The following is a 115,343-nucleotide window of genomic DNA, read 5'->3' as shown; positions in this document are numbered from 1 at the left end:
TCATAGAGAGCAGCATCCAGCCGCAGACGCGTGATGCAGATCACGCCGCGGCGGGACAAAGCGGCTAACAGCTCCAGGGCGGCAAAGCCCATGTCAGCCACCAGGATCAGCTCGCGCTCGGGCAGCCAACGGCGAGCCTGCAGCATCATCTGACGGGCCCAGTCGGTCAGCTTCTTGTGCCGTTTTCCATGCTCATGGCAGTACCGTTCAGAGGGCGCCAGGGCGGTGAGGAACGGCAGAGCCCAGGTCCGGGCCGCCCACGGGATCGGAGCCAGGAGCATGAGGCTGATCCAGCGCAGGCCTGACGCTTTGACGAAGTGAGCATCGGACGAGCGCACCGGATCGCGGTAGATGCCTTTGGCTTTGATGCGCCGGCCGCGGCGGCGCTCAATGGTGTCGTCGAGACCGAGGATCACCGGACCAGCTGGGACGAAGGTGTTGATCAGTAGGTCCAGCAACAACCGGGCCGCCTCGCGTGCGCTCCAGCGAGCGCGGCTCAGCACGCGATGATAGTTGACGAAGTGCCGCTCGCAACTGAGGCCGGTGCGATGATGACGTTGCAAATGTTGGTTTGAATGCTCCCCAGGTCTGCGCAGTTGCGCCGGTTGGGGGCTCATGCATCGCAAGAAGACCAGGCTCCTGAAACAATGTGTCGATGGGCGCCTGCCATCAGACGATGTCCGCATCCACGACCGAGCCAGCTTCGATAAAAGCCAGATTGGTGACGCTGGAGAACACGCTCAACGCATAGTGGAACGCGTCCTTTTCGGCAGTGCTCCAACCATCAAGTGATGCCTCTCCCAGCCTCGCTTCCAGCTCGACTGCATCGTCTTCATGGACAGCACTTGCCGCAGCCCAATCCGCCGCCTCTCCGAAATAGAACTTGATTGGACCGCTCGCCGGATCCCATGCTGCTCCGCCCCAGATAAGGGCATCGACATAGATGCTGCCGTAGCCTGATCCAGTCACCCCTGTACGAATGCTTGCCATACCGTGTCCCCCGACCGACGATATATCCGATTATTTTCATAACAGATCGTAAAGCCGTGACCTTGAAGACCGTAAGCAACTGTACTGTTTAAGTTTAGGGCTGAGCCGCCATAAGGCCATCGTAATCCAGGGGGATGGACAGCACCCGGCGCACTGGATGTAGATCAAGGGATCGTCGATCCCGTCAGGCTGATGCAGGCGCATAACATTGGTAAATTTGGGATAGGCGGATCGCTCTGGTTCAAGAGGCTCTGGCAGGCTCATCCTCCTCGATATCCGGTCCCTGTGACATCGTCATCATATTTCGCTATCTGCCGGGTGGAGTCGCCTTGATTGAGCAAGGCAGGATCAGACGATAGGCCATTCAGAGCCGTCGCTTGCAACATTGGCTGCAAGTCACATATGTTCCAGCCCGAACCGGTCAGGGCCTTCTTGGGAATAGTCCAGCTTCGATCCCGAAATCGTCGATTGCGGACAATTGTTACGAGCAAGGCCGACCGCCTATCCAGCCAGTCCGGAGCGAACCGCCCCATGAGCAATTCGTCCTGTCAGCCGCCTATCACGGTCTTACTCGTGGATGATGAGGTGATTGTCCGGGTCCCGACCGCTCAGCTTTTAGAGCACAAAGGTGGCCTTCAAGTAATTGAAGCGTCACGGGCAGATGAGGCGCTCATGTGTCTCAACAAGAGACCAGAAATTCAAGGTCTGATTACGGAAGTTCGAATTCCAGGAGCGCTGAACGGTTTTGCTCTGGCACGAGTCGTGAGTGAGCGTTGGCCGCACATCGCTGTAGTAATAACATCACACCAACAAGAGCCCGAATCAGGAGAGATTCCGGACGGGTCAGTTTACCTGCAGAAGCCCTACCGCTCTGAAAGGCTCATCAATACGATCAAGCCTTTGATTTCCAGATCAAAGGCCTCTTCAATCTGAAGATGTAAGACTCGTTTGTTTGATGCGGGAATGATCGTCCGTTCGTCCGAACCGGGCTGCTGGGCTTGGAGACATGGGGTTGCGCATCAATGGTCTGCCTCCTGAAAAATGATCCTCCCTGAAGTATTGCTTTTGAGCCGAAGGAGGACTGAAGATGGGCAAGAAGAGGCACACAGCGGGAGAGATTGTTTCCAAGCTGTTGGGGTAGACGGCCCCCTTACGGCATCGCTGTGCCAGAATGAGGTCGCTGCTGATCTCAAATATAGGAGACCGTCCGCGGACCAGATTATTCGCATCGGGATAGACACGTCAAAGCACGTCTTCCAGCTGCACGGCGTGAACGCTGCTGAAAAGCCGATCCTGCGCAGGAAGGGCGCCATCAAAGCCCATGCCGAGAGCTGCGGGATCACTCCGGGATAGTTCGCGGTAGCCCGGGTGTTGAACAGTCGGCTCGTCACAGGCGTGATCAGCGGTCCGCGGACCGAGGAGCAGTGGGACGACTACGTGAAAGCACTCGACTATCGCCTCCCCGCCGAGGATGAAGCCCTCGTCGACAGCCTCGTGGCCACGGGCCATCTTTCGACTCCCGGATACAACGATCCAGCCTATTCCATCGAAGGGCGAGTGCCTCGGACGGCAAGCTTGGACTAGCAGTTGCAGCGCAGGGGCGGATAAACGAGGATGGGTGGTGTGGGCAGTCGGGCACGAACCGGTCTCCCCTGCCCTTTCACTGATCTGTATCAGCAGGCTCCGGTGCCGCCCGAGGTCAACATCATCAAGCTCGCTGGCGGTTCTTCCGTGCCGGCAATCCAGAACAGAGCGGCTCAAACTGTCAAGGGATTGTCCCTTTCGATCAAGCACGTTCGCCCGCCCCTCCTACGATGATGCCCGAAGGACGAAGGAATCCTTCGATCAATAATAAGGGCGGAGACGCCCCCCTGGTTCTTTCGTGTCTCCGTACCTCGAACAGGAGGACGCGCTCATGACTCGCTCCAGCCAGGATGACGAACCGCTTCCGCTCATGCCTGAACCGTCCAGCCTGCCAGAGGGGATTGACCGTCGAGCGTTCCTCATGCGCAATGCCGCCATTGGGGCCGCGGCCGTGATGACCGGCACGACCTGGGCTCCCGAGGCCCGCGCGCAGCAGGCCGCTACGGAAGCTGCCGCACAGCGATCTGCGAAGGCGGCCGCAGGAGGCGATGCCGGTCTCAAGATGAGCTCCGCTCTTTCCCCCGATCTTGAAGTCGTCAAGACATCGAAAGGCCCGGTCATGACCGTGGCAGACGAGTTCTACAAGGTCGGCCCCGGCCCTTCGAGTTCGCACACGATTGGGCCGATGCGCATCACCTACGACTTCTACCAGCGTTGCGCGAAGCTGCCAGCCGACCAGCTGGCGCAGGCCACCAGTCTCAAAGTGAATTTGTTCGGCAGCCTGAGCGCCACCGGCAAGGGCCATGGCACCGAGCGTGCATCGCTGGCTGGTTTGGTGGGCAAGGAACCGGCTACCGTCGACCCGCGCTTCCTGGACGAAATGATCGCAAAGCCGCAACAAACCTATCCCGTTCAGCTTGGCGGCAAGACGCTCAATCTCTCGTTGGCCGACATCATCTATGATGCGCCGAAAGGCGATTTCCCGCACCCGAACACCATGACCTGCAGGCTCATGGCGGGCGATAAGGTGCTCCTTGAACAGGAGTACTATTCGGTCGGCGGCGGCTTTATTGAATGGAAGGGCTACGAACCGCCCAAGAAGGGGCAGCCGAAATATCCCTACGCGACAATGAAGGAGCTGCGCCAGCACGCCGAGAAGAACAACCTCTCGGTTGCCCAGGTCGTGATGGCGAACGAGATGGCCGTGTCCGGAAAGAGCGAGGAGCAGATCAACGCCTTCCTGGACAAGATCGCCAACGCGATGATCGCCACCGTGAAGACCGGCCTGTCCTACAAGGATGATGTTCTGCCTGGGCCGATCAAGCTCCACTCAAAGGCGGCGACGGTCTGGGAGCGGGCGATGAACGACACCTATTTAAGCGACCGCGCGATCGGCTTGGTTTCGGCCTGCGCGCTGGCTGCCTCAGAGGAGAATGCCCGCGGTCATCTGGTCATCACCGCACCGACCGGTGGCTCCGCAGGCGTGATGCCGGCCATCGTGTATGCCCTCACCCAGAGCGATCGATCCGTTCCCATGGACAAGATCCGGGAGGGGCTTCTGGCCGGCGCTGCCGTCGGCTACCTGTGCAAGCACAACGCGACGCTGGCCGCGGCGGAAGGTGGGTGCCAAGCAGAAATCGGTGTCGCATCGGCCATGGCCGCAGCCCTGATCACACAGGTCATGAACAGCCCGCCGAATGTGATCGAGAACGCAGCCGAGTCGGCTCTCGAACATCACTTGGGAATGACCTGCGATCCAGTCGCTGGATACGTGCAGGTCCCCTGCATCGAGCGCTGCGCCTTCGGTGCCGTAAAGGCCTGGGCAGCTGCCATGATCGCGACCAACGAAATCGCAAGCAGACATCGGGTTGATCTCGATACAACGATCAAGACACTCGCCGACACCGCCCGGGACATGAACCCTAAATACAAGGAAACGAGCGAGGCCGGGCTGGCGCAAAATCTGACTCTCTGCTGAGCCGCTCTGCCATCGCTCCAGCGGTGCGCGATCAAGGATGCGTTGAACCAACATCCCATGACTATCATGGGAGGAGGCCGCCATGCCCGATGAAGCTATTGCTGCTCAGACGTCCACGGATTCTCCGAAGCAAGATTCAAAGCCTCGTCGGGCAGGCGCCTCTCCACCATCCGATCAGATCGATGGATCGGATACGGGAGGGTTCATGAGAGAGTGGATAGGCTTCGCGCCCGGACGGTGGCAACAAACCATCGACGTCCGCGATTTCATTCAGCGGAACGTCACACCCTATGACGGGGACGAAGGCTTCCTCGTGGAACCCAGCGAGCGGACAAAGGCGGTCTGGGATAAGCTGCAGCCCTACTTCAAAGAAGAGATCCGGAAGGGTGTTCTGGATGTCGACGCCAAAACCCCATCCTCGCTCACCGCACATGGCCCCGGCTATATCGACCGCGACAACGAGCTGATTGTCGGGCTGCAGACCGATGCGCCGTTCCGTCGAGCCATCATGCCATATGGCGGTTTGCGCATGGTCGAGGCCGGTTTGAAAGCGGCCGGAATCGAACCGGATCCCATCGTACATGATGTCTTTACAAAGTATCGCAAGACTCACAACGAGGGTGTCTTCGACGCCTATACCCCGGAGATCATGGCCTGTCGGCGCAGCCACATCATTACGGGCCTGCCAGATGCCTATGGCCGCGGACGGATCATCGGCGACTATCGCCGCGTGGCGTTGTACGGAACCGACAGGTTGCTGGCCGCCAAGAGGGCCGAGCGAGCCCTGCTCGACGCCAAGTGGCCGACGGACGACGTCATTCGGGAGCGGGAGGAGTTGGCCGAGCAGATGCGGGCTCTCACCGATCTGGCGACTATGGCTCAAAGCTATGGCTGCGACATCACGAAACCAGCGTCGAATGCGCGTGAAGCGGTGCAATGGACCTATTTCGGCTATCTCGGAGCCATCAAGGAAGCGAATGGCGCGGCCATGTCCATCGGCCGTGTTTCCTCCTTCCTCGACATCTATATCGAGCGCGACCTGAAGAGCGGCGCTCTTGATGAGGCCGGTGCGCAAGAGCTCATCGATCAATTTGTCCAAAAGCTCCGTATCGTGCGCTTCCTGCGCACGCCCGACTACGATGCGCTGTTCTCGGGGGATCCCTATTGGGCGACCGAGTGCGTCGGCGGCATGGATCTCAACGGGCGGCCTCTCGTCACTCGGACGAGTTTCCGCATGTTGCATACGCTGACGAATCTAGGCCCGGCCCCGGAGCCCAACATGACGGTGCTCTGGTCGAAGCAGCTCCCTGACGGCTTCAAGCGCTACTGCATCAAGCTCTCGGCAGAAACATCATCCATTCAGTACGAGAACGATGACCTCATGCGCCCGTACTGGGGTGACGATTACGGCATCGCATGCTGTGTGTCGGCTATGCGCATCGGCAATCAGATGCAGTTCTTCGGCGCGCGCGTCAATCTCGCAAAGTGCCTGCTCTATGCCATCAACGGCGGGAGGGACGAGGTCAGCGGCGACCAAGTAGGTCCTGCGGCAGCGCCAGTGACCGGCGATGTCCTCGACTATGATGATGTGGTGGCGAAGTTCGACACTATGATGGAGTGGCTGGCGCGGACCTATGTCCATGCCATGAACTGCATCCACTACATGCATGACAAGTACTACTACGAGCGCCTGGAAATGGCGCTGCATGACCAGCAGATCCTGCGTACGATGGCGTTCGGCATCGCCGGCCTGTCGGTGGTGGCCGACAGCCTTTCCGCGATCAAGCATGCGAAGGTCAAACCGATCCGCCGTGACGACGGGCTGGTCGTCAGTTACGAGATCACGGGCGATTACCCGCAATACGGCAACAATGACGATCGCGTCGACAGCATTGCAGCTGACCTCGTCTCCACCTTCATGAAAAAGATCCGCAAGCACCCTACTTATCGTAACGCGGTCCATACGCAGTCGGTGCTCACCATCACGAGCAATGTCGTCTATGGCAGGAACACGGGCGACACGCCCGATGGACGCAAGGCCGGCGAGCCTTTTGCCCCGGGCGCCAACCCGATGCATGGCCGTGACAGCCATGGATGGCTCGCTTCGTGCCTGTCGGTCGCCAAGCTTCCGTACGCGGATGCGCAGGACGGCATCAGCTACACGGTGTCGGTCACGCCGAGCTTCAATCGGCATGATCAGGGCGAGAAAATCTCGCAGGCTGTGAAGGTGCTCGACACCTATTGCGGCCAGGGCGGGTTCCACATGAACCTCAACGTTCTCAACCGCGATACGCTGATCGATGCAATGGAGCATCCGGACAAGTACCCGCAGCTGACGATCCGGGTCTCGGGCTATGCGGTCAACTTCGTGCGTCTCACCCGGGAGCAGCAGATGGACGTCATCGGCCGGACTTTTCATGGTGAGTGAGGCTTGACAACATGACGGACGAGCCCTGGGCCCACAGCCGGTACGCCCTGCAACAGGCGCGATCCCCGGACGCTCCGGAGACCGACACCTTCAACGATCCCCGAGGCGACTTCGGATGGATCCACTCCTACGAGACCGGGTCTACCGTGGACGGACCGGGCATCCGCGTGACGGTCTTCATGAGCGGCTGCCTGCTGCGATGCCTCTATTGCCATAATCCCGACACTTGGCACCTCAAGGACGGCACCCGTGTCTCGTTCGAGCGCGCGAGAACCGCGCTTCAGGCTTATGCCGCACCGCTACGGGCCATGGATGGCGGCCTGACGATATCGGGAGGAGAGCCGCTGGTCCAACTACACTTCACCAAGAGGCTCTTCGCAGCGGCCAAGGGCATGGAGTTGCACACAGCGCTGGACACCTCGGGCTTTCTCGGTGCCCGCGCTGACGACGAGTATCTGCGTTATGTCGATCTCGTGCTGCTCGACATCAAATCCTGGGACCCTGAAACCTATCGTCGCACCACGGGTCAGGACATACGTCCGACCATTCAATTCGCGGAGCGCTTGGCTGCTCTCGGTAAACCGGTCTGGGCGCGGTTTGTGTTGGTCCCAGGCCTGACTGACGATCCCGCCAATGTCGAGGGCATCGCCCGCTTCGTCGCACCGATGCGCAACGTGGAGTGGGTCGAGGTTCTCCCATTTCATCAGATGGGTACCTTCAAATGGAAGGCGATGGGTCTGAATTACGAGCTTTCCGATACTCCATCTCCCTCCCCTGATCTGGTGGCGCGGGTACTCGGTCAATTTCGGGATGCCGGCTGTCGTGCGAGGTGAAGGCTTCGATGCTCGATATTGTTCGTACATTGCTTGAAACATCGCCCTTGCTGGCACTGTTTCTCGCCATCGCCACCGGTTATGCGATCGGGCAGATCTCGATTGCCGGAGTCTCCTTCGGTGCGGGCGCCGTTCTGTTCACCGGCCTCATCATCGGCGCCATTGCCCCAAAGGCGACGCCTCCCGGGCTGGTCGGCACGCTTGGCCTCGTGATGTTCGTGTACGGTGTCGGCATTCAATACGGACCGCAGTTCTTTGCCAGCCTGCGCGGCCCCGGTATCAAGTACATCGCCCTCGCAGCCGGAGCCGTGATCGCTTCGCTCCTCGTCGCGATGTCGCTTGCTGCGCCCCTCGGGATCTCAGTCGCGACAGCCGCCGGGTTGTTTGCCGGCTCCGGGACGAGCACCCCGACTCTACAGGCAGCTCTGGCAGCGGCGGGCAACCAGGACCCCGCGATCGGCTATTCTGTATCCTATCCATTCGGCGTCGTCGGACCCATCGTCCTTATGACCATCATGACTGCTTTGGTGAAACCAACATTCAAGGCGCCGTCGCAAAACGTACGAGTCGCGGAGCTGACGCTCGAGTCGAATTACGAGGATCAGACAGTTGAAGATATTTCCGCGACTTTGCCGTCCGACATCAAGATCATCGCGGTGCGCCAGCATCATGTGAATGCACCGCCTGTCGCCGGGACGAGACTCCATGAAGGCGATGGATTGCTGCTGGTCGGAAGCCCAACGAGTATCGAGCAGGCAAAGGCAGCCATGGGACGAGAGGACCCGGGGCGCATAAGCCGTGATCGCGCCAATTACGATGTCGTTCGTGTCTATGTTTCAAAGGCTGCCTTCGTCGGCAAGAACGTGCGGGAGATCCCGCTTCCCGACTTTCCCGTCATCATCTCGCATATCCGCCGCGGTGACGCCGACATTATCGCGTCCTCCGACATGACGCTCGAGTTCGGTGATCTGCTCGTGGCTGCGGTACCCTCGGACCGGAAGGCCGAAGTGCAGCGCCATTTCGGCGACAGCATCAAGGGCAATGCGGAGTTGTCCTTCGTTTCGATCGGCGTCGGGATCGCCCTTGGCCTTCTCCTCGGCATGATTCCTGTGCCTCTGCCGGGAGGCGGCACCTTCAGCCTGGGCGTCGCCGGCGGACCGCTCGTCATGGCGCTCGTCCTCGGCTGGCTCGGTCGGACCGGCCCCTTGGGCTGGAGAATTCCGATGGTCGCCAACCTGGTCCTCCGAAATCTTGGCCTATCGGTGTTCATCGGCGCGGTCGCCATCGGCGCGGGAGGTCCCTTCGTCCAGACCGTCGCCACCAATGGGATTCAGATCCTCCTTGGCGGTGCCGCCGTCCTACTCACCCTGGTGCTGATCGTGCTGGTGGTCGGATATCTCCTGCGTATTCCCTTCGACGATCTGCTCGGCGTTTGTGCCGGCTCGACCGGCAATCCCGCCATCGTCGTCGCGGCTGGACGCTTGGCCCCTACCGAGAGGACGGACATTGGTTACGCAATTTGTTTCCCGAGCATGACCATCGTCAAGATCATTGCCGTTCAGGTCCTCCTAAGTTGAATGAAGAACCATCGCCTCATGACTTGATGCTGTTTGGCAACATCGAACGACTTTGCGTAATGGCAGGCGCTCGTCTCTCAAACTTTGCTTGACGATTATTCACCTTTCTGCTCAATTTTTCATCGAAACGACTGAGCCTTGTCTTGGAGCTTGTATCATGGCGTCCATTCGAACTGTGCTGCTTGGATCTGTGGCGATCATGACCGGCGGAGCACAGGCCGCCGACCTGCCCGCCAAGTCCGCAACGCCGGTCGAATACGTTCGCGTCTGCTCTACCTACGGAGCCGGCTTCTTCTACATTCCCGGCACGGAAACCTGCCTGCGCGTCGGCGGCCGCGTGCGTGCCGAGTATCTGTACGTCGAGCCGACGGACCGCTCCCAGGACGCCATCGGCTTCCGCGCCCGGGGACGCCTGAACCTCGACGCCCGCACTGCAACGGCTTACGGCTTGCTGCGCACCTACATCCGCATGGAAATCACCCGCAGCAGCGGTGCGTACACGGGCGGCGGCATCTCCACAAACCCCAACATCGCCCAGGCCTTCGTTCAGTTCGGCGGGCTGACGGCCGGACGCGCCGTTTCTTTCTTCACCGATCCGAACTTGCCGGCCCCGAACTTCGGCGACCTGCGGTTCGACGATCCGGCCAATGCGGAAGTGGACCTGCTGGCCTACACCTTCTCGTTCGGCAACGGCTTCTCCGCCACCTTGTCGCTGGAGGACGGGCTTGAGCGCCGGGTCAACAACGAGCTCGACTTCCCTCTGTTTGGCGTGGCCAGTCCGGCCCCGGTCTTTGCCCCAATCCCGTTCACCTATGCCGGCGAGCGCTTTCCCGATGTCGTCGCCAACATCCGCTACACGGGGAGCTGGGGCGGAGCACAGCTCTCGGGCGCTCTGCATCAGATCCGCGACGTGGCCGCTGGCCTCACCACAGACGGCGGTGTCGTGACTCCCGTCATCAATCCCATCACCGGCCTGCCGAACCCGACCTATGCCGACACGGATTATGGCTTCGCTCTCGCCGCACATGCCTATGTCAATCTGCCGTTCCTCGGCGACGGCGATACAGGCTGGATCTCTACCACTTACACGGATGGAGCCGTCGGTTACATCAATGCCGGCCAAGCGAGCCCCATCAGCAATGCCTTCATCAGCGCCGGTCCGCTTGGACTGCCCTTTGCCGATGCCTTCGTCAATCCGTTCACGGGTGAGTTCGACACCAATAAGGCTTATGGCGTTGCCGGCGGCATCAATCACAATTGGACGCCCTCGATCCAGACGAATGTTTTCGGCTCCTGGATGCACTTCGATGCTCCAGGGATCGCGCAATACCTGGTACCCACGACCGCAGCGACGATTGCTGCGGGATCGGCCGGGACGACCACCGGCCTGGTTGACTTCAACGAGTACCGCTTGGGCGCCAATGTGATCTGGGCGCCGGTGAAGGATTTCCTCATTGGCATCGAGGCGCTTTACATCAGGGTCGATGCCAGCGACCGGGTTGCCGTGCCGCTTACGACGGCGGCCGGCGATGCGACTGGCACCTTCAGGTCGACAAGCTTACAGGATGCGTGGGAAGGCCGTCTGCGCGTCCAGCGCGACTTCTGAGGCGTGGCGTTTTCTCACTGATGCACAGTGTACATTGCGGTCATCGCAACGAGCTTTGCTCAGTGTTTCTCAGCTCTTCCCTGTCGTCCAGAATTCATCCTCCCTGACAAACTGCCCCTTACACTGACCCCAGTCATTTTGCGGGCTACGCATCCTTGAACGCGTCCCCTTGGGTTAGGCGCGATACCTGAAAACAAAGAAATGCCCCGCTCGATCTGAACAAGCGAGCGGGGCGTCTTCATTCAGCGAATGTGACCTCAGTATGTACCGAACTTGAAGTTCAGCTTGGCGCGCGCGACGAAGAACTCGTTGTCGTCATCCCGCCCGATCGGCGCGACCACCGGAACGGCAGCCCCTCCCCCATCAGGCGTGAAGGTGCCGACAACCCCATCGAAGTCATCGTCATCATTATCGAAGCTGAGCCACAATCCTTCGAGGCCGAAGGTGACGGCCGAGGAGCCGAACCAGTTCACTGGCAGCGCCCATTCGACGCCACCACCCGCCACCCAGCCGGTGCTGTTGTCCGAGTAGGCCAGACCGCCTGTGGCGTAGATCAGGACGCGGTCGAAGGCCACGCCGGCGCGGGCACGAACGGTGCCGAACCAATCCGACAGGTTGTTGTCGAACGTGCCGGGCACGAAAAGGCCGCCGCCGCCGGCCGGAACGAACCTGACGGCCTCGCCCTCGTCGGTGTCCGCCCACTGGATGTCGGTCTCAAGACCGATCACGAAGGAGCCGATCTGGTAGTTGTAGCCGATCTGGGCGCCGCCGGTGAACCCGCCGTCGCCGCTGTCCGGGAAGATCAGCGTGCCAGGAACCACGCCAGGAGCGGGCGCCAGGACGACCGACTCTTCATCATCGCTGCGCCAGCCCCAGCCGGCATTCACACCGGCATAGAAGCCGGTCCAGGTGAAGATCGGAGCAGCCGCGATGATCGGTGCCGGAGGTGCTGCGCGAACCGGAAGGTCCGCCGCGGAAGCAGCGGAGACAGTTGCCGTAGAGAGAGCAGTTGCAGCCACCAAGCCAAGAAGACGATATTTCATGGGCAATCCCCTTTTGTGTAAAGATACACAAGGAAAGAGTATGAACCCATTGCTAGGAAGAGCTATAGCAAAGGTGCAACACCGAATGATTTTGCTATCCAATGTCAGTCTTGCTGACGTGAATACATGCCTATCAATTTGCAGATAGCTTTACAAATTTGACAGAGAGAGCGTGGCATGGCGTACTGTTGTGACTTCGGAGCAACTCCCGAAGGCGAGGAGATCACTCAACCCTGCCCTGCAAAGGGCAGGGCTTCTTGTTGCATCGGCTAGGGAGTGATCCCTGACGTCAGGCAATCTTCGATGAGACCATCTCATCGCGGGCCCCCTGTTCGAGGGTTTCCGTCAGTATCTCGTCCCGGGATCTAAACCGAGGGATTGTGGCCAGGATCCGGTCACGGAGCATTGTATCAGCAGTGTCATCAACAATATTGTTACCGCCATAACCTGAGCCCTCTTCAGCCATCCGAAGACCCGCTTCCGTATGTCTAGATCCATATAAATGGTTTGCCAGTCATCTGATCTGCATACAAAGATTCATGTGGGCTCGGCATAGGGACCAGGTGTGCTCCAAGGCGATCCTGCAGACATCATTATTCTCCGACATATGGTCGGCTCTCTCCCTCTCGACGCGAACTTGCCTGCCCGGCACGGGGCTGACGAGCGAGACCATCACGACGAAGCTCTCTTTCAGTCTTAAAGCGGTTTGCAAGCATTAGTCTCGAAAGGGCAAGCCGCTGTCTTGACCGGTCAAGCAACTCTGATCAGGAGGTCTATGATGAGATGTCGTGCCAGTCGATCAACACCAGCAGATGGGGGACGCACGATGCGAATTCTACCTGCAATATTGGCAGTGCCTGGTGGCCTTCCAGTGCTTCTCGTCGCCCTTCTGGTGCTGATCGACGTGAGCCGGACGAATGTCGGCTTCCGGTCACGCCAGCGCATTGGCCATACTGATATAACTTAGGAATGGAGGCGACCATGGCTCGCTTCACAGTGAAGATCATCGGATTATCCGGATATCTACTGGCTTTCCTTTGCATAGCCCCGGCTCAGGCAGCTCCTTTCTTCGTCACGATCTATGGCCGGACTTACAAGGTGGATCCGCGAGTTCCGGCCAAGGAGCCGAAGGCCCCGAAGCCGCAAGAGCTCCTACAGGCTCTGCCCGCTGATATCGCCAGAGGTCCCGGCTTCAAGCCATCGCACGATCAAGTCCTGGCCGAAGTAGAGGAACGGACGTGGATTGTCAGCAACGAGCTTACTGACGAACTGGCAGCGAGCTCGTTCTCCCGCAAGGGGCAATATGCCGGAGCTGACGGGACCGCAGTCGAGCCGGAGATCACAGGATCCCTTGCAAGCGGAGCGGCACAGGCCCGTGAGCCCAGGTTGCAGACGCTCTATGATCGGCACAGGGCCTTGAGCCTCCTCGGGCGGGAACTGCGGCGCTCGATGGACCTGCCGGAAAAGACCCCGGACGCAGGGTTTTCCCAGCCCAAGCTTTCGCCCGAGGTCGAGGCGAGCTACAGGAAGCTGAACTTTGATCCCGTGGCCGCCTATTACAGCTTCCGGCGCGTCAAGGCGGCGTTCCGGTCCGGCGACGTCCAACTCCTCGCCCGGGTCACCCAGTACCCTCTATCGGTGACGCGCAAGGCCAAGCGGATGATCCGCGACCGCGACCAGCTTGTCGCAGCCAAGGATACGCTGATGAGCCCGCGTCTTCGGGAGGTGGCTGCAGAATCCACCTTTGAGGCGGTGTTCGTCCGGGACAAGGGGATGATGCTAGGGGAGGGAGAGATATGGATCACCCCCGGCAAGACGGGCTTCGGCTTAGGCGCCATCACCGTCGATTGAAGCCTGATGCACCCTCATATTGGCTTGGTGAGATATCCCACCATTTCCTGCCTTGAAGGTCGCGGCTGATGCAGGAAGCGCCAGCTCGCAGCCTTGCCTCATCATGGTCGAGATGATGCCTTAGCTTATCAATTGGTGCAATGGACGGGAAAGGGCTTACCTATGCTCACGAGGAGATTCGGAATCGCCGCTGTCGTTGGATTGTTGTCGCTTGCGGGGATAGCCAACACAGCACATGCAGCGCAATGCGGCAGCACGGCAGCTGGCTTCGACGCCTGGAAGGAGCAATTCGCTGTTGAAGCCAGAGCACGGGGTGTAAGCGCAGAGGCAGTTACGGCTCTCCTGGATACGACCTATGCGTCAGCAACTATTGCGGCCGATCGCGGCCAGCGCAGCTTCCGTTTATCGCTGGATCAGTTCCTCGCCAAACGGGGCGCTTCGACCATCGTAGCGCGGGGGCGTGCCCTCAAGCAGTCCGAGGCGGCGCTCTTCTCATCTCTCGAGCAACGCTTCGGCGTTCCGCCAGGACCGCTCATCGCGATCTGGGGCATGGAGACGGCCTTCGGGCGCCAACGCGGGAACCAGAACACGCTGTCGGCTGTGGCAACGCTCGCCTACGACTGCCGCCGTTCGGCTTTCTTCACCGATCAACTCTACGCCACCCTGACCCTGATCGACCGTGGCATGCTCTCGGCAGGCACGCGCGGCTCCATGCACGGCGAGATCGGCCAGACGCAGTTCCTGCCCAAGAGCATCCTGAACTACGGCAACGGCGGAGATCTCAACAACGCATCCGACGCACTCGCCGCCACGGCCAATTTCCTCAAGGCCCATGGCTGGCGCGCGGGCGCAGGCTATCAGCCCGGTGAAGCCAATTTCAGCGTGATCCAGGCTTGGAACTCCGCTTCGGTCTACCAGCGCGCCATCGCTCTGATCGGCCAACAGATCGATGGAGGAGTGAGCACATCAGCGAGGCGCTAACGATACACCCGTATATCGCCGCTCAGTGGGCGGTGCATCTGACTACCCGGGGATGGTCGAGAAACGACGGCCGTCATAGGCTGCCGTCTATGCCCCCTGGAGGTGTTCGAACGTCTTCTGGACGCCCCATGCCGGGAGCATATCCTTCTATTTCCGGAAGTTCGGGGCAGGTCCTGCTCCGAACCTGTCGTTACCTCAGCGCAGACCAAAGGGCTGAGCGATGGGCACGGCGGGCTGACGAGCGTGGAGTGGTTGGATCGGAAGCCGCAATTACGACGCTGGCTCGTCATTGGGGTTCTCATCGGGATTCCGGCCATCGGCCGGGCGTTGCCGCAACCATTCCAGCAGCAGCACGTAACTGACAGCCAGGAGTACGGGTCCGACAAACAGGCCGACAAGTCCGTCGACAATCATGCCGCCGATGACACCCATCAGGATGACCGGCATGGGTACTTCCACACCACGGCCGAGCATCAGGGGCCGAAGGATGTTGTCGCTGAGGCCGACGATCACATTCCAGACCAGGAAGATGAGCGCCGGCTGGGTTGCTTCGGTCGCAAAGACATAGCCGACAACCGGCAGCGTCAGCAAGATCAGCGGCACCTGCATGATCCCGAGCAAGAGCGCAATAAGCGTCAGAGGGCCGGCCGCCTGAAGTCCGATGGCAAAGAAGCCAATGCCTAAGAGCACCGACTGGATCAGCGCAACGCCAATCACACCAAGCGCCACGCCGCGGATCGTGGCTGCCGTCAGCGCGACCAACTGTACCGCACGCTCCCTGCTGCCGGTGACCCGCTCCAAGAAGCGACGGGCAAATTCGATGGCGCCCTTACCATAAATGACCAGTACGGCAGCGATCGCAAATGACAGAACGAGTGAGAGTTCGGCGATCGCCAAGCCGCCAGCGAATGACGCTAGCCATGCCAGTGGCTTGCTCATCAAGTGGCCGTATTGTGTCAGTGCAGCCGGAAGGTTGGTGGCGACGAGCGTCCAGATCTCCGTCAGTTTCCGGCCAACCAGAGGGGTCCCATCGAGCCATAGTGGCGGTGGCGGCAATCCCACGTTCTGGCTCTCCACGTTCGAGATCAGCGAATAAATTGAAGTCGCAAGCGACGTTATCGTGATAACCAACGGCCCCAATATCACAGCAACGCCAATCAGCCCGATCAGCAATGCTGATCCACGATCCCCGAGCCGTGTGGCCAAGCGGAGATGCAGCGGATACAGCATCACCGCGAGAATCGCGGACCACATCAGAATGAAAGCGAAGGGCAGTACGATCCGAGCGCAGGCATAGACCAGCACACCCACAAGCCCAATGCGAAGAACGTTGTCGATCATGGGAGAAGGCACAGGCGCCGTATCAAGGGAACGCGCGTTCAGGTCCAATGATTTATCCCCTTGCGCCACTCCATGGAACCTCGGGGATCTTGCGCCCGAAATGCGCATAGCGAGTCCAATCCGTCTGGGACGATTTCATGGAGGAGGACAAAGGCTCACCTCCCCGGAACAAATCACAACAAGATATCTCACCGCCTGCCCACGCGGTTGACGGGGCCGCCACGGTTCATGGGCGTTCCAGGCCGCACTCCGACGCCTGGTGCACCGACGCCGGGGGTTGCTACGGCACGCGCGACAGGGCGCGGCCGCAGCACGACGCCAGGTCTGACGACACAACCCACAGGGTAATTGACGTACTGGCAGTAAACCACGGCACGGGCTTCTTCAGTGCCTGCAGCAAGGAACCCGGACACCAGTGCCGAAAATGCGAGCAGGACCTTCATGTCCGCCTCCATCAGCTGTTCTTCTGTTCAAGGGCGATAGACCGCGCAGGTCGCCGTGTGGCTGCTCCAGGCTGAGGCCTGTCCGGGGCTTTTCACTGCAGGACGTAAGTGCTTTCGGTCTGTATATTCCTCGGATGCAAAGTCATCGCAATCGCAGGCAGCCTGACTCAGGCCAAAACGCCGTATCAAGCCTTAGCCACTGTAGTCCGGCACAACTCTCGTGCTTGACCAAAGGAGACAAAGTGGTGACACTTTGGGCCAGCCCGCGCTGATGGTTAGATTCATCGGAATTCAAGGAAGGCTTATCTCCACGCCACTCACGTTAGCGTTCAGCTCCAGTCCGATGGTGCGGCCACGGAGGTCGAGCACAACGCCCTTGTTGTTTTGTAGCCGTATGGTCGATGCGCCGCCGCCGGCAGCGGCTCCCACTCCAACAGCCGTATAGGTGCCCGCGATATCGGAGGCCTGGCGCAGATTGTAGGCGCGCCCCATCAGGTCGGCCTTCGAGGCTCCGATTGTTGCGCCAAAGCTCAGGCCACCGACACGCAGCGGATAACGCCGCCCCTGAAACACGAGCGTCCCCCTGCCGCCGCCCACGCCGACAATGAACCCTGCCTTGGCGATCTCGACATGGACCGTACCAGTTGCGGCCCAACTCGGCGCCGTCAGAACCGGAGCGAGCGTCGCCGCGAGGGCAAGGAGACTACAACGCAGAGCATGTCGGATCTTGAGCATGGATCGCTCCTTCGTCAGAAATGAATGCAGGATCCATCATGCTCCTGATCGGAAGCAATTACCATCCGCCGACAGCACAGGTTACACCTAGTATCTGACGGCCAGCACCCTTTCGCAGGCCCTGGGCGCCGAAAGTCGGTCGATTTCACGATCCATCGGGTCAATCTCTCCATCAGCTATGGAATAGATGGACGAGAAATCATTGCGTGGATCGGCAAAGACCTCTCGTTTGCGTTCGCGCGAGGTTGGGATCTGGATTTCTCCGGACTAGCTCAAAATTGTCAAAGGCTTGTCTTGTGCGGTCAAGCCTGAGCCGAAGTCCGAATGATACGCAAGCCCACGGCTGATCCTATGACTGATGGAGACCAGGATGCTCTCGTAGAACTGCTGAGCGACATTGGAGGCGATCGAGGTGGAAGCCGTCTGCGCCGTGGTGCCGGGTTCCTGCTGCGCAGCGGCGATGCAACAGGGTCCCTGCGAGACCGATCTTCTCGGAATCAACCTGTTCTGTCATTGTTGCGTCCCACTAAGGCAATACTTCTGGGGCGCAGCAGCGTGTCTTGCCATTCGAGCGCCGTCGCCCCTGGTGCTGAGCGCCTGCTTCGGCTTTGGCGGCCCAACACCTAGGAGGAAGCAACAATGAGTTTCTCTTGGCCCCGGTTGTCCTGCAGGCTCCTGATCCCGCTCGGCATGATCGGAGGTGTGGAAGCCGGAACTGACGCTCTTGACCGATATCTCGGCTTCTTCGCAGCATCCGGAACAATTTTGGAGGGACCCAACGCCAATTCTCATCACGTCCAATGCCGGTTCACGTCGTCACGGCAAGGCGCTACGAGCCTATCGTTCCGCGGCACGTGCCGCGCCCTTCTGATCATAACGCGATCCATCAGCGTCGATCTTGCCTGGGATCCACAATCCGGCCGGGTCACAGGCACTTACACGGGATCGCGCGTGGGTACGGCGCAGCTATCGGGCAGGCAGACGGGAGCCGACCTTGATCTGACGATTACGTGGCCGAAACCCCTCTACGGCGATACGACTGCTAATCTGAGGGTCGCGAGTATCGATGCGGATCGGCTCCGGATCATCGTCATGGATCGCATTGGAGTGGATGGCCCTGTTCGCGCCACGACTGATCTGGCCCTGATACGAAACTGAAAACTTCCGATGTATCCATGCGCCCTGCAACCTCGACGCTGATAGCTACCTCCGCTCACGACGCATGTCTGATCCGCTCCCAGATCCAGAGCACGACGAGGACCAGAAGCGATCCGACACAAGCGGCAATGATATCGCGGAGTGAGATCGCAATTTCATCGAGTTTGGGGAAGAAGTCGAACAGCCGGAAAAGCAATCCGCCAATCAAGGCACCGATCAAGCCCATGCCGAGGTTCTGAAAGAAACCGAACCCCTTGCGCCTCCACGTGATGAGAAGACCCACGAGGCTGCCGCCGATAAGCCCAACGATGACCCACACGATAACCTGAGCGACGGTTGGCATGGCAGGCTCCCAACTGTGTTGCCATAGGCGTTCACAATCCCTGGTCCCAACCAGCTAACCATCGCGGCCGTCTTTACCGGCCTAATGGGAACATTGACTTCCTCCTCACATGGTCACTCGGCTGGCGCAGCGGGAGCGATGCCGGTGACTTGAGCCGAGGGCTCCTCGCTGAGCCAGCGGTAGAGGATGCCGCCCAAGGCGCCGCCGATCAGCGGCGCGACCCAGAACATCCAGAGTTGCGCCAATGCCCAGCCGCCGGCAAACAGCGCCGGACCCGTGCTGCGCGCGGGATTCACGGAGGTGTTGGTGATCGGGATCCCGACGAGGTGGATCAGCGTCAGACCGAGGCCGATGGCGATGGGGGCGAATCCTACTGGCGCCTTGCCATGGGTCGCTCCCATGATGATGAACAGGAACATCATCGTCAGCACCACCTCGGCGATGAATCCGGAAATCATGCTGTACTGACCCGGCGAGTGCGCGCCGTAGCCGTTGGCGGCGAAGCCCTTGGCAAGGTCGAAGCCAGGCGCTCCGATCGCGATGGCGTACAGCGCTGCCGCACCGATCACCGCGCCTACCACCTGCGACACCACGTAGGGCAGGATATCCTGCTTCGGAAAGCGCCCCCCTGCCGCGAGACCGACGGTGACCGCCGGGTTGAGGTGGCAGCCCGAGATGTGGCCTATGGCATAGGCCATGGTCACGACGCTCAGGCCGAAGGCGAGCGACACGCCGAGCAGGCCGATACCCACATCCGGGAAACCGGCAGCAATGACGGCGCTGCCGCAGCCGGCGAAGGTCAGCCAGAAAGTGCCGATGCCCTCGGCAACGCACCGATGGATGTTATGGCTGTCGTGGAGATCCATGGGTTAGCTCCTTAGGACCGCTTGAGACGACCAGTCAGTCAGGAGCGACGTCGGCACAGAGCCAATCATGGCAGCCTCATTGAACCGTGTTCGCTCCGCAGACTTGGGACAGTCTCCCATGCGAACGGCCGAACGGCTTGACGGAATGAGACACGGAATTGCCCGAATGGGACATGGTGCTGGAATTTCTGGTTCTCCTCACACCGCCGCCAGACATCGCGAGCGGCGTTGCTGCACTAAGCTTCATTTCGCTCGCGGAGTCTGCTAGTCTATAGGCAACAATTTGGCAGTCCCGGCTTAGGCCATGATTCCCCTGCCAAAAGAAACCAAGCTTGACTGCTTGCGTTATCGAATTAGGTCCGCGCGTCTTGGCTTGTCAGCGCATCAATGGCCCTTGCATTGACGCTCAGGTCACGATGGACGGCCGTCAGCTCGGGGGATCACATGGCGCTCGCTCCGCATCCGAACTATTCTGCACAGGTTCCACCCAGGGTCGATGATGCCGTCGACGATGTTGCCCTGGAGCGCGTTATGCGAGAAGTTCCGAGCGGAGCCTTGGCCCTCTCGCTGCTGACGGTCGGACTGCTGCTTCTAGCCTGGTTCCTGATGTATGCCTTCGTGTTCCTGCCTCGCGGCATGGTGGGCTGAGCCATGCGCGCCGACACGGAGCAGGACATCCTCAAGACGGAATTGTGGTGGACGGCCCTCGTCACTGCCGTCGTCACGGCAATCATGCTGGCCATCATCTATGCGGGACTCGTCCACCACATCAACCCGCCGAGCAATATCGAGACGGTCGATCCGAAGACCCTTCACCTCACAGGCGAGTTCACGGAAGGCAACCTCGGTACGCGAGTGGATGGCAGCCAAATCACAAGCCGCATCGTGGCAACGCAATTCGCCTTTCAGCCGCAATGTATCGTCATGCCCGCGAACCGAACCGTTACCCTGCGCTTTGCTACGCCGGACGTGATCCACGGCATTCTTGTCACAGGCACCAACGTCAACACTATGATCATCCCGGGCTACGTCAGCCAGGTGCATACGGTCTTTACGAAAACCGGCGACCTGCTGATGCCCTGTCATGAGTTCTGCGGCCTCGGGCACAGCCAGATGTGGGCAACCGTCAGGGTCGTACCGGAAGATGAGTTCAAGCCCGGCCCCGATGGGAGGGTAACCTGTGACGCACGCTAGACGCCTGACACTCGCCCACCTGTGGGTGGCCTTTGCGGCTTTCGCGATCGCCGCGGTGCTCGGCGTCTGGCAGATGTGGGCGAGAAGTCCCCTTCCTGCTCCCTACCTTACGGCTCAGGCCTACTTCACCTCCGTCACCGCGCACGGCGTATCCATGGCCTATGTGCTCACGACGTTCATGGTCATGGGCTTCGGGTATTATGTGGCTGAAACGACCCTGGGCCGTCCTCTGCCTTACCCGCGCCTTGCCTGGCTCGGCTTCGCGCTCGGGATCCTCGGCACCCTGATGGCTGCGGCCACGATCTTCGCAGGGAACGCCACGGTCCTCTTCACTTTCTACCCGCCTCTGACAGCCAGCCCATTCTTCTACATCGGCCTCGTCCTTGTCGTGGTCGGCTCCTGGATTTGGTGCGGGCTGATGATAGTGGCCATGCTTGATTTCAAGCGCGTCAATCCGGGGACGCCAGTGCCGCTGGCTATGTTCGCCACCGTCGCGAATGCAGTGATGTGGCTTTGGACGACAGTCGGCGTCGCTGCGGAACTGCTGTTCCAGGTGATCCCGGCTGCCTTCGGCTGGAACGAGGCCATCGATGTCGGGCTCTCACGGACTCTGTTTTCCTGGACGCTGCACGCCATCGTCTACTTCTGGCTCATCCCGGCTTACATCGCCTTCTATACCATGGCCCCTCAGGCAGCAGGTGGACGTCTCTACAGCGACACGATGGGTCGCCTCACGTTCATCCTGTTCCTGATCTACAGCCTGCCCGTCGGCATGCATCACCTGTTCATGGATCCCCAGCAGAGCTCGGCGTTCAAGTTTCTACAAATGAGCTTCACGGCGCTGGTCGCGGCCCCAACCCTGCTCACGGTCTTCACCATCTCGGCCTCGATGGAGATTGCAGGGCGCCTGCGGGGCGGCAAGGGCTATTTCGGATGGATTGCTGCCCTGCCCTGGGATCGCCCTATGGTGCTGGCCACGGGCATGGCCTTCTTCATGCTGTGGTTCGGCGGCGGCGGCGGACTGATCAATATGTCCTTTGGCATGAACGCCATGGTCCATAACACATCATGGGTGACGGCGCATTTCCACCTGATCTTCGGCGGCACGGTCGTGATCATGTATTTCGCCATCGCCTATGCGATCTGGCCGACGCTGACCGGTCGTCAGCCGGCGTCGCTTCGCCATCAGCGCCTTCAGCTCTGGCTCTGGTTCATCGGCATGATGGTGATGACCCTGCCGTGGCACTACCTCGGCCTGCAGGGGCAGTGGCGGCGCGTGGCGACGTTCAATTATGCCGACCCGGTCATCGCCGGCTGGGGACCCTGGGTGATCGTGTCGTTCGCCGGCGGCATCATCCTCTTGGCAAGCGCGCTCCTGTTCGTCTGGAACCTGCTCGAGTTCCATCGTGACCGCGCCGTTGTGGCGCCGGAACATCCGCCGATCTACGCGCTGGCCGTCCATCCTCCCAACCGGGTGCCGGCCGCCCTCAACGGCTTCGCCCTGTGGAACGTGCTGGTGCTCGTGCTGATGATCGCAGCCTATGGCTACCCGATCGCCCAGTTCTTCATCATCGACGCACCCGAGGCTATTGTGCACCGGGTAACCGGAGGAGGCTGACCATGAAGCCTGCCGAACTGCGCGAGATCGATAGGCCCTGGCGGATCTGGGCCAGCATCATCATCGTGTCGATTCTGGCCTTCTCGGTGGTGTTCGGCTTCCTGATCCTGCCGATCGTTCAGGGACGGGCCGCGGGTCTGGACGCCTTTACCGCCATTTGTCGGGCAGTCGGCATCCTGCCGGGGTCTCCCGCTGTGAGGCAGCCGACGAGCGAGGCCAAGGCGCAACCGACGACTCAGGTAGCCTGGAGCACCGATCTCATCCGCAGCCTCGGGCAATCGACGCCGGCAGGCGCCGAGGTCGCCCAGGCGTGCGTGGCCTGCCACGGCGAGCGTGGGATTGCGGCCGACCCCCAGAACCCCAATCTCGCCGGGCAATCGGGCGTCGCGATCTACAAGCAACTGCATGACTATAAGAGCGGCAGCCGCGTGCACGAAGTCATGAACGGCATCGCCCAAGGCCTCGATGGCCGGCAGATCATCGATGTTGCCGCGCATTTCGCCGCAAGCCCGAGGCGCGATCTCGACCCGACGACGGCCGAGGTCGTTGACGAGGACATCGTCCGTCTCGTCGAGCGCGGTGATCCGGCCCGCGGACTTCCAGCCTGCAACTCCTGTCATGGCTTCAACGCAGGCGGCCCGATGGAAACTCCAACCCTCTCGCACCAGAACCGCGAGTACCTGGCCCGGCAACTTCATGCCTTCCGGAGCGATGGACGTCGAAACGACATTTACACCCGCATGCGCAGCGTGGCCGCAAAACTGACTGACCGCGAAATCGACAAGCTCGCGAACTTTTACGCGACGACGCTCAGCTATTAGGGTCGCCACTTCGCCTTTCGGGGCGTCCTAGGACATTCAGCTCTTTCAGGATTCATAACATCTAAGCCGATCATGAAACGGAAGAGATCGTTACAATGGCCCGTAGGAAATCTGCATCCTTCCGGGGCGCTCCGGATCTTCGAGGAATCGGGGGCTGGGAACTACACATCCTGCGAGGGAGATTCGCATGATCCGCTTTGGGTTCGCTGTAGTGCTGTTTACGTGCAGTGCGGCGTTCATTGGCTCTGCGCGGGCGCAGACTGTTGCTTCTCTCGGTGGTGAGACGGCCAACTTCTTCGAGCGCCTGTTTGGTGGGCCGACCTCTCCGACCGCCAAGCGGCTTGTCTCCTGGCCCGGCACCCATCGGCCGGGCACGATCATCATCTCGACCAGTCAGCGCCGGCTCTATTTCATACTCGGCAACGGACAGGCCATCCAGTATGGCATCGGTGTCGGGCGCCCGGGCTTCACCTGGACGGGGACCAAGACAGTCAGCATGAAACGAGAATGGCCATCCTGGAGCCCTCCGGCCGCCATGCGGCGGCGGCGCCCTGACCTTCCGCGCCACATGGAAGGCGGACTGGGCAATCCACTGGGTGCCCGGGCACTTTACCTTGGCTCCTCGATGTACCGGATTCACGGCTCCAATGAGCCGCAGACCATCGGTTATGCTGTCTCATCCGGGTGTATTCGGATGACCAATGCCGACGTCGTCGACCTCTACAACCGAACTCGGATCGGCACCAAGGTCGTAGTGTTGCACTGACGTGCGCCAGGAATTTCTGAATTGATGGATGGATCCTCGCAGAAGGCCTCTATGGAATGGGCACTGGCGAAGTGAGTCTGGCCCGATCAGACAAGCTATTGGCCCATTACAGCAAGGCGGGTGAATGCTTTTTCCGCTAAAACCCGTCCGGTCGGTCCGTAGGGGCAACACTCGTGCCGAACCTCGCTTACCTGCAAGGCGCCCCCATCAAGAGCGCCAGCGGGTGGGCAGGATGCCGTTTCTATTACCAGTTTATTATCTCTTGCCGGGCCATATCGCCGATGCCGCGCTTCTATTTCGATCTTGTCCTGGGTTCTTTTACCAACCACGATGAAGTTGGTTCAGAGATCGACAGCCTGCGCGCGGTCGAGATCCAAGCCAGACGCAGCGCGGGTGAACTGACGCGGGATCGGTTGTTCCAGCTACAGGGTACAACCTCTGAGGACATTCGGGTTGAGGTGAAAGATGAGCAGCGACAGCCTGTCCTCACCGTGACTGTATCAATCCACATTGATCATGCAGGGCTGAGGCCACCGCGCAGCATGTAAAGTCCGTCCGACAGGCGTGGCATCATCAAAGAGTGAGCTGGCGCACGACGACAAAATGTTTCACTGCCTCCACCATTAACACGCTCTCAAAATTGACTAGAGCCAAAAGACGCTGCGTAGGTCCATGAAAACAGCCGCAGAGTATCGCCAACATGCCGAGGAATGTCGGACGCTTGCCCGACACTTGCCCGAAGGGGAACAGCGCAATCAGCTCTTGGAAATGGCCAAGACCTGGGACAGCCTCGCCGAGACCCGAAAGGCTTTGATCCGTAATCAATCCGAACGCGACACGGAGAAGGCCTCTATCGAGGCGTCGTCTCTACAGGATTAGCAAGCCCATATGAAAATGAAGGATCTGCAAACAGGCGGATGCGGCCGGAACCAGGATTAACTGGACATCGGATTCCGGTCGCGCTCCCGGATCACGCGGCACAGTACGCGCGACAAGTCCTCGGCAGCATACGGCTTGTGCAGGAGTTCGAAGCCGTGGCGGCCTTCCTCGGCCAGCACGTGGCTGTATCCGGAGGTGAGGACGACCGGCAGCCCAGGATAGAGGCGCCGGATCTCCTGCCCGAGTTCGACCCCACTCATACCCGGCATGACAACGTCGGAGAACACCGCGTCGAAGCCATTCGCTCCGGAGAGGAGCCCAAGTGCTTCCGCGGCGTTGGTCGCCAGATGGTCTCGTAGCCGAGATCTTGGAGGAGCTGGGTCGAGAAGGCCCCCACCTCCATGTTGTCCTCGACAACGAGCACGCGCCGGCCCCGGCCGTCCACGATGTCCGGACTGCCTTTTGCGTCCGGCGACGCATCAACCGTCATCTCCTCGTCGATGCGTGGCAGATAAAGGGTGAAAGTGGTGCCCTGCCCAACCTCACTCTCGACTGCCACGTCGCCGCCGGACTGCTTGGCAAAGCCGTAGACCTGCGAGAGGCCCAGGCCCGTGCCCCTGCCCACCTCCTTCGTCGTGTAGAACGGTTCGAAGATGTGCGGCAGCCTCTCCGGCGGGATGCCTGAGCCCGTATCGGAGATCGACACGGCGACGCAAGGGCCTGAACTTGCGGCATGCCCACGGGTCGCAGGCATCGCTTTCCCGGACATGACCCGGATTGTAAGCCGACCCTCACCGTTCATAGCGTCGCGCGCGTTAACCACCATGTTGACGAGTGCCGTCTCGAACTGGCTCATGTCCGCCTCGACGACGCAGCGCTCTCGGCCAGCCTCGGTGACGATCTTTACGCGCGAGCCTACGACCGTTCGAAGCATGTCGGCGATGGATTCAACGCGCACGCTCGCGTCGAACACCTCCGGCTTGAGCGCCTGGCGGCGCGCGAACGCGAGCAACTGGCCAGTGAGCTTAGAGGCACGGTCGACCGTCTCTGAGATCGCGTCCATATAGCGGCGGCGGCGATCCTCGGCGAGATGAGGTCGCCTCAGGAGATCCGTGGAGGATCTGATGATGGTGAGCAGGTTGTTGAAGTCGTGCGCGACCCCGCCCGTGAGCTGCCCCACCGCCTCCATCTTCTGCGCCTGGCGGAGCGCTTCCTCGGCCTGCGAGAGTCGTTCCTGTGCGGCGATCCGCTCGGTCACATCGTACACGAACTGATAGGCGCCAATGTGCCGCCCGGCCTTGTCGCGCAGGGTGTTGTACTTCATCTCATAGAAGCGGCGATCGCGTCCGGGATCCCCGAAAGCCGCTACTCCAGTGAACTCTTCGCCCGAAAGCGCCCGTTTCCAGACTGCCCGAACATCGCGCTGATGCTCGGGTTGGTCGGCAAGCAGGTCGAGCATGGATTGCCCTATTCTAGGGCGAACACCGAAGATGCGCTCGAACTCGCTCGCAGCCGCTTGGTTGATGGCAAGCCAGCGGAAATTGTGATCGACCACCTGCACGAAGGCGTCGGTGCCCTCCACGATGTCGGCGAAATGCTTCTGCTCGGCCAGCGCCTCGGCCACGCGACGCTCCAGAGTCTCATTGAGTTCGCGCAGGGCCTGTTCGGCATGTTTCCGCTCTGTGATGTCTCGGAAAAACACAGCAACCTGACGACGGCTCGCGGGATCGACCCTGAACGCAGCCAATTCAAGATAGCGCTGGGTGGCGGCGAGCTCCCGCTCGAAGCGAACTGCCTCGCCCGTCTTCAGGACGCTCCGGAAGGATTCAATCCAGCCATCCGCCTCGTCAGGCACCATCTCGCGTACCTTCCTTCCGATGACGTTCGGAATGCCGGTATGAGTGGCGCAGGCGGGGTTCGCTTCGACGCGAACGTAGTCACTTAACGGGCCATGAGGTCCATCGAGGAACTCGATGATACAAAAACCTTCGTCGACATTGTCGAACAGGGTGTGATAGCGCGCCTCGCTCTCTCGTAGTGCTTCGAGTCTGGCCCGCGCCTCGTATTGCCGGCGCCGTGCACGCAGCGCAGAGCGGGCAAGGCTGACAAGGGTCGTCGGGTGGAACGGCCGCTCTAGGAACGTGACGTCGCCGAGCGCCTCAAGATAGCGCGCGGCAGCGGGGTTGCGTTCCAGCCCGCCACCCCTGAAGGTCAGCAGCACAAAGGGCAGGTCGGACCACTCCTCCTGACCATCGAGCCAAATGGCCAGCGCACTCAGGTCCGCCGTGGCGAGCGCTTCCTCTGTGACGACGACAAAGGCGGCCCCGGCATCGAGCTGGGCGATGAGATCCAAAAGCGACGGGCAGGGCTCCGCGGCAAAGCCGGCTTCGCGCAGGATCCCCGCAGCGATCAGGGCATCCCGGTCCTGCGGCGCGAGAATGAGCGCCCGCTCGGGTGCACGATCCTTCAGCGTGACCATTCGAATCTCTGCTGGTCCTGCGGAGCCGCTCCGTGCAAGGTCCGATCTCGGATCCCGGCGAACGGCAGACCGCCGACGAAGCCGCAACTCATCATGGTCAACTCGTCAGTGAAGGGTTTGCACGCGTTGCGCAGCCTCAATGACGAACGCGACGGCGGCTGCCAGTTCGTCCTCGTCGAAGTCATGACAGCCGAGGCTGTCAACGATGGCACCGTTTAATGGTGAGCGAAGCTCCAACCAGACCGGCGGCAGGCCCTCGAGCAAATTCTGTGCTGTTTCTGTCAGACGAACCTCTAGGCTGCCGAGCCGGAAGAGCGTGACAGCTCTCGCACCTTCCGCATCATCCGGTGCCACCGCGAGCTGCACATAGGCACGCATGATCCTCTGCTCGACTCTGTCAGGGCACAATTCAGGACATGCGGCGCTGGCCGCGGGCATTGCATGCTGCTGAGCCATCCCATTCTCCACTGCTTTCTAGGTACCCGACGGTTCAGGCAGCCCGGGACCATTGCAACCGGAAGGCCTGACGACTCGTCAGCAGTCAGGGGTAATAGCAGCGACGCGCCGCGCTCGTCCTGCTATTGTGGGACAGAGGCTTACTCGATTGGGCCGGCAACAACCTTCAGGAGGAGGAGCATGCGGTCATTGGGAAGGACAGGCCGCGCCAAGACGCCGATCGCCGGCGGGGTTATGGCTCGGCTCGCTGTAGCCCGCCTCGTCGCAGCTGGCATTGATCCCGCCCCCCTCCTGCACCGGGCCGGGATCGCCGTCAACCAGATCGAGGACACCGACGCCCACATGGCTGCCAATTCCCAAGTCTTCTTCCTGAACTTGGTAGCCGACGCCCTTCACGACGACCTGCTCGGATTTCATCTCGCCGAAGAGTTTGAACTCCGACTGGTCGATCTGCTCTATTTCGTGCTCGCCTCATCCGCCACGCTTGGCGAGGCCCTGGCCCAGATGGAGCGATACAACTCCATCGCCAACGAGAGCTTGGTCCTGAGTTGGGAACGCGAGAAGGAATTGAAGGTCGGCTTCAGCTATGCGGGCATCGCGCGCCATACTGATCGGCATCAGATGGAATTCTGGATGACAACGCTCATTCGAATCTGCCGTCACCTGACCGGCAGCAACCTCAGACCAATCCGGATCTGCTTCGCCCATCCGAGATGCGCCGCTTCCGAACAGCTCGAGAAGTATCTCGGCTGTGCAATCGTCTTTGCAGCCGGGACAGACGAGATCGCATTTGCGCGTGGAGCCGCCCAACGCCGGCTGAGGGATGCAGAGCCCTACCTGAACAAAGTTCTTGTCCGCCAATGCGAGGACATTCTCTCCCAACGGGGCACGCCCACAAGCCCGCTCCAAGCCAATGTGGAGAATGCGATCATCCCGCTCCTGCCACAGGGAAAAGTGCGGGTAAACGGCGTCGCACAGGCCCTCGGCATGAGCCGGCGAACCCTGGCGCGGCGACTGGCAGAAGAGAACTTGACCTTCAGCGAGATCCTTGACCGGATGCGAACGGATCTGGCACGGCACTATCTCAAGGATCCGAGCTTCTCGATCTCGCAGATCGCCTGGCGTCTAGGCTTTCAGGAAGTGCCTGCGTTCACAACGGCCTTCAAACGGTGGACCGGGTTCACGCCAACCCAGATGCGCACCCAACGAGCTTATGATTGAGCTTCTTCGTCGCGACTGCGTATAGCCTGCCTCAACACCTCGAAGATGACGGCTGTCGACCAGCCGAACAGTAGCACGCCGTTCATGGCTGTCATCGGACCGAGCAGCCGCCACTGAACAACGGGCACGACATCGCCGTAGCCGAGTGTCGTGTAGTTGACAAAGGCGAAGTACAGCACATCAGAGCCGGGAGGAACAACATCGAGGATTGCATAGGCGAGCGCCCATGTAATCACCTCGGCGACATGCGCAATCAGCAGGATTCCTACAGTTGCGACCATGGCGGCTGCAAGCCAAGCCTGGGGCCGCCGGTGTTTCCATTTCAGAGCTCGCCGTGCGGTGCCCACCACCGTCGCCATCACGACTGCATGGATGGCAATGTTACCCAGGCTGAACGCGCCGCCAAGGAGAAGCTGTCGAAGCATGGTCCTCTCGCTAAGGAGCGGTAACGGGGATCAGGTAAAGTATGGCCGCAATGATAAGGTAGAGCGCCAGCAGTTGAGCACCCTTGAACCAGTTGGACTGTCCCGTCGTGGTAACAGTCGCGCCGAGGAGAATCGCCCCGAACAGCATCCACATCTCCGCCTGGGAGAAGACTAGTTGGAACTGCGGCTGACCCATAGCCGGAGCAACCAATACGAGCACTGGGGCAACGAAGAGCGCAATCTGCACGCAGCTTCCCAACGCGATGCCGATGCTGAGATCGACCCGATTCGCTCGGCCCATGGCAATGGCCGAACCTGATTCGGCCGCACCGCCTACGAGTGCAAGCACAATCACCCCCATGAACATCTGCGACATGCCCAACGAATGTCCGGCCTGTTCGGCAGCGCCGACGAGGATCTCACTCATCCATGCCGCGCCTATCGACGCAATGAGCAGCGTCGCAACGCCGCGCGCGACACTGGGATGCTCACCGACTTCCTCATCCAGCACAGGAGTATTGAGTTCAGCGAACATTTCCGGATGAGTTTTCAAAGAATGGAGCAGGAACAATCCGTAAAGAACCAGCAGGACGACAGCCACGACAAGGTCCAGGGTGACGTGCACGCCGAGATGGGGTTCCGATTCCAGGGCGCGGTGGAATGCGCTCGGGAGCGCCAAGCTGATCCAGGCCAGCACCATGGTCGACGAATAAGCTCTGACCGCTTGTGGGTTGTAGGCCTGGGTGTGATGCCGAAGGCCGCCGAGAAGAAATGAGAATCCGAGAGCCATCAGAAGATTGGCGAGCAGCGCGCCAACAATCGAGGCGCGCACCATCTCCAGCAGGCCTGCTCGTAGGGCTGCCATCGTAATGATCAATTCCGGGAGATTACCGAAGGTGGCGTTGAGAAGGCCTCCGATCGTGGAACCGGTGTGCACGGCGACCTGCTCCGTTCCCTGCACGATAAGCTTCGCGAATGGCACGATCGCCAGAGCAGCACAGAAGAAGATCACTCCGGCCGGAAGAGTGCCTGCTTGATCGAGAACGGCGGCTATGGGCGCGAGGATCAGGAGCCACAGGAGGGACGGCCTGAACAGGGATGCCTCGACCACTGGGTGTGCTTCCGCATAGGGCTTGTCCGTCATGGCTTTGTCCCCTTGCCTTTCTCCCATGTGGATCTGGCCTTTTCCCTTCATCGCTCGCTGTAGATCTCGATGGAGCGGCAGAGCCCACCGACCATGTATTGCGCGAGACAGCCGTCCTCACCCTGGTGGGAGGGGCGGTTCCCTGGAGCGCGCAGAAGGTCCCAACCCGCGCATAGCGGTCGTAAGTCCGGTGCGCAGCACGGCCGCATCCCGCGAAGTCACAATCCCCTAGCCTGGGCATAGGTCATGACAAAGGTCGTCGGGCCTGACCGCACATCGGGACCTGGGGCGAGGCATGCAATAGAACAGATACAAAGAGGGGTCTCATGGCTTCTCTGCTTTTCCGCAGCACCATAGCCCACCCGGAACACCGTGCTTGATCGGAGAGGACAATTGCTTGACAGTTTGAGCCGTCGGCGAGTCCCCCATGATGGCCTTCGATCCCCTGATGCGGCCCGATGGACGGCGCAGTGCCAAGGAACAGACCTGGTTATCAGGAAACCGATGCAGCTCAAGGAATGGACCCCTGAATGGACCCGCCGGGATTTCCGTGGCGCTGTTCGCCGACCTACCATTCAGGAAATGTGATTTGCGGAGCTATCGGCGCAACCGACGCGCCCTGTCTTTCAGCCGACAGGGTTATTTCAACCGGGCGAAACTGAAGCGAAAAAGGACATGCCCGCGTTCTGCCGCCGGTGCGGGAGCGCGTGGCCCGCTTCCCCATCCTGATCCGCCAGAGGTGGCTCAGCTACTTCACCCCGTCACCTAGGCAAATGGCAATGGCCAAAACTGCTAATGGATTGTCTCATTCTGTCAAGCATGCTGACTTGGTCCACCTAAAGTGATCCTGTGGCAGGCGACACGGACCGAACTCCAACCGCCGGACTGGTTATGTCTGAGGCTTCAGCGCGATACCGGCGCCGGATGCACAGACCGACAACGAACATTCAGGACGTCACCCGCTGAAGGTTTGAGGATGGAAGGAACTGACGGCGTACGCCAGGCGGGTCGACCGAGAGGACCGACAAACCTTGTCCAGCATGACGAACGAGCTTCTTGCTTTTCAGAATTCCCTCTTCCTCTACGATCCGAAGCAGAACATCGAAAGCTGCACAAGGATCCAGCCATTGTGGGTTCCTGGCCTCGGGCCAAGACCATGCCCGGTTGCTCCGCGCAGAGCGGCCACAGGATGATTGCCGTGAAGGAGGAGTTACGATGAGATTTGCTGGCATTCTAGCTGCCGCCGGGCTTGGTCTGAGCTTTGCGACGCTGGTGGGGGTATCAGGAGCAATGGCGCAGGAAGGCCTTTCCGGTGTCCAGGGGACCTGGCTATCTGGAGTGTCCGAATGCGCGGAGATCTACGGATCTGCAGGGAAAGGAACCACGTTCAAGAAACCGGTCGACATCTTCGCACCCGCCTTCATCATCTCCGGCAACCGCCTGAAAACGCCCCAAGCATCGTGCCGGATCAAATCGGCCAAGCGAGCCGGAGACCGTGAGCTTCTCCTCCTCGACTGCACCAACGCAGTGGCCGGCAACGAGATCAGGGTTCTCATGGCACGTCAGCCGGATGGTTCGCTCAAGCGATATTTCAACGATCAGGACGTGACCGGGACCTCGTACAAGCGATGCTCACCGTAAGGACAACGGAAATGGCATTCTTCGGGGTCGTCGCTGGATGCCGGAAGCGCGTCCTAAATTGTCAAGACCATGTCCCAATCAATCAAGCATGATCGCTAGGCTGATGTAGTTTGACCTGAGATGGACGGCCGAGATCAGCATGGCAGCGAGGCATCTTCGTGATCAGGCTGTGGAGCTTCCAGGTTCATGCAGGTCCAGGATTCCAAAACCCAGACCGCCATCGGCGCAATTGTTGGGTGAGCCATGGTAACTGATTCAAGGGTGCTGTGGAAAGGGCCGGTCATCTCCATGCTGGCGATGAACTTGTTCTCGACTCTCCTTTCGGCCCAAGCGGCCGTGGCGGACGACCTCACGCCCGGGCATACGCAGGAGATTGCCTCAAGGGTTGCCGGGACCTCGTCCGAACGATTCGGACCCGCCAGCACGCCGGCGCGGAAGCCGACAAGGAGGCCAGACGGAGCCGGCAACTTCGTTTACGAAATCATCAACCAGATCCAAGTTCAGAGCAAGGAGCTGTGCGCCCGCTACGGCAATCCAGCCGATTGTCTGGAGGAGGCCGAGGTCTGCCTGACCATGCGCGATAACGGAGACAATCAGATCAGGCTGTGCCTCAACACCGTTTCGGGGGGAAGCGGAGGCACCGAAAGTTCGGCGCAAAAGTTGCGGGTGAGGCGGTAGCCTTGATGGTCATGATGCACGATGCATATCTTCAGGGACATGGACGAGACCGAAGCTCGTTGCCGTGTATTACCAATGAACGAAGGGGCACAGACCCGGAGAGGCGCCGACGAAACACCGGGGGTGAATGCTAAGCCTGAGGAGGCTGCCATGAAGAAGCTTGTAACCGTCGCAGCGGCCGTTTTGATCCTGACCGGCACCGCTGGAACCGCGGACGCTCAGTACTGGCGTGGATATCGTGGCTATTACTATCGCGGTGGGGGCGGCGCTGTCGCGGCAGGATTGATAGGAGGAGCAATCCTCGGCGGCCTGATCACCGCAGCCGCCACTGCTCCTGCCTATGGGTATGGATACGGATATCCAGCCTATGGGTATCCGGCCTACGGATACCCAGCCTACGGATATCCAGCCTACGGCTATGGGTACTCTGGCCCGTGGCCAGGCTACTACGCTCCCCGCTACTACTACCCGCGCGCGGCGTATTACGGCCCAGGCTTCTATCCGCGTCGCGCCTATTACGGGCCGCGCTATTATGGCGGGTACCGAGGCTATTACGGTCGACGCTACCTCGGACCCCGCGTGGCCTACCGCCGATTCTACTGAGCCCTTCGTGCGGGAGCGGTCAGGACGTCTGCGGGACGGCGCACAATGCCTTGTTGCCTGAGCTGCGAGAACCGACGTGATGGTACAGGTGAGAGACCACTCGGCATCTGAGAAACTGCGTGACGGACGCCACATCTTGATCCGCTCCGTTAGACCTGAGGATCGGACCAGCCTGCTTGCCGCTGTCGGCCGGACAAGCGATCAATCCCTTTACCGACGATTCTTCGGATTCAAGCGCGATTTCACGGATCGGGAAGTCGATTTCTACGTCAATGTCGACTTCGTGGACCATGTCGCCCTGGTTGCCGAGCTGGAAGAGGATGGGCGGCATGTGATCGTCGGCGGGGGGCGCTATATCGTGGTGCGGCCTGGCGAAGCCGAGGTGGCCTTTGCCATCGACGATGACCACCAGGGGCAAGGCATCGGTACGGCCCTGATGCATCATCTCGTGGACATGGCCCGTCATGCAGGGCTCAAGCAGTTGATTGCCGATGTTCTGCCAGAGAACACCGCGATGCTGAAGGTGTTCGCGGGGAGCGGGTTGAAAACTTTGACTCGGCGAGAGCCGGGCGCGACCCACATCGTGCTTCAGCTCCAATGAGCCTGAACTGACCAGTCGGGCGGCCACATGCCGGGATTGTGAGCGCGGGTACGGAATGTTTCATCCAGGCAGCTTCGCGGATGGGGAGGCAGATCATGCCAAGACCCAAAATGCCAGAGTTCAATCGGCCGATGCAGTGTTACGCCAACGATAGTCGGCCAAGCCCGCCTGTGGAGGCTGTCCATGGACAACAAAGGCGTGCAACCCGGCTGGCGCTTCTCGTCTTTAGCTTGTTGAGCCTGACCATCGGGTCCTGCCTGCTGGGCATCAGCGCCGTCGAGGTCCTGCTGCGTTGGACCTGACTAGGCCCTCCTGTGGCTCCATCCATCGGATCACGAACACATGAGCGGCGACCGGGTCCGAACAGAGCATCGGCTCTGCCATTCACCCGGCTGCCGACATGGGGCCGCGCCTCCGGGCATTGGCCACGATCAAGGCCAAGTCACACGGCCCCATGAGCTTTGATCTCGCATGGCAGGGCCTGCGGGGCCTGAATGCAAAGGGCGCCGGAAGGTTGTCGCACCGGATAGTTGCGTTGCTGTGGCGTCGGTTCTAGCCTCCTGAAAGGAAGGGGCATGGGATCTTGGCGGAGGCGCGCCCACAGGCCGTGTTCACGGTTGGAACAGCAAACCCAATCCATGCATGGATAGTGGTGGGCCTGCTGTTTCTGTTCATGCTCATCAACTTTGCTGACCGAGCCGTGTTCGGCCTCGCTGCGATCCCGATCATGCAGGAGATGGGTCTGAGTCACGCCCAGTTCGGCCTGATCGGGGCAAGCTTCTTCATCTTCTTCTCGCTGAGCGCTGTCCTCGTCGGGTTCCTGGTGAACCATGTCGCTGCCCGGTGGGTGCTTGCGGCCCTGGCGGTAATCTGGTCGTTGTGCCAGCTGCCGATGCTGCTGCCAGTCTCCGCTGCCGCTTTGATCGCCAACAGGGTCGCGCTCGGCTTCAGCGAGGGGCCAGCCTACCCGGTTGCGCTGCACGCCGTGTACAAGTGGTTCCCGCACGAGCACAGGGCCATGCCGACCAGCCTCATCGCCATCGGCTCCCTAGCTGGCAATGGGATCGTCGCCCCGTTGATCGTTGCCGTCATTGCCACTTGGTCCTGGCATCTAGCCTTCGGACTTCTCGGTGCGGCTGGCCTCATCTGGTGCACCATCTGGTTGGCGCTCGCGCGCGAGGAGCCCCTCACCCCTCGTGACATGATCCCGCACCAACCCGAGATGCATCTGCCATACCGTCAGCTGCTCAGTCGTCGAACTGTCATCGGGGTTGTGATTGTCAGCTTCTCCGCTTACTGGCTGCTGACCATCGCCGTCGTTTGGCTGCCGGCGATCCTAAACCAAACCTTCGGCTATACGCCGGCCCAGGCGGGTTGGATCATCATGCTGGTGGCGCTTTGCCAGATCATGATCCTGCCCGCCATCAGCGCCTTCTCGGACGGCCTGCAGCGGCGCGGTGTTTCAAGCCGGCTCGCCTGCGGCGGCGTTGCCTCCGGGTGCGCCCTTGCCGCGGGCCTGCTGGCGATCCTGCTGTCGCAATCCGGGGGATCGACTGCGTCCATCCTGTGCACGGCGGGCGCGTTTTCCCTCGGCACTGTCATCTTTGTGCTTGGTCCGTGCTTGGTCGCCGAGGTCACTCCGGACGGACAGCGTGGCGCGGCGCTCGGAATCACCAATGCCGTCGCGACGCTCGCCGGGCCTCTCGCGCCTGCGATCATGGGATTCATCGTTGATATTGGAGCCGATCCAGCAGGCGGTTTCCGCACAGCTCTTCTGGTTGCAGGATCCCTCGTCATCCTGGGAACGCTTGTGGGATTTTTCCTGATCGACCCGGCGTCCGACAGGCTGTCGGAACCTGAGGAATCAGCGGGCTGATGACAGCCTCATTTCGCCACCTGAAGTCAATGTTTATGCCTATTTCGCCTGAGTGCGCGGTACATTCGCGGATCCGCTGATGCCGCCACAGGTGAGCCGACAGGTTACGAAGGCATCTGGAGAAGCGTCTGCGCATACAGTGCAATGTTGACCCCTGCTCCACCGGAGTTGCGGACGGCCCCATTCTCAATCAGCACGCTGTAGCGATGGGCGCTGTTGCGGGCGCCCTTCTCGGCAATGGCCTCAGCATTCCAGCAATCGCCGCCCAGTTTATGCATCGAACATCTCGGAGAATGGCAGGCGAAAAACCAGCTCGCCCGAGGCATTCTCGACCTCAATGGCATAGTCCTGCAGATCTCGCCCCTGAGCCGCGAACCCATCTCTGAGATCCTTGGCGGCGCGGACTGCCTCAGCGCGGGCGGTCTCTACGTCCGGGAAGTCGAGACCAAGCTCGTCGCGGCTTTGCGTGTGGTGGTCGAACCGGATGTGAAAGAAGAAACGAGGCATGGCCGCACTTCCTCATGATAGGCTGGCGGTCATAGAAGCGTCAGGACAACGCTGCTCGCCTGTTTGACCCCTGATCGCTCATCGACGGCCGCCGCCACGGCCTCCACCCCGGAAGCCACCGCCGCCAAACCCGCCCCGTGGTGCAAAGCTGCGTTGTGGGGAGAAGGACGCCGGTGAACGGGAGAACTGCGCCGACGGTGGCCGGTAGGCCTGGCGGCTGGCAATCTGGCGCTGGTTTCCAAGATTCCGCGCCTGGACGTCCCGCATCAGGTTCGATGGCAGCTGTTCGCGGACCGCTGGGCGCTGCGTGGCGGGACGGGGCTTCGTCGCGGGGCGCTGCTGAGAGGCCGGACGTTGCTGCGCCACTTGGCGGTCCTGTGCCGCCTGTCGTTGCTGGGAGGGGCGCTGCTGCGCTGCCGGGCGCTGTTGGGGTCGCGCCTGCTCCTGCCGTGGCGAGCGGGATGCTGTCGTCGGGCGCTGTTGGGCAGTTGGGCGCTGCTGCACCTGCCGCTCTCCCGACGGGCGTTGCTCCGCCCGGCCCTGCGCCCGTTCGCGACCAGCGGTGTTTCCTATGCGGTCTCGGCCGCTCTGTTCGCCACCAGAGCCCAAGCGCTGGCCCAAGGCGGCACCTGCCGCTCCCGCCGCGCCTGCTCCTGCGAGTTCTCTCAGACCTGCCCCTTCGCCACGCTCCTGCAGCCGCTCACGCCCTTCCGGCGACAGACCCTCGCGTCCTTCGCCGCGCCCGAGAAGCTCCCCTCCCTTGGGCTGGGCGACGTCCTGCCAGCCTCCGTCGAAGCGCTGCCATCCGTCGCCCGTGTTGCGATAGACGTTACCATCCCGGCCCGCGTAGATGTCGCCGCGACGGCCCTCGCGGATGAAGCCCTGCCCGTTCGACGTGTTCCAGCGCAGCGCCGAGCCGCCGGCCGCGGTGTCCCGTGCCGTCACCCGCGCCCACTCGGACCCGCGCCGAACCCCGGCGGACTTCCATGCGCCATACACATTGCGGCCGCCGGCAACATATCCAGCCCCGTCCGTGCGCGGGTTGTAGGCTCCGACGAAACCGGCCGATCCGCGCGGGCCCCAGGCAGCGCCAGCGCGGCCGTAGGTGCCTGTTGCCGGATTCCAGGACCGTGCTCCCGCAATCCCTCGGTAGGGCCCGTAGGTATAGCCATAGCGGCCGTACATGCCCCGGATCGGATTGTAATAGGCTCCGATCCCCCAAGTGACCGGCCGGGGGTAGTAGATCGGATAAGCGTATCCCGGCCAGCTGTACCAGTACGGCGGATAGGCCCAGCCGGTGCCGTACACATAGGTACCCCAGGCCAGATAGCCGGACAGGTAGCCCATGGTGTAGCCGTACCAAACCGCATCTGGCTCGGTATCATACACACGGACATAGGTGGCATTGTAGACTGGCGAAGACGGCGGGATCGCGTAGATGGAGTCGGGCACCTCACGTGCCAGCTGCCACGGACCATTCGGGCTGCCGGACACGAACCAGACGCCGTCCTGGAGCAGGAAATACTGCTCACCGACCTTGATCACTGTGTCAGTTGTATTGGTTGCGTAGGAGAGGTCAGTTGTCTCGATAGGTGCGAATTGTGCATCGCCCGCATAGGCAATTGTCGGCGTGATCGAGCCCGTCTCGACCCGCGCCGTGGTGGGAATGCTGGCCTTGAGCCGCGCCTCAGCGGCCTCCGACGTCCCGGGCACGGCTGCGCGCACGGCAAAATACGGCGCGTCCTCGGGAATGTTCTGGAAGTCAGCCGGCAGATCGGGCGTGGCGAACGCCCATGGCCCCTCGAGCGCGGCTGCGCGGAACCAGCGGCCAGACAGGAGCACGTACCATTGCTTCCCGGTCTTGTCGTAAAAGACATCAGCCTCGGTGTTCGAGGCCCACTGCAGCGATGTCTTGGGAACATCTTGAAGGGAAGGCTCACCTTCGAACAGGATCAACTCTGCGGGGGTGTCCGTGACGATGATTTTTGGAGCTTTACCGGCTTGATACGCTTCTGGCGGGACAGCTCCGCTGGCATCGGCCCAGTTGCCGTCGTCGGGCAGACTCGTTAGCAGCGGGGGAAGCTCGGTCACCACCGTCCACGGTCCGCTGATCGTACCGGCGGTCAACCAGTGGGTATCGTCACGCAGGTAGAGGGTGCCGCCCTCCTCGATTCTGAACAGATCCCAGTTGCTGTTGACGACGAACGACAGGCCGGTCTTGCCCTTGACGGGCGCATAGGCAGCTTCCCCGTCGGTCTGAAGCAGAATAGCCGGCGTGGTCGAGACGAGGATCCGCGGTGGATCCGCCTTGAGCCCGGTCACGTCGATCATGCGCTTCTGCTCGGCAAGGCTTGCCGTCACGCGTGCCTCGGCCACCGTGATCGGGCCGGCCGGCAGGAGCTTGCCGGTCTCCACCGCAAGCGCCTTCAGGTCGTCGCGGCTCAGCCCTGAGAAGTTGAGCTGGGTGACCGAGATGTCGCTGATGACGATCTCGCCGGCATCGTCATCGTAGGAGGTTGCGCCCTTGAGCCCGATCACGCCAAAGACCGGATTGGCGTCAGGCGCCTTCAGGTATTGAGCCGCCACTAAGGCCTCAATCATCTTGAAATCGGTCCACTCGGTGAACTGTGGCTGAAACAGCACCATGCGGCCTTTGCCGACCTCATAGGCGCGAGGCCAGCCTTCGGGGCCCTGCTTCTCCTCCAGGTAGCGTCCGCTGACAAAACCGCTTCGCCCTTCGACCGTGACAGCGCACCAATTGCCGGATTCCTCACAGTCACCGATTTCAACGGCGGTGCCGGTCGGCAGGGTCCGGATGGACGAGAAGTTCGCTCCGGGTCCCGAGCGGAAGTTGACGCTGGCAGTGATCACTCCGGGAGCAGCGAGCGTCGGTGTTGTGGCGATGATCGGAACGAGCGCGAGCACAATGACCTGGCGCATCCGAGGTTCCCTCCTGCAACGCCCGGCATCGGAAAGTTCCCAACACCGAGAGTCACTCTGGTCCAAGGTGTCCGCCGCCTCGGATAGATCGCTCCATTCCGGTCCGTCGGACACCCCTAGTTGTGTTGAGGTCAGTAGCCTGCCACGACCGAGCCGCGGGCTCTGCCTCCTGAGGTGCGGCAGGAGCACCCGGTCCCGACCGGAGCCGCGCTGGTCAAGGCGCAGGTGCGGACCGAGGTCGCACAATAGCCGCCGTCCGCCGACGCGACCGGGGTCTGGTACGTGGAGTAGGGATACGTGGAGTACGGATAGTTGTAGTACGGATACGTGGCCGCCGCCCCGATGACCGCTCCGGTGGCCAGCCCGGCGGCTCCCCAGCCCCAGCCGCCATAGTAGGGATAGCGCCCGCCATAATAGGGATAGCGTCCACCGTAATAGGGGTAGCGCCCGCCCCGCACGCCATAGCGCCAGTCGCCTCGATTGCCGTAGCGGCCAGGGTTGTTAATCGCCGCCTGACGGAAGCCCCCGGCTCCCGGGCCGATGCCGGCCATGCGGCCTGGCACGCCGGGTCGAGCGGCAATCGCCCCGCTACGGATGCTGCCGACGCTGGTGACCCCGCCGCGCGGGACATACATCCGAGAGCCGCCGAAGCCGCCACCCCTGAACCCACCCATGCGGGCGCCGCCACCGCCGAAGCCGCCTCCGCCCATGCGGGCGCCGCCGCCGAAGCCACCCCCGCCGCGACCACCGCGCTGGGCGTCAGCGACATCTGGGATCAGAAGAGCGCCTGCCAAAAGGGCGCCGAAAGCCAATAGAAGCTTGTTCATCGCCATCCTCCATTTCGCCGCCAGGTGCACGGCACGAGGCAGGCCGTCATGATGAGGATCATTGTGATCCCGTCGGGAGAGCCTGCTTGATCATCCGGGACAAGCGCTTGGCATTTTGTGACGCAGGGGTCGCGGGATCCCGCACCTCTGCAAGTGTTTCTCGCTCTTGGCGGCCCGCGCCCGGCTAGCTCGGCCGTTTGGGAGGCAGGTTGCCTCGTAAGCCTTTTGAACCTTTGACCGTAAGTGCTCTTGAACGCAGATTGCTCACTCTCGAACGAGGTGCGACGATGCCCGTAAATCGTGCGATTCTGAAACAAGCTCTCAGCGAGCTCGCGAGGCTCAAAGGGGGCGCGGAGAACCCGACGCGCTTCCTCGCTCAGCTATACAGTTCGGCCCTGAGCGAATGGGCGGGAGAACTGGGCGTGGATCAGCACAAGCTCAACCGGCTGGTGCACATCCGAGACGTGGAGTCAGCGCGGCGGTTTCACTAGCGCATCGTGCGGACGCAGGCTCCAATGCATGGCAGATTGCGCCTGACGCGAACACGTCCGGCAGACGGGTGAGCGACGATTGAAGGCCATCATTCCTTGGAGCGGGCTCCGCCGTTGACAGATTTTGTGCAGATGGCCATCAGTTTGGTCGTCTCGGCGTTGTAATCGCGCAAGGTCTCTTCCACCCAGCGGGATTGGATGGCCGCCACGTCCGCAAGGTTCTTGCAGCCCATCATTTCGCGGGTGGCATCGCCGTCCTTCTCAAGCCGCATGGACACGAAGCCGATCATCTCGCGCTGGCATTCGGCAGTCGCGCCGAACCAGGCTTCTGCAGCCTTTGCCAGCGCCTGATTGGTTCCGCTCGACAGGGCGAATTCCTGTGCGCTGCGCATCGTGTCAGACAGCGTGGATCTCGTTGATACGATGGTCATGGGTCATCCTCCTTGCGGTTGGCGCTCGACAGAGTGAATGGGTTGCTTTCACCTGTTCCAGGCGGCTGAAGCCGAGATTCGCTCGAACAGGATCGTCGCCACAGCACTTCTTCCAAGTTGCTCTCAATGTCCGCCGAGCACGAGGGTCTGGATCGGGAACACCAGCGCCTGAATCCTCAGGATCATGGCATGCACGAGCCCGACCGCATCCACCGCGTGAAGAATGAAGCCTCTCGTGGTGCTGACGTTGCCTGACTCGATCAGGTCGTGATTGCTGGTATAGGCATTGGCGATGCAAGAGCTGCCGGGTGAGACACCATCAAACCCACCCTCGTAGAGAGGCTCAAGATAGACCAGGATCGTGCCGGGCCGCACGACCTGCTGTGCGTCCAGCAGCTGCTCACCGCTGCGGATCTGGCCGGCAGCGATGAAGTCCTGCACCTGCGTCACCACCATCGGGATCACCGTCCAGGGCTTCGAGGCACAGGTGGCTTCGGCCACCATGCCGACCTTCATCACCTGGGCCTCGATCTGTCCGAAGCCGGCCTGCAGGCGTCCCCGCCCGGCGCCCTCCGGGATCAGGATCCCGGCCGGACGCATGAACGGGTTGACGATGTCGCCCACCCGCAGGGTGAACTGCTCCACCCGCCCGCTCACACCGGCGCGAACGACTGTCTTCGCCAGATCCACTTCGGCCTGAGCCAAAGCAGCCTGGGCGCTCGCCTTCTGGGCCGGCAGGAGAGTCGAGATCTGCGCCTCGACCGTTTGCTTGGCGGCCATGGCGCCATCGATTGTGCTCTGGCGCCCTTGCACGACAACTTCGAGTTTTTCGATATCCCTGACGGCGACGGCGCCCGGGTTGCGACGGTAGATCTCCTGCTTGGTTGCCAGTTCGTCCACGGCCTGCTGATAGGAACTCTTGGCCTCCTGGATCTTGGCCTCGGCGGCAAGGACATCGGTGCGCGCGACGACCAGCGCCGCATCGGTCTCGGCTATCTTGCGCCTGGCAGATTCAACCGCCGCCTCTTGGGCCGAGCTGTCGAGCCTGAAGATCGGCGCGCCCTGTTGGACCTCGCCGCTGAAGCTGACATACACCTCGGCGACCCGCCCGTTGGTTTCGGGTAGGACTGGGATGGTGCGGAAGAATGCCGTGGCATTCGTGGTCGAAGGGTGATTGTAGAAGATCACCGTGATCAGCCCGATCGTGAGCATCAGGCACGCAATGATGCCCCATCTCAGCTCGAACCAGACCGAGAAGAGCGTGATTTCCTTGCCGATGCGCTTGCCCTGGGCAAAGCGGCGATAGAGATAATCCGGAAAGATCGTCAGCAGGGAGCAGAAAATAAGCTCAAGCATGGGTCCGCTCCTTCGGCATCCGAGGCAACGGGATCGTCTTCGGCACTTCAGCCTCACGCTCGCCCGGAGCTTCGGTTGGCTCCGTGTCGACACCAATCTCGTCAGGCGCCTCGTAGGCACCCTCACCCGGCCTCATGCCGGCGATCTTCTCGAGCGATCCGGCCATCCTGCGAAGAGGATTTCCGAAGTCAGGAATATCGATTAGCGCCAGTAGCAGACCGGCCACCCAGAAGATGTGCATGTGTGTGAACAGGGCAAGCAGGCCCAACACGGCGACGATCTCGAATTGCAGTTTGTGAGACTTGTGCGCCATGCGCTCCGGCAAGGTATGCAAGCGCAGGAACAGCAGTCCTACAGCCAGAACGGTGATGACCAGGAACACGGCCACGACCACCATCAGGACATCCGTCTCGCCGGGAGCGGTGATGAAAGACGGTAGATGGTGGGGAGCGGCAGGATTAAGCGATGAGGCCATAGCGACACTCCCAGGAACGCTTAGGCACCGGTTCGAACGTGACGATGCCTTCGAATTGCTTCAGGGGCCAGAGACTTGAAGTCATCAGCACCTCCTGTTGTTGTTCTTCTCTCATCAAAACGAACCCATCAGGCCATGATGCTGAGCCCGCCGTCGACATAGGTAGTCGTTCCGGTGAGGCGCCGGGCGAACGGCGTGGTCAGGTACGCGGCCGTCAGTCCCACGTCATCGATATCGACGAGTTCGCCGATGGGCGCCCGCTCGATGGCTTCGGTGAGAAGAACGTCAAAGTCCTTCAGGCCGGAGGCCGCCCTGGTCTTGAGAGGGCCAGGCGAGACGGCGTGCACCCGGATGTGTTTGTCCCCCAATTCATATGCGAGGTAGCGGACTGCGCTCTCCAAGGCTGCCTTCACCGGGCCCATGAGGTTGTAATTCGGAACGACTTTGTTGGCGCCGTGATAGCTCATCGCCAGAAGCGTCCCGCCGTCGGGCATCAGCGGTTCGGCGAGCCGCGCCATGCGCACGAAGGAATGGCAGGAGATGTCCATCGCCACCTTGAATCCCTCGTCGGAACTGTCGACGAGCCGCCCCTGAAGATCCTCCTTCGGTGCGAAGGCAATGGAATGGAGCGCAATGTCGAGGCTGCCCCAGGTCTCGCGGATCTGCCTGAACACGGCCTCGAGCTGGCCGCTCTGAGCCACGTCGCAAGGTGCAAAGATCGAAGCCCCGAGTTCCTTGGCAAGCGGCTCGACATGCGGCCGGGCCTTTTCGTTGAGGTAGGTCACCGCGAGATCGGCCCCGAGCTGGCGGAAGACCCGCGCGCAGCCGAAGGCGATCGAATTTCCGTTCGCGATGCCCATGACGAGGGCGCGCTTGCCGTGGAGGATCTTCGATTGAATGGCAGCTTTGGTCAGTTCATTCGGTTGATCGTTCATGACCTTGCTCTCGTGCGTCGTTTGTCACCGGTGTGACGAGCGGATCCTCGCCTCGCCGCCACCTCGGGGCGGTCTTCAGCCCCTCTTTCCGCCGGCGCCACGGTAATGAGCTCGACTTTCGTCTTGTCGTCTGTGTTGTCTTCGGCGAGGAGGCGCCGGATCTCGCCGAGCAGGATGAGCTGCTTCTCGTTGGCCTCGATCTGGCCCTCCAAGCGGTCAAGGAGATCGAGCAGCTTGCGCCGGTCTGCGGAGGTCCGCAGGAGCTTCGGAAGTGCCGTGAGCGCCTTCACCGGTTCGAAGTCGACGATGTAGGATTGCGAGCGGATGATCTCCTGGGCAGCGTCCGCCGGCATGTCGAGAAGACCAATCTCCCGTCCGACGAGTTCGCGCGCCCGTTTCATGGTCGAAAGCCTGCGTCGACCGGTGCCGGCCTTCATCAGCAGGAGCGCCGTCCGGACCATCGCCTTCGTCCGGTCGCCCTCCTCGATATGCGCCAGCGCCTCCTTGACCATGGGAGCATTCCGCGCGTCGACGGGCTCCTCGACAGTCTCTTCCTTGTCCGCTGCGGCGAGGCCGATGCTGACTGGGCCATAAGTGCGAAAGAAGGTGTTTTCGACAGATGCATCGCGCAGGTCGCGATAGAGATCCCACGAAGCGGAGGTGGCAGCGGCCGTCAAGCGCTCCATTCGGACCATCGGGCCATCGTTGTCGCGCGGTGACCGGTTCGCGCGGGCCATGTCGGCCATGCCTCTGAGCGGCCATAGGAAGGGATTGAGATCCGAGACCGCCCAGCGCTGCGCCCGTTGGGGATGCGTGGCCCGCCTCATGGCAGCACCCGTAGGTGTCACCATCGCTGAAACGAGAGGGTGCACGAAGGTTTCATAGGTGGAGGCGAGCGCCTCAGAGGTTGCCTCCACCGTTTTGAACGGCATCTCGTCCTTGCGGCCGTACTTCTGCAGGATCTGAAGATCCTCCACCCGCCGCTCGGTCAGCAGCACGTCGTAGCGCACGCTCCCGTTCGTCTTCTGCTCCTCGACCTGCATGCCGTAGAGTCCCGGCGGAAGATGTTCGATGTACTCGATGAGGTCGACGATCTGCGTGTGCTCGCGCTTGGCAACCGCACCGGACACGAAGATGCCGAGATGGCCGACGCTCTCGTGCATCAGGCCGACGATCACCTGACCGTTCGCCTTGAGGGCTTCCGTGGTCGGGTAGATGTCCGCGACCCAATTGAATGCCTGTTGCGGCGGCGTGATGTTGTCGCCGAGCGAGGCGAACACGATGATGGGTGTTTGAATCGCCCGCAAGTCGAAAGCACGCCCCTCGGACCATTCCGCCTCGCCGTCCGCGAGATTGTTCCCCACGAACAGGTTCTCGACGATCCACCTGATCTCCTGCCGGTCCATCAGGAAGAAGCCGCCCCACCAGCGCTCAAAGTCGAGGAAGCGCTCCGGCTCGGTATCGATTTTGGAGAAGAGGGTGTAATATTTGTCGAAGTACGTGTTGGCGGGGTTGAGGTACTCGAAGTTCTCGACGAGGTGGGCGCCGTCGAACTGGCCAGCGCCAAGATCACTTGCGAAGAGCGCCGGCCACGTGCCGCCGAGAATGCCGCCGGCATAGCGCATCGGGTTCTCGCCATCATTGCCAGCCCAGTACGACATCGGGGCCCCGTTGATGACGATGGGGCCGACGAGGTCCGGCTCCATGGCGCCAACCAGCATGGAGGCCCAGCCGCCCTGGCAGTTGCCGACCACGACCGGCTTGCGGGTCTTCGGATGACGCTCCCCGACCACGCGAAGGAACTCGGCCTCGGCGCGCGAGACATCCGCCAGGGTCTGTCCGGGAACCGGTTCGGGAAAGAAGATCACGCAGTACACCGGGTGCCCCGCCTTGAGCGCCACCCCGACCTGCGAATCCTGCTTGAACCCGCCGATACCCGGCCCGTGACCGGCACGCGGATCGATGATGACGAAGGGCCGGCGCTCCGGATCGGTCCTGGTGCCGTCTGGCGGGATGATGCGCACGAGGGCGTAGTTGGCAGGACGTTTGAAGGTGCGGGCGTCGGCGATGGTCTCCCACTCGAAATCCAGCAGCGGCGGCTTGCCGGCCTTCTCATGGTCGATCCAATTGTTGCCGCGCTGGCGCAACGTGTCCCAGAACAGGATGGAGCGTTGCGTGAAATCGACCCAATACGAACCGGCGTCGCGCCAGAGATCCAGCGGCGTCATCGAACGCATGGACGCATCCGTCCATGGCTCGCTCGCGGCCTTCATCGCGTCGAGATAATGCTGCACGGCGTTTGTGCACCGCTCCTGATAGACTTGAGCGACCTTCGCCTGTGCACGGGCGAGCTCCTCCAGCCATGTCTCTGCTGGACTGTCGTTGCGCCTGGTCTTCTGTTTGACCTGCTGCGTTCCCGTTTGCATTGCTGTCATCCGCATAAGAGGGGCTTCAGAATGAGGTCATCGCTTGCTGTCACCCCATTTGAGGAAGAAACCGATGTCGCCAGGCAGACCGCCCGGCCACTCGATGATCTGCGCCGACAGGCGGAAACCGGCCTCCCTGAGCTGGTCTCGCCAGAGCTCGTAAGCCTGACGCGGCCGCCCGGTCAGGGATTCGGGCCATTCAGGATCCCCGTTGTTGATCGCGCGGCCATGGTCGGTGCATAGCGCGTTGGGGAATCGCATCACCATCAGCTCGGTTTCACCCCGCTCCGCCGCCAGCCGCAATTTTGCCCGCAGGGGCTGCAGAATCTCCTTCAAGCGATCAGGGGTGAGATCGAGCGGCTCCGCCAGCCGCTTGATCAGTTCCTCGCGCGCCTTGCCGGCCTTATCCATTCCGTCGACCGACTTCATGGCTTTCGCCATTTGCATCTCGGTCATGTAGTTGCGCAAGTCGGCCGCTGACATGAACGTCTCGTCACCGAGCACTTGCTGCGCCTTGGATTCGTCTGGCTTGGTCTTCAACGTCACCATAACGTCAGTCTCCCTTTTCAGGATGCGAGCCGGGCCTGCGCAGCGCCGAGCACGCTCCGCGTCTGCCGTGCGATCACCAGTTCCTCGTTGGTGGGGATGACCCAGGCCGTTGGGCCGGAGCCGGTGGAAATCCGTGGTCCTCCGGCGCTGTTGGCGGCCGCGTCGAGGGTGAGACCGGCCCATGCGAGTCCGGCGATCACCTCAGCGCGAGTGGCCACGTCGTTCTCGCCGATTCCGGCCGTGAAGACGAGCCCATCAAGGCCACCGAGTGCCGCGACCAGCGATCCGATTTCACGCGTGATGCGGTAGACAAAGAGGTCGATGGCGCGCTTGGCATCCGCATTGGTTCCGGCATTCGTCCGCAGCACGCGCATGTCATTCGATAGACCCGAAACGCCGAGAAGTCCGGACTTGGTGTAGAGCATGCGCTCGGCGGCTTCCGGGCTGAGCTTCATCTCCCGCAACATGAAGAAGACGACACCGGCATCGATGGCACCGCAGCGCGTTCCCATCGGGAGGCCGTCGAGGGCGGAGAAGCCCATCGTCGTCGCAATGCTGACGCCATCCTTGAAGGCGCAGAGACTCGCACCGTTGCCGAGATGCGCCACGATCACCCTGCCCTCTTTCAGGCGTGGATCGTAATCCTTCAGGACGGACGCGATGTAGTCGTAGGACAATCCATGGAAACCGTAGCGCCGCACGCCGCTCTCGCGCATCTCGCGCGGCAATGCGAACAGGCTCGCGATATCAGACTGCGTCTGGTGGAAGGCCGTGTCGAAGCAGGCAACCTGCGGCATCCCCGGAAGGCGCCGCCGAACGATCCTAATCGGCTCCAGGTTGTGGGGTTGGTGCAGAGGTGCGAGCGGCACCAACGTTTCAAGCTTCTTGATAATGGCTTCGTCGACCAGAACCGGGCTGGAGAAAGCCTCGCCGCCATGGACGACACGATGCCCGATGGCCACGGGCTTGCGGTCGTCCTTAAACTGGCTCAACCACGAGACGAGGTGAATCAAAGCTTCCTCGTGCCCGAACCGATCCCCGGAACCCCACGTCATCTCGTCGAGGAGTGCGCTGTTCGTGTCCTTGACCAGGAAATGCGCCGATCCCCCAAGCCCTTCATAGAGGCCCTTCCAGACGAGCCGCGGCTCCTCGCCGTCCTGCAGGTCAAAGACCTGGAACTTGAGGCTCGACGACCCTGCGTTGAGAACGATGAGGACGGGGATCATAGCTCAAACCTCCGGGATGGCGAGCCGGGTGCGCTGCGCGTCAGCCACAAGCGAGGCGATGGCGCAGGAGGCGAGCCGGGTGATGTTTGAGTCGGCCCGGCTCGTGAGGATAATCGGAACGCGGGCTCCCAGCACGATGCCGGCGGCATCCGCGTCGGCCAGAAAGGTCAGGCTCTTGGCGAGCATATTGCCGGCTTCGAGATCCGGAACCACGAGCACGTTTGCCTGCCCGGCCACCGGCGACTGGATCTTCTTGATAGTCGCAGCACCGAGATCGATGGCATTGTCGAGCGCGAGAGGACCGTCGAGGATCCCACCTGTGATCTGGCCACGGTCGGCCATCTTGCAAAGCGCTGCGGCCTCAATGGTCGAGGGCACCTTCGGGTTGACCGTCTCCATGGCCGACAGAATCGCCACTCGCACCTGGTCGACCCGCAACGCCCGGGCCAGGTCGATGGCGTTCTGGACGATGTGGACCTTGTCCTCCAGTGTCGGCGCGATGTTGACGGCAGCATCGGTGATGATGAGCGCGGTGTCGTGCCCGGGCACGTCCATGACGAAGCAATGGCTGATCCGACGCGCAGTCCGCAATCCGCCCTCGCGGCGGACCACGGCGCCCATGAGTTCGTCCGTGTGCAGGCTGCCCTTCATTAGCGCCTCGGCTTGGCCGGATCGCACGAGGTCGACAGCAGCCTCCGCCGCCGCATGGCTGTGTGGGGCTTCGACGATGCGCATCATGGAGATGTCTTTGCCGAGCGCCTCCGCCGCGGCCATGATCTTGGGCCGCGGCCCGACGAGGATCGGCTCGATAAGGCCGAGCCCGTCCGCCTCAAGCACCGCACTCAGGGAGGCCTGATCGCAGGGGTGCACCACCGCAACCTTCAGTCTCGAGACGGATTGCGCGGCCGCTACCAGCCGATCATACTTGTCATGTTGCCGCTGGCCGTGCTGAGACCCGTCGTGGACTGTAACTGCAACCGTCATGATTGCCTCCCCATTATGCACGCGATGGGCTGTCGCCATTGGTGGCCGAGTGTGCGAAGAGACCTGCAGGAGCGGGACTTAATCCCATGTCCGTGAAAGCTCGGCTTGTCTTGCAGGCCGAGTATGGTCGCTTCCAACGCTGCTGCTTGACCCGTTGGGCCACCGGATTGACAGTTTTGGACTGCCATGTGGGAAATGAGCGGGAGCAGCCTCCGGCCGCTCTTGGAGGAGTCGCATGGCTCGATTCCTGCTGCCCGCGGGAAGACTTGATCACGGATATTTGTTCGACTGGGCTGAGCGTTCAGCGAGGTACAGACTGAGACGGCGCCTTTTCCGGAGCCGTCGCGGTTTCTGAATTCGTGGATGGGCGCTACGCCACGCTGAAGGGGTTTGTCCTGACCATCGCCTGAAGGCCCGCGTGAAGGCGCTTAGCTCGGAGTATCGCAGGACCGCCGCGATCTGACTCAGCGCCATGTCCGTATTCTCCAGCAGCTCGCACGCAATCTCGAATCGAACCTCATTGGCGACCTGCCGGAACGCGAGGCCCTCAATGCGCAGGTGACGGTTCAAGGTGCGCCGATGCATCGAGAAGAGACGGGCGACCGTGACGGCGGAGCAGGTGTCCCTGAGCAGTTCAATCCGGAGCACGCGACGCAGATCCTGGATGAAGGGGCCCGTGTTGTGGGATGAGTACGGTCCGTCTACCCTGCTGGTGGGTGGCATCTCCATGGCTCCTTCCCCCTCCTGCCAGCCTTGGTGCTGTCCGATCGGCCACATTCTAGCCTCCTCCATCCGCCTGCTTGATCGCTTGAGACTTCCTCTTGACAATTGGTGATCGAGGATGGGCTTTGAGCCCATCCGGACTATTCCGGTGGCGCGGTTTTGATGAGCTTGAGCGCCTGATGCGCAGCGGCCGGCTCGGCGTCGTCGCGTCCTGACACCTGCACCGTCGGGAAAGCGAACTTGATCCCATTTTCCTCGAAGACCTTCTTGAGCATCCCGTAGGCCTTGCGCCGGATCACAAATTGCTCGCCCGGACGTGTCATCATCTTCATGCGCAACTGGATGGCGAACTCGCCGAACTGCTCCACGCCCTGCATCTTGAGCGGCTCGATGATATTGGGCGCACATTCCGGATCTGCCGCGAGGTCTTTACCCACCTGCTTGATGACCTTCTTAGCCTTTTCGAGATCGGTATCGTAGGTGACATTGATGGTCATCTTATCGATAACCCAGTCGCGGCTCATGTTCTCGACCGCCCCGAGTTGTCCGTACGGGACCGTGAAGACAGGGCCGCGATGGTGCCGCAGTTTCACTGAACGGAAGCCGAGCTTCTCCACAGTGCCTTTATAGCTGCCGCTCTGGATGTACTCGCCGACCCGGAAGGCATCGTCGAGCAGATAAAAGATGCCGCTGATGACGTCCTTGACCAAAGTCTGCGATCCAAATCCGATCGCAACGCCGAAAATCCCCGCGCCTGCGATCAGCGGGCCGATCTCCACCCCCAGTGACGAGAGAGCCATCAGCACGGCCACTGTGGCCAGGGCGATGAACGCAGCCATCCGGAACATCGGCAGCAAGGTCCGAATCCGCGCCTGACGCAAGGCAGCCTCGCTGCCCGGCGGGGCCGCAGCCTGCAAGGTCAACAGACGCTGGTCGATCTGTGTCCTCAATACCTGCCAGAGGAGGTCGGCCACCAGCAGGATCACAATGCTGCTCAAGGCGCCCCGCACCAGCCGAGTCACAGCCGTGTCGCGGCTGGTCATCTCGCCCAGGTCGATCCCCCAGACCCAGCCGAGAAACAGGGCAGCCCCGACGATCAGAAGAGCCCGGATACCCCGATCCAGATAAACAGCCCCGAGTTCGTGATGATTGGCGGCCTCCGCACCCTCAGGCGGCCGCAGCAGGTGGCGGGCGGAACGTTTGGTGATCCTCACCGCTTGCGGCAGCACGATAGCCACGACCAGCAGCCAGAACACGCGCATCAGGCCCGCGACCCACAATCCCCACAGAACGACGAGGTAGAGCGACAGCATCCACGTTCCGAGAGCATGGTGACGCCGAGATCGTTCCGATGCCTCTGAGGTAATCGCGGGAGGAGATGGCTGTCGCCAGACGGCCACGACCGCAATGGCCAGGAGACCAATCCCCAGGACGTACGCCACCAGCTGGCGCCCTTCGGGCGAGAATCCAAGGGTGCTCACAAGCTCTATCGTCGCCCATCCGAACGCGAACCAGCCAACGAACAGCACGATGTAGCGGTACCAGAACCGTGCCGATCCGTCGGTCATGGGAATGGCTCGAATAACGTCAGGATCGTGGTGGCCGACCACCCGGGGGGAGAGCAGGACCCGGCCAATCAGGAGGGCAAACCGCAACAGAAACGCCGCAAACAGATAGGCGAGCACGATCCGCCTCAGCAGCGGCGGCCAGTCGAAGACGAGGAAGGCACCGATGCTTCCCAACGCGAAAAGTGCGACATAGGCTAGGCCGAACACCAGATGCATGGCGATCATTCGCACGCGCTCATTCGCTGTTTCGACCGGACGGGACAGGGACCGCTGGCGCGCGGACGCCGTCACTCTCCTGAGGATCCATTCGGCTCCGGCGCCGAGGCCGAGGAAGCCGAGCACGAGGAGAGCAACATCGAAGATGGATCGGCTTTGAAGCTCCTGCGACAGCAGACCGGCGGCCCGCTTGACCTCTTGGGGCAAGCGAGGCACCGCGGCTGCGAGAGCAGCCAGATGCGCGCGCATCGCCTCGACGCGCGTCGCCAGCAATTCGGAGTTCATAGCCTGCGGTTGCGGTGAGGTCGTATCGCTTGGGATTGCCGGCGGTTTCTGCTGGTCGATCCACGCACGAGTGGCCGGATCATCCATCAGCCGGAGAAGCTCCTGAACCTGCGGCGGAGGATTTGCCGGAGCAGCTTGGGCGCGGGCCGGACCTGCACCGGCCTGAACAATGATCAGGAACATCAGTCCCCATAAAGTGCCGGCCAAAATCCGCGTTTGGATTGAACCCACAATGCGCTCCTATCCATCAGGTTCAGCTACGGGCAGCGGTAGACGATCTGGCCGTAGGAGTTCACAACCTGCTGGCAACCTGGGGCGGCGTAGTAGTACGCTCCGGCCGCAGCGGCGCCAGCAGCCGCCCCATAGGCGACACTCCTGCGGGTGGTCCGCCTGGCCACTCCAGCATAGCTCATGGGCGTCGCGGGACGGCCAACCCTTGCCTCCGCCTGGCTGATGAACGAGCCAGGCGAAACGGGTCTGTCGCCGGCCCATAGGAGAGCCGCGCCGGCGGCCAGCAACGCGACCCCCGCAAGACGTATCGGCTTGAGGTTAGTCATTTGGCACCTCCGGGAATCACGCCTGCTGGAATGTCATCGATGTCGTTGAGGAGAGTGATCGCGACGCCGCTGGAGCCTTGCGGTGGCTTGAACGCGAACGCATCCGGTGCCGGGCTGACGCCAATCTTCCAATCCCGCAGCCGCAATGTGTATTGGGGCGCTGAGCCGACCGCCTTGCTCGTAATGACATATTTGCGCGGCACCGGCCGGTCGCCGACCTCTACCCAGATCTGCCAGTCGGTGTCGAGGTTGCGAAAGGCGAGATGCTCGCACTCAACGCCCTCGACGACCCCGCGTCCGACATGCTTTGCCTCCAGCACGCCAGCCATCAACTCCTCGTAGGGCTTCGCCAGCAGGAGATCAGCCCCTGGAAGTTCGAGCGGAGCCTCGGTTCGAAGCCTGTCGACAACCTCATCGAACGTCCCCGCTGCAGGAACCTGGGCGAACCTGTTGCCGCCACGGTCATAGACCGTCACATTCGACCCATCTGAGATCAATTCGACATCGGCGTAGCCGCCGATGCGGCTGACGCGGAACTTGTTCGGACGGTTCAGGGTGATGTCGCCCGAGGCGCTGAACTGGATCTTCTCAACGGCCGGGGTCACGACTTCGACATCGGCATCGTACTTCAGCGATAGGTTCTCCTGACGGCTGACGTAATCGGCCATGGCTTTCAGAATGGTCTCGGCCTGTCCCTCCGCCGCCCATACGGCGGGCGCAGGAGCACCCGTGATGGCCATGGCGGCGAGCAGCGCTAACGCGGACTTTGTGGGCACAGCGCTCGAATGCGAAGAGATCCGTCGGTTCATCGTGTGATCCTCCCTGGAGTTCTTCTGGGAGCGAAACGGTGGGAACACCCGTGCGCCCCGCCGGATCAACAGCCCGCAGGATCACTTTAGGTCCGCCAGAGCCCATTGCTTGACTGGCCGGGACAATCGCTTGACAGTTTTGGCCGCCTGCGCGTCAGTTCGAGTGGCCGTCACCTCGCCAAGCCTTAGGCGTCCGACCCGACCAGCGTCGGAACGCTCGCGTAAAGGCGCTGGCCTCCGAATAGCCGAGCGCAGCCGCGATCTGCCCGAGTGGCACCTGAGTGTCCTGCAGCAATTGACGCGCAATCTCGAACCGGACCTCATTGGCAATCGCCCGGTAGCCCATGCCGCCGTCCTTGAGGCGCCGGCTCAGGGTGCGGCGGTGCATCGCCAGCAGGTCGGCGATGTCGTCAGCCGAGCAGTGATGGCTGGTCAGACGCGTGCGCAGCAACCGCCGAATGTCGTCCGAGAACTCGGATCCTGGATCGCCCTTCATTTGCTCGAGCCGCTCCTCCAGCAGGGCGCGCACCACGGAGTCGGCCCCGGCGATCCGAAGGTTCAGGTCGCAGGCTGGAAAAACAATTGCTGCAATCTCCTGGTTGAACCTGACGGGAGCCCGATAATGGCGCCGGTACGGCTCCAGATCCGTCGGGGTGGCCCGGGGCAGCAGCACCTCGGCCGGTTTCCAGTCAGATCCGCATAGGGCGCGCATAGCGTTGACGGTGACCGCAATGGCTCCGTCCGAGATCTGGTCAGCACTCTCAGCATCGGACTGATAAACCAAATAGGTGAAAAGGGCCATGCCCTGGCTGATGTTGAGCGACGGCACGGCGCCCCGGTTCTGGATGCTGAGGTTTGACACGAGCGCACGCAAGGCGTCGCCTACCGTCTCAGAATGCTGCATCAGGCGCCCGACCATGCCGAGGGAGAGGATCGTGGCGCGCCGACCGACCAGCAGCCCGAAATGAGGACATTTGGTGCGGGCTACGCTCAGGGTGAGCAGTCGGCCCAAGGCTGCATGGGGGATCACATTCGCGCCATCGTCGAACAGGAGCGGATTGAGCCCGGCCTCTCGGATGATCGGATCGGGATCGAGGCCGAAGTCCCGGAGGGTCGGGACGATCTCCTTGGCAACCCCTAGGTGGATGTAGCCGGGGGGGAGCGTCCGCCTGGGTTCCGCCGGAATGTCCGGTGAGACTGATTCAATCTTCTCTCGGCCGGTACTCGTGAACGGAGTCACGATGCTTTTGGTCATCGTCATGGCCGCCTCGCCAAATTCTCAGAGGTCAACTTCTAACGGTTACCGCGGAACTGCACGGCAGGCATGATCGAACGCGTCAGCGAGAAACAAGGCTCAGAGCAGCATCGAGCAATTCGGCCTCTGATAAGTGTTATATTGGTTAACCTCCAATTGAGGCGATTTGGTGAAGCTTGCTTGGCTTCATGTCCGATCTGGTCAAGGACTTGTCTCAAAGCGTCAAGCCCTTCGGATCAATCCGCGCAATGATGATAGGCCCGTGCAGGCCGGCATGGAGATCCGGACCCGAGCGGACCATGGAGGACTGCGGATGGGCCTAAACCAGCTGATCAGCGTTCTCGTCGCCATCACGCTGATCGAGATGATGTTTGCAACGGGCCTTAGCGTCGGTTTCAGGGACGTCATCCGTGCGGCGCGCGCGCGGCGGATGCTTCTTGGCGCTGGCCTGGCGAACTACATGGTCGTCCCCTGTGCCGCCGTTCTTCTCATCGTCCTCGTGGATGCCGATCCCATGGCTGCCGCCGGCATCCTGATCCTCGCCGTATGCCCGGGCGCGCCCTATGGCCCACCCCTGACAGCCCTCGCCCGAGGAGAGACCGCAACCTCCGTAGGATTGATGGTGATCCTGGCGGGGTCGTCGATGCTCATGGCTCCCCTTCTTTTGTCCCTTCTTCTGCCCCTCACCACGCAGGGAGCGGACCTGCATGTGGATCCCTCCGGAATGCTCGGAGCCATTCTGTTGAGCCAGTTCCTCCCCCTGTGCGCGGGGCTCGCTGTCAACCATTGGCGGCCGGATTGGGCCGCGAGCCTGCTCGCCCCGGCAGTTGCCGTCGGCAAGGTTCTCAATGCGGCAACCCTGGCTGCGATCCTCACCGCGTATCTTCCGCAACTGCTGGACATCCGGCTTGGCGGGATTCTCGCCATGCTGATGCTGCTGGGCGTCAGCCTTGGGGCTGGTTGGTGTGCGGGCGGGCGCCGAGACGAGGCCCGCAGGGCAGTGGCGCTCACAACCTCAATCCGCAACGTCGGCCTTGGCTTGGTCATCACAGCCGGCGGTTTTGCCGGTCCATCCGCCGTTACGGCGGTGCTGGCTTATGGGCTCGTGCAACTGCTCGGATCATTCCTGTTGGCCTTGTGGTGGCGGCAAAGCCCATTGCTAGTGGAGATGCGGCCGAATGGTCAGGCAAAGACGCAATGAGGCGTTCTTGATCCAGTCATGCAAAGCAATGACGGAAGGAGTCTGCGATGAACCAACGAGACGCCTTGAAGCAGAAGCAAACCGCTGCCGAAGAGACGAATGATCCGGCTCCAGCCATGAAGCGAAAGGAATTCGAGAGCGAGCTGAGACGGCTCCAGGTGGAGCTCGTGCGCCTGCAAACCTGGGTCAAGGCGACAGGCGCCAGGATCATCGTGATCTTCGAAGGCCGGGACACGGCCGGAAAAGGCGGGGTGATCAGTCGGATCACCCAGCGGGTCAGCCCCCGGGTTTTCCGGCATGTTGCCCTGCCGGCGCCGACCGAGCGCGAAAAGAGCCAGCTCTACATTCAGCGCTACATTGCCCACTTCCCGGCAGCCGGCGAGATCGTCCTGTTCGACCGGTCCTGGTACAACCGTGCTGGGGTCGAGCGCGTGATGGGCTTCTGCGGTGACGACGAATACGAGCGTTTCATGCGCCTCGTGCCGTCCTTCGAGCAGGAGATCGTCGACAATGGCATCATCCTGCTCAAATACTTTCTCGATGTCAGCCAGGATGAGCAGCGCCGGCGGTTCGCCGACCGCATCGACGACCCCGTGAAGCATTGGAAGCTCAGCCCGATGGATACCGAGTCGGTGCGCCGCTGGTGGGACTACACCCTCGCCTATCAGAGCATGCTGCGTGGAACCGACACGTCGAGCTGCCCCTGGTACATCGTGCCCTCGGACGACAAGCGTCGGGCCAGACTGAATCTGATCGCGCACATGCTCGGCCAGATCCCTTACAAGAAGGTCAAAGTCGAGCTGCCAAAGGTGCCGAAGGCCGAGCCGCGGCCGAAGGGAGCCGAAGACGGGCTGCCCGCAACGCACATCGTGCCGTCACGGTATTGAAGACTGCGCGGCCGGAGACACAGGAGGGCGGAACAGGATGGCCGCTCGTGATCGCAAAGGGGCCTTGCCAGGATGGAGGGAGGCAGCCTCGACCGCGCGCGCGAGCGAAGGCACGACTGGTGATGTCGATGGATGGCTGCGCTGGATGCCGGGATTGCAAACCCTGCTCCGGTACGAGGCGGGATGGTTGGGCCACGATCTCGTGGCCGGACTGGTGCTGGCGACAATGCTGGTTCCGGTCGGAATCGCCTACGCCGTGGCGTCCGGCCTGCCGGGGATCTGCGGCCTTTATGCCACGATCGTCCCGTTGCTTGTTTATGCCGTGTTTGGCCCGAGCCGCATCCTTGTTCTCGGCCCGGACTCGGCCCTTGCCGCCGTCATCCTCGGCGTCGTGCTTCCGCTGTCCGGCGGGGATCCGCAGCGTGCCGTCGCCCTGGGCGGCATGATGGCTCTCGTATCGGGAACGGTGTGCATCCTAGCTGGAATGGCACGTCTGGGCTTCGTAACCGAACTCCTGTCAAAGCCGATCCGCTACGGCTACATGAACGGCATCGCCCTGACTGTGATGATCAGCCAGCTGCCCAAGCTTTTCGGCTTCTCGGTCGAAACTACGGGACCGCTGCGGGATCTGTGGGCCACTGGCGAAGCGATCCTGGAAGGCAGGACGAACTGGGCGGCTTTCGCAATTGGGAACGCGACGCTGGTGGTGATCCTGCTGCTGCGGGGCAGCAAGCGGGTGCCCGGCCTCCTGGTTGCTGTGGTCGGTGCAGCCATCCTCGTTGGCACGCTCGATCTTGCGGAACGCCATGGCGTGGCGATCTTGGGATCGCTTCCGCAAGGTCTTCCCGGCTTCGCAATCCCCTGGATCGGGGTCAACGACATCGTTCCCGTGCTGATCGGGGGCTGCGCCGTTGCCCTGGTGTCGTTCGCCGACACCAGCGTGCTCTCCCGCGCCTATGCCGCACGGCTCGGCACGAAAGTCGATCCCAACCAGGAGATGGTGGGACTTGGTGCCGCCAACCTGGCGACCGGCTTCTTCCAGGGATTTCCCATCAGCAGCAGCAGCTCGCGTACGCCTGTCGCCGAGGCTGCCGGAGCCCGCACGCAACTGACAAGCGTTGCGGGTGCGCTTACCATTGCCCTGCTGCTGCTCGTGGCTCCCAACCTCCTGCGCAACCTTCCTACGGCGGCCTTGGCCGCCGTCGTCATCGCTTCCGCCATCGGATTGTTCGAGGTGACGGATCTCAGGCGGATCTATCGCATCCAACGCTGGGAATTCTGGCTGTCGATCACCTGCTTCGTCGGCGTGGCCGTGTTCGGTGCCATTCCTGGGATCGGCTTAGCAATCGTGATCGCGGCCATCGAGTTCTTGTGGGACGGCTGGCGTCCCTACTCTGCGATCCTGGGCCGCCCTGCCGGCGTCGAGGGCTATCATGACGTCACACGCTACCCCGAGGCTCGTCGTATTCCTGGCCTCGTCCTGTTCCGCTGGGACGCTCCTCTGTTCTTCGCCAACGCGGAACTGTTCCGCGAACGCGTTCTCGCCGCAGTGGCGGAATCGCCAACTCCTGTTCGAAGCGTCGTGGTCGCGGCGGCGCCCGTCACCAGCATCGATGTAACCGCCGCCGATGCTTTAACCGAGCTCGATCAGGCCTTGCAGGCGAAGGGTATCGAGTTTTGCTTCGCCGAACTGAAGGACCCGGTCAAGGATAAGCTGAAGAGGTTCGGCCTGCAGGCATGGTTCGACGAAACGCGGTTCTTCCCGACGATCGGAGCGGCCGTGTCTCGCTATCTTGAGGCCCGGGATGTGAACCGCAAGGCCGAGGGTTGACACCATGCCTGTCGAGATCGAGCGCAAGTTCCTGGTAACGCACGATGGATGGCGCAATCAGGCACCCGGCCAACGATACTTCCAGGGCTATCTCTCCAGGGGCGAGGTCACAGTCCGGGTCCGCAGTGCCGGTTCACGCGCCTTTCTGACCATCAAGGGAGTTGGCAACGGCCTCGTCCGACCCGAGTTCGAATACGAAATTCCCGTGAATGAGGCGGAAGAGTTGCTCCAGCTCTGCCATCGTCCCCTGATCGAGAAGGTGCGCCACCAGATCCCATATGCCGGCATCGTATGGCATGTGGATGAGTTCGCCGGAGAGAATGCGGGATTGGTCTTGGCGGAAGTCGAACTCTGCGATGCCGAGCAGCTGGTGTCATTGCCCGACTGGATCGGCGAGGAAGTGACCTCGGACCAGCGCTACCGCAACTCGCGCCTTATGGATGAGCCGCAGGGGGATCGCCAGGACAGGCAGCCCACCGGCGCGCCGCCTTCCCCCAGATGACCAGATGCTCAGGGTGGCCTTCGGTCAGGTCGCCCGACATTCCGGCCGGCCGCTTGCGACCCCGCGAGGGTTCGAGGTGGGCACCGGCAGTCCCGCGAAAAGCTCATCTGGGATACCGGGGCCGGAGGGTCTTGCGAGCGAAGGCTTGCGCACAGCTGCGCTTCGGTCAATGATCGGCGCATGAAGCTGCCCTCGCTCCTGCTGGCCGCCGGCCTAGCCTTGATGTCCGCGCCAGCCGGCGCGTCTCCCATGCTGCTGGTGGACGCGTCCTCCGGCGACATCCTCGCCGCTCAGGAGGCAACCCGCTCCTGGCATCCGGCCTCGCTCACCAAGCTGATGACGGCGCATCTGGCCCTCACGGCGGTTCAATCGGGCCGGCTCACGATGGACAGCTCCATCGTCCTGAGCGCCAAGGCCGCGGCTCAGAAGCCGTCCAAGCTGGGCGTTCCGCCAGGCACCTCGCTCCGGCTGGAAGATGCGCTCCTCGTCATGATGGTCAAAAGCGCCAACGACGTTGCGGTCGCTATCGCGGAAGCCGTCGGCGGAAGCGAGCCATCGTTCGTCAATGCGATGAACATGGAGGCGAGACGCCTCGGGATGAGCGGGACGCGCTTCGTTAATGCCAATGGCCTGCACGACGATCGCCAAGTGACCAATGCGAGAGATATGGCCGTGCTGATGCTGGCAATCCTGAGCTATCATGGAGACCATGCCGACCTTTTCCGGACGTCTGCTGTCACGGTCAACGGCCGCATGCTCAAGAACACCAACAAGCTGGTCGAGGACTACGCCGGTCTCGAGGCGACGAAGACCGGCTATGTGTGCGCCTCCGGTTTCAACGTGGCCATCTCGGCCGTCCGCGGGGGCAGGCGAGTTGTCGGCGTGGTCCTCGGCTCCCCCAGTGCGGCAGCACGGACCCGGATCATGCGGGATCTCCTCGACAGCGGCTTCGCGGGAGAGACGGGGTCCCTTGGCAACTTGCGCACGGTGAAGGCCGATGCGCCGGCGTCGGGCATGGACCTACGTCATCGCAAGTGCGGCCGACAGGAACCTGGGATTGGGACCACAGCCGCCATCGGTGGAGATGTGAAGTCTGCAGGAGCCTCGCAGCTTCGCCGCTGACGAGCCTACCGACGCATCAACCAAGAGAGCCGGTGCGACTAAAAGAATCGATCAGCATCCAGACCTCGAGCATGAGGGCCGAGGCGATGAGGAATCTCTAGTTTTCGCCTAACGCCCCATGTCTGGTGATGGTAGGAAGATCGTCGCACAGGCCTGCACCACCCGGCGGTCCGGCTGGGGTTCAGTGAGAGCTGGGCCGAGCCTGGTCATTCGAAACAGCCTCTGATCTGCTCCTGCAGTTCCTCAAGCGCTGCAACGTACGGCGCACGGCGTTCCTGATGGTCGCGCCAAAGCTCGGCGATCTTCCTGCGCTTGAGGCTCTCGTCGCCGAAGCTGCGTTCGATGGCTTCGAGCCTCCGCTCACAGGCACAGTCGATGTCGGCCAAGTCGGCCAATAGCGACTGAAGCCGGGGCAGAATATCGGGCGAATACACTCGATCCACGCGCGATGATTCCTGGGATTGCAGGTGCTGCACATCTGTTGGCATGGCTTCCTCCGCTGTTGTTCTGTTTCTTACAGCGTCCGCCGCAACGACTAACCTAAGTTAAGCAGAAGAATCAGGTTAACCTGAGGCAGCTTGGCGGCAACTGTTCCCCGCACTGCTCACTGCCCTCTGTGCTGCTCACGGAAGGCACACCCGGAACATGAGAGTGAAACTACGCGAAGGCAGATGGATAACTGGACAGACGGCTTCAGGCGACATGGTCCCAAATATCGTCCTGCGGTTCGTAGCCGATGAGCCGGCATGTGCTCTCGATGTCCCATGGCATAGTTCGATTGGCAGACATGCCATTGACGATAATGCCGAGTTGCGGCCAAGGCGCTGCATCAGCGAGGAGCGCCCGCTCGATGACGGCGGTGAAATCCCGGTTCGAGAGCCACATGTTCCGGAACCACCGCAGATCTCGTTCGGTATCCGGGCCGGCATTCATGTCCTCGCCCGGCAAGCCGGACGTGTTGATCGTCTCCGGCCTGTTCTCCCCCGGCTGACACCAGCCGATCCGAACGCAGACGCTGGTGAGCGCCCCGTTGGACCGGTGCGCCTCGGCAAGACAGGCGCGCTCGCCCATGAGCTTGGACGCCGCGTAGGCAAAGCCCTGGAGCATCTCCCGGCCGTTGAACCAGCGCGTTCCCGGTCCCGGCGGGAGAGACGTCGTCAAGGCGCCGGGAGCCAGGGTATCGGCCAGAGGTGCGTCCTTGTATTGCCCCATCACATGGTTCGAGGACGCGAACACGATCCGTTGCAATCCGGCCCGACTGACCGCAGCCAGCAGGGCTAGGGTCATGTCGAATGAGGCGCAGGCATCGCTCCAAGGAGCGTCGGGATACGGGTTCTGGGCTGCGAAATGCACCGCGGCATCGACCCCGGCCAAAGCCTCGTGCCACTGCACGTCGGATGGGTCCGCAAGATTGGCCTCAACCCATTGCACGCGCGCCATGGGTATGGCGAATTGCGGTGCCGTACGGTCGAGCGCAACGATCCGCTCGCACCAGTCGTGAGACAGGAGATGGGCGATCAGCTTCTGACCGAGATTGCCTCCCGCGCCTGTAATGAGGACGGAACGAACCGGTTTTCGGGAAATCATGCTCGAACTGGCACTCCGTGATGATATTCGATGGGCCGGATCGCGCTGCCGGAGCCGGCCGTCACCAGTTGGTCACCGAGCCGTCCCGCCTCCTCAGATGCGGCGCTTCCCAGAACTCGAAGCTCTGCCTCGCAATCAGCTCCTCGTTCACCTCGATCCCGAGACCGGGCGCGTCCGGAACGGGATAATGCGCCCCTTCCAGCCGCGGCTGAACCGGAAAGAAATCGGAGTTGTCAAATCCGAGATGCGTCTCCGCGGGGCTCGCGCGGGTTTCGAGCCAGGAAAAGTTCGGCACGGCTGCCGAGAAGTGGATGGTTGCGGCCGTGCAGATGGGCCCGAGCGGGTTATGCGGCATCATGTCGACGTAATGGGTTTCGCTCCAGGCCGCGACCTTCATCGATTCCGTCAGTCCGCCGACATTGCAGACGTCGAGGCGATTGAATTGGTGGATGTCGCGCTCGATATAGGGCTGGAACTGCCATTTCGAAGCGAACTCCTCGCCGATGGCGAAGGGAATATCGGTCAGGCGGCGCAGGGCCTCATAGGAACCCGGGGACTCGTCGCGGATCGGTTCCTCAAGGAAGTCGAGGGTGCCGGATGGCATCTTTTGGCAGAAGCTCGCAGCCTCAGCGACGCTGAGGCGATGATGATAGTCGATGCCGAGAACGATGTCCTCGCCTAGCGCCTCGCGGGCCTTCACGCACCATTTCGCGGTTGTCGCGATATGCTCGCGCGGTTCGTAGATGTCTTTGTTCTCGTGGCCGGAGGGTGAGAGGCGCATGGCGATCCAACCGTGCTCGACCAGCATCTGGGCCTGTTCGATCATTGCCGGACCGGGCTCCGCGAAGGTGGTGGCGAAGGTTGGAATACGGTCGCGCTGCTTGCCCCCGAGCAGTTCATAGACAGGCACGCCGAGTGCCTTGCCCTTGATGTCGTGGAGCGCGATGTCGATTGCCGAGATTGCCGCCTGCAGCACGCGACCGCCCTCAAAGTACTGGCTGCGGTACATTTCCTGCCACAGGGCACCAATCTTGAATGGGTCGCGCCCACGCAGGAATTCGGCATAATGCTCGAGTGCGCCGACAACGGCCCTTTCACGGCCGGACAGGCCGCTCTCGCCCCAGCCAAAGATGCCCTCGTCCGTCTCGACCTTCACGAGAAGCTGATTCCGGATGCCAACCTTGACAGCATAGCTCTTGATAGCTGTGATCTTCATTGTGTCCTCGGATTACCAATGCCACAGGGTACCGTCTTCAAGACGGTTCACGGGCAGATACGCGCGTTGGTAGGGGTATTTTTCTGCAAGCTTCTCGTCGATATCGACACCGTGTCCGATGGCTTCGCCCGGATGCAGATAGCCGTCGGACAGGCTCCAGGCGCTCGGGAAGACTTCAAGGATCTCTGGCAGATAGCCAGAATATTCCTGGATGCCAAAATTGGGCACCCACAGGTCGAGGTGGAGGTTGGCCCCAAGGCAGATCGGGGACATGTCCATCGCCCCGTGGCAGGCGGTGCGAACATTGTAGACGCTCGCGAAATCCATGATGCGGCGCAGCGCCGTCACACCACCCGCGTGCACGGTTGTCATGCGGATGTAATCGATGAGCTGCTCTTCCATGAGAAGCCGAGCATCCCAGATGGTGTTGAACACCTCGCCCACGGCGAGCGGGGTCGTGGTGTGCTTGCGGATCAGCCTGAAGCCTTCCTGGTGCTCAGCGGCCACCGCATCCTCGAGCCAGAAGAGGCGTGCGAACTCAAGATCATTGCCGAGCCGAGCCGCCTCGATGGGCGTGAGGCGATGATGGGTGTCGTGCAAAAGTTCGATGTCCCAGCCATGCGCCTCGCGCACCGCCTTGAAGAGCTCGGGGACATAGCGCAGGTATCTGGATGTCGACCAGGTTTCCTCGTGTGGGACCGCATCGTCGAGAGCATTGTTCGTCACCGACTTCGCGCCCGTGCCATAGACGTCCGGAAGTCCGGGAATGCCGACCTGGACGCGGATGGCTTTGTAGCCCTGCTCCTTGCGGATGCCGACAGCCTCCACCGCCTCGGCGATGTCGCGGCCCTGAGCATGCGTGTAGCACAGCACCTTCTCGCGGCTCGCACCGCCGAGAAGCTGATAGAGGGGCATGTTGGCGGCCTTCGCCTTGATGTCCCAGAGCGCGGTATCGATGCCGGCAATCGCCGCCATGGTCACGGGACCGCGCCGCCAGTAGGCGCCTCTGTAGAAGTACTGCCAGATGTCCTCAATCCGACTTGGATCGCGGCCGATCAAGAGCGGTGCCAGATGGTCCTGCAGATAGGCGACGACAGCCAGTTCCCGGCCGTTCAGCGTCGCATCGCCGACGCCGGTCAGCCCCTCATCGGTAAAGATCTTGACCGTAACGAAATTGCGGCGCGGCGAGCAGACGATAATTTTGACGTCGGTAATTTTCATCGATTTATCCGTTGGCTTAAACCGTGCGGACGGAATCGTACCGGAACCGGTTGTGAATGCGCCGATTGCGTGGATCGGGATGGGGAATGGCGGAGAGGAGCGCTCGGGTATAGCCATGCACGGGGTTGTTGACGACCTGATCGGTCTCGCCCACCTCGACGATCTTGCCGCGGTACATGACCGCGACACGGTCGCACATGTAGCGGATCACCGACATGTCATGGGAGATGAACACGTAGGAGAGCCCAAGCTCATCCTGCAGCTTCATCATAAGGTCGAGCATCTGCGAACGCAGTGAAACGTCAAGGGCGGAAGTTGCCTCGTCGGCAATGATGAGGCGCGGTTTCAACGCGATCGCCCGGGCAATGCCGATGCGCTGTCTCTGCCCGCCGGAGAAGGCATGCGGGTAACGCTCGCGCCAGGCCGGCTCCAATCCGACCTGCTGCATCAAATCGGCGACCCGGTCGTTGAGCTCCCTGCCCTTCATGCCGGCGATTTTCAGCGGCTCGGCGATAATATCGCCGACGGTCTTACGAGGACTGAGCGAGCCCACCGGGTCCTGAAAGATCATCCTGACTTCACGGCGGACTTTCTCCAAAGTGGCTTTGTTGGCGGTACGGATATCGACTGTGTCTCCATCCGGGCGGCGATAATCGATGGCGCCGGTCTGCGCGTCGTAGATGCGCAGCAGGCAGCGGCCCATCGTGGTCTTGCCGGAGCCGGACTCGCCGACGATGCCGAGGGCCTCGCCCGGGCGCACGGTCAATGAGACGTCATCGACCGCCTTTAGGCCGGAGGGGAAGGTGAGAGAGAGGTTTCGCACGTCGAGAAGCGGCAGGGTCCCGGCGGGAGCCGGCTTTCGCGCCAGCCGTACCTCTGCCTTCTTCTCCAGTTTGACAACGGAGCCGATCAGCCTGCGCGTATAGGCGTCCTGCGGCGCGTGGAAAATCCTCTCGACTGGCCCCCGCTCCATTACCTTGCCGCGATACATCACGAGAACCTCGTCGGCGATCTCGGCCACGACGCCCATGTCATGGGTGATGAAGAGCACCGCCATGCCATGGCTCTGCTGCAGCTTCTTGATAAGATCGAGGATCTCGGCCTGAGTCGTGACGTCGAGCGCCGTCGTCGGCTCGTCGGCGATCAGCACCGAAGGATTGCAGGCAAGCGCCATTGCGATCATCACGCGCTGGCGCATGCCGCCCGAGAACTCGAAGGTATAGCGGTCGATGGCCGATTCAGGGCGCGGAATTTCCACCTGCCGCAGGAGTTCAAGAACCCGCTCGCGCTGTTCTTGCTTCGCAGTGCCGAAGTGGATGCGCAGCGCCTCGCCGATCTGCGTTCCGATACGGTGAACCGGTGAGAGCGAGCTCATCGGCTCCTGAAAGATCATGGCGATCTCCTTGCCGCGCACATCGCGGATCTCCCTACCCCGCGGGTCGAGCTTGGCGAGGTCGGTCGTGGAGCCGTCGGCACGCGTCAGCAGAACCGAGCCGCCTTCGATGCGGCCGGGCTTGTCGACGATCTGCAGGATCGAGCGAGCAGTCACCGACTTGCCGGAACCAGATTCTCCCACGACGCAGAGAGTCTCGCCGCGATTCAGCGCGAACGAGACGCCATCGACTGCCTTGAAGACGCCGGTACGGGTCGGGAACACCGTCTGAAGGTCCTGGACTTCGAGGATCGTGCTTTTCATGATGCTCATGATACCGACTCGTAGGGATCTGCGGCATCGCGGAGGCCATCACCGAGGAAATTGAGGGCGAGGACCGAGATGACGATGGCAGCAGCCGGAGTGAACAGCAGCCAAGGTGCCTGGGCGACCGCGCGGATGTTCTGCGCCTCCTGCAGGAGCACGCCCCAGGAGACGATCGGCGGCTGCAGGCCGATGCCGAGGAAGGAGAGCGCCGTCTCGGCCAGGATCATCGACGGAATCGCGAGCGTCAGGGTCGCGATGATGTGGCTGATGAAAGACGGCACCAGATGGTGGAAGATGATGCCGACCTCACTCATGCCGTCGAGACGAGCGGCGGTGACGAAGTCCTCATTCCGCAAGGACAGAAACTTGCCACGCACCTCGCGCGCCAAGCTTGTCCAGCCAATCAGCGAAACGATCAGCGTGATGACGAAGTAGGTTCGAAGCGGCGGCCAGCTGGTGGGGATCGCAGCCGCAAAGCCCATCCAGAGAGGAATGGTCGGGATCGAGCGCAGAAGCTCGATGAAGCGCTGTATCACAATATCGATCCAGCCGCCAAAGAAGCCGGAAATGCCGCCGATCGTCACTCCGAGGATCAGGCTAACGAAGACGCCCACCAGACCGATAGAGAGCGAGATCTTCGCCCCATGGACGACACGCGAGAAGATGTCGCGACCGAGACGATCGGCGCCGAAGATGTACAGGCTGTCGCCCGGCTTCGGGTTCGTGAGGCCGAAGAGCTTGGTCTGCATCGGAATGAAGCCGAGCACGTAGTACGGCTGCTGCGCCGGCACGAAGAAGGACACTGAAACGGACTTAGTCGGGTCGGAAGTGAACTCCCGGCGCATCGACTCGGTGTTCAGGGTCATCTTAAGTTGGTTTACATGCGGCTGGAATGAGCCATTCAACATCAGCGACAGGCCCTGGGGCGGCGCATAGGTGAAGCGCGAGTTCGCGGCGTTAGGATCGAAGGGAGCGATGAAATCCGCGAACGCCGCCACGAGATACATGAATACGATGACGACGAGACTCACGAGCGCGATCTTGTGTTTTTTGAACTTGAGCCAGAACAGGCGCCACTGGCCGGCGACGGCCATGTCCTTGCGGTGCAGATCGAGCGATACCGTTGTTTCGGGCGGAAGGCTGGTGATGTCGGTCATTGGAGCCGGATCCGCGGGTCGGTGATGGCGAGCAGGATGTCCGAGATCAGTGTGCCGATGATGGTAAGCACCGAGATCAGCAGGATGAGCGAGCCGGCGAGATACATGTCCTGGGCGAGCAGCGATCGGAGCAGCAGGGGCCCCGTGGTCGGCAGGCTCATGACCACAGACACGATAATCTCGCCCGAAATAACTGCCGGCAGGATCCAGCCGAGGGTCGAGATCAGCGGGTTGAGCGCAAGGCGCACCGGGTACCGCAGTAGAAGCTCCAGTTCGGACATGCCCTTCGCACGGGCAGTGGTGACATAGGGCTTCGAGAGCTCGTCGAGCAGATTGGCACGCATGATGCGAACAAGGGCCGCGAGTGATCCGAGGCCAATCACGACGACCGGCAGCCAAACGTGCTGAGCGAAGTCGAAAAGCTTGCCGAAACCCCACGGCGCATCGACATAATCAGGGGAAAAAAGCCCGCCAACACTCTGACCGAACCAGGCAGACATGATGTACATGGCCGAGAGCGCCATCAGAAAGTCCGGCACGGCCAGGAAGAAAAAGGCCAGGAACGTCGCCGTGTAATCGGAGATCGAATATTGGCGAACCGCGGATAGGATCCCGATCGGGATGGCGATCGCCCAGACGAAGCAGAGCGTGAGCACTGAGAGCAGCAGCGAAAAGCCGAGACGGTTCCAGATGAGCTCCGTGACGGGCTTGCCGAAATCAAAGGAAATGCCGAAATCGCCACGCATCAGAATGCCGGTGATCCACTTGAAGTACTGGACATAGATCGGCTGATCGAGGCCGTAGCGGTCGCGCATGGCGGCGACCGTGCCCGCTTCCACCGCACCACCCTGGCTCGCCCAGTCCGCCATTAGGGTTGTGAGATAATCGCCAGGCGGCAGCTGTATAATGATAAAGGCAATGATAGAGACGGCAAACAGTGTTGGGATCGCGAATACTAGCCTCTTGGCGATAAATCGGATCATGAGCCTGACTGTTCGATGAAGTCGAAGGGGGAGCCGGCAGCAGCACAGATGCCACCGCCGGCGCCGGGATGAGGCTTATTTAACTGGCTTGTCGAAGTACCACTGGGTCAGCGTCGGGGCCGGGTGCCAGAGATTGCCCGCGATTGGGAGCCCGTTGACAACGTTCTTCAGGTTCTTCGACACCATCATGTATTTCGGCATAGGACGCGAGATACCGATGTTGAGGAAATTGTCAGCGGAAAGATTGAGGAACTCCTTCGTCCGCTCACGGCGCTCGTCGTCTGTTACGGCAGCATTGACCTTGTCGTAGGCAGCCATCAATTCTTTGATGTTCGCCGGCGGCTCCTCGCCTGAGTTGTGATTGGCATACCATTCGGCCCATCGGACGGCGAAGAAGATGTCGGCCTTTTGGAAGGGCATGTAGCAGCGGACATCCGTATAGGCATCTGACAGTCCACCGACGCAGTTCCAGATATAGGCATCCTGCTCGTTCGCCGCCCACATGGTGTTAAGACGGGCGCGGTCCGTAGTACGGATCTGGATATCGATGCCGACGTCCTTGGCATATTGCTGCACCATCTGCATGATATCGGGATAAGACAGACCGAAGACGTCGGCGACCATGAAGTTGATGGTGAAGCGCTTGCCGGTTTCATCGAGACGGAAGCCCTCGGCATCCTTCTTTGGCATGATCTTGTCGAGGATCTCGGCCGAGCGCTTGGGATCAAACTCGGTGTATTGCTTCGCCTGGCGCTCGTTGAAGAGCTCGTGCTCAGGCTGAGCGGCCACCTGTGCCGGAGCGCCCTGTCCCACATAGACGAGATCGATGATTTCCTGCCGGTTGATCGCGTGGCTCAGCCCGATCCGGAAATCCTTGTTCTGGAAGATCTTGCGCTTCACCGGATCGGTCGAATTCAGGTTTAGCAGGATAGTGGCATCACTCGCCGGCAGGTCCTTGACGTCGACTATACGATAATTGCCGGTTTTCTGCCCGTCGAAGAGCACCGACTTGAAGGTCGAATTGTTGATATGGCGGAACGCAAAATCGAACTCGCCCGAGGTCATCTTGAGAGCCATTACCTGCGGATCGTCGAGCTTGGCCCAAGTAACATTGTCAATATAGGGAAGCTGGTTTCCGGCTGTATCGACCTTCCAGTAATAGGGATTGCGTGTTGCCGCAACGCGCTCGCTGTCGGCATAGGGGACGGTCAGGACCCAAGGGTTCAGGGTTGGCAGCTCGAGGTTCTGCCAGAAGGGCGGCTGGAAGGACAGTGAGATCTTGGAATTAAACAGCGCCACCCAGTCACCGGCGGCGGGATTGGCCTTCAGGAGCGCCGGAATACCGTCCTTGTTGTACTTTTCATGGAACTGCTTGAGATAATGTTTGGGATAGATAACCGGTAGGTGTCCTTGGCCGTAGGCGAGCTGTTGCAGAAACAGGCCGTAGGGCGAGTCGAACTTGAACTCCACCGTCTGGTCGTCGATTTTGGTCAACTTCACCGGCTTGCCGGCCACCGTGAAGGTCGGGTTCTTGGCGGGCGACAGAGCGTTGTTCATGAACACGTCTTCGTACCAGAACATGATATCGTCGACCGTGAACGGCTGGCCATCGCTCCACTTCAGGCCCTTACGGAGCCTGAAGGTGTAAGTGGTCGCATCGTCCGAAGCCTTGAACTCCTCAGCGAGCGACGGCATCACCTTCTTCCATTGCGGATCCCAGCGCACGAGCAGCTCGTTGGCGATGGTGCGGGTCAGATTGTACTGGTCGCCATTGGCAAGGATCGTCGTGCGCAGCGTGCCGCCATACTTGCCGACGCCGTCGACCATGGTTTCGACATAGGGCTTTTCCGGAAGGCGGTTGGCAACGGCGGGTAGCTTGCCTGCCTTCACCTGCTCGTCGAGCATTGGCGCCTGCTTGTAATCGGCCGCCCAGGCAGAGGCGAATGAGCCTATGAGCATGAGACTTAAGAGCCCCGTCGATGCCACGACGCCAGACAGCTTCTGCTGGTAACCCATTTTGCTTCCTCCTCTTGTCCAGCTTTGTTCGCCGATTTCGTTCGAACGAGCTCATTGCGGCTCTAGTACTAAAAAGCTCTCAGATTACACATTATCTGTCAATTCGAATGTGCGAAACAAGATGTATTACTCTCGGTTAGGTGTATGAGACTACATTGAGATTACGCCTATTTAGGCATCGAGCGTTACGTAAAAGGTCGCTCTCTACTAGGGAACTTGATAAGGGACGGCGCGCCCCTCCATCGAGACGAGTTGCGAGACAATGTCTCTCAGGAGAGACAGAAACAATGAGCTACTTTAAAGCCTAGCCGTCGGACTTGCGGCATCGCACCGTCTGACGAGTCATACTGATGATGCTCGCTGACTCGCCAGGTTACGCTTAGTTGATGGCCCGCTGGGTGTCGGCCTCGGAGCCGTGTCTTCATCTATGATGACGCGAACAGCTAGTCCGAGGCCAGTTCAGCTTAGCGGAAGGGATGGTTGGTCCAGGCTGCCTCACCAGTTCAGGACCGCGCCATCCACCGAAAGAGCCTCTCGCGCGGGGATGACCTCTGGCTCGAACGGGTGCTTAGCCGCGGCAACTTCGTCGAGTTCAACTCCCAGTCCGGGAGCGGTCGGCACCATCCAGCGGCCATTGTCGAGCACGATCGGATGTTGCACGACCTCGTCGTACCAATCGACGAGCCCGCGTGCCTCCTCTTGTATGACGAAGTTCGGAGTGGCCACGGCAAAATGCAATGCGGCAGCTCCACTGATCGGTCCCAACGGATTGTGGGGCGCAACGCCCATGTGGCCGACCTCCGCGATGGCAGCGATTTTCTTTCCCATCGTGAAACCGCCGACATGGCAGAGATCCGGCTGCACGATGCTGACCGCTTTGTGCACAGCAAGATCGAAGAATTCTCTCGGCGTGAACAGGCGCTCACCCGTTGCCAGTGGGGCTTGGACTTTCGAGCCAATCAACGCCATGGCTTCGTTATCGCCGGGCTGGATCGGCTCCTCCACGAAGAGAGGCCTCATCGGTGATATTGCATCAATGTAGGCTACGGCCGCGCTGATAGAGCCACACCGTCCATGAAAGTCGAACATGATGTCAATTTCATCACCAACAGCGAGGCGAATCCGCTCCACTAACTTGGCGACATGTTTTACCTCAGGGATCGGCGCATCGTAATGAGTGTACGGAACAACGCCAAGCTTCACCGCTTTGTAACCCATGGCGACTGTTGCCTCAACGCCGGCCACATAGCTCTCGATGTCCTTCGGGTTGACTTGTGCTTTGATGTTGCCACGCTGAAAATGCGTGTAGACGCGGACCCAGTCGCGGCTCTGACCACCAAGAAGACGCCAGACGGGCACGCCTAAATCCTTACCCGTGATGTCATGGAGTGCCATCTCGATCCCACTGATAGCCGATAGGCCGATAACGCCTAAGGGCCAGAAGCTATGCATCTGCATCTTGCGTACCAGATGCTCAATACGGCGCGGATCCTCCCCGATCACGAAGGTCGCGAGATCCTCGATGGCGCCCACCACTGCGCGGGTCTTCCACTCGAGAGTGGCTTCGCCCCAGCCATAGAGACCCGGCTGGTCAGTCAGTACTTTCACGAAGATCCAGTTGCGATGAATTGCATGGACGATCTTTGTTTCGATGCCTGTAATTCTCATCAGGGTATCCTTTTCGGGCTGGAAATCAGAGATAGCCGGGGCCACTTGGCAGCCATGCAGCCGGCGCTGGAAAGCGATACCGCATCACTGCTGGAAATTCTGTCATTAGAAAGGGGTCCCAGCCTTCAGCAGTGGCATTGCCAAGACGCATTACAACAATGGGCTCTCCCTTGAGGGTAGCGTGATGGAAGTGATTGAAAGATCCGGTGTGGACGACATAGCTGCTCGAACCGGATTACTGTCGAGCTGCGTACCCGGCAGCCTCTACATCGATAGGAAGTCGGCGATCGTGGCGCTGGTGTCGGGAAAGATAGCAGGGATCAGCATCCACGCTGTGAGGTACAGGTGGGACTCGAATTTTTACGCATGGGCGGCAATCTTGCTGGAGATACCGAACAGACCACGTGCTTCGTCGCAAATAGAATTGGCCATCATCGAAAGATTGATATTCGTAGAGGCCCTCGTTCCGGCGGTTAACGCTCTCCGCAATAAACGCATGGCGACAGTGCAGAAGATGAGAAAACGGAGGGTGACCTCGGGAGCGGGAAACGCCATGCCACCCCTGATGGCGCAGGGCATGGAGCCCATGATCAGGGCCTAGAGCAACATACAAAGGCCTCCTAGCTGTTTGTCGAATGAGGCTTGGGAAAGCCTTTGGGAATTGCCGGCACACACTGTTTCCTCAACCAAATTTAAAAGTTTATTTGGATTTAACACTCTAAATTAATCAGATTGTACACAAGATGTCAATCCTATTGTGCTAACTTGCACGAGTGCCGGTCTTCGTGACATGATTGAGCTTGACGTCGGGCCAAATGGGCTGGCAGGTCCGGCAATTCAGAGAAACGCAAGAGTTCGGGCATGGGCGGGAGAGCAGTGCGAATCGTCAACCCAATTCAGGATGGAGAGGCGAATGATCGAGTTCGAGGTCAGAGCCTTCATGACTTGATTCGGGAGGATATCGTTGAAGGACGTCTTGAACCGGGGGCTCGCCTCAAAACGGCGGAGCTGGCAAAGCGATACGGTACGAGCACAAACCCAGTCCGCGAGGCCCTTCACCACCTACAAGGCGAAGGAATTGTGATCATCTCGCCGAATAGGGGTGCACGTGTACGCCCTATCAGCGAAGATTTTGTACGCAACATTTACGAGATCAGGGCGTTGATCGAGCCATATCTCGTCCGATGGTTCGTCAATTATGCGACCGATCGCGAGATCGAAGCCCTCGAGACACTCCAACGGGACATAGACGAGAGCCGCAGCGACTATCAGTGGTATTGGCAAGCCAACGAGCAGTTCCACAACATCATCTACGGGCGGCATTATAATCAAGAGGCTGTCGAGCTGGAGTTCCGGCAACGTAAGGTGCTGCACATCCTCACCCGCCGATTTGCGATCAGCCGAGCACGTTGGCAGGCAATTACTCAAGAGCACTGGGATATCGTTGAAGCGATAAAGCGCCATGACGCTGACGAAGCGGCACGCATCATGGAACAGCATGTCCGAGGAGCCTGTCAGCACCTGATTGAACAAATGCGGACCACACCCGTCAATAAAGCTCTTCGTCGTTTGTGAGGTAGTGACGATACTCTTTCTTCTCGGCGATCATACGATGCTTGAACATCATTCTTGTGCCTATGCACACAAGGGTTGCGAGCGGTAAGACTATTCCGATTCTTCAGCAGCGGCTGGAGAGGCCCTTCGTTCTAATCGACCTTGGTCTTTCCGTTGTGCTTCATAGCGCGAGACCAAGCATCTTCAACATCGACGAACTGGCTTGCAGCAAACCTGCAAGCCAGTTCCATCCCTCGCGCTTCTGTAGAGGCCGCTAGAACATGAAGATAACCGCCATTCAATCATACCCTATCTGGGTCGGTGACCGAAACCAGCTCATCGTGAAGGTCGAAACCGACAAGGGAATCTATGGCTGGGGCGAATCCGGCCTGTCGAGCCGCGAGTTGGCTGTCATAGGCGCGATCGATCATTACCGGCAGTTTTTAATCGGAAGGGATCCCATGCTGGTGGGAGCCCTCTGGCAGGAGATGTATCGCAGTCAGTATTTCGAAGGAGGACGCGTCCTTACCGCAGCGATGTCCGCGATCGATATTGCCCTTCACGATATCAAAGGCAAAAGCTTGGGAGTACCAGTGCATCAGCTACTGGGCGGCAAGCAAAGAACCAGCATCCCGACCTTCGGATGTGTTCGGGCAGACGATCCGGACACTCTGATTGCCTCTGCCCGCAAAGCCATGAAGGCCGGCTGGAACTGCCTGCGCCTCGGATGGAAATCCGACGATGTCTCGCCTTATGAACCGCGCGCGCACATTGCTGAGATCGCGCACTGGATGATCCAGGCCAGGGATGCGCTTGGATCAGCTGTTATGCTGGGCGTCGACTATCATCATCGCCTCAGCGTCGCCGAGGCTGCCTCGTTCTGTCAGAAGATGCCGAGAGGCACGCTGGACTTCCTGGAGGAGCCGATCCGCGATGAATCGCCGGAAGCGTACGAAGCCTTGCGGAGAATGACGGAGATCCCCTTTGCCATCGGCGAGGAGTTCTCCTCCAAGTGGCAGTTCCTTCCCTATATCGAGGGCGGACATACTCAGTTTGCGCGCCTCGACATTTGTAATGTGGGCGGTTTCACAGAGGCCATGAAGGTCGCCGGGTGGTGCGAGGCACATTACATCGACATGATGCCACACAACCCTTTGGGTCCTATATGTACAGCTGCGACCGTACATTTCTCGGCAGCTGTCGCCAATCTGTCGCATGTGGAGTGCTGGGAGACACCCGACGAGGATATGACACGACAGGAATCCCCAATTTTTACAAAGCGGATGAGACTTGTGGGTTCAACATACCTCGTGCCTGACGAGCCCGGACTTGGTGTTGAAATCGATGAGACGGCCCTAAAGGCGGCCGAGCCGTTTCGGTTTTCAGAAATGCCGCATCTTCGGAGAAAAGACGGCTCGCATACCAATTGGTGATGAGCTCGCTGCTCGGACAGAACCTTCAAGGAACTCATCGAAACCCGAGCTGTGCATGGGATTCAGCCATGGCTTTTTGTTCAGCAAATCCGATCCCGCAGTTTCGCTGAACTAAGCATTCAGATGAAGGAAAAGAGACTAGACCAGTCACGCTGGAGACAACTGCAGTCAAATCACGAGAGACATCAGCTTTGCGGTCTTCCGAAGATCCCACTCAGGCAAATCCGGCCACAGCGTGCGGCACATACGGCTCTTCCAGATCCGCAACCTCCTCAGGCGTCAGCTTGAGGGATAGGGCGGCCACTGCATCCTCCAGGTGCTGCGGCTTTGAGGCACCGACGATGGGCGCCGTCACCACCGGCTTGTGCAGCAGCCAGGCCAGTGCAACCTGCGCCCGCGGAACTCCGCGCCGACCTGCAATCTCGGCCACCCGCTCCACGACCTTGCGATCGGTCTCGGCTGTTTTGGCATACAGCGACTTGCCGAACTCGTCCGTCTCTGAGCGGGCGCTGCTCTCATCCCAATCGCGGGTGAGACGGCCGCGTGCGAGTGGGCTCCACGGAATGACGCCAATCCTTTCCGCTTGGCACAGACGCAGCATCTCCCGCTCTTCCTCACGATAAAGAAGGTTGTAGTAGTTCTGCATTGACACAAATCGTGTCCAGCCATTCAGATCAGCGGTGTAGAGCGCCTTGGCGAATTGCCAGGCATACATCGAGGAGGCTCCGATGTACCGGGCCTTGCCGGCCTTGACGACATCGTGCAGGGCTTCAAGCGTTTCCTCAATCGGGGTCGAGTAGTCCCAGCGGTGGATCTGGTAGAGATCGACATAGTCGGTGCCGAGCCGGCGCAGGCTGTTGTCGATCTCGGTCATGATTGCCAGGCGTGACAGGCCCGCGCCATTGGGCCCCGGGCGCATGCGCCCATGCACCTTTGTAGCGATCACGACGTCCTCGCGTCTGGCGAAGTCTTTCAGCGCTCGACCGACAATCTCTTCGCTCGTGCCGTCAGAATAGACATTGGCGGTATCAAAGAACGTGATCCCGAGCTCTAGCGCTCGTTTGATGAAAGGGCGGCTCTGCTCCTCGTCGAGCGTCCAGGGATGGTTGCCACGATCGGGAGTTCCGTACGTCATACAGCCGAGACACAGGCGAGAAACCTCAAGGCCTGAGCGGCCAAGCTTCACATATTCCATAGCCCTGTTCTCCTAGCATCCGTTTCGCCTTCGCCAGCCCCGCGCTTGAACAGATCGAACCCGAAGTTCGGTGGGGCTGTGCGTCAAACTCGAACTGATGGAAGGGTTATATAGCTCATTCTCTGATCGCCCAGGGGCGGTCAGTTTTCAGCGGGCACACTAAAACAAATGCGGAGCCGACGGGGCTGGGAGCGCAAGTATTGGACTGGTGCTTTGGATGCCGCGAGGCGGCGTGAAGAGTGCCGCGTGGATCATGAATGGCTCTATAAGGTATCAGGAGGCTTAAGCCTTGCGGTCGTCCTCCACCAGAACGCGAGGCTGGCCACAAAGGACTTACCGTATGTCCGTCAGTTATGGAACGCCCAACCTTTAAACTGGCGGACAGGCTCCCCAGCCGCAGCACTGTCCGGGTGCGGGACATACCCACTGATAAGGAGCTCCGCCTCTTGTAGACGCACCTCAAGCAAGTTCGCCCAAAAGCCGTAGCTTCTGTTGCGACGGGGAAGAGCTTTCTGCTGTTCAAGCTTAGCTGATTTGCGTTGGAGATTGGCCAGAGAATGGCCAAGGAGGGCAATGATCGTCAAGGAACGGACTCCTTCGTGGAATTCTGAAGATCCTTGAGCGTTTCCTTCGTGTGATATGGCGATTTGCCCTGTGTTCTGAAACAGTGAAGGCTGCATGTTTGTCATGCGGTCAGCACATAGACACATAAACTTCAATGTGAGGTGCTGGCTTTATCTCTCCTTGGCACATCTACGGCGGTAGGACTTTGCAGAGGTGCCTAGAACAGCAAGGGGATCGCAAGCCTTGGGTTGCGATCCCCTTCAAGCTTTCGATTTCTTTCATAGCGCTAACGACAAGGCGCTACGAGGCACGTGCTGATGCCGTATAGAGATCAGAGAACCGCTCGCGCAACACGTTCTTCTGCACCTTGCCCATGGTGTTTCGCGGCAAATCGTCGACAAAGACGACACGTTTCGGCAGCTTGAACTTCGCTAGGCGGCCGTCGAGCGCCGCCAGGATCGCAGTCTCGTCGACCTCTGCCTCCTTTGAGCGGACCACGACCGCGGTCACCCCTTCGCCGAAGTCCTTGTGCGGGACACCAATGACAGCGCTCTCGAACACGCCTGTGATGGCATCGATCTCGTCCTCAATTTCCTTCGGATAGACGTTGAAGCCCCCCGTGATCACCAGATCTTTGCCGCGCCCGAGGATGTGCACGTAGCCGCGCTCGTCGATCTTGCCGAGATCGCCAGTGATGAAGAAGCCGTCCGAGCGGAACTCGGCAGCCGTCTTCTCCGGCATGCGCCAGTAGCCTTTGAACACGTTCGGCCCCTTCACCTCGATCATTCCGATCTCGCCGATGGGCAGCTCCTGTCCATTATCCGGATTGGTGATGCGTGCCGACACGCCGGGCAGCGGCAGGCCGACGGCACCCGGCACCCGGTCGCCATCATAGGGGTTCGAAGTGTTCATGTTCGTCTCGGTCATGCCATAGCGCTCCAGGATGGCATGACCTGTGCGGGCGCTCCACTCGCGGTGGGTCTCGGCCAGCAAGGGCGCAGAGCCAGACACGAACAGGCGCATCCCGGACGTCGCCTCCTTGGTGAGAGCGGGATGCTGCAACAGGCGGACGTAGAAGGTTGGCACCCCCATCAGGGCCGTGGCACGGGACATCAGCCCGAGGATCTCGTCCGCATCGAACTTCGCGAGGAAGATCATGGATGCGCCGGAGAACAGGGTGACGTTGCTCGCCACGAACAGCCCATGGGTGTGGTAGATCGGCAGGGCATGGATCAGCACGTCGTCCGCCGTGAAGCGCCAGACCTCCTTCAGGGTCAGGGCATTGGAGACGAGATTGTCATGCGTCAGCATGGCGCCCTTGGAGCGGCCGGTCGTGCCAGATGTGTAGAGGATCGCCGCCAGATCGTCCCCGGCCCGCGGTACGGTCTCGAATGCATCAGGAGCATCGGCTGCGGCATCCATCAGCGTGCCCTGCCCTTTGGCGTCGAGCGCTTCGACTGCGGCTCCCACCTTTGCGGCCAGCTTCTCGATCCCCTCGCGCTTGGCCGGATCGCAGACGACAAGCGAGGGCTCGGCATCGCTGATGAAGTACTCCAGCTCGGCCAGGGTGTAGGCCGTGTTGAGCGGAAGGTAGACAGCGCCGGCCCGAACAGTGGCCAGATAGAGGACCAATGCCGGAACCGATTTCTCGACCTGGACGGCGACGCGGTCACCGGGCTGGACACCGCGGGCGGTCAACACGTTGGCCAATCGGCCGGACAGGGCGATCAGGTCGGCATAGCTGACCGTCTGACCGTCGGGTGTCGTGATGGCTGTCTTGGTGAGCTCGGCGATTGAGAGCTCGAGCCGATCAAATAGGTTCGCGTTCATGGCATGGGCTCCGAAGCGAGGGTCGATGACGGACCCGGTCAAAGTAGTATGGACTTTAGCGGTCATGGGCTGGAAACCAGATCGGGGGAAGGCAGATCGGCACGCAAGGCTTTGCGGACCGCAGGCGACGCGGCGACGACACCCTTCTCGGCGAAGGCCTCGTGGTTCTTCTCGATCTCGTCGAGAGCGTAGAGGTAGTTCACCATCAGGCCCTGGGACTGCTTCAGCCCCTTCGAGGATACGTCGCCGAGGAAGTTCAAACGCTCGAGCCGTGCTCCGTTGCCGAGGTGGAACCGTGCCACCGGATCGACCGGTCGGCCCTTTGGATCCTTGGCCTTCAGGAAGTAGCAGGCCGCAGCTGAGAGAAGAACATCGCGAAGCTTCTCCACCCTTTCCGGGTCGTTGCTCCAGGCTGGTTCATCGAGGATCCCAAGAATCTCCTTAGATGTGGCATCGAGACAGGTCGACTCCTCCGTCTTGCGCTCACGCTCCAGCCAGCGTGCGAAACCGGGAACAGGCGAGAGCGTCACGAAGGTCTTCAGGTTCGGCAGTTCGCGCTTGAGGTTCTCCACCACCTGCTTGATCAGGAAGTTGCCAAAGGACACGCCGCCGAGACCCTTCTGCGTGTTCGAGATCGAGTAGAATACGGCGGTCGTTGCATCGGTCGCAGCAATTGGGGTGCGAGTTAAGTCAAGCAGCGGACCGATCGCACCGGGAATCTCCTTGGTCAGGGCTACCTCGACGAAGATAAGAGGCTCGTCGACGAGCTGCGGGTGGAAGAAGCCGTAACAGCGCCGATCCTCCGGCTGAAGACGGTTACGGAGGTCATCCCAATTCTGGATCGCATGCACCGCCTCATAGCGGATGATTTTTTCCAGAATGTTGGCGGGCGTGGTCCAGTCGATCGGCCGCAGCACCAGAAACCCTCGGTTAAACCAGGACGAGAAGAGATGGGTGAAGTCCGCGTCGACCGGCTTCAGCTCCGGGTGCTTGGGCAGATACTCAAGGAGCTCCTCACGCATCCGCACCAAGGTGGAGGTGCCGCCAGGTGCAAGGTTCAGGCGTCGGATCAGCTCCTGCCGCCGGGGCTCGGCCGCCGCATGCAAGCCTTCAAGAGCATCGGTTCCCTGATCTTGGTGGACGGCTTCGATCGCAAGCTCAATGCGCTTCCGGTCAGGTCCGAAGCGATCTGCCAGCGCTTGGAGGAAAGCGAGACGTTCGGCCGGCTCGGCTGCTGCGTAGCTGGCGAACAGGGTTTGCGCGAGTGCCACTCCCGAGGCCTCGCCCCTCCGCGAGAGCAACAGCTCGCTCAAGGTTGGAAGAGCATCCTTGGCGACGATCTCCCGCCCCACCTTCTGCCCAAGCAGGGATCGTCCCCGCTCGGTGAGTGTGTCAATCAGGTCGCTGAGGAAGGCGGGCGCTGCCTCCAGCCCAGACATCGATCGGGTAAGCTTCACGTTCCTCTCCTTCATCCACAAGACGACGAGCTTCAAAGCATGACGAACAAAGCCCAGACGACGACCGGCGCGATGACCGTGACAATGGCGCCGTAGGCCATGAGTTTGCGGAAGAACGACTCACGGTCGACGCCTTGGGCGTTCGCCAGGACCAACGCACCGTTAGTGGAGAAGGGGCTCACATCAACGATGGTCGAGGAGACAGCCATCGCAGCAATGAAGCCGATCGGGCTGACGCCGGTTCCCGATTGCAGGAACGGAACGGCGAGCGGAATGAGAGATCCAAGGACTGCCGTCGAGGAGGCAAAGGCCGAGACGACCGCGCCTATGAAGCACAGTAGCAGAGCGGCCAGCATCGGAGACGCCATGCCCGCGACGCTGTCACCGACGAAGGAGATGGTCCCCATTTTCTCCAGCACGACCACATAGGTGCTCACACCCGTAATCAACATGATCTCGGGCCATGCAACCTGGCCCATGGCACGTTTCTGCAGCGTCGGTGCGATCATAGACAGACCCAAGCCAATGGTGATCGCCACAAATCCGATATCGAGATTGAAGGCGAGAACAAGAACCGCAAGCAGGATGAGGCCAAGCAGTGTGACGACCTGGTACAGACTACCCTCGGGCGTTGCCGGTTCGTCGACCGCGCTCTCCATGTTCGAGCGGTTCGGCTTTTGCCCGGTCTCAAGCCCGATCTCCTCGCTGAGCGCCTCGGCTTCGGAATCACCAAAGATCTGCGGGCCGGATTGCGGCATCGCGATCTGAACGGGGGGGACAGTGACGGCAGTGGTCACATCGGCCCTCGCCTGCAGGAGCTTGCGGCCACCGAGCGCCAAGAAAAGGAGGACGGCAACGGCGAGGTTGACGCCGAAGCTCGCCAGGAAAGTAGTGACCTCGCTCAGCGGAAGTCCAGCCTTCGCGACAATCCGGTTGGTGATGCCGCCATAGATGCTGATCGGCGAGAAGCCGCCAGCCTGAGCGCCATGAATGACCATCAGGCCCATGAGCAGCGGACTGATGCTATACTTGATCGCAAATCCAAGCGCGATTGGGGCGATGATTGCAACCGCGCCCGGGCTAACAGCGCCAACGGAGGTCAGGACAGCGGAGATCCCGAACATGATCCACGGGATCGCGACAATCCGGCCCCTGACGGCGCGGACTGCCAGACGGACGAGCCAGTCGATGGTGCCGTTGTTCTGGGCGATGGCGAAGAGAAAGGTAATCCCGACCAAGGTCAGAAACAGGCCGCCAGGAAATCCGGCAATGATGGCGCTGGTGGTCTGGCCGGCCACCAAGGTCCCAATCAGGAATGCGCCAACGAACGCCAGTACGCCCATATTGATCGGCAGAATCGTAGCAACCACGAACATGGCAACGAGAGCGTAGATCGAGATCAGCTGTGGTGTCATGGCACCCGCTCCTCTGTTTCCTCCTCTGCGTCGGGTGGACGAGCCGTGTTCGACCAGCTCGCGGGGACTGCGCAGGCGGATCCCTCATTGCCCTTCCGGGAGAGACTGCGCGCGTTTGCATTATGTGTCAACGCTCTTGTATACAAGAATTGGCTTGTAAGATTATATGCGTCTGTTTTAGGATGCCTGGGAGCAGGATATGCGAGATGAGACGCGCTCAAGCCCTCAGGGACGCCCTCGAGCAGGACATTGTTACCGGCAAGCTCCGACCCGGCGATCGATTGGATGAGCAGAGCTTGGCAGCTCGTTTCGAGGTTTCGCGGACCCCGATCAGAGAGGCCTTGATGCAGCTGGCCTCTACCGGATTGGTGGAATTGCAGGCGCGGCGGGGTGCGTTCGTAGCCTCTTTGAGCTTCAGGGATGTCGTCGAGCGGTTCGAAGTGATGGCTGCGCTCGAGGGCATGTGTGGAGCTCTGGCGGCACGCCGGATCACCGAGCCCATGCAGAACGAGCTCGAGAAAGCGCACGAGGCTTGTGTTCGCGAGGCATCGCAGGAGAACGCAGATGCTTATTACTATGCAAACGAGCGCTTTCACCACATCATCTACGAGGCCTGCCAGAACGCGTTTCTCGCGGAGCAGGCGCAACAGCTCCATGCCCGCCTCAAGCCCTATCGGCGTCTCCAGCTGCGGGCCCGTAGCCGAGTGGCGAATTCACTGGCGGAGCACCAAGGCATCGTTGATGCGATCCGTGCCGGTGACAGCGATCGGGCGGAGCGTCTCCTCCGGGAGCACATCCTGATCCAGGGCGAGCGCTTGGCCGACTTCATTGCGAGCTTTGATCGCGCGGCCTAGACGTCGGACAGCCTGTGGCAAATTCTGGCAGTGTCGGGCCAGCACGGAGTATCGCACACGAACCTGACGAGGATGCGAAGAATGTCTCCTGACCTGCTCTCCCGCCGCACCATTGCTTTCGTCAACGTCGCGCACGCACTCGATCATTTTGTCCTTCTGATCTACCCGACGGCCGTGATCGCCATCGCAGCGGAGCGGCAACTGACCTATGCCAGCCTCATCAGCCTCTCGACGGGCGCCTTCATGGCGTTTGGCGTGTTTTCACTCCCGATGGGTTGGCTTGCGGACCGGATAGGACGTCGGAACTTGCTGGCGATCTTCTTTGGCGGCTGCGGGATTGCATGTTTAGGGCTGTCGACCGCGAACACGCCGATCATGTTCGGCATCTGGCTCTTTGTGCTCGGAGTGTTCTCCGCGATCTATCATCCGATCGGCTCGACGATGCTGGTGGGCCACACAAGTCATCTCGGACGGGATCTCGGGATCAACGGGGTTTGGGGCAATCTCGGGGCAGCCCTCGCCTCAGGAGTGACAGCCGTTCTTGCCGCAAGCCTTGGTTGGCGCGCTGCCTTTATTCTTCCCGGACTTGTTTGCCTTCTTGCCGGTATCGCCTTTATCAGGCTTGTGCCCGGTGACGGAAAAAGTCATGGCCAGCCCGGCAACACTCACACCGTGATACCCGTTATACGCCCGATGACGCTCTTCCTGTTGTTTGCGGCAGCGATCGTGGCGGGTGGCATGACCTTCAACATCACGACAATCGCACTCCCTAAGATTATCGACGAGCGTGCCGGTGCCTCCCTGCCGCTTGTCCTGATCGGATCCCTGGCTACGCTCGTGTTTGTCTTCGGGGCGCTGACGCAACTCCTGATGGGACGCCTCGTGGACCGGTATACGCTGCCAAGGATCTTCGTCGGGCTGTCGATCCTGCAACCGCTCGGGCTTGGACTCGCAGCTCTGACAAGCGGGATTCCCATGCTTGGCGGCTTGGCACTGGCCATGGCGGCGATTTACGGGCAGGTTGTCGCCAACGATGCAATGGTCGCCCGTTACGTCCCAGCACAATATAGAGCCAGAGCATTCAGTGTTCGCTACTTCCTCGGGTTCACAACGAGCGGCTTGGCCGTTCCACTCATTGCCCTCCTTCACGGGATGAGCGGGTTTACCCTAGTTCTTGGCGCGGCAGCCACATTTGGCACGGTCATTTTCCTCTGCTCTCTCGGATTCCTCCTCGCGGCGCAGCCGCCCTCAAAGACGGCCAGCCTGCCAGTTGGCTGACACTACGTGATGACCTTTGATGATGAACCAAGATCCTGGGCCACGGGCCGACTTCCGGATCACCGAGGCTCTTTTGCCCCCATCAACCCTTGTGCATTCCACGATAGAGCGCCGGCGCCGCTGCAAGGAGGAAGATGGACCGGAATGGGCTTGTTCGTCTCCGGTTTCGAGCCGAAGATGCCCAACGCGATGGAACGGCAAGGTTCGTAAGTTATGGATGGCTCTGAAAATCGTTTGACCTCGATCAGTGATGCCGCGGAGGCAAGCCAGACCCTGGCCGAGATCATGATAAGGCGGCACATTCGAAGTGCAGAGGAACGCCGGGCGGAGGCAATGGCTTCCGGCACATCCGATCATCAGCAACCTCGCGCCGGCGCGCGACGCAGATCGACAAGGGCCTAAATTTAGAGGTACGTCGGTACTCAAGGGACCCCGATGGAAGAGAACGGCACGAACAAAGAGCCTGTCATTCGGACGATTGCAATGCCCTCGGATACCAATCCTGCTGGCGACATCTTCGGCGGCTGGCTGATGGCACAGATGGACTTGACCGCCGGCAACGCGGCCGCGCGGCGGGCCCGGGGGCGCTGCGTGACCGTCGCAGTCGATGGCATGGTCTTTCACACCCCAGTTCATGTGGGTGATGAGGTTTCCGTCTACGCCGATCTGATTTCCACAGGGCGCACATCCATGAAGTTTCAGGTCGAGGCCTGGCGCCGCTCCCGCGATGGCGATGAGCAGATCAAGGTGACTGAAGCGGTCTTCACGTTTGTCGCCATCGACAGCGGCTCCCGTCCCCGTCCTTTGCCGCCAGGTTGAGACTCACCGACATGCTGGCCGCTGAAGGTCTGTTGAGGGTGGCGCAAGGTTCCTATTGGCCCATCCTGACCACCTTACTCCTCCTGCGCTTCGTCGGCTGAGACCTTCATGTGCCGTGAAACGACGGCCTCCTCGCCAAGGAGGCCGCGCGGTCGTACCAAGAGAATGAGCATCAGAAGCAGCCCGATGAGAACGACTTGCAGGGTCGCTGCTCTGGCCTGATGCTCGGCCGGGACGAGTTCACGAAGCACATTCCCGGAGAGGGTCCACAAGGCCCACACCACGAAGGCCCCAAGGATGGCTCCGCGATTGTTGCCTGAGCCGCCCACGATCAGCATCGTCCAAAGCTGGAACGTGAGGATCGGCAGAAAATCCTCCGGAGCGATGTAGCCGACAAAGTGCGCGTAGAGCGCTCCGCCAAGCCCCATGAGCATGCAACCGATCACAAAGGCCTGGAGGCGAAACCGGAAGGCCCGCTTCCCTAGGGATTCGGCCGCCGTCTCGTCCTCGCGGATCGCCCGCAGGACGCGCCCCCAGGGGCTGCGCACGAGACGCTCCAGGGCAACATAGCTGAGACCAAGCAGCGTTCCGGCCATCGCCAGGTAGGCCAGATTCCAGGCGAGGTTATTCGCGATGACATCAGCGAAGGGCTTTGGGATGAACTGCAGCCCGAACGGACCGCCCGTTAAGCCCTGAGCATTCAACGCGACCAGCTGAAGGGTCACGGCGATCCCGAATGTGGTGATGGCCAAATAGTCGTGCCGCAGCCGCAGTGCCGCGACCCCAACGATAAAGGCTGCAAAGCCCGACGCCGCCATCGCTCCGAGCCAGCCGAGGGGGATGGGCAGACCCAAGCCGCCGATCTGATCCGGGTAGTCCGGCGCTGTGAGGAGAGCCGACGTGTAGGCCCCGATCGCAACGAATCCCGCAACGCCTACGTTGAACAGGCCTGTAAAGCCCCACTGCAGATTAAGGCCGAGCGCCACCAGGCCATAAATCGTGACAAAGACGAGAAAGAAGGTGCCGTACGAGAGAAGACCGAGCAGATCGGGCATCACGGCCTCTCGCCAAAGAGGCCGGTGGGGCGGATGAGCAGAATGGCGATGAGGACGATGAAGGCGGTTGCCGCCCGGTATTCAGCCCCCACGATAGGCACCGACAGGCTTTCCGCAAGTCCGACGATGAGGCCGCCCGCGACCGCCCCGTAGACGCTGCCAATTCCTCCAAGGATTGCCGCCGCGAAGAGCGGAAGCAGAAGGTCGAGACCGAGTTGCGGCCGCAGTTGAACGGTCAGCCCTGAAAACACCCCCGCCACAGCTGCAAGAACGGCTCCGATGATCCAGGTGGCGCGGATCACCCGATCGACGTCGATGCCCGTCACCCGAGCGAGTTGCGGGTTGATGGAGGTTGCCCGCATCGCCTTGCCGAGAGTTGTGCGCGTGAGGAAGAGATGGAGCCCGACGACCGAAACGGCCGTCAGACCAAGGACGAAAAGCTGATCCGGGGTGATCCGCAACCCACCCAGCACGTCGCGAGGGACGAGCCGGATGGCGACTTGTATCTCACGGCTGTAGTACTCTGGGACCGCCCCAAAGATGAACTGAAGCAGGTTTCGCAGCACAAGGGCGGCACCAAAGCTCGCCATGATCAGCGTGATCGCGCTCCCGTGTCGCCGCAGCTGACGAAACAGGAGCAGATCGACCAAAAGCGCCAGCGCCGCAGTGGCGATCGCTGAAACGCCAAGCGATGCTAGTAGCATCCAGCCGAACGAGAACGGGCCGAGGGGTTCCATAGGTCCCCAAACAGCAGCAAAGCCGAGGAGCGCCGTCCATGCGAGATAAGCACCCCAGGTGAGGAGCTCGCCATGCGCGAAGTTCGCAAAGCGCAGGATCGAATAGACCAGCGTCACGCCGATCGCTCCAAGCGCAATGACCGAGCCGATGACGAAGCCGTCGGCGATGAGCTGCAACACTAGGTGACTCCTCGATGGTGTCCGAGATAAAGCGCAGCGACCTGCGGATCGTTCGCGAGTTCGCGCGCAGTGCCAACGACCCGGGTGCTTCCTTCGACCAACACTGCGGCACGGTCGGCAATGGCAAGGGCCGCCTTGACGTTCTGCTCGACCAGCACAATTGTGACACCGGTAGCGCGAACCTCGACGAGCTTCTCGAAGACGATGCCGACAAGCTTCGGCGAAAGGCCCGCCGAAGGCTCATCCAGCATCAGGACCTTCGGCTCTCCGACCAGCGCCCGAGCAACTGCGAGCATCTGGCGCTGGCCGCCCGAGAGACGACCCGCCAGGAGACGTCGCTGACGCGCAAGGTCCGGAAACAGGGCATAGAGATCGCCGAGCCGCCGCTTTTTCGGAACCTTCAGGATCGAGGCTGCGAGATCGAGATTGTCGTCGATCGAGAGGTTCACGAACACGTTCTCGGTCTGCGGCACGAATCCAAGACCCTCATGCGGCAGTCGATGAGCCGCGCGTCCGGTGATCTCGCGATCGTGCAGGAGAACCCTTCCTGCGGAGATCGGTACGAGCCCGGCAATCGCCTTGATCAGCGTCGACTTTCCGGCTCCATTCGGTCCAAGGACGGCAACGATCTCGTTGGGCTCGACCGACAGTGACGCGCCCCGCACGATCGGGAGCCCCGGCTCGTAGCCGGCCTCAAGCGCCTCGACCCGGAGAGCCGTCACGCCAGGGCTCCGCCGAGATAGGCCTCGACCACCCTCGGATCGTCACGGACCTCCTGCGCCGTTCCGGCCATCAGAAGGCGCCCCTGCGCCATGACCATGATGGGACTGCACAGGTTCATCACCAGATCCATGTTGTGCTCGATGACCAAGAACGTGACGCCCTGTCGGTTGAGATTCACGATCCGGTCGACAATCGCGTCCAACAGCACAGGATTGACTCCAGCTCCCGGTTCGTCGAGCAGGATCAAGCGCGGCTTGGCCACGAGAACCCGAGCGAGCTCCAGGAGTTTGCGCTGCCCACCGGACAGGACGCGGGCCGGCTGATCGGCGAGATGGGACAGGCCCACAAAGTCGATCCAGTGCCGGGCTGCAGCCGCCAGTGTCCGTTCCTCGGCGGCCACACGGCCCGGCGTGAGCCAATTGGTCCAGAACCGCTCGCCCCGCTGGTGCAATGGTGCCACCATAACGTTCTCCAGAACCGTCATCTCGGGGAATGGCCTGGGGATCTGAAACGTTCGGGCGAGTCCCTTAGCGAAGATCCGGTCCGGCGAGAGTCCGTCGATCCGCTCCCCCTCGAGAGTGAGAGATCCGGACGTCGGCGGGAACAGGCCCGCCAAGCAGTTGAAGAGGGTTGTCTTGCCTGCCCCATTCGGCCCGATGAGGCCCGTGATCGTACCCTTCTTGATCGTGAACGACACCTCATCGACGGCGCGGTTGCCGCCGAAGGTCTTGGTAATCGACTGGGCTGTCAGCATGAGCGGAACCAAGTCCCCGACTGGGCCATGTTGCGAGGGCGGCGATTTTGCGTCATGACAATGCACACGTGCAACAGGCAATGGACGTTGTCCCGTGTCGGATGATTCCTTCGAGCTCTACGACCTGAGGGTGGAGGTCGTCGCCCCGGAAGGCGCCACGCTGTATTGTGGGGCCAAGCCCGGCGACTTCTTTGAGCTTAAGGGCGAGATGCTTCATCTCCCCCCGGGCCAAGGTTTCTCTATCTATTCGCTTGCAGCACTCCTGCCGCTCCTCCCCGCGAAGCAGCGCGCCACTCATCCGAACGACTGGATGTCCACGGATGCCGAGGTCGCCTGCCCAGACCCCAACTGTCCGAGCCGGTTCCGGATCAGCCGGATGGCGAAGCGCGTGTTCCGCCACTCGGAGGTCACGGCCCTACCCTTGCCCAATGAAGGCCAGACATGACCGTCGAAACCATTGAGCTCGCCCCGGGCTACCGGATCTCCCGCATGCTGCGCGGGGGCTGGCAGCTCGCCGGCGGGCATGGCGCCATCGAGGCCGAGCGGGCGATCGCCGATATGGCTGCCTTCGTGGATGCGGGGGTCACGACCTTCGACTGTGCCGACATCTACACCGGCGTCGAAGAGATGATCGGGCGCTTCCGCGAGCGGATGCTTGCAGAGCGCGGCTCCGAAGCGCTGAAGAACTTCAAGGTGCACACGAAGTTCGTACCGGACTGGGATGCCCTCTCCCGTGTCGACCGTGCCTATGTGCGCGAGATCATCGACCGCTCGCTCCAGCGGCTCAGGATAGAGCGTCTCGATCTGGTGCAGTTCCACTGGTGGAACTACGCCGTTCCAGGCGCCGTCGAGACTGCACTCATCCTCAAGGAACTCCAGGACGAGGGGAAGATCCACCAGATCGGCGGCACCAACTTCGACACACCTCATACGCGAGCCCTGCTCGACGCGGGGGTGCCGCTCGTGTCGATGCAGGTCCAGTATTCGCTTCTCGACCAGAGGCCCGAAAACGGCCTTGCTGCGCTGTGCCAGGAGCGCGACATGAAGCTCCTGTGCTACGGGACGGTGGCGGGCGGCTTTCTTTCGGAGCGGTGGCTCGGCATCCCGGAGCCGCAGGAACCCTTCTCCAACCGTTCGCTGGTCAAGTACAAGCTCATCATCGACGATTTTGGCGGCTGGTCCCTGTTCCAGAACCTGCTCGGCACCTTGCGGGAGATCGGCCGCAAGCACGGGGTCAGCCTAACGGCGGTGGCCACCCGATGGGTCTTGGACCAGCCCGCAGTGGCAGGCGCCATCATCGGCGCCCGCTATGCCGAGCACCTGCCCGACAATCTCGATGTGTTCCGGCTCGCCCTCGATGAGGAGGATCGGGCCGCCATCGACAGGATCCTCGTAAAAAAGTCCGGCCCCCAGGGGGACACCTATACGCTCGAGCGCGACCGGGAGGGACGGCACGGTCGCATCATGCATTACAACCTCAACGAAGCGTGACCCTCGTGGAACTCGACCACCCCCTCGCCCAGGCCGCACTGAGAGAGATCGCCGACCTGCATGCCTTCTTCGAGGCATGGCTCAGCGGAACGGCCGAGAACACGGGCACCGTATTTTCCCGCGTGGAGAGCAGTCTGGGCGAGGAGTTCACCATCGTGTCTCCCAGTGGCCGGAGGCTTCAGCGATCGGATGTGATCGGGTGGCTATGGGAAACTCACGGGACCAGGGCAAACCAGGGCCCGTTCCACATTGCCATTGCCGAGCCAGAACTCCTGCTCCTGCGACCACCGCTCGTCCTTCTCGGCTATGTCGAGGAGCAAACGGTGGGCGACGTCGTCACCCGCCGCCAATCGACTGCCCTGTTTGACGTCTCGATTGAGAGCGGGCAGCGTGTGCGATGGCTTGCCCTGCACGAGACTTGGATCAGTCCGAGCTCTTGAGGACCGTTCCAGCTCGCCACACTTGCCAAACGGCCGCCGAGACGAAACACTGTCTGTTGGCCAGGAGGGGCAAGTGACGTCAGAACCCGCTCCGGCGGATCAGACCAAGGGAGAGTGTTCACCGTGCGCTTTACATCCATTGTTTCAGCCGCCAGCCTCGCGATCGCTCTCGCGCCGCTGCCAGCATTGGCACAGCAGCCTTGTACGCACACGGTCGGCGTTGTCGTGGAGCTGACCGGTCCGGCCGGGCGCTTCGGCCAGGCTGCAGCCAAATCCATCGAGCTTGCCTTTAAGGAGATCAACGAGGCCGGCGGCGCCGCTGGGTGCCAGCTCGCCACAGACCTTCGGGATTCGCAGAGCCAAGGTTCGGTTGCGGTCGACCAAGCCCGGCAACTCGTTGACCTCAAGCGCGTGCCGGCGATCATCGGCGGCATCATATCCTCGGTGTCGTTGCCCATTCTGACCTCGGTGACGGCGCCGGCGAACGTCGTTCAAATCTCGCCCGCCTCCTCGTCGCCGACGCTCACGCGGACTGCGCAAGAGGGGAAGACCAACGGCGTTTTCTTCCGCACCATCACATCGGATGCGCTCCAAGGCACAGCGGCCGCGAAGTACGCGATCGATCAAGGCCTGAAGAAGATTGCGGTCATTCACGTCAATAACGACTTCGGCGTGAACATGGTGGCGGAGTTCAAGCGTGCCTATGAGGCGCTTGGGGGCCAGATCACATCCATAACGCCCTACAACCAGGGCCAGGCCTCCTATGCGCCGGAGGTCACTCGCGGTATCGAGGGAGATCCACCTGCCCTTTACCTCGTCTCCTATCCCGGCGACGGCACGGCAATCGCACGCACCTGGATCTCGCAGGGCGGCGCCGCGAAGTTTCTCCTGAACGATGGCATGAACAGCGCGGACTTCATCCGCGACGTCGGGCCGCGCTATCTGAACGATGCCTTTGGGACCTCGTCGGGCACCACCACGACACCCTCGACCGAGCACTTTGCAAAGGCCTATCCGGCAATGTCCGGCGGCTTTGACGCCAATGCCCCCGCCGCCGACAGAGCTTATGATGCGGCGGCAATTCTCGGTCTTGCGGTCGCTCAGGCCGGCAAGTTTGAAGCGGCGGCCATCCGCGACGCCATTCGCAAGGTCACCGGGAGCAATGGCGAAGTGATCCATGCCGGCCCAGAGGGCTTCAAGAAGGCGCTCCAGCTCATCAAGGAGGGCAAGCCGGTGCACTACGAGGGCGTCATCGGACCTGTGAGCTTCGACCAGTATGGCGATATCACCGGCCCCTTCCGTCTGTGGCGGATTCAGAACGGTGAGATCACGACCGTAGGCCAGATGGGAGTCGATGAGGTCAATGCCATAAAGGCCAAGATCCCGTCGCGCTAAAACCTGTTTCGTCGTTGACACAGGCTCCGCGCCCGGCGCGGAGCCTTCGCCTTTTTGACGGAGATGACCATGCCCCTTCGCCCCGATCGGACACTGCTCGCACCCGGGCTCGAGATCAGCCGAGTGGTCACAGGCCTCTGGCAAGTGGCCGATATGGAACGGAACGGCCGCCTTTTGGACCGCGACGCTGCAGCATCCGCCATGGCTGACTACGCCCGCGACGGCTTTGACAGCTTCGATATGGCTGACCACTACGGAAGTGCGGAGCTGATCACCGGCCGATTTTTGAGCATGCAGGTTGGGTCTGAGCAGCGGCGCCCGGCGGCCTTCACCAAATGGTGTCCCACGCCCGGGCCGATGACCGCGGACGTCGTGCGGGCTGGCATTGCCGAGCGCTTGGAGCGCCTTGGCGTCGAAACCATTGACCTTCTGCAGTTCCATTGGTGGATGTTCGAACACCCCGGCTATATCGATGCCATGAAGGAGCTTGTCGCGCTGCAGCGTGAAGGGCGCATTCTCCATCTCGGCGTGACGAACTTCGATACCGACCACCTGCGTCTGCTGGTGAAGCACGGCGTCCCGATCGTGTCGAACCAGGTCTCCTTCTCCCTTCTCGACCGCCGCGCCGCGGAGAGCATGAGCGCTTTCTGTCTCGCTACCGGCGTGCGTCTGCTGGCCTACGGTACGCTCGGAGGCGGCTTCTTGACGGACCGCTGGGTGGGTGCGCCGGAGCCGACGTCCGTTGAGGATTGGAGCAAGTCGAAGTACAAGCGCTTCATCGACACCATCGGAGGGTGGTCGTCTCTCCAGACGATCCTGGCGGCCTTGCAGGAGATTGCTCGCAAGCACGGCGTGTCCGTTGCCAATGTGGCCACGCGCTGGGTGCTCGAACAGCCGGCCGTTGCGGCTGTCATCGTTGGGGCTCGGCTGGGAGAGCGCGAGCACCGGGCCGACAATGCAGCCCTGTTTTCGTTCTCATTGGGCGAAGATGACAAACAGCGGATCGACGAGGCTTTGGTGTCCACTCGGCGTATCCCAGGGGATTGCGGTGACGAGTACCGTCGCCCGCCTTTCCTTACCGCGTCCGGCGATCTCAGCGATCACCTCGAGAGCTTTCCGCCGGTGTTCGCGGCAGTCCCAATCGACGGGCGTCCCGACCGCCTGCGTATTGATTCCGGCAGCGTCTGGGAGCCCATCTGTGGCTACAGCCGTGCAGTGCGGATCGGCAATCGCATTCTTGTCAGCGGAACCACGGCCACCCACGGCACAGGTGAAATCATCTGTCCTGGCGATGCCGAAGGACAGGCGGTCTACATCCTGGATAAGATCGCAGCGAGCATCGCCTCTCTGGGCGGAACGCTCGCGGACACAATCCGAACGCGTGTCTATCTCAGCAATGCAGATGACTGGGAGCCCGTTTCCCGGGTGCATGGTCGGTACTTCGGAGCCGTGAGACCTGCAAATACATTGCTTGAGATCTCGCGCTTGGTTGGGGAGTACGCGGTTGAGATCGAGGCTGAAGCTGTCATCGGTTAGACACTTCGACTGAAGCGGGCTGCAATCGCAGATTTGTGCATACAGCTATAGCCAGTCGTATGCACCAAAACGCCTGATGGCCGCTCGACGCCACTCAATGCCGTCACAAGTCTGTTGCTTCACGTGGGGAGGAGCAGGCAGAGGACTCGAATCAATCTGCAAAGACTCAGATCGCAGTCTGTGGGGTCATGCCTCGCTATGAGCGGCCGTTCATAGCGAGGCAGAATCAACATATCAGAGGCGAATCAGCCTCTGTCCACGTGCGAACCAGTCTCCTGCATGCCGGTACCTGAGGGTCGGAAACGCGGTTAGGAGTTCCGGAGAATTGGGCTGACGACGAGGCTTGGAGGGCGCGCCAAAGCCCTCGGGAGACGCTCTGAATGGCCAGAATGGGCGGCTAAGCCACTGATATAGTATGTATTTTTCAGAAGAAGCCAAAAGTAAGCAGGCGTATGATCTGAGTGGTGGGCCCGGCAGGACTCGAACCTGCAACCAGACCGTTATGAGCGGCCGGCTCTAACCATTGAGCTACAGGCCCTTCAGGGAAGGCATGCCTTTCTTCAGTCGGAGGCAAACCTTTCGTCACCCAAGGGTGGGACCGCACGAGGTCGGCCCTGCCCTGTTCCTGGAATACATCTCGAACCCCGTCAAGCCGGTTCTGGCCTGCCCCTTCGGTTGCGGCTGTCCCATGCCCGAGGTGGCGGACGCTCCCCTTGAAGCCTGCGGGAAACGACCATCTGTCTGCTTTCATGGTGCGTGGAGGATGAGATGGGTCTGCTTGTCGACGGTGTCTGGCAGGACCGGTGGTATGACACCAAGAGCACGGGCGGGCGGTTCCAGCGCACGAATGCGGTGTTCCGGAGCTGGGTCACCGCGGATGGCTCTCCCGGCCCGACCGGAGACGGGGGGTTCAAGCCTGAGCCCGGGCGCTATCACCTCTACGTCTCGCTCGCCTGCCCTTGGGCACACCGCACCCTGATCATGCGCAAGCTGAAAGGGCTGGAATCGATGATCGACGTCTCCGTCGTGCACTGGCGCATGCTGGAGCACGGGTGGACCTTCGAGGAGGGTCCCGGTGTCGTTCCGGACCCAATTAATGGAGCGCACTACCTGCATCAGGTCTATACGGCCGCCAAGCCCGACTATTCGGGACGCGTCACCGTGCCCGTGCTCTGGGACAAAACGAAAAGCACGATCGTCAACAATGAATCCGCCGAGATCATCCGCATGATGAACGCCGCCTTCGACGGGATCGGCGCGAAACCCGGCGACTACTATCCCGAGGATCTGCGGCCTGAGATCGACAGCCTGAACGCGCGCATCTACGACAGCGTCAACAACGGCGTTTACAAGGCAGGCTTTGCGACGATGCAGCAGGCCTATGAAGAAGCCGTCCGCCCACTCTTCGGGACATTGGACTTTCTCGACAACCGCCTGTCCTCACGGCGCTATCTCTGCGGAAGCAGGCTGACCGAAGCCGACATCCGATTATTCACCACGCTCGTGCGCTTCGATCCGGTTTATGTGGGTCACTTCAAGTGCAACCTGCGCCGGATCGCGGACTATCCGCATCTGTCCGCTTATCTGCGCGATCTCTATCAGACCGGCGGCATTGCAGAGACCGTCGACATGGCGCACATCAAGGGCCATTACTACGAGAGCCACAGGACCATCAATCCGACGGGCATCGTGCCGCTCGGGCCCGTCATGGATCTCGAGGCGCCTCACGGGCGCGATGGTTTCTAAGGCCGATAGACCTCGATCGCCTCCTCGAATCCTTCCACTGCATGAGAACCGAGCGGTGTCGGATTGCCCCACAGGTGCTCGACGAAAGGCTTGGACATGAGCAGCGGCTCGGCGAGCCGTTTGTTCAGCTCTGCGATGCGGCTTGCGAGGTTCACGTCGCGCCCGATCACCGTGAAATCGAGTCGCTGGCCGGAGCCGACATTGCCATAGGCCGCATCGCCATGATGCAGGGCGAAGCCCACGCTGATCGGCACGGGGAAGCGCCCCTCGCTGTTCGCCGCCTCGACGCGGCGGAGCGCATGCGTGGCCGCCGTCAGCGCCGATTGCGCCGCCCCTCCCGTATCGTCGCCCTTGTCGCGCACGATGGCGAGAATGCCGTCGCCCAGATATTTCAGCACCTCGCCGCCCTCGTCCTCGATAGGAGGCACGAGGCAGTCGAAATATGTGTTCAGCAGCTCGACCGCGCTCTCGGGGCTCAGGGTCGAGGAAATGTGCGTGTAGTCGCGCATGTCGGCGAAGAGGATGGCCGAGCGGATGCGCGTCACCTGTCCGCGCTGGATCGCACCTGAAAGAATAGCCTTGTGGGGACCATCACCCACATAGATGCGCAGCACTTCGTCGAGTCGGTTGCTCGTTGCGCGCAGTTCCGTCACGAGGGCGAAGGACGGGATGACCATGCGCAGGATCGTCAGCTCGCGCAGGCCGAAGCCGCCCGGCGTTCTTGTGGCGAACGAAATCGCGTTCTCGGCCCCGTTGGTGAAGCGGATCGGGATGGTGACGTATTGCTGATAGCCTGCTTCCTTCAGCTCCGGGACGATGGGAAAGAGATCGTCAGGGGTCTTTGACAGATCGAGGATCAGCCACTGGCCGGTGCGGTTCACATAGGCGAAGGGGCTCGACTGATAGATGTCCTCGCGGCGGTCGCCGTGAGGCAGGTAGCGCACGACGGTGCCTTCCTCACGGGTCCAGAACCGGCCGATGCCCGCATATTCCGAATGAAGCGCCTCGATGGCCGAGACCGCCCTGTCGATGGGAAGTCCCACATCAATCAGCCGGTTGAGAAAGCCGTTCAGGACCTCGTTCGAGTCCTCCATCCGCGCTCCCACCGTGACGAGCCAGTCCCGCAGGGCAATGACGCGCGACAGGGTCTCGGCGTCCAGGCTTCGGGCCATGGTCAGGAGATCGTCCGGGAAGTCTATCGAGGGAGTGAGCGTCATAAGGCCAAGGTGTGTTGTCAGTGCCAAACGTTCAAGTCGCGGGGGCATTCGCCGGGAAAAGCTGATTTGTGTCTCAATCGGGCAATCATTTTGCAGCCAATCATTTTGACAGACGGCAGCCCCCGTAATAGAGCCGATCCATGGTAAGCATCGATACGCTTTTCGTCACCAAAGTCTACCGTGCCGAGCTGACCGGCACCAAGGCCGAGCTTCGCAATCGGGAGCTGGAGGCCGCCTCCCTGTCCATCGCCGAGGACGACGAGGCCGGGCAGCGCTGGTGCGCCAAGCACGGCTATCCGGGCTATACGTCCTATGCCTCGCTCAACGACCTGCCCTGGCGCGTTCCGGTCTTCGGCGACCTTTTGAAGGAGGTCGACAAGCACGTGGCGGCCTTCGCCAAGGAGCTGGAATATGACCTCCAGGGCCGCAAGCTCGTCATGGACAGCATCTGGATCAACATCCTGCCTCCCGGCGGCATCCACAGCTCGCACATCCACCCGCATTCGGTGATCAGCGGCACCTATTACGTGACCATCCCGGATGGGGCGAGCGCGCTCAAGCTCGAGGACCCGCGCCTCGGCTTCATGATGGCAGCCCCACCGCGCAAGGCCAAGGCCAAGCCGGAAAACCGGCAGTTCGCCTATATGAAGCCGTCCCCTGGCACGGTGCTGCTGTGGGAGAGCTGGCTGCGCCACGAGGTGCCGCTCAACGAGGCCGAGAGCGAACGCATCAGCATCAGCTTCAACTATGCGTGGCAGTAGAGGCATTAGGCGCGGCAAAAGAAAAATATACGCCTCGTTTCCGGCGACACGGGCTTAAGCTCTGCGCTAGAACATCGTCATGCCCATGCTTCGTGACGACGACACCCTCTTTGCCGCTCTCATCGCCCGCGATCCCTCTTACGAGGGGTTTGCCTATGTGGGCGTGAGGACGACAGGCATCTTCTGCCGCCTGACCTGCCCGGCCCGTAAGCCGAAGCGCGACAACGTCGTGTTCTTTGCCTGCAGGGACGCCGCCCAGGAGGCGGGCTTTCGCCCCTGCCTGCGCTGCAAGCCTCTCGACATCAAGCCGCCCACGAGCGGAGCTCTCCAGTCTCTGAAGGACAGGATCAAGGCGGAGCCCGACAGGCGGTGGAGTGCGGGAGACCTGAAGGCCCTGGGCTACGATCCCTCCACCGTGCGCCGCGCCTTCCAGCGCGAGTACGGCATCACCTTCACGCAATATGCCCGGTCGCAGCGGCTGGGTCTCGCCATCGGCACCCTGCAGCAGGGAGGCTCCGTCATGGAGGCTCAACTCGATGCCGGCTATGAATCCGGCAGCGGCTTTCGCGACGCCATCAGCAGGCTCATCGGCGACGCGCCGATCCGGTTGGCGACGCGCTCCATCCTCACGGCGCAATGGCTCGACACGCCCATCGGCGCGATGCTGGCCGTGGTGGACGATGCGGGGGTGCACCTGCTCGAATTTGCCGAACGGAAAGCGCTCCCGAACGAGATCAGGCGCCTGCGCGAACGCACGGGACCGATCAGCTTCGGGCAGCATCCGATGCTCGACAGGCTCGCCGATCAGGTGGCACAATACTTCTCCGGCCGCCTGCCCTCATTCGATATCCCGGTCGTCCAGGAGGGCACCGCGTTCGAGGCCGGCGTCTGGGATGCGCTGCGTCACATCCCGTTGGGGCAGACGCGCAGCTATAGCAAACTCGCCCGTGTGATGGGCCGTCCCGATGCCGTGCGAGCCATCGCGCGGGCGAATGGCGCCAATCAGGTAGCCATCATCGTTCCCTGCCATCGTGTCATCGGCGCCGACGGGTCGATGACCGGCTACGGCGGAATGATCTGGCGCAAGCAATGGCTGCTCGAACACGAGCGCCGTATGGCAGCAGAACAACAGCAAACCTGAGGTGAGACATGTCCGATCAGAAGACGAAGGCTCAAACGTTCAAGGCGCTCCACGTTCCGGGCCGTCCGATCATCCTGTTCAATGCCTGGGATGCCGGCAGCGCCAAAGCCGTTACGGCGAGCGGCGCGAAGGCGATTGCGACCGGCAGCTGGTCGGTTGCGGCAGCGCATGGCTTCGACGACGGCGAGCACATGCCGTTCGATCTCGCCCTCTCCAACCTGGAGCGCATCGTGACCGCGACCGGTCTTCCGGTGACGATCGATCTGGAAAGCGGATACGGGACCACGCCTGAGGACGTCGGTGCCACCGTCGCCCGTGCGCTGCAGGTCGGCGCCATCGGCTGCAACCTCGAGGATAGTTCTCGCGAGACCGGCCCGTTGCGCATGGCGGCAGATCAGGCCTCCCGGCTCAAGAGTGCGCGGAACGCAGCCGAAAGGCTGGGCATTCCTGCGTTCCTGAACGCACGCACCGACGTGTTCCTCGCTGCCTCGTCGGATATGCATGAAGGCCTCGTCGAAGAAGCTCTCCAGCGTGCCCGCACCTATGCCGATGCCGGCGCGGACGGGCTGTTCGTGCCGGGGCTCGTCGATGAGAAGCTCATTGCGCGCGTCGTCGAGGGCTCGCCCCTGCCGGTGAACATCATGGCGAGCGCCTCGGCGCCATCCGCGGTGCGGCTTGCTGAACTCGGTGTCGCCCGCATCAGCCATGGACCCGGACCGTACCGGATGATGATGAAGGCGTTGGAAAGCGCCGCGAGGGCAGCCCTGCTCTGAGGTGCCGCCTTGGGCTGCTTTCCCCTCCCCCTTGCGGGGAGGGGCAGGGGTGGGGGTGGTGCGACCGGATGAGACGTCTCCGTCATGGCCGGGCTTGTCCCGGCCATCCCGATACGGTGGGGCTCAGTGCTTTTCCGATCGGGATCACCGGCACAAGGCCGGTGATGACGAGGTAGAGAGCATTGCCTGTACTCATCATGAGCAGCGCTCCGACTTTGCGACCCCCACCCTTAATCCCTCCCCGCAAGGGGGAGGGAATCCCGCCAACCTTTTTGGGACAGACTTTGAGGAAGTCCGGGAATCGATGCGGAAACTTAGAGGCGCGCCTTCTCGATCTTCGGCAGGAAATAGGCGAGAAGCCCGATCGCCGGCAGGAACGAGCACACCTTGTAGACGGTCTCGATGCTCGTCATGTCGGCAAGCTGTCCCAGCGCAGCGGCGCCGAGGCCGCCCATGCCGAAGGACAAGCCAAAGAACAGGCCGGCGATCGTGCCCACGCGGCCCGGCACGAGCTCTATCGCATAGACGAGGATGGCCGAGAAGGCGGAGGCCAGCACCAGACCGATGATGACGCTCAGCACCGCCGTCCAGAACAGATTGGAATAGGGCAGCAGGAGCGTGAAGGGCAGGACGCCGAGGATCGAGATCCAGATCACGTAGCGGCGTCCGATCCGGTCGCCGACAGGGCCGCCGAGAAGCGTGCCCGCCGCCACGGCCCCGAGGAAGATGAACAGGTAGACCTGCGCATCCTGCACCGACACCTGAAACTTCGAGATCAGGTAGAAGGTGTAGTAGCTGGTGAGTCCCGCCATGTAGAAGTTCTTCGAGAAGACCAGCAGCATCAGGATCGTGATCGACATCATGATGCGCTTGCGCGGCAGCGAAGACATCCTCTGCACCGCTTTCGGCTTTGCCTTCAGCTCCACGAGCTTGGCCTGGTACCAGCGGCCGACTGAGAACAGGATCAGCATCGCCAGAAGCGCCACTGCGGAGAACCAGGCGATGCTGCCCTGTCCGAAGGGCACCACGATGAAGGCCGCGAGCAGCGGCCCCAAAGCCGTGCCCGCATTGCCGCCGACCTGGAACACCGATTGCGCCAGCCCGTGCCGTCCGCCCGACGCCATGCGGGCGACGCGGGAGGATTCCGGATGGAAGACCGAGGATCCCATGCCGACGAGGGCCGCACCGAGAAGCAGCATCGGATAGGAATGGGCCTGCGAGAGCGTCAGCAGCCCGATCAGGGTGAAGCCCATGCCGACCACGAGCGAGAAGGGCTGCGGCCTGCGGTCCGTAAAGGTGCCGACCAGTGGCTGCAGCAGCGATGCGCTCATCTGGAAGGTGAGCGTCAGCAGGCCGATCTGGCCGAAGTCGAGGCGGTAATTGGCCTTCAGGATCGGGTAGATCGCCGGAAGCAGCGACTGGATCAGGTCGTTCAGCAGATGGGACACGCTGATGGCGGCGAGGATCGGGACCGCGACCCTCTCCGCCTGGGTCTGGAGGGATGCAGCGGGCATGACAGGTGATTTGGTGTCCATCGAGCGTTCTTTGTTATCGGTTCAAGCCTTCAGGCTTGCCCCTTCCGGGCGGCGTTTCCAAGCTTCCTATAGACCAGAACTGGACGCCGATCCCCTTCCGATGCTGCAATCCAGGGCTACGGCCTAGGCGGGGCAGAGTTCCCGTTCCTGCGGAGCACGTCTGGCAGTTGAAACAAAATGTCATCGAGGTCACAACTTTTTCCCATTTGGGATTTAATGCAACAAACCAAGCAATAAGCCCGGCAATCGGGAACGTTCATAAGAAACAAGGGGTATTTCATGTCTCAGGCCACGTCATACGAGCAGCTGATGCTCGAGCTGGTGAATCGGGAGCGCGCGAAGACCGGAGCCCAGCCGCTCGCGTTCAACGGCAACCTCAACGATTCGGCGGACGCGCATAGCAGCTGGATGATCTCGGCCGATGTCTTCGACCACACGGGGCTCAGCGGCTCCTCTCCGCACGAGCGCATGGTCAAGGCAGGCTACAGCTTCACCGGATCGTGGGCCTCGGCGGAAAATATCGCCTGGGCCAGCCTGCGGTCTCCTGCGGGCCTCCAGGACGAGGTGGAGCTCCTGCACACCAACCTGATGAACAGCCCGGGCCACAAGGCCAACATCCTCAACGGCAGCTATCAGGAGATCGGCGTCGGCTTCCAGACCGGCGGCTACCTGACCTGGGACGCGGCCTTCGTCACCCAGAACTTCGCCCGCTCCGGCACCAAGACCTTCCTGACCGGCGTCACCATGGACGACAAGGACGGCGACCGGTTCTATGATATCGGTGAAGGGCTTGGCGGCCTCACGGTGACGGCCGTGAGCTCGACCGGAGCCAGGTATACTGCCATCACGGAAGGCGCAGGCGGCTACAGCCTGGCCCTGACGGCAGGCACTTACACGGTGACCTTCTCTGGCGGCGGTTACTCCCCGGTGACCAAGCAGGTGGCTGTCGGATCCTCGAACGTGAAGCTCGATCTCATCGATCCGGCCGGGGGCACGACCAGCAGCGGCACGATCAACGGCACGGCGGCCGCCAATACGCTCTCCGGCACCTCGGCCGCCAACACGATCAAGGGCCTGGGCGGCAACGATAAGCTCTACGGCAAATCCGGCAACGACAAGCTTTACGGCGGCACCGGCAGCGACGCGCTCGCGGGCGACAGCGGCAATGACCGGCTCTATGGGGATAGCGGCAAAGACAGGCTCAACGGGAGCAGCGGCAACGACACGCTTACCGGCGGTTCCGATGCGGACAGCTTCCGCTTCACCGGCAAGTGGGGCGCCGACAAGATCACCGACTTCAGGAACGGCGTCGACCGCATCGACCTGCGCGGCAACGGCCTGAGCTTCGGTGAACTCAGTATTGCCCGAGGTCATGGCGACGGCGACGGCGTGGCCGATGACGTGATCATCAAAGCGGATGGCCAGTCGATCGCGCTGCTCAACGTGAAGGTCTCGCTGATCGGCGCCTCGGACTTCCTGTTCTGAGCGCATCGCTCAGGCCAATAAAAAGGCGGGCTCAACGGCCCGCCTTTTTCGTTGTCAGCCGCTGCAGCCCTTACTCAGCCGCGACGAGAACCGCCTCGCCGACCGGGGCGTGCGTTTCGACAGCGCCGTCATAGACGGCCTGGTCGAGGACGCCCTCCTCCTTCGCCACGAGCACCGGCACGAGCACCTGCCCGGTGACGTTCGTCATGGTGCGCATCATGTCGACCACGCGGTCGATGGCGATGATGTAGCCGATGCCTTCCAGCGGCAGGCCGGCGGTGCTCAAGGTGAGCGTCAGCATCACGATGGAGGTGCCGGGCACGCCGGCGGTGCCGAGCGAACCGAGCACCGCGGTAAGACCAATCAGGACATACTGCGTGAGCGAAAGATCGAGCCCGAAATACTGCGCGATGAAGATCGACGCGATGGCGGGATAGATCGCGCCGCAGCCGTCCATCTTCACGTTGGCGCCGAGGGGAACCGCGAAGCTTGCATAGCTCTGCGGCACGCCGAGCTTCTCGACCGCGACGCGCAGGGACATCGGCAACGTGGCGAGACTCGACGAGGTGGCGAAGGCCATCTGCATGGCCGGCGCAGCACCGCGGAAGAAGCGGCCCACCTTCAGTCCATGCAGCTTCAGCAGGCCGCCATAGACCACGATGATGTGGAACAGGCAGGCGAGATACATGGCCGCGATGAATTTGCCGAGCGGCAGCAGCGAGGACAGACCGTAGCGACCGACGACCCAGGCGATCAGGCCGAAGGTGCCGATGGGCGTGAGCTGCAGCACCCAGCGGGTGATGCGGAACACGAGCGTGGCGCCCTGATCGACGAGGCTGCGGATGCCTGCGGTCTTCTCGCCGAGCGAGACGAGCGCCGCGCCGACGATGCCTGCGAAGAACAGCACCTGCAGCACGTTGGTGTCGGCCATGGCCTTGATCGGGTTGGTCGGCACGATGCCGATCAGCACCTCGAGCGGCGTCGGGATGGTGCGCGGCTTCACTTCGCCGAGCGGCAGGTTCGACAAGCCGATGCCCGGGTCGATCAAGTGGCCGAACGCGATGCCGACGAGCACGGCGATCGTCGAGGTCGCGACGAACCAGAACAGGGTGCGCAAGCCCAAGCGCGCCACGTTGCCGGCCTCCGCGAGCTTCGCCACGCTGGAGGTGATGGTGAAGAACACGAGCGGGATCACGATCATCCGCACGAGGTTTAGGTAGATGTCGCCGAGGGGCTTGAACCAGATTGCCGCCTGCTCCCCGGCGAGGACGCCGGCGAGAATGCCAAGGGCAAAGCCCACCGCGACCCGCTGCCAGAGCGGGCGGGTAAACCACGAACTTATCATGTGGATTGCCTTATATTTACGAAGTAGGATGCAAATAAGCGATCTGGCTCCTAAGAGCAAATGTCGCAGGCGCAGGGCTGACGATGGGTAAGTGCATGGTTTGCATCGGGTCACATTGGCGTGTGATCGGTTGTAGCCGCGGAACGCAGGTCCATCTGGAGGCTTGTTCGGCGACAGCAGGATAACCGCCAGCCATGCCTCCCTTCCCCCGCCTCGACCTCCGAGTCGCCGGATTCGCGCTCGTTCTCATGGTCGTCGGCAGCCTCGGTGCGGCCGCTCACCCCGCCTCCCCGCCCCAGGCTGTCACGCCCGACGCCCGGCTGATCGAGGAGACGGTCGAGCGGGCCGAGGGCCTGCCCAATCTCCGCACGCTCATCGTGTCCCACAACGGGACCGCCCTGGCGGAACAGGCGTTCAAGGGGGCCGGACTCGCGCGGTCGACGAACATCAAGTCGGCCTCCAAGACCATCATGTCGGCCCTCGTCGGCATCGCCATCGAGCGTGGGGTGCTGCTGGGCGTGGGCCAGCCGGTGGCCTCGATCCTGGAGCGGAGCGTCCCGGCAGACGCCGATCCGCGCGTGAGGCAGATCACCATCGGGCATCTGCTCTCCATGCAGGCTGGGCTGGAGCGCACCTCGGGCCGCAACTACGGCGCCTGGATCAGCAGCGGCAACTGGGTGCGCGACGCGCTCTCGCGGCCGTTCGTGGATGAGCCCGGCGGGCGCATGCTCTATTCCACCGGCAGCACGCATCTCCTCTCCGCCGCGCTCACCACGGCCTCGAAGCGCAGCACGCTGGAGCTCGCCCGCGACTGGATCGGCGAGCCGCTGGAGATCACCGTCGCGCCCTGGACCCGCGACCCGCAGGGCATCTATCTCGGCGGCAACGAGATGGCGCTCTCGCCGCGCGCACTCCATCGTTTTGGCGAGCTGTATCGCCAGGGCGGCACGATCGACGGCAGGCGCGTGGTGTCGGAGAGCTGGATTCGCGAGTCGTGGACACCGCGCACATCCTCGCCCTTCACCGGCGACCGGTATGGCTACGGCTGGTTCATCCGGGACATGCGCGGGCATACGGCCTATTACGCCTGGGGCTTCGGCGGGCAGATGCTGTACGTGATCCCGAGCCTCGGGCTGACCGTCACAATCACCTCCGATCCGACCGAGCCGTCACGCGAGGACAATTACATTGGGCAGCTTCACGCCCTCGTCGCCGACGGCATCGTGCCGGCGCTTCTGGCGAAGCCGGACGATACGACCGGCAGCATCGGACAGGACGATAAACGAACCCCGATGCCGTGATCAATCCAGCAGCAGCCGCAGAACGAAGGGCAGAAGCAGCGCCGTCACCAGCGCATTCAGCCCCATGGCGATGCCGGCAAAGGTGCCGGCCAGCGAATTGACCTGGAAGGCGCGTGCGGTGCCGATGCCGTGGGAGGCCAAGCCCACGGCAAAGCCGCGGGCGCGCCAGTCCTTCATGCGCAAGGCGTTCATCAGGGGCGTGACCATGATCGAGCCGGTCACGCCGGTCAGCATGATGAGGATCGCGGTCAGCGAAGGATCGCCGCCGAGCGCCTCCGTGATGCCCATGCCGACCGGGGCGGTGACGGATTTCGGGGCGAGCGAGACGAGGATGGGGTCCGGCATGCCGAAGAGCTGCGCGATGGCGACGGCCGAGACGATGGCCGTCACCGAGCCGACCACGAGCGCCACCATCATCGGCACGATGGAGCGCAGCACGATGTGCCGGTTCTCGTAGAGCGGGATGGCCAGCGCCACCGTCGCGGGGCCGAGCAGGAAATGAACGAACTTCGCGCCCTCGAAATAGATGGGATAGGACGTGCCGGTCGCCCACAGCACGAGCGCCACGGCGACCACCGCGATCAGCACCGGATTGCACAGAGGATGGCGCTTGAAGGCCAGCGAGATCCGGTCCGCGATCACATAGGCGCCGAGCGTCACCACGAGCCAGAGCAGCGGCGTCTGCGAAAGATAGACCCAGAGGGAGAAGGCTGAATCGGTCACCGTTCCTGCTCCGGCGTCTCGATGGAGGAGCCGCTGAGGCGCGACACCACCACGAAGGTCACGACGGTGACGACGAGGGTGACGAAAGTCGAGACGACGAGAGCCACCGCGAGACCGATGCCGTATTCCGCCAGCACGTCGAGCCGCTGGACGACGCCGACGCTCGCCGGAATGAACAGCAGCGAGAGATGGGCGAGAAGCCCCTTGCCCGTCGAGTCCAGCGTCTTGCCGAGTTCGGGCACGCTCGTCGCGATCCGGCCCCGCAGGCTCAGGAAAACGAGCAGGAACAGCATGCCGAGCACCGGACCGGGCATCGGCCAGCCGAGCCCACCGGCGACGACCTCGCCCAGGAGCTGGCACAGGAGAATGACGGTGAGGCTGATGATCATGAGAGCGGTCTAGAACGAAAAAGGCGGGTCCGAAACCCGCCTTCCTGAGTGTCTCAATTATCGAGGAAGCTTCTGAGCTTTCGGCTCCGCGAGGGGTGCTTCAGCTTGCGCAGGGCCTTCGCCTCGATCTGGCGGATGCGCTCGCGGGTCACCGAGAACTGCTGGCCGACCTCCTCGAGGGTGTGGTCGGTGTTCATGCCGATGCCGAAGCGCATGCGCAGCACGCGCTCCTCGCGCGGCGTGAGCGAGGCGAGCACCCGCGTCGTCGTCTCGCGCAGGTTCGACTGGATCGCCGCGTCGATCGGCAGGATCGCGTTCTTGTCCTCGATGAAGTCGCCGAGATGCGAATCCTCCTCGTCGCCGATCGGCGTCTCGAGGGAGATCGGCTCCTTGGCGATCTTGAGGACCTTGCGCACCTTCTCCAGCGGCATGGCCAGCTTTTCCGCCAGCTCCTCCGGGGTCGGCTCGCGGCCGATCTCGTGCAGCATCTGGCGCGAGGTGCGGACGATCTTGTTGATCGTCTCGATCATGTGCACCGGAATGCGGATCGTGCGGGCCTGGTCGGCGATCGAGCGGGTGATCGCCTGCCGGATCCACCAGGTGGCATAGGTCGAGAACTTGTAGCCGCGCCGGTACTCGAACTTGTCGACCGCCTTCATGAGGCCGATATTGCCCTCCTGGATCAGGTCCAGGAACTGCAGGCCGCGGTTCGTGTACTTCTTGGCGATCGAGATCACGAGGCGCAGGTTCGCCTCGATCATTTCCTTCTTCGCCTGACGGGCCTCGCGCTCGCCCTTCTGCACCATCATGACGATGCGGCGGAATTCCTGGATCTCCAGGCCGGTCTCGCTCGCCAGGTTGTGGATGTTCTCGCGCAGATCGTGGATGCCGTCCTTCGCCCTGGCGACGAAGTCCTTCCAGCCCTTGCCGCCGAGCTTGGAGACGCGCAGCACCCATTTCGGGTCGAGCTCCCAGCCCTGGTAGTGCTTGAGGAACTCCTCGCGGGCGACGCCGTGGCTCTCGGCCAGGCGCATCAGGCGGCCCTCATGGGAGATGAGGCGCTTGTTGATGTCGTAGAGCTGCTCGACCAGGGCCTCGATGCGGTTGTTGTTCAGCGACAGCGACTTCACCGACGCGACGATATCCGCTTTGAGCTCCTTGTACTTGCGCTCCTGGGCCGGGGTCAGCTGCTTGTTCTGCATGCGCTGTTCCACATGCTCGACCTGCAGGCGGCGCAGCTTCTTGTAGTTGTCGGCGATGGAGTCGAAGGTCTCGAGAACGCGCGGCTTCAGCTCGGCTTCCATGGCCGAGAGCGACACGTTGTTCTCCATGTCGTCGTCGTCGAGATCGCCCTCGGGCGGCGTCATGCCCTCCTCGGTCTCGGGAGCCTCCTCCTCGGCCTCGCCATCGCCCAGGGCGTCGACCTTGGGCGCGCCCTTGCCGTCGGGGCCTGCATAGGTGGCCTCGAGGTCGATGATGTCGCGCAGGAGCACCCGGCCCTCGACGAGCTCGTCGCGCCAGATGATGATGGCCTGGAAGGTCAATGGGCTCTCGCAGAGCCCTGCGATCATCGCCTCGCGGCCGGCCTCGATGCGCTTGGCGATCGCGATCTCGCCCTCGCGGGAGAGAAGCTCCACCGAGCCCATCTCGCGCAGGTACATGCGCACCGGATCGTCCGTGCGGTCGGTCGGCTCCTTGGCCGTGGTCTCGCGCACCGCGACGGCACGGGTCTGCGAGGCCTCGACGAGATCGCCGCCCTCGGCCTCCTCCTCCTCGGCCTCCGGCTGGGCATTTTCGTCAGTCTCTTCGGACTCGACTACGTTGATGCCCATCTCGGAAAGCTGGCCGAGCACGTCCTCGATCTGCTCCGAGTTGAACTCCTCGGGAGGCAGAACCTCGTTCAGCTCATCATAGGTGACATAGCCGCGCTTCTTCGCGAGCTTGATCATCCGCTTGACGGCGGCATCGCTCAGGTCGAGCAGAGGCCCATCGCTCTGCTGCTCTGTCGTCGTCGTATCACCTTCGTCGCCGCCGGTTGTCTTCGTTGCCATGCTTTGCTCAACTCCAGCGCTTCGCCCATCCCCCCTACAGGACCTGCGATGCGCGAATGGGCGGCAAGCTCAGGGCTCCACCACCCGAAATTCATTCCCGACTATAAACAGCAAGTCGCTTGACTAACCGTTAACCATCCCCTGCTCAAACTTCCGCAACTGCTCAGCTTGCAGCATTCTGACAAGACAGACGTCAGTGACCCCCTGGGGTTCCTGCATTGTCCATGTCGGCCTCGGCACCCTCGACGGAGGACAGCTGGTTTTGGACCTCCCGCAACCAGGCGAGATTGGCCTCATTGTCCTCTTCGGCGAGTGCGCGCTCGGCAGCCCGAAGTTCGCTATGTAACGTGCGTGCGCGGCGATGCAAGGTGATGGCTTGCCTCAATGCGTCCTCAAGACGCAAGGGATCCGCGTGAGGATCGAGCATCCACCGGTCGCCAGGACGGACCAGAGCCGTCAGCCTGTCGGCCTCGGCTGTGAGGCCGGCCCGCTCAAGGCGGGCCTTCATGACCGTCAGGTCGGCAGGGTCGCCGCTCGCCGCTCCATCGAGCAGGAGATTACGCACCATTTGGGTGGTGCGGCGTTCAAGTTCAAGATCCGCAAGGGTTTCTGCATGATTTTGAAGGAGTTCCGGGTGAGCCAGGAACGTGCAGAGGATCATCGCTTCCCGGGGACTCTCGGCCGTCCCGCCGGCAAAAAGCGCGCTGCGGGCGAGCATCGGCGAGACGCTCAGGCGGGAGCTTGGCGTCATCGGCTGGGGCTTCTGAAAATCGCGCCGCCCACCCGCATTCTGGCGGTTGAAACGGCTGGGCCTGGTGTCGGGACTCAAAGCCGCAAGGCGGCTATCCACATCCTCCCGGTAGTATTTCTTCAGGGTTTCATCGCGAATCAGTGCCAGTGATTCGCGAAGCCGCCGCTCCAGGGCCGCCCGCCGCTCGGGGGTGTCGAGGGGCCCCGCTTCAAGCTCCCGGGCCCAAAGCACGTCCACCAGGGGCCGGGCTGCCGCGAGCACCCGCTCGACGGCAGCGCCGCCGCCCGCGCGGGCGAGATCGTCCGGATCCTGCCCCTCGGGAAGCATGGCAAAGCGCAAGGATTTCCCTGGCATCAGGTTCGGCAGGGCCACGTCGAGCGCCCGGTAGGCCGCCCGCTGACCGGCCTTGTCGCCGTCGAAGCAGAGGATCGGCTCCTCCGCGAGGCGCCAGAGCAGCGTGAGCTGGTCCTCCGTGAGCGCCGTGCCCAGCGGCGCGACCGCGTGGGGGAAGCCCGCGACGCTCAGCGAGATCACGTCGACGTAGCCCTCCACCGCGATCACCGTGCCCCGGTCATGGGCCGGCTGGCGGGCGAGGTGGTAGTTGTAGAGGAGACGCCCTTTGTTGAAGAGCGGAGTGTCGGGGGAGTTGAGGTACTTGGCCGGCGCGTCGGCGCTCATGGCGCGCCCGCCGAAGGCGATCACCCGGCCGCGCAGGTCGCAGATCGGGAACATGACCCGGTCGCGGAAGCGGTCATAGGGGACCTTCACATCCTCGCCCGCGATCAGGAGCCCCGCCTCCACCATCATCTCGATGGGCACGCCCTTGCCGGCGAGATGGTCCCGCAGGGCAAACCGTTCGGGGGGAGCGTAGCCGATGCGGAAGCGCCCCTGCGTCTCCCGGCTTAAGGAACGGCCGGCAAGGTAGTCCCGAGCCTTGGCGCCCAGGCGGTCCTGCAGGGAGGATTCAAAGAAGGCGGCCGCCATCTCCATGACGTCGTAGAGGCTCTTGCGCTTGACCTCCTCCTGCCGATCCTCCTGGGAAACCTTGGGCAGAGGCACCCCCGCTTCGCCGGCGAGCCGCTCCACGGCCTCGGGGAAGGAGAGCCCCTCGGTCTCCATGAGAAAGGTGAAGATGTCCCCGTGCTTGCCGGAGGAGAAGCAGTGGTAGAACTGCTTCTGGTCGTTGACGTAGAAGCTCGGCGTCTTCTCCGCGTTGAAGGGCGACAGCCCCTTCCATTCCCGCCCCGCCTTCTTCAGACGCACGCGCTTGCCGACGACGGCCGAAACCGGCAGCCGGGCGCGGATCTCTTCCAGAATTTGGGGTGGGTATCGCACGAGGCGTCTTTCTCCAGACCTGTCCATAACCTAGGGCGGAGAGGGTGAAGAAATTATCCGAACGGCAAAGCTTTTCTGTGCCCGCAATCCACAGGGCAGCCCCGCCATGCATTCGTGGAAAGCTCGGGATCTACGTCACAGGGGCGTCGACCGTGCAGACGACGCCGGTGGGAGCAAACGCAATCTCCACCTGGCCATCCAGATCATTCGCCAGACTGCGTTCGATGAGACGGGATCCGAACCCGCGCCGGCGCGGCGGGATGACGGGCGGCCCGCCGGCCTCCGTCCAGCGCAGGGTCAATCTGGGAGGCGCGGCCCCGTTCTGCACCTTCCACGACACCTCGATGGTGCCGGTCTTGTTCGCCAGGGCGCCGTACTTCACCGCGTTGGTGGCCAGCTCGTGCATGGCCATGGCCAGGGCGAGCGACATGCGAGGCGTCACGCGCACATGCGGACCGGTGATGTGGATCCGGTTCTCACCCGAGGTCTGGTAGGGCTCGAGAGCCTTCTCGATGACTTCCACCAGGTCGGCCCCGTCCCAGCTCTCACGGGTGAGAACGTCATGCGCCCGGGACAGGGCGAGAAGCCGCCTCTCCAGCGCATCGCGCGCGCCCTCTTTCGTGTCCGACGTGCGCAGGGTCTGGGCCGAGATGGATTGCACCGTCGCGAGGGTGTTCTTCACCCGGTGGTTCAGCTCATCGATGAGCAACCGTTGATGCTCCGCGGCGCGCTTCTCCTTGTCGAGACCGGCCCTCAGGCGCTCTTCGCCCTGGTGCAGGTCCTCAAGCCTTGCGCGGGCCTCGTATTGCCTGCGTCGCCCGCGCAAGGCCGATCGGGCGACGCTCACCAGCGTTCCCGGGTGGAAGGGACGCTCCAGGAATACGACATTGCCGAGAACATCGGAGAGACGCGCCAGGGTCGGATTGCGCTCGATGCCCCCGCCGCGAAGGGTGAGGAGCACGAAGGCGAAATCCGACCACGGGGGCTGATCCGAGAGCCAACGGGACAGATCCTTCAGGTCCGCCGTGCGGAGCGCCTCGTCGGTGATGATCGCAAAGCCCGCACCCTGCGCAATCCCGCGCACGAGCGCCGGCATGTCGGGGCAGACCTCCGACGCGATTCCGACGCTGCGCAGGATGTCGGCGGCGATCGCCGCATCGCGCCCATGGGGCGCCAGGATGATCGCGCGCTCCGAATGCGGGTGAAGAACGTCTTTCATGCTCAACGATCTTTGAGCAGCTGCGTGCGGTCGCCGTCGGTGAAGACCGGGGTGCCGCGCAGAATGCCTTGGAAGCCCTCCAGGGGTTCGCCGAGGCCGATACCCTTGTTGGTGATCCGCATCTCGCGAATGGTGTTCTCGTGCGAACCGAACCGCTTCTTGATGATCGAGATCGCCCGCCGGACCTGACCGAACGCTTCGAAGTAGCGCAGCAGGATCACGGTGTCGGCGAGATACGTAACGTCGACGGGGGACTTCATGTCGCCCACAAGCCCGTGCTGCGCAACCGTCAGGAATGTCGAGACACCTTGCCGGTTCAGGTATTGCAGCAGCTCGTGGATGTGCAGGGTCAGAAACTCCTCTTCCGGCATGGCGGCCTGGTAGCCGTTCAGGCCGTCGATCACGACCGTCTTCACGCCATGGCGATGGATCTTGGTGCGCACCCGGTCGGTGAATTCGCCGGGCGAGAGCTCGGCGGCATCGACCTGCTCGATGAACAGGTTGCCGGAGTCACACAGTGCCACCAAGTCGATGCCGATCAGCTTGCACCGATCGATCAGGAGGCCGAGCTCCTCGTCGAAGATGAAAAGGGCCGCCTTCTCGCCGCGCTTGGCCGCCGAGATGGCGAACTGCACCGTCAGAAGGGATTTGCCCGTGCCGGCCGGGCCCATCACCAGCGTGCTCGAGCCCTGCTCGATGCCGCCGCCGAGGAGCTCATCGAGCTCGCCGATTCCGCTCGTGAGGACATTGCGGACAAAGTTCGTCTTGTGCTCGCCGGAGACGAGGCGGGGAAACACCTGAACGCCTCCTTCCACAATCACGTAGTCGTGGAACCCGCCCCGGAACGACTGGCCGCGATACTTGATCACCCGCAGGCGGCGGCGTTCGGCACCGTAATTGGGCGTCAGCCCCTCCAGGCGGATCACCCCATGGGCGAGGCTGTGAACGGTCTTGTCGTTGGTGTCCGTGGTCAGATCGTCGAGGAGGAGGACCGTCGCGCCCTGGCGCGCGAAGTAATGCTTCATGGCCAGGATCTGGCGGCGGTAGCGCAGGGAGCTCTGCGCCAGAAGGCGGATCTCCGACAGGCTGTCGATCACGATGCGGACCGGCTTCACTCGGTCGATGGCTGCGAACACGGCCCTGGTGGTTTCGCCGAGTTCGAGATCGGACGAGTAAAGCAGGCTCTGCTGATGCTCTTCGTCGAGCAGGTTCTCCGGCGGCACGAGCTCATAAACGTGAACGCTGTCGCCGAGGCTCCAGCCATGGGACGCCGCGCCGTCGCGCAGCTCCGACTCGGTCTCGGACATGGTGATGTAAAGCCCGGTTTCTCCAGCGTTAGCCCCGTCAAGCAGGAACTGGAGGGCGATGGTGGTCTTGCCGGTGCCGGGACTGCCCTCCAGCAGGTAGACGTGGCCAGGGGACAGGCCTCCGACGAGGATGTCGTCCAGGCCCGCAACTCCGGTCCGAGCTTTGCGGGAAGGCTGAGGCTTAGCGGCCATGGCGAAGTCCAATCTCAGCCTGAAGGGCAGCCGGGAGGGTGTGGGTCGGGATCAGCCCGATAATCCCTGTGAGCGCCTGCTCCGCGTGCCACAGGTCGTGCTGCTGCTGCCGGTCGAGCCAGAAGCGGGGTGTCGTGCCGGAGAGGCGGGCCAAGCGGGTCGCCATCTCGGGACTGACCGCCGCCTTCCCGGCAAGAACCCGGTGCAGGGTCTGACGCGCGATGCGAAGCTCGCGGGCAGCCTGGCTGACGGAGAGACCGAGGCCGGGCAGGACCTGATCACGAAGGATCCACCCCGGGTGGGGCGGAGCCACTGGGAGAGCGTCTCGGGAGTGGGGCATGATCCAGCCTTTGCTATGCCGACTGTAGCGTTATGGGCGACAGGTCGCGAAAAACAAGAGCTTGGCAAAACGGCTGACCAGCGATCGCAGAGCCCCGGACGATTTTCCTTGAGGCTTGCACCTCCTCCGAAAGGATTCTGCAGCGTGGCGGCAAGAGTCCTGAAATTCCTAACGGCCCAATGCCAGCCTGATGGCTTGCAAGAACAAGAACGAAGCTTTTTGGAGTCACCAAGATTGTCATTGGCGGCACCGGCAGCGACCACCTTGGCGGCGGGTAGACAAGCGTCGTGGCTCACATCCAGGATTAGGATAGGTGATCAGGCGGAGCCCTCGGGCAGCGGAGCCTTGATCGTGCAGACGACGCCTGCCGGAACATAGGCAAGGCTCACCTCGCCCGCGAGCTCCTGCGCCAGGCTGCGCTCGATCAGTCGCGTCCCGAATCCTCTGCGTGCAGGCGGCGCGACGAGCGGACCTCCCTGCTCCTGCCAGACAAGAGCGAGGTGCCTCGGTTCACCGGGCATGATCGTCCACGAGATCGAAACCTGCCCCGCTGACACCGACAGGGATCCGTACTTCGCCGCATTGGTCGCAAGCTCATGCACCGCCATGGACAGCGCGAGCGCCATGCTCGGCGTCAGCCGGACACGCGGCCCGTCGATGTCGCAGCGTCCGCCCGATTGACGGCAATAGGGTTCGACGACCTCGCCGACGATCTCGCGAAGCTCCGCCCCTTCCCAGTTGTCACGGGTGAGGATGTCATGGGCGCGGGCCAGGGCGAACAGGCGATTCTGGAACGCCGTGAAACTCGAACCGCTCGTTTCCCCTGTATCGCGGAAGCTCTGCATGGCGATCGACTGAACGGTGGCGAGGGTATTCTTGACCCGATGGTTGAGCTCGTTGATGAGGAGGCGCTGGCGCTCCTCCCAGAGCTTGCGCTCGGTGATGTCGAAGGCAACGCCCATGGCCCTGACGTCGACACCTCCCGCCGGCTTGGGCGTCAATTCCAACTCCGCCCTCACGAGCAGCCAATGGTGTGAGCCGTCGGGCCAGATCACTTCGAGCTCTTCCTCCGCATAACGCTCACCCCGGCCGAGGGCTGCTGCGGCGGCTGCCCGGAGGCGGTCCTGAGCACCCGGGGCATAGCGCGACCTGATCTCATCGACGGTCGGGGTGGCCGCCTCCGGGAAACCGAGGAGACGGTTGAGTTCGGGAGAGGTCGAAACGGAGTTGGTGCGCGTGTCGCTTTCCCACACCGCCATCCGGCCGGCATCAAGGGCCACCCGCAGGCGGGCCTCGCTTTGGCGCAAGGCCGTCTCGGCCTCCCGGCGGGCCGTGAGATCGAGGCTCACGGAGGCGATCGTTTGCGGCTGTCCCATCTCGTCGTGGATGAGGGTCACCGTGTTGCTGACCCACACGGCCGAACCGTCCGGTCGAATGTAGCGCTTTTCGATCTGGAACGGCTCGCCGGTTTCGACAGCCTTCTGAAACAGGCGGAGGTTCTCGGGCAGGTCGTCGGGATGGGTGATGTCCTGCATGCGCCGACCGCTCAGGAGCTCCTCGCGGGTATACCCTACGAGCTCGCAGAAGCGGTCGTTGATCCGGAGAAAGCGCCCCGTCGGATCGACCTCGGAAAATCCGGCAGCGGATTGGTCGAAGATCGCAGCGAAATGAGCCTCGCTGTCGCGCAGCGCGGCCTCGCGCCGCTTGCGCTCGGTCAGATCGCGCGCCAAGCCGATCCGCACCTTTTGGCCCTGCCACGTGCTGGGCCGTCCCACGAATTCAGCCGGGAAGACGGAACCGTCCTTGCGGATGGCCTCGATCTCGTATGGCTCCTCGTTATCGAGGGCTCCCTTCTCCTGGAGAAGGGCGACACTCCTCGGCGTTACGAAAGCCGTGCTGGGGCGCCCCACCACATCGGCAACATCGTCGTAGCCGAACATGCGCGCATAGGCGGGATTGCAGTCGAGAATGACCTTGCCGTTGTGGATGACGACGCCTTCCCGCGTCTCCTCCGAGAACAGCCGGTAGCGAGCGTCGCTCTCCTGGAAAGCTGTTTCGGTCCGAACCTGTTCGGTAACGTCGAATCCCTGGGCGAAGATGCCTGTCACTCTCCCCTGGTCATCCGCCACGGGTTGATAAACGAAATCGATATACCGGGTCTCCGCCGGGGCGTCCGCCTGCCGCTGGAAGGCAATAGGCATCCTCCGTCCGATGAACGGTTCGCCTGTCGCATAAACCTTGTCGAGCACGGCGACGGTGCCCTGCTCTTCAAGCTCCGGCAGCACATCGCGTACCCTTTGTCCCAGGACGTCGTGCCTGCCAACGAGATCCAGGTAAGCCGGGTTGGCAAACTCGAACACGTGTTCGAGCCCGCTGACGATCGCGATCATGCCTGGGGCTTGCTGAAAGAAGAACCGGAGACGGTCCGTGGACGCATCGGAGGAGGATGGCGTGAGCGAGCCTGGCTTACCGTGCATCGCGCTCACCGTCGGCGTGTCTCGTGGGCGAGGCGGCCTTCCTGCCGGAGGTCCGATTGCGCCAACAGGCAGCGGGCAGGTCGCCTCACGCCGATACGGTGGTGCTGATCCCGCCTCACCTGGGCGACGGATACAGTCCATTCACAGGTCGGGAAGCGGATGATGATCAACGGGCGGGACATGGAGCAGAGGACAAGGTGAACTCGAATCTGCCTAGCAGCAAAGCCGCGACTTGAATATCGGCCGATAGTGCCGGTCGCTGCGGCGCTTCGCCCTTATGCTGCGTTTCCTACAGGTTGAGGATGGGCAGGACTTTCGCGGAGCCATGAGCTTGCAGATCGAGCTCATAGGCCATGACCTCTTCCTGCGTGAGTTCACGCAGCGTTTCGGCGGATGCATTCGGACCGGCTGCCTGTGCCGCCACCAGCTCGGCATCACGTTCGTCGCGAGCGACGACCACCAGGGGTGCCGTCTTCGCCTCCTGATCGCCAGGCTGCGTCACTGTCACGGTCACACCAAATCCCTTGTTCATCCAAGCACTCCCTGCAGGGGCTTCCCATATGGCTGCCAACCGCTTTGACATGAGCCTGTCCATAGACGGCCAATCCCTGGGGCGAGTTCCGGGCGGGTGCTACCGACTCGGGAGGCATACGAGTTATGTTCTCATTTTGTTCTTGACAATCATCCTAAGCTGGGCTATATCGTTGTCTTAGATCTGGTCCTGTCGAGGGGCGCG

The 115,343-nt window shown here is 61.8% G+C and carries 103 protein-coding genes, 1 tRNA gene and 2 pseudogenes (1 of these 106 running past the window's edge); 46 read left to right on the top strand and 60 right to left on the bottom strand.

Annotated features, from left to right (window positions below):
• Positions 1–563, bottom strand: the 5' portion of a protein-coding gene (locus tag ILT44_RS11735) for an IS701 family transposase (RefSeq protein WP_204239766.1). 661 nt of this gene lie to the left of the window's left edge; 563 of the gene's 1,224 nt are visible here — the first part of the coding sequence; its start codon is at positions 561–563; its stop codon lies off the left edge, out of view.
• A 106-nt stretch (positions 564–669) separates the two neighbouring features.
• Positions 670–990 carry a hypothetical protein gene (locus ILT44_RS11730; RefSeq protein WP_204239765.1) on the bottom strand — a complete coding sequence of 107 codons (321 nt, stop codon included), beginning with the start codon at positions 988–990 and terminating at the stop codon, positions 670–672.
• A 531-nt stretch (positions 991–1,521) separates the two neighbouring features.
• Here ILT44_RS11730 and ILT44_RS11725 point away from each other — a divergent pair.
• From ILT44_RS11725 to ILT44_RS11695, 7 genes and pseudogenes are all read left to right on the top strand, one after another.
• Positions 1,522–1,923 (top strand): response regulator, encoded by a 402-nt coding sequence (locus ILT44_RS11725; RefSeq protein ID WP_204239764.1) that lies wholly within the window; start codon positions 1,522–1,524, stop codon positions 1,921–1,923.
• 378 nt (positions 1,924–2,301) lie between these two features.
• Positions 2,302–2,574, top strand: a pseudogene (locus ILT44_RS11720) (aldo/keto reductase); the annotation flags it as partial.
• A 331-nt stretch (positions 2,575–2,905) separates the two neighbouring features.
• Positions 2,906–4,552, top strand: coding sequence for an L-serine ammonia-lyase (locus ILT44_RS11715; protein WP_204239762.1), 1,647 nt, complete (start codon positions 2,906–2,908; stop codon positions 4,550–4,552).
• 205 nt (positions 4,553–4,757) lie between these two features.
• A complete protein-coding gene (gene pflB / locus ILT44_RS11710) occupies positions 4,758–6,980 on the top strand; it encodes a formate C-acetyltransferase (RefSeq protein WP_204239761.1) in 2,223 nt (740 codons plus the stop codon).
• 11 nt (positions 6,981–6,991) lie between these two features.
• Entirely contained in the window at positions 6,992–7,813 is an 822-nt protein-coding gene (gene pflA / locus ILT44_RS11705) for a pyruvate formate-lyase-activating protein (RefSeq protein ID WP_204239760.1), read from the top strand.
• A gap of 8 nt (positions 7,814–7,821) precedes the next feature.
• Positions 7,822–9,390: an aspartate:alanine exchanger family transporter gene (locus ILT44_RS11700; RefSeq protein WP_204239759.1), complete on the top strand. Its 1,569-nt coding sequence runs from the start codon at positions 7,822–7,824 to the stop codon at positions 9,388–9,390.
• Positions 9,391–9,547: 157 nt separating this feature from the next.
• Entirely contained in the window at positions 9,548–10,996 is a 1,449-nt protein-coding gene (locus ILT44_RS11695; RefSeq protein WP_204239758.1) for a porin, read from the top strand.
• A 257-nt stretch (positions 10,997–11,253) separates the two neighbouring features.
• Here ILT44_RS11695 and ILT44_RS11690 read toward each other — a convergent pair whose 3' ends face one another.
• Entirely contained in the window at positions 11,254–12,039 is a 786-nt protein-coding gene (locus tag ILT44_RS11690; protein WP_204239757.1) for an outer membrane protein, read from the bottom strand.
• A gap of 981 nt (positions 12,040–13,020) precedes the next feature.
• On the opposite strand from ILT44_RS11690, the gene ILT44_RS11685 reads away from it, so the two are divergent.
• Complete coding sequence (locus ILT44_RS11685; protein ID WP_204239756.1) at positions 13,021–13,890, top strand: hypothetical protein; 870 nt, start codon at positions 13,021–13,023, stop codon at positions 13,888–13,890.
• 162 nt (positions 13,891–14,052) lie between these two features.
• The gene (locus ILT44_RS11680; protein ID WP_204239755.1) at positions 14,053–14,871 is read left to right on the top strand and encodes a lytic murein transglycosylase; all 819 of its coding nucleotides are present in this window, start codon (positions 14,053–14,055) and stop codon (positions 14,869–14,871) included.
• Between the two features lie 270 nt (positions 14,872–15,141).
• Here the strand turns inward: ILT44_RS11680 and ILT44_RS11675 are convergent, their stop codons facing one another.
• The 3 genes from ILT44_RS11675 to ILT44_RS11670 form a co-directional block, all read right to left on the bottom strand.
• Positions 15,142–16,212 carry an AI-2E family transporter gene (locus ILT44_RS11675; RefSeq protein WP_204239754.1) on the bottom strand — a complete coding sequence of 357 codons (1,071 nt, stop codon included), beginning with the start codon at positions 16,210–16,212 and terminating at the stop codon, positions 15,142–15,144.
• 188 nt (positions 16,213–16,400) lie between these two features.
• Entirely contained in the window at positions 16,401–16,655 is a 255-nt protein-coding gene (locus tag ILT44_RS30790) for a hypothetical protein (RefSeq protein ID WP_239468119.1), read from the bottom strand.
• 291 nt (positions 16,656–16,946) lie between these two features.
• Entirely contained in the window at positions 16,947–17,390 is a 444-nt protein-coding gene (locus ILT44_RS11670) for a lipid-binding SYLF domain-containing protein (protein ID WP_204239753.1), read from the bottom strand.
• A gap of 639 nt (positions 17,391–18,029) precedes the next feature.
• Between ILT44_RS11670 and ILT44_RS11665 the strand changes: the two genes are divergently transcribed.
• A complete protein-coding gene (locus ILT44_RS11665; protein ID WP_204239752.1) occupies positions 18,030–18,548 on the top strand; it encodes a hypothetical protein in 519 nt (172 codons plus the stop codon).
• Between the two features lie 55 nt (positions 18,549–18,603).
• Here ILT44_RS11665 and ILT44_RS11660 read toward each other — a convergent pair whose 3' ends face one another.
• Positions 18,604–18,891: a GlsB/YeaQ/YmgE family stress response membrane protein gene (locus ILT44_RS11660; RefSeq protein ID WP_204239751.1), complete on the bottom strand. Its 288-nt coding sequence runs from the start codon at positions 18,889–18,891 to the stop codon at positions 18,604–18,606.
• Positions 18,892–19,004: 113 nt separating this feature from the next.
• Positions 19,005–19,757, bottom strand: coding sequence for an aquaporin Z (aqpZ, locus tag ILT44_RS11655; protein WP_204239750.1), 753 nt, complete (start codon positions 19,755–19,757; stop codon positions 19,005–19,007).
• A 444-nt stretch (positions 19,758–20,201) separates the two neighbouring features.
• Here aqpZ and ILT44_RS11650 point away from each other — a divergent pair, with 444 nt between their 5' ends.
• The 7 genes from ILT44_RS11650 (at position 20,202) to ILT44_RS11620 (ending at position 25,035) form a co-directional block, all read left to right on the top strand.
• The gene (locus tag ILT44_RS11650; protein ID WP_204239749.1) at positions 20,202–20,405 is read left to right on the top strand and encodes a hypothetical protein; all 204 of its coding nucleotides are present in this window, start codon (positions 20,202–20,204) and stop codon (positions 20,403–20,405) included.
• A gap of 3 nt (positions 20,406–20,408) precedes the next feature.
• Positions 20,409–20,951, top strand: a complete 543-nt coding sequence (locus tag ILT44_RS11645) for a cupredoxin domain-containing protein (RefSeq protein ID WP_204239748.1) — start codon at positions 20,409–20,411, stop codon at positions 20,949–20,951.
• On the top strand, positions 20,938–22,569 hold the full coding sequence (locus ILT44_RS11640) for a cbb3-type cytochrome c oxidase subunit I (protein WP_204239747.1): 1,632 nt from the start codon (positions 20,938–20,940) through the stop codon (positions 22,567–22,569). Before ILT44_RS11645 ends, ILT44_RS11640 begins: the two co-directional genes overlap by 14 nt.
• A gap of 2 nt (positions 22,570–22,571) precedes the next feature.
• Positions 22,572–23,390 (top strand): c-type cytochrome, encoded by an 819-nt coding sequence (locus tag ILT44_RS11635; RefSeq protein ID WP_204239746.1) that lies wholly within the window; start codon positions 22,572–22,574, stop codon positions 23,388–23,390.
• A 187-nt stretch (positions 23,391–23,577) separates the two neighbouring features.
• Positions 23,578–24,156, top strand: coding sequence for a L,D-transpeptidase (locus ILT44_RS11630; protein WP_204239745.1), 579 nt, complete (start codon positions 23,578–23,580; stop codon positions 24,154–24,156).
• A gap of 173 nt (positions 24,157–24,329) precedes the next feature.
• Positions 24,330–24,704 carry a DUF6894 family protein gene (locus ILT44_RS11625; RefSeq protein WP_204239744.1) on the top strand — a complete coding sequence of 125 codons (375 nt, stop codon included), beginning with the start codon at positions 24,330–24,332 and terminating at the stop codon, positions 24,702–24,704.
• Between the two features lie 124 nt (positions 24,705–24,828).
• The gene (locus ILT44_RS11620; RefSeq protein ID WP_204239743.1) at positions 24,829–25,035 is read left to right on the top strand and encodes a hypothetical protein; all 207 of its coding nucleotides are present in this window, start codon (positions 24,829–24,831) and stop codon (positions 25,033–25,035) included.
• Positions 25,036–25,091: 56 nt separating this feature from the next.
• Here the strand turns inward: ILT44_RS11620 and ILT44_RS11610 are convergent.
• A pseudogene (locus ILT44_RS11610) lies at positions 25,092–27,121 on the bottom strand (PAS domain-containing protein).
• A gap of 498 nt (positions 27,122–27,619) precedes the next feature.
• Complete coding sequence (locus ILT44_RS11605) at positions 27,620–27,892, bottom strand: hypothetical protein (protein WP_204239741.1); 273 nt, start codon at positions 27,890–27,892, stop codon at positions 27,620–27,622.
• Between the two features lie 258 nt (positions 27,893–28,150).
• Here ILT44_RS11605 and ILT44_RS11600 point away from each other — a divergent pair, with 258 nt between their 5' ends.
• Positions 28,151–29,191, top strand: a complete 1,041-nt coding sequence (locus tag ILT44_RS11600) for an AraC family transcriptional regulator (protein WP_204239740.1) — start codon at positions 28,151–28,153, stop codon at positions 29,189–29,191.
• On the opposite strand, the gene ILT44_RS11595 is transcribed toward ILT44_RS11600, so the two are convergent.
• Together ILT44_RS11595 and cax are read right to left on the bottom strand one after the other, a co-directional pair.
• Positions 29,182–29,616: a potassium channel family protein gene (locus ILT44_RS11595; protein ID WP_204239739.1), complete on the bottom strand. Its 435-nt coding sequence runs from the start codon at positions 29,614–29,616 to the stop codon at positions 29,182–29,184. The two genes, ILT44_RS11600 and ILT44_RS11595, sit on opposite strands and share 10 nt — an antisense overlap.
• A gap of 10 nt (positions 29,617–29,626) precedes the next feature.
• Positions 29,627–30,760 carry a calcium/proton exchanger gene (cax, locus tag ILT44_RS11590; protein ID WP_204239738.1) on the bottom strand — a complete coding sequence of 378 codons (1,134 nt, stop codon included), beginning with the start codon at positions 30,758–30,760 and terminating at the stop codon, positions 29,627–29,629.
• A 1,215-nt stretch (positions 30,761–31,975) separates the two neighbouring features.
• On the opposite strand from cax, the gene ILT44_RS11585 reads away from it, so the two are divergent.
• From ILT44_RS11585 to ILT44_RS11565, 5 genes are all read left to right on the top strand, one after another.
• Positions 31,976–32,401, top strand: coding sequence for a hypothetical protein (locus tag ILT44_RS11585; RefSeq protein WP_204239737.1), 426 nt, complete (start codon positions 31,976–31,978; stop codon positions 32,399–32,401).
• Between the two features lie 243 nt (positions 32,402–32,644).
• Positions 32,645–33,079 carry a hypothetical protein gene (locus ILT44_RS11580; RefSeq protein WP_204239736.1) on the top strand — a complete coding sequence of 145 codons (435 nt, stop codon included), beginning with the start codon at positions 32,645–32,647 and terminating at the stop codon, positions 33,077–33,079.
• Positions 33,080–33,229: 150 nt separating this feature from the next.
• A complete protein-coding gene (locus ILT44_RS11575; protein ID WP_204239735.1) occupies positions 33,230–33,682 on the top strand; it encodes a hypothetical protein in 453 nt (150 codons plus the stop codon).
• 136 nt (positions 33,683–33,818) lie between these two features.
• The gene (locus tag ILT44_RS11570; RefSeq protein ID WP_204239734.1) at positions 33,819–34,283 is read left to right on the top strand and encodes a GNAT family N-acetyltransferase; all 465 of its coding nucleotides are present in this window, start codon (positions 33,819–33,821) and stop codon (positions 34,281–34,283) included.
• A gap of 583 nt (positions 34,284–34,866) precedes the next feature.
• On the top strand, positions 34,867–36,159 hold the full coding sequence (locus ILT44_RS11565; RefSeq protein ID WP_204239733.1) for an MFS transporter: 1,293 nt from the start codon (positions 34,867–34,869) through the stop codon (positions 36,157–36,159).
• Positions 36,160–36,263: 104 nt separating this feature from the next.
• Here ILT44_RS11565 and ILT44_RS11560 read toward each other — a convergent pair whose 3' ends face one another.
• The 4 genes from ILT44_RS11560 to ILT44_RS11545 form a co-directional block, all read right to left on the bottom strand.
• Complete coding sequence (locus ILT44_RS11560) at positions 36,264–36,437, bottom strand: hypothetical protein (protein WP_204239732.1); 174 nt, start codon at positions 36,435–36,437, stop codon at positions 36,264–36,266.
• Complete coding sequence (locus ILT44_RS11555; protein WP_204239731.1) at positions 36,430–36,666, bottom strand: DUF6894 family protein; 237 nt, start codon at positions 36,664–36,666, stop codon at positions 36,430–36,432. Before ILT44_RS11555 ends, ILT44_RS11560 begins: the two co-directional genes overlap by 8 nt.
• 78 nt (positions 36,667–36,744) lie before the next feature.
• The gene (locus tag ILT44_RS11550; protein WP_204239730.1) at positions 36,745–39,606 is read right to left on the bottom strand and encodes an SH3 domain-containing protein; all 2,862 of its coding nucleotides are present in this window, start codon (positions 39,604–39,606) and stop codon (positions 36,745–36,747) included.
• 131 nt (positions 39,607–39,737) lie between these two features.
• Positions 39,738–40,433 carry a hypothetical protein gene (locus ILT44_RS11545; protein WP_204239729.1) on the bottom strand — a complete coding sequence of 232 codons (696 nt, stop codon included), beginning with the start codon at positions 40,431–40,433 and terminating at the stop codon, positions 39,738–39,740.
• 287 nt (positions 40,434–40,720) lie between these two features.
• Here ILT44_RS11545 and ILT44_RS11540 point away from each other — a divergent pair, with 287 nt between their 5' ends.
• On the top strand, positions 40,721–40,924 hold the full coding sequence (locus tag ILT44_RS11540) for a hypothetical protein (protein ID WP_204239728.1): 204 nt from the start codon (positions 40,721–40,723) through the stop codon (positions 40,922–40,924).
• An 89-nt stretch (positions 40,925–41,013) separates the two neighbouring features.
• Here the strand turns inward: ILT44_RS11540 and ILT44_RS11535 are convergent, their stop codons facing one another.
• The 13 genes from ILT44_RS11535 to ILT44_RS11475 form a co-directional block, all read right to left on the bottom strand.
• Positions 41,014–41,355 carry a phasin family protein gene (locus tag ILT44_RS11535; protein WP_204239727.1) on the bottom strand — a complete coding sequence of 114 codons (342 nt, stop codon included), beginning with the start codon at positions 41,353–41,355 and terminating at the stop codon, positions 41,014–41,016.
• A 123-nt stretch (positions 41,356–41,478) separates the two neighbouring features.
• Positions 41,479–42,711 (bottom strand): HlyD family secretion protein, encoded by a 1,233-nt coding sequence (locus ILT44_RS11530; protein WP_204239726.1) that lies wholly within the window; start codon positions 42,709–42,711, stop codon positions 41,479–41,481.
• On the bottom strand, positions 42,704–43,186 hold the full coding sequence (locus ILT44_RS11525; RefSeq protein ID WP_204239725.1) for a hypothetical protein: 483 nt from the start codon (positions 43,184–43,186) through the stop codon (positions 42,704–42,706). Before ILT44_RS11525 ends, ILT44_RS11530 begins: the two co-directional genes overlap by 8 nt.
• A 128-nt stretch (positions 43,187–43,314) precedes the next feature.
• Positions 43,315–44,121: an enoyl-ACP reductase FabI gene (fabI, locus tag ILT44_RS11520; RefSeq protein WP_204239724.1), complete on the bottom strand. Its 807-nt coding sequence runs from the start codon at positions 44,119–44,121 to the stop codon at positions 43,315–43,317.
• Positions 44,118–46,547, bottom strand: coding sequence for a DUF3141 domain-containing protein (locus ILT44_RS11515; protein ID WP_204239723.1), 2,430 nt, complete (start codon positions 46,545–46,547; stop codon positions 44,118–44,120). Before ILT44_RS11515 ends, fabI begins: the two co-directional genes overlap by 4 nt.
• 36 nt (positions 46,548–46,583) lie before the next feature.
• Positions 46,584–47,096, bottom strand: a complete 513-nt coding sequence (locus ILT44_RS11510) for a hypothetical protein (protein ID WP_204239722.1) — start codon at positions 47,094–47,096, stop codon at positions 46,584–46,586.
• A 17-nt stretch (positions 47,097–47,113) separates the two neighbouring features.
• Positions 47,114–48,322 (bottom strand): acetate/propionate family kinase, encoded by a 1,209-nt coding sequence (locus tag ILT44_RS11505; RefSeq protein ID WP_204239721.1) that lies wholly within the window; start codon positions 48,320–48,322, stop codon positions 47,114–47,116.
• Positions 48,323–48,325: 3 nt separating this feature from the next.
• Entirely contained in the window at positions 48,326–49,306 is a 981-nt protein-coding gene (locus tag ILT44_RS11500; protein ID WP_239468118.1) for a phosphate acetyltransferase, read from the bottom strand.
• A gap of 270 nt (positions 49,307–49,576) precedes the next feature.
• Entirely contained in the window at positions 49,577–50,083 is a 507-nt protein-coding gene (locus ILT44_RS11495; protein ID WP_204239719.1) for a helix-turn-helix domain-containing protein, read from the bottom strand.
• A gap of 86 nt (positions 50,084–50,169) precedes the next feature.
• Positions 50,170–52,281: a mechanosensitive ion channel family protein gene (locus ILT44_RS11490; RefSeq protein ID WP_204239718.1), complete on the bottom strand. Its 2,112-nt coding sequence runs from the start codon at positions 52,279–52,281 to the stop codon at positions 50,170–50,172.
• Between the two features lie 74 nt (positions 52,282–52,355).
• Entirely contained in the window at positions 52,356–52,655 is a 300-nt protein-coding gene (locus tag ILT44_RS11485; protein WP_204239717.1) for a hypothetical protein, read from the bottom strand.
• Positions 52,652–53,464, bottom strand: a complete 813-nt coding sequence (locus tag ILT44_RS11480) for a DUF2092 domain-containing protein (RefSeq protein ID WP_204239716.1) — start codon at positions 53,462–53,464, stop codon at positions 52,652–52,654. Before ILT44_RS11480 ends, ILT44_RS11485 begins: the two co-directional genes overlap by 4 nt.
• Before the next feature lie 154 nt (positions 53,465–53,618).
• Positions 53,619–54,725, bottom strand: a complete 1,107-nt coding sequence (locus ILT44_RS11475) for an AraC family transcriptional regulator (RefSeq protein ID WP_204239715.1) — start codon at positions 54,723–54,725, stop codon at positions 53,619–53,621.
• A 307-nt stretch (positions 54,726–55,032) separates the two neighbouring features.
• Between ILT44_RS11475 and ILT44_RS11470 the strand changes: the two genes are divergently transcribed.
• From ILT44_RS11470 to ILT44_RS11450, 5 genes are all read left to right on the top strand, one after another.
• Positions 55,033–55,920 carry a bile acid:sodium symporter family protein gene (locus tag ILT44_RS11470; protein ID WP_204239714.1) on the top strand — a complete coding sequence of 296 codons (888 nt, stop codon included), beginning with the start codon at positions 55,033–55,035 and terminating at the stop codon, positions 55,918–55,920.
• A gap of 47 nt (positions 55,921–55,967) precedes the next feature.
• Positions 55,968–56,807 carry a polyphosphate kinase 2 gene (gene ppk2, locus ILT44_RS11465; RefSeq protein ID WP_204239713.1) on the top strand — a complete coding sequence of 280 codons (840 nt, stop codon included), beginning with the start codon at positions 55,968–55,970 and terminating at the stop codon, positions 56,805–56,807.
• 145 nt (positions 56,808–56,952) lie between these two features.
• Entirely contained in the window at positions 56,953–58,638 is a 1,686-nt protein-coding gene (locus ILT44_RS11460; RefSeq protein ID WP_239468134.1) for a SulP family inorganic anion transporter, read from the top strand.
• Positions 58,639–58,642: 4 nt separating this feature from the next.
• Complete coding sequence (locus ILT44_RS11455; RefSeq protein WP_204239711.1) at positions 58,643–59,140, top strand: CYTH domain-containing protein; 498 nt, start codon at positions 58,643–58,645, stop codon at positions 59,138–59,140.
• Positions 59,141–59,320: 180 nt separating this feature from the next.
• Positions 59,321–60,262 carry a D-alanyl-D-alanine carboxypeptidase family protein gene (locus ILT44_RS11450; RefSeq protein ID WP_204239710.1) on the top strand — a complete coding sequence of 314 codons (942 nt, stop codon included), beginning with the start codon at positions 59,321–59,323 and terminating at the stop codon, positions 60,260–60,262.
• Positions 60,263–60,468: 206 nt separating this feature from the next.
• Here ILT44_RS11450 and ILT44_RS11445 read toward each other — a convergent pair whose 3' ends face one another.
• The 9 genes from ILT44_RS11445 to ILT44_RS11405 form a co-directional block, all read right to left on the bottom strand.
• On the bottom strand, positions 60,469–60,750 hold the full coding sequence (locus tag ILT44_RS11445; RefSeq protein WP_204239709.1) for a hypothetical protein: 282 nt from the start codon (positions 60,748–60,750) through the stop codon (positions 60,469–60,471).
• 205 nt (positions 60,751–60,955) lie between these two features.
• Positions 60,956–61,849, bottom strand: a complete 894-nt coding sequence (locus tag ILT44_RS11440) for an NAD-dependent epimerase/dehydratase family protein (RefSeq protein ID WP_204239708.1) — start codon at positions 61,847–61,849, stop codon at positions 60,956–60,958.
• Between the two features lie 61 nt (positions 61,850–61,910).
• Complete coding sequence (locus ILT44_RS11435; protein ID WP_204239707.1) at positions 61,911–63,065, bottom strand: mandelate racemase/muconate lactonizing enzyme family protein; 1,155 nt, start codon at positions 63,063–63,065, stop codon at positions 61,911–61,913.
• Between the two features lie 12 nt (positions 63,066–63,077).
• Positions 63,078–64,286, bottom strand: a complete 1,209-nt coding sequence (manD, locus tag ILT44_RS11430; RefSeq protein ID WP_204239706.1) for a D-mannonate dehydratase ManD — start codon at positions 64,284–64,286, stop codon at positions 63,078–63,080.
• Positions 64,287–64,302: 16 nt separating this feature from the next.
• The gene (locus ILT44_RS11425) at positions 64,303–65,991 is read right to left on the bottom strand and encodes an ABC transporter ATP-binding protein (protein ID WP_204239705.1); all 1,689 of its coding nucleotides are present in this window, start codon (positions 65,989–65,991) and stop codon (positions 64,303–64,305) included.
• A complete protein-coding gene (locus ILT44_RS11420; RefSeq protein WP_204239704.1) occupies positions 65,988–67,142 on the bottom strand; it encodes an ABC transporter permease in 1,155 nt (384 codons plus the stop codon). Before ILT44_RS11420 ends, ILT44_RS11425 begins: the two co-directional genes overlap by 4 nt.
• Entirely contained in the window at positions 67,139–68,125 is a 987-nt protein-coding gene (locus tag ILT44_RS11415) for an ABC transporter permease (RefSeq protein ID WP_204239703.1), read from the bottom strand. The genes ILT44_RS11420 and ILT44_RS11415 overlap by 4 nt, the downstream gene beginning before the upstream one ends.
• Before the next feature lie 75 nt (positions 68,126–68,200).
• Positions 68,201–70,141 (bottom strand): ABC transporter substrate-binding protein, encoded by a 1,941-nt coding sequence (locus tag ILT44_RS11410; protein WP_204239702.1) that lies wholly within the window; start codon positions 70,139–70,141, stop codon positions 68,201–68,203.
• 495 nt (positions 70,142–70,636) lie between these two features.
• Positions 70,637–71,809 (bottom strand): enolase C-terminal domain-like protein, encoded by a 1,173-nt coding sequence (locus ILT44_RS11405; protein ID WP_204239701.1) that lies wholly within the window; start codon positions 71,807–71,809, stop codon positions 70,637–70,639.
• 181 nt (positions 71,810–71,990) lie between these two features.
• Here ILT44_RS11405 and ILT44_RS11400 point away from each other — a divergent pair, with 181 nt between their 5' ends.
• From ILT44_RS11400 to ILT44_RS11390, 3 genes are all read left to right on the top strand, one after another.
• A complete protein-coding gene (locus tag ILT44_RS11400; RefSeq protein ID WP_204239700.1) occupies positions 71,991–72,410 on the top strand; it encodes a hypothetical protein in 420 nt (139 codons plus the stop codon).
• 275 nt (positions 72,411–72,685) lie between these two features.
• On the top strand, positions 72,686–73,384 hold the full coding sequence (locus tag ILT44_RS11395) for a GntR family transcriptional regulator (RefSeq protein ID WP_204239699.1): 699 nt from the start codon (positions 72,686–72,688) through the stop codon (positions 73,382–73,384).
• A 260-nt stretch (positions 73,385–73,644) separates the two neighbouring features.
• Positions 73,645–74,796: a mandelate racemase/muconate lactonizing enzyme family protein gene (locus ILT44_RS11390; protein WP_204239698.1), complete on the top strand. Its 1,152-nt coding sequence runs from the start codon at positions 73,645–73,647 to the stop codon at positions 74,794–74,796.
• A gap of 214 nt (positions 74,797–75,010) precedes the next feature.
• Here ILT44_RS11390 and ILT44_RS11385 read toward each other — a convergent pair whose 3' ends face one another.
• The 5 genes from ILT44_RS11385 to ILT44_RS11365 form a co-directional block, all read right to left on the bottom strand.
• Positions 75,011–75,991, bottom strand: coding sequence for an aldo/keto reductase (locus ILT44_RS11385; protein ID WP_204239697.1), 981 nt, complete (start codon positions 75,989–75,991; stop codon positions 75,011–75,013).
• A 347-nt stretch (positions 75,992–76,338) separates the two neighbouring features.
• A complete protein-coding gene (locus tag ILT44_RS11380) occupies positions 76,339–76,575 on the bottom strand; it encodes a hypothetical protein (RefSeq protein WP_204239696.1) in 237 nt (78 codons plus the stop codon).
• Positions 76,576–76,855: 280 nt separating this feature from the next.
• Positions 76,856–78,385, bottom strand: coding sequence for a malonate--CoA ligase (locus tag ILT44_RS11375; RefSeq protein ID WP_204239695.1), 1,530 nt, complete (start codon positions 78,383–78,385; stop codon positions 76,856–76,858).
• Between the two features lie 62 nt (positions 78,386–78,447).
• Positions 78,448–79,824 carry a malonyl-CoA decarboxylase gene (locus ILT44_RS11370; protein WP_239468132.1) on the bottom strand — a complete coding sequence of 459 codons (1,377 nt, stop codon included), beginning with the start codon at positions 79,822–79,824 and terminating at the stop codon, positions 78,448–78,450.
• A 50-nt stretch (positions 79,825–79,874) separates the two neighbouring features.
• Positions 79,875–81,257, bottom strand: a complete 1,383-nt coding sequence (locus tag ILT44_RS11365; protein WP_204239693.1) for an SLC13 family permease — start codon at positions 81,255–81,257, stop codon at positions 79,875–79,877.
• Positions 81,258–81,463: 206 nt separating this feature from the next.
• On the opposite strand from ILT44_RS11365, the gene ILT44_RS11360 reads away from it, so the two are divergent.
• From ILT44_RS11360 to ILT44_RS11350, 3 genes are all read left to right on the top strand, one after another.
• The gene (locus tag ILT44_RS11360; RefSeq protein ID WP_204239692.1) at positions 81,464–82,111 is read left to right on the top strand and encodes a GntR family transcriptional regulator; all 648 of its coding nucleotides are present in this window, start codon (positions 81,464–81,466) and stop codon (positions 82,109–82,111) included.
• 81 nt (positions 82,112–82,192) lie between these two features.
• On the top strand, positions 82,193–83,389 hold the full coding sequence (locus ILT44_RS11355) for an MFS transporter (protein ID WP_204239691.1): 1,197 nt from the start codon (positions 82,193–82,195) through the stop codon (positions 83,387–83,389).
• Between the two features lie 435 nt (positions 83,390–83,824).
• Positions 83,825–84,208, top strand: coding sequence for an acyl-CoA thioesterase (locus ILT44_RS11350; protein WP_239468117.1), 384 nt, complete (start codon positions 83,825–83,827; stop codon positions 84,206–84,208).
• A 74-nt stretch (positions 84,209–84,282) separates the two neighbouring features.
• On the opposite strand, the gene ILT44_RS11345 is transcribed toward ILT44_RS11350, so the two are convergent.
• From ILT44_RS11345 to ILT44_RS11330, 4 genes are read right to left on the bottom strand one after another with little or no spacing between them, the layout of a single operon-like run.
• Positions 84,283–85,263, bottom strand: a complete 981-nt coding sequence (locus ILT44_RS11345; protein WP_204239689.1) for a branched-chain amino acid ABC transporter permease — start codon at positions 85,261–85,263, stop codon at positions 84,283–84,285.
• Complete coding sequence (locus ILT44_RS11340; protein WP_204239688.1) at positions 85,263–86,180, bottom strand: branched-chain amino acid ABC transporter permease; 918 nt, start codon at positions 86,178–86,180, stop codon at positions 85,263–85,265. Before ILT44_RS11340 ends, ILT44_RS11345 begins: the two co-directional genes overlap by 1 nt.
• On the bottom strand, positions 86,180–86,902 hold the full coding sequence (locus tag ILT44_RS11335) for an ABC transporter ATP-binding protein (RefSeq protein WP_204239687.1): 723 nt from the start codon (positions 86,900–86,902) through the stop codon (positions 86,180–86,182). The genes ILT44_RS11340 and ILT44_RS11335 overlap by 1 nt, the downstream gene beginning before the upstream one ends.
• Positions 86,899–87,657, bottom strand: a complete 759-nt coding sequence (locus tag ILT44_RS11330; protein WP_204239777.1) for an ABC transporter ATP-binding protein — start codon at positions 87,655–87,657, stop codon at positions 86,899–86,901. The genes ILT44_RS11335 and ILT44_RS11330 overlap by 4 nt, the downstream gene beginning before the upstream one ends.
• A gap of 94 nt (positions 87,658–87,751) precedes the next feature.
• On the opposite strand from ILT44_RS11330, the gene ILT44_RS11325 reads away from it, so the two are divergent.
• The 5 genes from ILT44_RS11325 (at position 87,752) to ILT44_RS11305 (ending at position 92,519) form a co-directional block, all read left to right on the top strand.
• Positions 87,752–88,102, top strand: coding sequence for a TIGR04076 family protein (locus tag ILT44_RS11325; protein WP_204239686.1), 351 nt, complete (start codon positions 87,752–87,754; stop codon positions 88,100–88,102).
• Complete coding sequence (locus ILT44_RS11320; RefSeq protein WP_204239685.1) at positions 88,099–89,148, top strand: aldo/keto reductase; 1,050 nt, start codon at positions 88,099–88,101, stop codon at positions 89,146–89,148. The genes ILT44_RS11325 and ILT44_RS11320 overlap by 4 nt, the downstream gene beginning before the upstream one ends.
• Positions 89,145–89,588 (top strand): hypothetical protein, encoded by a 444-nt coding sequence (locus ILT44_RS11315; protein ID WP_204239684.1) that lies wholly within the window; start codon positions 89,145–89,147, stop codon positions 89,586–89,588. The genes ILT44_RS11320 and ILT44_RS11315 overlap by 4 nt, the downstream gene beginning before the upstream one ends.
• 123 nt (positions 89,589–89,711) lie before the next feature.
• Positions 89,712–90,983, top strand: coding sequence for an ABC transporter substrate-binding protein (locus ILT44_RS11310; protein ID WP_204239683.1), 1,272 nt, complete (start codon positions 89,712–89,714; stop codon positions 90,981–90,983).
• A gap of 69 nt (positions 90,984–91,052) precedes the next feature.
• Positions 91,053–92,519, top strand: coding sequence for an aldo/keto reductase (locus tag ILT44_RS11305; protein ID WP_204239682.1), 1,467 nt, complete (start codon positions 91,053–91,055; stop codon positions 92,517–92,519).
• A 462-nt stretch (positions 92,520–92,981) separates the two neighbouring features.
• Here ILT44_RS11305 and ILT44_RS11300 read toward each other — a convergent pair.
• Positions 92,982–93,057, bottom strand: a tRNA-Ile gene (locus ILT44_RS11300).
• Positions 93,058–93,287: 230 nt separating this feature from the next.
• On the opposite strand from ILT44_RS11300, the gene ILT44_RS11295 reads away from it, so the two are divergent.
• A complete protein-coding gene (locus ILT44_RS11295) occupies positions 93,288–94,265 on the top strand; it encodes a glutathione S-transferase family protein (protein WP_204239681.1) in 978 nt (325 codons plus the stop codon).
• Here ILT44_RS11295 and ILT44_RS11290 read toward each other — a convergent pair.
• Positions 94,262–95,437: an adenylate/guanylate cyclase domain-containing protein gene (locus ILT44_RS11290; RefSeq protein ID WP_204239680.1), complete on the bottom strand. Its 1,176-nt coding sequence runs from the start codon at positions 95,435–95,437 to the stop codon at positions 94,262–94,264. The two genes, ILT44_RS11295 and ILT44_RS11290, sit on opposite strands and share 4 nt — an antisense overlap.
• 185 nt (positions 95,438–95,622) lie before the next feature.
• On the opposite strand from ILT44_RS11290, the gene ILT44_RS11285 reads away from it, so the two are divergent.
• The 3 genes from ILT44_RS11285 (at position 95,623) to ILT44_RS11275 (ending at position 98,157) form a co-directional block, all read left to right on the top strand.
• A complete protein-coding gene (locus ILT44_RS11285; protein WP_204239679.1) occupies positions 95,623–96,243 on the top strand; it encodes a TIGR02466 family protein in 621 nt (206 codons plus the stop codon).
• An 85-nt stretch (positions 96,244–96,328) separates the two neighbouring features.
• Complete coding sequence (locus ILT44_RS11280; RefSeq protein WP_239468124.1) at positions 96,329–97,384, top strand: bifunctional transcriptional activator/DNA repair enzyme AdaA; 1,056 nt, start codon at positions 96,329–96,331, stop codon at positions 97,382–97,384.
• Positions 97,385–97,392: 8 nt separating this feature from the next.
• A complete protein-coding gene (locus ILT44_RS11275; RefSeq protein WP_204239677.1) occupies positions 97,393–98,157 on the top strand; it encodes an isocitrate lyase/PEP mutase family protein in 765 nt (254 codons plus the stop codon).
• A gap of 314 nt (positions 98,158–98,471) precedes the next feature.
• Here ILT44_RS11275 and ILT44_RS11270 read toward each other — a convergent pair whose 3' ends face one another.
• Complete coding sequence (locus ILT44_RS11270; protein WP_305070690.1) at positions 98,472–99,671, bottom strand: MFS transporter; 1,200 nt, start codon at positions 99,669–99,671, stop codon at positions 98,472–98,474.
• A 300-nt stretch (positions 99,672–99,971) separates the two neighbouring features.
• On the opposite strand from ILT44_RS11270, the gene ILT44_RS11265 reads away from it, so the two are divergent.
• Complete coding sequence (locus ILT44_RS11265; protein WP_204239675.1) at positions 99,972–101,177, top strand: CAP domain-containing protein; 1,206 nt, start codon at positions 99,972–99,974, stop codon at positions 101,175–101,177.
• A gap of 70 nt (positions 101,178–101,247) precedes the next feature.
• On the opposite strand, the gene ILT44_RS11260 is transcribed toward ILT44_RS11265, so the two are convergent.
• Positions 101,248–102,522: a dicarboxylate/amino acid:cation symporter gene (locus ILT44_RS11260; RefSeq protein WP_239468116.1), complete on the bottom strand. Its 1,275-nt coding sequence runs from the start codon at positions 102,520–102,522 to the stop codon at positions 101,248–101,250.
• Positions 102,523–102,716: 194 nt separating this feature from the next.
• Here ILT44_RS11260 and ILT44_RS11255 point away from each other — a divergent pair, with 194 nt between their 5' ends.
• Positions 102,717–103,823 carry a serine hydrolase domain-containing protein gene (locus tag ILT44_RS11255; RefSeq protein ID WP_204239674.1) on the top strand — a complete coding sequence of 369 codons (1,107 nt, stop codon included), beginning with the start codon at positions 102,717–102,719 and terminating at the stop codon, positions 103,821–103,823.
• Here the strand turns inward: ILT44_RS11255 and ILT44_RS11250 are convergent, their stop codons facing one another.
• The 9 genes from ILT44_RS11250 to ILT44_RS11210 all read right to left on the bottom strand — a co-directional run bounded on the left by ILT44_RS11250 (position 103,824) and on the right by ILT44_RS11210 (position 115,139).
• Positions 103,824–104,546: an LrgB family protein gene (locus tag ILT44_RS11250; protein WP_204239673.1), complete on the bottom strand. Its 723-nt coding sequence runs from the start codon at positions 104,544–104,546 to the stop codon at positions 103,824–103,826. It lies immediately after the preceding gene.
• The gene (locus tag ILT44_RS11245) at positions 104,543–104,935 is read right to left on the bottom strand and encodes a CidA/LrgA family protein (RefSeq protein ID WP_204239672.1); all 393 of its coding nucleotides are present in this window, start codon (positions 104,933–104,935) and stop codon (positions 104,543–104,545) included. Before ILT44_RS11245 ends, ILT44_RS11250 begins: the two co-directional genes overlap by 4 nt.
• A gap of 53 nt (positions 104,936–104,988) precedes the next feature.
• Positions 104,989–106,986: an RNA polymerase sigma factor RpoD gene (gene rpoD / locus ILT44_RS11240; protein WP_204239671.1), complete on the bottom strand. Its 1,998-nt coding sequence runs from the start codon at positions 106,984–106,986 to the stop codon at positions 104,989–104,991.
• 193 nt (positions 106,987–107,179) lie between these two features.
• Entirely contained in the window at positions 107,180–109,072 is a 1,893-nt protein-coding gene (gene dnaG / locus ILT44_RS11235; protein ID WP_204239670.1) for a DNA primase, read from the bottom strand.
• Positions 109,073–109,202: 130 nt separating this feature from the next.
• A complete protein-coding gene (locus ILT44_RS11230) occupies positions 109,203–110,291 on the bottom strand; it encodes a sensor histidine kinase (protein WP_204239669.1) in 1,089 nt (362 codons plus the stop codon).
• Positions 110,292–110,293: 2 nt separating this feature from the next.
• Positions 110,294–111,790: an ATPase domain-containing protein gene (locus ILT44_RS11225; RefSeq protein ID WP_204239668.1), complete on the bottom strand. Its 1,497-nt coding sequence runs from the start codon at positions 111,788–111,790 to the stop codon at positions 110,294–110,296.
• Positions 111,780–112,130: a HigA family addiction module antitoxin gene (locus tag ILT44_RS11220; RefSeq protein ID WP_204239667.1), complete on the bottom strand. Its 351-nt coding sequence runs from the start codon at positions 112,128–112,130 to the stop codon at positions 111,780–111,782. The genes ILT44_RS11225 and ILT44_RS11220 overlap by 11 nt, the downstream gene beginning before the upstream one ends.
• Before the next feature lie 317 nt (positions 112,131–112,447).
• The gene (locus ILT44_RS11215; RefSeq protein WP_255549707.1) at positions 112,448–114,607 is read right to left on the bottom strand and encodes a PAS domain-containing sensor histidine kinase; all 2,160 of its coding nucleotides are present in this window, start codon (positions 114,605–114,607) and stop codon (positions 112,448–112,450) included.
• A 289-nt stretch (positions 114,608–114,896) separates the two neighbouring features.
• Positions 114,897–115,139 (bottom strand): hypothetical protein, encoded by a 243-nt coding sequence (locus tag ILT44_RS11210; protein WP_204239665.1) that lies wholly within the window; start codon positions 115,137–115,139, stop codon positions 114,897–114,899.
• Positions 115,140–115,343 lie beyond the last annotated feature (204 nt).

The organism is Microvirga arvi (assembly GCF_016892765.1).
Classification (GTDB): domain Bacteria; phylum Pseudomonadota; class Alphaproteobacteria; order Rhizobiales; family Beijerinckiaceae; genus Microvirga; species Microvirga arvi.
The sequence above is the reverse complement of the archived record's forward strand: the minus strand, read 5'-3'. Positions and strand labels throughout refer to the sequence as shown.

Bases quoted from the DNA above. Each gene is read 5' to 3' on its own strand.
- manD (WP_204239706.1), bottom strand. From the start codon at position 64,286: ATGAAAATTACCGACGTCAAAATTATCGTCTGCTCGCCGCGCCGCAAT.
- ILT44_RS11490 (WP_204239718.1), bottom strand. From the start codon at position 52,281: ATGTTCCTGATCATTGTTCAGGCCGGTGCAGGTCCGGCCCGCGCCCAA.
- ILT44_RS11375 (WP_204239695.1), bottom strand. From the start codon at position 78,385: ATGAACGCGAACCTATTTGATCGGCTCGAGCTCTCAATCGCCGAGCTC.
- ILT44_RS11700 (WP_204239759.1), top strand. From the start codon at position 7,822: ATGCTCGATATTGTTCGTACATTGCTTGAAACATCGCCCTTGCTGGCA.
- ILT44_RS11215 (WP_255549707.1), bottom strand. From the start codon at position 114,607: ATGCACGGTAAGCCAGGCTCGCTCACGCCATCCTCCTCCGATGCGTCC.
- ILT44_RS11450 (WP_204239710.1), top strand. From the start codon at position 59,321: ATGAAGCTGCCCTCGCTCCTGCTGGCCGCCGGCCTAGCCTTGATGTCC.
- ILT44_RS11540 (WP_204239728.1), top strand. From the start codon at position 40,721: ATGCCCGTAAATCGTGCGATTCTGAAACAAGCTCTCAGCGAGCTCGCG.
- ILT44_RS11515 (WP_204239723.1), bottom strand. From the start codon at position 46,547: ATGCAAACGGGAACGCAGCAGGTCAAACAGAAGACCAGGCGCAACGAC.
- ILT44_RS11660 (WP_204239751.1), bottom strand. From the start codon at position 18,891: ATGCCAACCGTCGCTCAGGTTATCGTGTGGGTCATCGTTGGGCTTATC.
- ILT44_RS11645 (WP_204239748.1), top strand. From the start codon at position 20,409: ATGCGCGCCGACACGGAGCAGGACATCCTCAAGACGGAATTGTGGTGG.
- ILT44_RS11370 (WP_239468132.1), bottom strand. From the start codon at position 79,824: ATGTCTGGGCTGGAGGCAGCGCCCGCCTTCCTCAGCGACCTGATTGAC.
- ILT44_RS11365 (WP_204239693.1), bottom strand. From the start codon at position 81,257: ATGACACCACAGCTGATCTCGATCTACGCTCTCGTTGCCATGTTCGTG.
- ILT44_RS11275 (WP_204239677.1), top strand. From the start codon at position 97,393: ATGTCCGATCAGAAGACGAAGGCTCAAACGTTCAAGGCGCTCCACGTT.
- ILT44_RS11690 (WP_204239757.1), bottom strand. From the start codon at position 12,039: ATGAAATATCGTCTTCTTGGCTTGGTGGCTGCAACTGCTCTCTCTACG.
- ILT44_RS11470 (WP_204239714.1), top strand. From the start codon at position 55,033: ATGGGCCTAAACCAGCTGATCAGCGTTCTCGTCGCCATCACGCTGATC.
- ILT44_RS11445 (WP_204239709.1), bottom strand. From the start codon at position 60,750: ATGCCAACAGATGTGCAGCACCTGCAATCCCAGGAATCATCGCGCGTG.
- ILT44_RS11505 (WP_204239721.1), bottom strand. From the start codon at position 48,322: ATGATCCCCGTCCTCATCGTTCTCAACGCAGGGTCGTCGAGCCTCAAG.
- ILT44_RS11435 (WP_204239707.1), bottom strand. From the start codon at position 63,065: ATGAAGATCACAGCTATCAAGAGCTATGCTGTCAAGGTTGGCATCCGG.
- ILT44_RS11500 (WP_239468118.1), bottom strand. From the start codon at position 49,306: ATGACGGTTGCAGTTACAGTCCACGACGGGTCTCAGCACGGCCAGCGG.
- ILT44_RS11295 (WP_204239681.1), top strand. From the start codon at position 93,288: ATGGGTCTGCTTGTCGACGGTGTCTGGCAGGACCGGTGGTATGACACC.
- ILT44_RS11495 (WP_204239719.1), bottom strand. From the start codon at position 50,083: ATGTGGCCGATCGGACAGCACCAAGGCTGGCAGGAGGGGGAAGGAGCC.
- ILT44_RS11530 (WP_204239726.1), bottom strand. From the start codon at position 42,711: ATGCTTGAGCTTATTTTCTGCTCCCTGCTGACGATCTTTCCGGATTAT.
- ILT44_RS11330 (WP_204239777.1), bottom strand. From the start codon at position 87,657: ATGCTGACAGCCCAGTCGATTACCAAGACCTTCGGCGGCAACCGCGCC.
- ILT44_RS11255 (WP_204239674.1), top strand. From the start codon at position 102,717: ATGCCTCCCTTCCCCCGCCTCGACCTCCGAGTCGCCGGATTCGCGCTC.
- ILT44_RS11290 (WP_204239680.1), bottom strand. From the start codon at position 95,437: ATGGCCCGAAGCCTGGACGCCGAGACCCTGTCGCGCGTCATTGCCCTG.
- ILT44_RS11220 (WP_204239667.1), bottom strand. From the start codon at position 112,130: ATGCCCCACTCCCGAGACGCTCTCCCAGTGGCTCCGCCCCACCCGGGG.
- ILT44_RS11230 (WP_204239669.1), bottom strand. From the start codon at position 110,291: ATGAAAGACGTTCTTCACCCGCATTCGGAGCGCGCGATCATCCTGGCG.
- fabI (WP_204239724.1), bottom strand. From the start codon at position 44,121: ATGAACGATCAACCGAATGAACTGACCAAAGCTGCCATTCAATCGAAG.
- ILT44_RS11680 (WP_204239755.1), top strand. From the start codon at position 14,053: ATGCTCACGAGGAGATTCGGAATCGCCGCTGTCGTTGGATTGTTGTCG.
- ILT44_RS11485 (WP_204239717.1), bottom strand. From the start codon at position 52,655: ATGACTAACCTCAAGCCGATACGTCTTGCGGGGGTCGCGTTGCTGGCC.
- ILT44_RS11650 (WP_204239749.1), top strand. From the start codon at position 20,202: ATGGCGCTCGCTCCGCATCCGAACTATTCTGCACAGGTTCCACCCAGG.
- ILT44_RS11730 (WP_204239765.1), bottom strand. From the start codon at position 990: ATGGCAAGCATTCGTACAGGGGTGACTGGATCAGGCTACGGCAGCATC.
- ILT44_RS11480 (WP_204239716.1), bottom strand. From the start codon at position 53,464: ATGAACCGACGGATCTCTTCGCATTCGAGCGCTGTGCCCACAAAGTCC.
- ILT44_RS11560 (WP_204239732.1), bottom strand. From the start codon at position 36,437: ATGCATAAACTGGGCGGCGATTGCTGGAATGCTGAGGCCATTGCCGAG.
- ILT44_RS11210 (WP_204239665.1), bottom strand. From the start codon at position 115,139: ATGAACAAGGGATTTGGTGTGACCGTGACAGTGACGCAGCCTGGCGAT.
- ILT44_RS11410 (WP_204239702.1), bottom strand. From the start codon at position 70,141: ATGGGTTACCAGCAGAAGCTGTCTGGCGTCGTGGCATCGACGGGGCTC.
- ILT44_RS11425 (WP_204239705.1), bottom strand. From the start codon at position 65,991: ATGAGCATCATGAAAAGCACGATCCTCGAAGTCCAGGACCTTCAGACG.
- ILT44_RS11595 (WP_204239739.1), bottom strand. From the start codon at position 29,616: ATGCTTCGACAGCTTCTCCTTGGCGGCGCGTTCAGCCTGGGTAACATT.
- ILT44_RS11320 (WP_204239685.1), top strand. From the start codon at position 88,099: ATGACCGTCGAAACCATTGAGCTCGCCCCGGGCTACCGGATCTCCCGC.
- ILT44_RS11550 (WP_204239730.1), bottom strand. From the start codon at position 39,606: ATGCGCCAGGTCATTGTGCTCGCGCTCGTTCCGATCATCGCCACAACA.
- pflB (WP_204239761.1), top strand. From the start codon at position 4,758: ATGAGAGAGTGGATAGGCTTCGCGCCCGGACGGTGGCAACAAACCATC.
- ILT44_RS11260 (WP_239468116.1), bottom strand. From the start codon at position 102,522: ATGATAAGTTCGTGGTTTACCCGCCCGCTCTGGCAGCGGGTCGCGGTG.
- aqpZ (WP_204239750.1), bottom strand. From the start codon at position 19,757: ATGGATCTCCACGACAGCCATAACATCCATCGGTGCGTTGCCGAGGGC.
- ILT44_RS11580 (WP_204239736.1), top strand. From the start codon at position 32,645: ATGGTAACTGATTCAAGGGTGCTGTGGAAAGGGCCGGTCATCTCCATG.
- ILT44_RS11440 (WP_204239708.1), bottom strand. From the start codon at position 61,849: ATGATTTCCCGAAAACCGGTTCGTTCCGTCCTCATTACAGGCGCGGGA.
- ILT44_RS11685 (WP_204239756.1), top strand. From the start codon at position 13,021: ATGGCTCGCTTCACAGTGAAGATCATCGGATTATCCGGATATCTACTG.
- ILT44_RS11525 (WP_204239725.1), bottom strand. From the start codon at position 43,186: ATGGCCTCATCGCTTAATCCTGCCGCTCCCCACCATCTACCGTCTTTC.
- ILT44_RS11585 (WP_204239737.1), top strand. From the start codon at position 31,976: ATGAGATTTGCTGGCATTCTAGCTGCCGCCGGGCTTGGTCTGAGCTTT.
- ILT44_RS11385 (WP_204239697.1), bottom strand. From the start codon at position 75,991: ATGGAATATGTGAAGCTTGGCCGCTCAGGCCTTGAGGTTTCTCGCCTG.
- ILT44_RS11280 (WP_239468124.1), top strand. From the start codon at position 96,329: ATGCTTCGTGACGACGACACCCTCTTTGCCGCTCTCATCGCCCGCGAT.
- rpoD (WP_204239671.1), bottom strand. From the start codon at position 106,986: ATGGCAACGAAGACAACCGGCGGCGACGAAGGTGATACGACGACGACA.
- ILT44_RS11360 (WP_204239692.1), top strand. From the start codon at position 81,464: ATGAGACGCGCTCAAGCCCTCAGGGACGCCCTCGAGCAGGACATTGTT.
- ppk2 (WP_204239713.1), top strand. From the start codon at position 55,968: ATGAACCAACGAGACGCCTTGAAGCAGAAGCAAACCGCTGCCGAAGAG.
- ILT44_RS11355 (WP_204239691.1), top strand. From the start codon at position 82,193: ATGTCTCCTGACCTGCTCTCCCGCCGCACCATTGCTTTCGTCAACGTC.
- pflA (WP_204239760.1), top strand. From the start codon at position 6,992: ATGACGGACGAGCCCTGGGCCCACAGCCGGTACGCCCTGCAACAGGCG.
- ILT44_RS11605 (WP_204239741.1), bottom strand. From the start codon at position 27,892: ATGCGTGCCTATGTGCAGCTCGCGGTGGCACCGGATGATGCGGAAGGT.
- ILT44_RS11535 (WP_204239727.1), bottom strand. From the start codon at position 41,355: ATGACCATCGTATCAACGAGATCCACGCTGTCTGACACGATGCGCAGC.
- ILT44_RS11420 (WP_204239704.1), bottom strand. From the start codon at position 67,142: ATGACCGACATCACCAGCCTTCCGCCCGAAACAACGGTATCGCTCGAT.
- ILT44_RS11630 (WP_204239745.1), top strand. From the start codon at position 23,578: ATGATCCGCTTTGGGTTCGCTGTAGTGCTGTTTACGTGCAGTGCGGCG.
- ILT44_RS11555 (WP_204239731.1), bottom strand. From the start codon at position 36,666: ATGCCTCGTTTCTTCTTTCACATCCGGTTCGACCACCACACGCAAAGC.
- ILT44_RS11475 (WP_204239715.1), bottom strand. From the start codon at position 54,725: ATGACGATGACCAAAAGCATCGTGACTCCGTTCACGAGTACCGGCCGA.
- cax (WP_204239738.1), bottom strand. From the start codon at position 30,760: ATGACGGACAAGCCCTATGCGGAAGCACACCCAGTGGTCGAGGCATCC.
- ILT44_RS11245 (WP_204239672.1), bottom strand. From the start codon at position 104,935: ATGATCATCAGCCTCACCGTCATTCTCCTGTGCCAGCTCCTGGGCGAG.
- ILT44_RS11695 (WP_204239758.1), top strand. From the start codon at position 9,548: ATGGCGTCCATTCGAACTGTGCTGCTTGGATCTGTGGCGATCATGACC.
- ILT44_RS11345 (WP_204239689.1), bottom strand. From the start codon at position 85,263: ATGCCCGATCTGCTCGGTCTTCTCTCGTACGGCACCTTCTTTCTCGTC.
- ILT44_RS11635 (WP_204239746.1), top strand. From the start codon at position 22,572: ATGAAGCCTGCCGAACTGCGCGAGATCGATAGGCCCTGGCGGATCTGG.
- ILT44_RS11455 (WP_204239711.1), top strand. From the start codon at position 58,643: ATGCCTGTCGAGATCGAGCGCAAGTTCCTGGTAACGCACGATGGATGG.
- ILT44_RS11415 (WP_204239703.1), bottom strand. From the start codon at position 68,125: ATGATCCGATTTATCGCCAAGAGGCTAGTATTCGCGATCCCAACACTG.
- ILT44_RS11670 (WP_204239753.1), bottom strand. From the start codon at position 17,390: ATGCTCAAGATCCGACATGCTCTGCGTTGTAGTCTCCTTGCCCTCGCG.
- ILT44_RS11390 (WP_204239698.1), top strand. From the start codon at position 73,645: ATGAAGATAACCGCCATTCAATCATACCCTATCTGGGTCGGTGACCGA.
- ILT44_RS11510 (WP_204239722.1), bottom strand. From the start codon at position 47,096: ATGGTGACGTTGAAGACCAAGCCAGACGAATCCAAGGCGCAGCAAGTG.
- ILT44_RS11265 (WP_204239675.1), top strand. From the start codon at position 99,972: ATGTCTCAGGCCACGTCATACGAGCAGCTGATGCTCGAGCTGGTGAAT.
- ILT44_RS11270 (WP_305070690.1), bottom strand. From the start codon at position 99,671: ATGCCCGCTGCATCCCTCCAGACCCAGGCGGAGAGGGTCGCGGTCCCG.
- ILT44_RS11350 (WP_239468117.1), top strand. From the start codon at position 83,825: ATGGAAGAGAACGGCACGAACAAAGAGCCTGTCATTCGGACGATTGCA.
- ILT44_RS11725 (WP_204239764.1), top strand. From the start codon at position 1,522: ATGAGCAATTCGTCCTGTCAGCCGCCTATCACGGTCTTACTCGTGGAT.
- ILT44_RS30790 (WP_239468119.1), bottom strand. From the start codon at position 16,655: ATGAAGGTCCTGCTCGCATTTTCGGCACTGGTGTCCGGGTTCCTTGCT.
- ILT44_RS11715 (WP_204239762.1), top strand. From the start codon at position 2,906: ATGACTCGCTCCAGCCAGGATGACGAACCGCTTCCGCTCATGCCTGAA.
- ILT44_RS11305 (WP_204239682.1), top strand. From the start codon at position 91,053: ATGCCCCTTCGCCCCGATCGGACACTGCTCGCACCCGGGCTCGAGATC.
- ILT44_RS11405 (WP_204239701.1), bottom strand. From the start codon at position 71,809: ATGAGAATTACAGGCATCGAAACAAAGATCGTCCATGCAATTCATCGC.
- ILT44_RS11285 (WP_204239679.1), top strand. From the start codon at position 95,623: ATGGTAAGCATCGATACGCTTTTCGTCACCAAAGTCTACCGTGCCGAG.
- ILT44_RS11545 (WP_204239729.1), bottom strand. From the start codon at position 40,433: ATGAACAAGCTTCTATTGGCTTTCGGCGCCCTTTTGGCAGGCGCTCTT.
- ILT44_RS11575 (WP_204239735.1), top strand. From the start codon at position 33,230: ATGAAGAAGCTTGTAACCGTCGCAGCGGCCGTTTTGATCCTGACCGGC.
- ILT44_RS11225 (WP_204239668.1), bottom strand. From the start codon at position 111,790: ATGGCCGCTAAGCCTCAGCCTTCCCGCAAAGCTCGGACCGGAGTTGCG.
- ILT44_RS11460 (WP_239468134.1), top strand. From the start codon at position 56,953: ATGCCGGGATTGCAAACCCTGCTCCGGTACGAGGCGGGATGGTTGGGC.
- ILT44_RS11620 (WP_204239743.1), top strand. From the start codon at position 24,829: ATGAAAACAGCCGCAGAGTATCGCCAACATGCCGAGGAATGTCGGACG.
- ILT44_RS11600 (WP_204239740.1), top strand. From the start codon at position 28,151: ATGCGGTCATTGGGAAGGACAGGCCGCGCCAAGACGCCGATCGCCGGC.
- ILT44_RS11675 (WP_204239754.1), bottom strand. From the start codon at position 16,212: ATGATCGACAACGTTCTTCGCATTGGGCTTGTGGGTGTGCTGGTCTAT.
- ILT44_RS11665 (WP_204239752.1), top strand. From the start codon at position 18,030: ATGAGTTTCTCTTGGCCCCGGTTGTCCTGCAGGCTCCTGATCCCGCTC.